The 115,343-nt window shown below is 40.6% G+C and carries 114 protein-coding genes, 5 tRNA genes and 7 pseudogenes (2 of these 126 running past the window's edge); 42 read left to right on the top strand and 84 right to left on the bottom strand.

Annotation, left to right across the window (positions count from 1 at the left end):
- The 7 genes and pseudogenes from ACQ86K_RS24985 to ACQ86K_RS25015 form a co-directional block, all read left to right on the top strand.
- Positions 1–1,135: the 3' portion of a homogentisate 1,2-dioxygenase gene (locus tag ACQ86K_RS24985; protein ID WP_091166718.1), read on the top strand. 23 nt of this gene lie to the left of the window's left edge; 1,135 of the gene's 1,158 nt are visible here — the last part of the coding sequence; its start codon lies off the left edge, out of view; its stop codon occupies positions 1,133–1,135.
- Between the two features lie 169 nt (positions 1,136–1,304).
- Positions 1,305–2,366, top strand: a pseudogene (gene hppD / locus ACQ86K_RS24990) (4-hydroxyphenylpyruvate dioxygenase); the annotation flags it as partial.
- 127 nt (positions 2,367–2,493) lie between these two features.
- Positions 2,494–2,964: a YciI family protein gene (locus ACQ86K_RS24995; RefSeq protein ID WP_091166714.1), complete on the top strand. Its 471-nt coding sequence runs from the start codon at positions 2,494–2,496 to the stop codon at positions 2,962–2,964.
- Positions 2,965–3,621 carry a DNA alkylation repair protein gene (locus ACQ86K_RS25000; protein WP_091166712.1) on the top strand — a complete coding sequence of 219 codons (657 nt, stop codon included), beginning with the start codon at positions 2,965–2,967 and terminating at the stop codon, positions 3,619–3,621.
- Positions 3,622–4,062: 441 nt separating this feature from the next.
- Positions 4,063–4,308, top strand: a complete 246-nt coding sequence (locus tag ACQ86K_RS25005; protein ID WP_431199000.1) for a hypothetical protein — start codon at positions 4,063–4,065, stop codon at positions 4,306–4,308.
- A gap of 99 nt (positions 4,309–4,407) precedes the next feature.
- Positions 4,408–5,541, top strand: coding sequence for a sensor histidine kinase (locus ACQ86K_RS25010; RefSeq protein WP_431199001.1), 1,134 nt, complete (start codon positions 4,408–4,410; stop codon positions 5,539–5,541).
- A 16-nt stretch (positions 5,542–5,557) separates the two neighbouring features.
- On the top strand, positions 5,558–5,962 hold the full coding sequence (locus ACQ86K_RS25015) for a response regulator (protein WP_091166708.1): 405 nt from the start codon (positions 5,558–5,560) through the stop codon (positions 5,960–5,962).
- Between the two features lie 54 nt (positions 5,963–6,016).
- Here ACQ86K_RS25015 and ACQ86K_RS25020 read toward each other — a convergent pair whose 3' ends face one another.
- The 3 genes from ACQ86K_RS25020 to ACQ86K_RS25030 all read right to left on the bottom strand — a co-directional run bounded on the left by ACQ86K_RS25020 (position 6,017) and on the right by ACQ86K_RS25030 (position 8,862).
- A complete protein-coding gene (locus ACQ86K_RS25020; RefSeq protein ID WP_091166706.1) occupies positions 6,017–6,487 on the bottom strand; it encodes a hypothetical protein in 471 nt (156 codons plus the stop codon).
- A gap of 25 nt (positions 6,488–6,512) precedes the next feature.
- On the bottom strand, positions 6,513–7,493 hold the full coding sequence (locus ACQ86K_RS25025; RefSeq protein WP_091166704.1) for a type I phosphomannose isomerase catalytic subunit: 981 nt from the start codon (positions 7,491–7,493) through the stop codon (positions 6,513–6,515).
- A gap of 139 nt (positions 7,494–7,632) precedes the next feature.
- Positions 7,633–8,862, bottom strand: coding sequence for an NADP-dependent isocitrate dehydrogenase (locus tag ACQ86K_RS25030; protein ID WP_090529643.1), 1,230 nt, complete (start codon positions 8,860–8,862; stop codon positions 7,633–7,635).
- 212 nt (positions 8,863–9,074) lie between these two features.
- On the opposite strand from ACQ86K_RS25030, the gene ACQ86K_RS25035 reads away from it, so the two are divergent.
- Complete coding sequence (locus ACQ86K_RS25035; protein ID WP_091166703.1) at positions 9,075–9,785, top strand: hypothetical protein; 711 nt, start codon at positions 9,075–9,077, stop codon at positions 9,783–9,785.
- 82 nt (positions 9,786–9,867) lie between these two features.
- On the top strand, positions 9,868–10,290 hold the full coding sequence (locus ACQ86K_RS25040) for a hypothetical protein (RefSeq protein ID WP_091166701.1): 423 nt from the start codon (positions 9,868–9,870) through the stop codon (positions 10,288–10,290).
- 73 nt (positions 10,291–10,363) lie between these two features.
- Here the strand turns inward: ACQ86K_RS25040 and ACQ86K_RS25045 are convergent, their stop codons facing one another.
- From ACQ86K_RS25045 to ACQ86K_RS25065, 5 genes are all read right to left on the bottom strand, one after another.
- The gene (locus tag ACQ86K_RS25045) at positions 10,364–11,437 is read right to left on the bottom strand and encodes a hypothetical protein (protein WP_431200927.1); all 1,074 of its coding nucleotides are present in this window, start codon (positions 11,435–11,437) and stop codon (positions 10,364–10,366) included.
- Positions 11,438–11,451: 14 nt separating this feature from the next.
- Positions 11,452–12,153, bottom strand: a complete 702-nt coding sequence (dnaX, locus tag ACQ86K_RS25050; protein WP_431199002.1) for a DNA polymerase III subunit gamma/tau — start codon at positions 12,151–12,153, stop codon at positions 11,452–11,454.
- Positions 12,154–12,247: 94 nt separating this feature from the next.
- Positions 12,248–13,627 carry a capsule assembly Wzi family protein gene (locus ACQ86K_RS25055; protein ID WP_431199003.1) on the bottom strand — a complete coding sequence of 460 codons (1,380 nt, stop codon included), beginning with the start codon at positions 13,625–13,627 and terminating at the stop codon, positions 12,248–12,250.
- Positions 13,628–14,095: 468 nt separating this feature from the next.
- Entirely contained in the window at positions 14,096–14,332 is a 237-nt protein-coding gene (locus tag ACQ86K_RS25060; RefSeq protein WP_090528506.1) for a hypothetical protein, read from the bottom strand.
- A gap of 86 nt (positions 14,333–14,418) precedes the next feature.
- Complete coding sequence (locus tag ACQ86K_RS25065; protein ID WP_431199004.1) at positions 14,419–14,910, bottom strand: hypothetical protein; 492 nt, start codon at positions 14,908–14,910, stop codon at positions 14,419–14,421.
- Between the two features lie 276 nt (positions 14,911–15,186).
- On the opposite strand from ACQ86K_RS25065, the gene rpsF reads away from it, so the two are divergent.
- From rpsF to ACQ86K_RS25095, 6 genes and pseudogenes are all read left to right on the top strand, one after another.
- On the top strand, positions 15,187–15,555 hold the full coding sequence (gene rpsF / locus ACQ86K_RS25070; RefSeq protein WP_090528512.1) for a 30S ribosomal protein S6: 369 nt from the start codon (positions 15,187–15,189) through the stop codon (positions 15,553–15,555).
- Complete coding sequence (rpsR, locus tag ACQ86K_RS25075) at positions 15,555–15,818, top strand: 30S ribosomal protein S18 (RefSeq protein ID WP_022833472.1); 264 nt, start codon at positions 15,555–15,557, stop codon at positions 15,816–15,818. The genes rpsF and rpsR overlap by 1 nt, the downstream gene beginning before the upstream one ends.
- A gap of 15 nt (positions 15,819–15,833) precedes the next feature.
- A pseudogene (rplI, locus tag ACQ86K_RS25080) lies at positions 15,834–16,276 on the top strand (50S ribosomal protein L9).
- Between the two features lie 116 nt (positions 16,277–16,392).
- A complete protein-coding gene (locus tag ACQ86K_RS25085) occupies positions 16,393–16,785 on the top strand; it encodes a transglycosylase domain-containing protein (protein ID WP_431199005.1) in 393 nt (130 codons plus the stop codon).
- Positions 16,786–16,799: 14 nt separating this feature from the next.
- Positions 16,800–17,153 carry a transglycosylase domain-containing protein gene (locus ACQ86K_RS25090; RefSeq protein ID WP_431200928.1) on the top strand — a complete coding sequence of 118 codons (354 nt, stop codon included), beginning with the start codon at positions 16,800–16,802 and terminating at the stop codon, positions 17,151–17,153.
- 116 nt (positions 17,154–17,269) lie between these two features.
- Positions 17,270–18,355, top strand: a complete 1,086-nt coding sequence (locus ACQ86K_RS25095) for an alpha/beta hydrolase (RefSeq protein WP_091166689.1) — start codon at positions 17,270–17,272, stop codon at positions 18,353–18,355.
- 2 nt (positions 18,356–18,357) lie between these two features.
- On the opposite strand, the gene ACQ86K_RS25100 is transcribed toward ACQ86K_RS25095, so the two are convergent.
- The 3 genes from ACQ86K_RS25100 to gyrB form a co-directional block, all read right to left on the bottom strand.
- A complete protein-coding gene (locus ACQ86K_RS25100; RefSeq protein WP_431199006.1) occupies positions 18,358–18,654 on the bottom strand; it encodes a YciI family protein in 297 nt (98 codons plus the stop codon).
- Positions 18,655–18,686: 32 nt separating this feature from the next.
- Positions 18,687–19,172: a YdeI/OmpD-associated family protein gene (locus ACQ86K_RS25105; RefSeq protein WP_431199007.1), complete on the bottom strand. Its 486-nt coding sequence runs from the start codon at positions 19,170–19,172 to the stop codon at positions 18,687–18,689.
- Positions 19,173–19,455: 283 nt separating this feature from the next.
- Positions 19,456–21,414, bottom strand: a complete 1,959-nt coding sequence (gyrB, locus tag ACQ86K_RS25110; protein WP_091166682.1) for a DNA topoisomerase (ATP-hydrolyzing) subunit B — start codon at positions 21,412–21,414, stop codon at positions 19,456–19,458.
- A 427-nt stretch (positions 21,415–21,841) separates the two neighbouring features.
- Here gyrB and ACQ86K_RS25115 point away from each other — a divergent pair, with 427 nt between their 5' ends.
- On the top strand, positions 21,842–22,435 hold the full coding sequence (locus ACQ86K_RS25115; protein WP_090528531.1) for an OmpH family outer membrane protein: 594 nt from the start codon (positions 21,842–21,844) through the stop codon (positions 22,433–22,435).
- A gap of 125 nt (positions 22,436–22,560) precedes the next feature.
- Positions 22,561–23,040, top strand: coding sequence for a nucleoside deaminase (locus tag ACQ86K_RS25120; protein ID WP_091166680.1), 480 nt, complete (start codon positions 22,561–22,563; stop codon positions 23,038–23,040).
- Positions 23,041–23,151: 111 nt separating this feature from the next.
- On the opposite strand, the gene ACQ86K_RS25125 is transcribed toward ACQ86K_RS25120, so the two are convergent.
- Positions 23,152–23,565 (bottom strand): RNA-binding S4 domain-containing protein, encoded by a 414-nt coding sequence (locus tag ACQ86K_RS25125; RefSeq protein WP_091166679.1) that lies wholly within the window; start codon positions 23,563–23,565, stop codon positions 23,152–23,154.
- Positions 23,566–24,605: 1,040 nt separating this feature from the next.
- Here ACQ86K_RS25125 and ACQ86K_RS25130 point away from each other — a divergent pair.
- From ACQ86K_RS25130 to miaA, 7 genes are all read left to right on the top strand, one after another.
- The gene (locus ACQ86K_RS25130; protein WP_091166675.1) at positions 24,606–25,421 is read left to right on the top strand and encodes a 2,3,4,5-tetrahydropyridine-2,6-dicarboxylate N-succinyltransferase; all 816 of its coding nucleotides are present in this window, start codon (positions 24,606–24,608) and stop codon (positions 25,419–25,421) included.
- 141 nt (positions 25,422–25,562) lie between these two features.
- On the top strand, positions 25,563–26,066 hold the full coding sequence (locus ACQ86K_RS25135; RefSeq protein WP_431199008.1) for a glycosyltransferase: 504 nt from the start codon (positions 25,563–25,565) through the stop codon (positions 26,064–26,066).
- 83 nt (positions 26,067–26,149) lie between these two features.
- Positions 26,150–26,686, top strand: a complete 537-nt coding sequence (locus ACQ86K_RS25140; protein WP_431200929.1) for a glycosyltransferase family 4 protein — start codon at positions 26,150–26,152, stop codon at positions 26,684–26,686.
- Entirely contained in the window at positions 26,647–27,249 is a 603-nt protein-coding gene (locus ACQ86K_RS25145; protein WP_431200930.1) for an L-threonylcarbamoyladenylate synthase, read from the top strand. The genes ACQ86K_RS25140 and ACQ86K_RS25145 overlap by 40 nt, the downstream gene beginning before the upstream one ends.
- A 341-nt stretch (positions 27,250–27,590) precedes the next feature.
- Complete coding sequence (locus ACQ86K_RS25150) at positions 27,591–29,003, top strand: CCA tRNA nucleotidyltransferase (RefSeq protein ID WP_091166669.1); 1,413 nt, start codon at positions 27,591–27,593, stop codon at positions 29,001–29,003.
- A 41-nt stretch (positions 29,004–29,044) separates the two neighbouring features.
- Positions 29,045–29,704, top strand: a complete 660-nt coding sequence (locus ACQ86K_RS25155; RefSeq protein ID WP_091166667.1) for an IS1096 element passenger TnpR family protein — start codon at positions 29,045–29,047, stop codon at positions 29,702–29,704.
- Positions 29,705–29,764: 60 nt separating this feature from the next.
- A complete protein-coding gene (gene miaA / locus ACQ86K_RS25160) occupies positions 29,765–30,703 on the top strand; it encodes a tRNA (adenosine(37)-N6)-dimethylallyltransferase MiaA (RefSeq protein ID WP_256337397.1) in 939 nt (312 codons plus the stop codon).
- 5 nt (positions 30,704–30,708) lie between these two features.
- Here miaA and rfbA read toward each other — a convergent pair whose 3' ends face one another.
- Complete coding sequence (rfbA, locus tag ACQ86K_RS25165) at positions 30,709–31,572, bottom strand: glucose-1-phosphate thymidylyltransferase RfbA (protein ID WP_091166665.1); 864 nt, start codon at positions 31,570–31,572, stop codon at positions 30,709–30,711.
- A gap of 305 nt (positions 31,573–31,877) precedes the next feature.
- On the opposite strand from rfbA, the gene cysD reads away from it, so the two are divergent.
- Together cysD and cysN are read left to right on the top strand one after the other, a co-directional pair.
- Positions 31,878–32,783, top strand: a complete 906-nt coding sequence (gene cysD / locus ACQ86K_RS25170; protein WP_090528572.1) for a sulfate adenylyltransferase subunit CysD — start codon at positions 31,878–31,880, stop codon at positions 32,781–32,783.
- A gap of 51 nt (positions 32,784–32,834) precedes the next feature.
- Positions 32,835–34,082: pseudogene (gene cysN / locus ACQ86K_RS25175) on the top strand (sulfate adenylyltransferase subunit CysN); the annotation flags it as partial.
- Between the two features lie 74 nt (positions 34,083–34,156).
- On the opposite strand, the gene rfbD reads toward cysN, so the two are convergent.
- The 4 genes from rfbD to gmd form a co-directional block, all read right to left on the bottom strand.
- Positions 34,157–35,020: a dTDP-4-dehydrorhamnose reductase gene (gene rfbD / locus ACQ86K_RS25180; RefSeq protein WP_091166661.1), complete on the bottom strand. Its 864-nt coding sequence runs from the start codon at positions 35,018–35,020 to the stop codon at positions 34,157–34,159.
- Between the two features lie 40 nt (positions 35,021–35,060).
- Entirely contained in the window at positions 35,061–35,615 is a 555-nt protein-coding gene (gene rfbC, locus ACQ86K_RS25185; protein WP_091166659.1) for a dTDP-4-dehydrorhamnose 3,5-epimerase, read from the bottom strand.
- A gap of 279 nt (positions 35,616–35,894) precedes the next feature.
- Positions 35,895–36,839 carry a GDP-L-fucose synthase gene (fcl, locus tag ACQ86K_RS25190; RefSeq protein WP_091166653.1) on the bottom strand — a complete coding sequence of 315 codons (945 nt, stop codon included), beginning with the start codon at positions 36,837–36,839 and terminating at the stop codon, positions 35,895–35,897.
- Positions 36,840–36,845: 6 nt separating this feature from the next.
- Positions 36,846–37,964: a GDP-mannose 4,6-dehydratase gene (gene gmd / locus ACQ86K_RS25195; RefSeq protein WP_091166650.1), complete on the bottom strand. Its 1,119-nt coding sequence runs from the start codon at positions 37,962–37,964 to the stop codon at positions 36,846–36,848.
- 334 nt (positions 37,965–38,298) lie between these two features.
- Between gmd and ACQ86K_RS25200 the strand changes: the two genes are divergently transcribed.
- On the top strand, positions 38,299–39,402 hold the full coding sequence (locus ACQ86K_RS25200) for an endo-1,4-beta-xylanase (protein ID WP_091166648.1): 1,104 nt from the start codon (positions 38,299–38,301) through the stop codon (positions 39,400–39,402).
- A gap of 360 nt (positions 39,403–39,762) precedes the next feature.
- Here ACQ86K_RS25200 and ACQ86K_RS25205 read toward each other — a convergent pair whose 3' ends face one another.
- From ACQ86K_RS25205 to ACQ86K_RS25480, 56 genes and pseudogenes are all read right to left on the bottom strand, one after another.
- On the bottom strand, positions 39,763–40,713 hold the full coding sequence (locus tag ACQ86K_RS25205; RefSeq protein WP_091166646.1) for a hypothetical protein: 951 nt from the start codon (positions 40,711–40,713) through the stop codon (positions 39,763–39,765).
- A 29-nt stretch (positions 40,714–40,742) separates the two neighbouring features.
- Positions 40,743–41,444 (bottom strand): MBOAT family O-acyltransferase, encoded by a 702-nt coding sequence (locus tag ACQ86K_RS25210; RefSeq protein WP_431199009.1) that lies wholly within the window; start codon positions 41,442–41,444, stop codon positions 40,743–40,745.
- Positions 41,384–42,034, bottom strand: coding sequence for a hypothetical protein (locus tag ACQ86K_RS25215; RefSeq protein WP_431199010.1), 651 nt, complete (start codon positions 42,032–42,034; stop codon positions 41,384–41,386). The genes ACQ86K_RS25210 and ACQ86K_RS25215 overlap by 61 nt, the downstream gene beginning before the upstream one ends.
- 118 nt (positions 42,035–42,152) lie before the next feature.
- Positions 42,153–43,241, bottom strand: a complete 1,089-nt coding sequence (locus ACQ86K_RS25220; RefSeq protein WP_431199011.1) for a glycosyltransferase family 4 protein — start codon at positions 43,239–43,241, stop codon at positions 42,153–42,155.
- Between the two features lie 25 nt (positions 43,242–43,266).
- Positions 43,267–44,106, bottom strand: a complete 840-nt coding sequence (locus tag ACQ86K_RS25225; RefSeq protein ID WP_091166640.1) for a 6-hydroxymethylpterin diphosphokinase MptE-like protein — start codon at positions 44,104–44,106, stop codon at positions 43,267–43,269.
- A 77-nt stretch (positions 44,107–44,183) separates the two neighbouring features.
- A pseudogene (locus ACQ86K_RS25230) lies at positions 44,184–44,848 on the bottom strand (cyclase family protein).
- Between the two features lie 26 nt (positions 44,849–44,874).
- Positions 44,875–45,324, bottom strand: coding sequence for a YhcH/YjgK/YiaL family protein (locus ACQ86K_RS25235; protein ID WP_091166636.1), 450 nt, complete (start codon positions 45,322–45,324; stop codon positions 44,875–44,877).
- Between the two features lie 28 nt (positions 45,325–45,352).
- A complete protein-coding gene (locus ACQ86K_RS25240) occupies positions 45,353–46,105 on the bottom strand; it encodes an inositol monophosphatase family protein (RefSeq protein ID WP_091166634.1) in 753 nt (250 codons plus the stop codon).
- A 31-nt stretch (positions 46,106–46,136) separates the two neighbouring features.
- Complete coding sequence (locus ACQ86K_RS25245; RefSeq protein ID WP_091166633.1) at positions 46,137–46,739, bottom strand: D-sedoheptulose-7-phosphate isomerase; 603 nt, start codon at positions 46,737–46,739, stop codon at positions 46,137–46,139.
- 20 nt (positions 46,740–46,759) lie between these two features.
- Positions 46,760–47,752 (bottom strand): Gfo/Idh/MocA family protein, encoded by a 993-nt coding sequence (locus ACQ86K_RS25250; RefSeq protein WP_091166631.1) that lies wholly within the window; start codon positions 47,750–47,752, stop codon positions 46,760–46,762.
- Positions 47,753–47,760: 8 nt separating this feature from the next.
- Complete coding sequence (locus ACQ86K_RS25255; RefSeq protein WP_091166630.1) at positions 47,761–48,681, bottom strand: phosphoglycerate dehydrogenase; 921 nt, start codon at positions 48,679–48,681, stop codon at positions 47,761–47,763.
- Positions 48,674–49,378 carry a cytidylyltransferase domain-containing protein gene (locus tag ACQ86K_RS25260; RefSeq protein WP_091166628.1) on the bottom strand — a complete coding sequence of 235 codons (705 nt, stop codon included), beginning with the start codon at positions 49,376–49,378 and terminating at the stop codon, positions 48,674–48,676. Before ACQ86K_RS25260 ends, ACQ86K_RS25255 begins: the two co-directional genes overlap by 8 nt.
- Positions 49,379–50,245, bottom strand: a complete 867-nt coding sequence (locus tag ACQ86K_RS25265) for a glycosyltransferase (protein ID WP_431199012.1) — start codon at positions 50,243–50,245, stop codon at positions 49,379–49,381.
- Between the two features lie 10 nt (positions 50,246–50,255).
- Positions 50,256–50,477 carry a hypothetical protein gene (locus ACQ86K_RS25270; RefSeq protein ID WP_431199013.1) on the bottom strand — a complete coding sequence of 74 codons (222 nt, stop codon included), beginning with the start codon at positions 50,475–50,477 and terminating at the stop codon, positions 50,256–50,258.
- 35 nt (positions 50,478–50,512) lie between these two features.
- Complete coding sequence (locus ACQ86K_RS25275) at positions 50,513–51,466, bottom strand: hypothetical protein (RefSeq protein WP_431199014.1); 954 nt, start codon at positions 51,464–51,466, stop codon at positions 50,513–50,515.
- Positions 51,467–51,558: 92 nt separating this feature from the next.
- On the bottom strand, positions 51,559–51,693 hold the full coding sequence (locus tag ACQ86K_RS25280; protein WP_431199015.1) for a hypothetical protein: 135 nt from the start codon (positions 51,691–51,693) through the stop codon (positions 51,559–51,561).
- Positions 51,693–52,031: a glycosyltransferase family 2 protein gene (locus tag ACQ86K_RS25285; protein WP_431199016.1), complete on the bottom strand. Its 339-nt coding sequence runs from the start codon at positions 52,029–52,031 to the stop codon at positions 51,693–51,695. Before ACQ86K_RS25285 ends, ACQ86K_RS25280 begins: the two co-directional genes overlap by 1 nt.
- Complete coding sequence (locus tag ACQ86K_RS25290) at positions 51,982–52,302, bottom strand: hypothetical protein (RefSeq protein WP_431199017.1); 321 nt, start codon at positions 52,300–52,302, stop codon at positions 51,982–51,984. Before ACQ86K_RS25290 ends, ACQ86K_RS25285 begins: the two co-directional genes overlap by 50 nt.
- Positions 52,299–52,601: a glycosyltransferase family 2 protein gene (locus ACQ86K_RS25295; protein WP_431199018.1), complete on the bottom strand. Its 303-nt coding sequence runs from the start codon at positions 52,599–52,601 to the stop codon at positions 52,299–52,301. The genes ACQ86K_RS25290 and ACQ86K_RS25295 overlap by 4 nt, the downstream gene beginning before the upstream one ends.
- A gap of 6 nt (positions 52,602–52,607) precedes the next feature.
- A complete protein-coding gene (locus ACQ86K_RS25300) occupies positions 52,608–53,906 on the bottom strand; it encodes a lipopolysaccharide biosynthesis protein (RefSeq protein ID WP_091166622.1) in 1,299 nt (432 codons plus the stop codon).
- Entirely contained in the window at positions 53,891–54,367 is a 477-nt protein-coding gene (locus tag ACQ86K_RS25305) for an acyltransferase (RefSeq protein WP_431199019.1), read from the bottom strand. Before ACQ86K_RS25305 ends, ACQ86K_RS25300 begins: the two co-directional genes overlap by 16 nt.
- A gap of 159 nt (positions 54,368–54,526) precedes the next feature.
- The gene (locus ACQ86K_RS25310; RefSeq protein WP_431200931.1) at positions 54,527–54,901 is read right to left on the bottom strand and encodes an NAD-dependent epimerase/dehydratase family protein; all 375 of its coding nucleotides are present in this window, start codon (positions 54,899–54,901) and stop codon (positions 54,527–54,529) included.
- Positions 54,882–55,403, bottom strand: a complete 522-nt coding sequence (locus ACQ86K_RS25315) for an NAD-dependent epimerase/dehydratase family protein (RefSeq protein WP_431199020.1) — start codon at positions 55,401–55,403, stop codon at positions 54,882–54,884. Before ACQ86K_RS25315 ends, ACQ86K_RS25310 begins: the two co-directional genes overlap by 20 nt.
- A 3-nt stretch (positions 55,404–55,406) precedes the next feature.
- Complete coding sequence (locus ACQ86K_RS25320; RefSeq protein WP_091166616.1) at positions 55,407–55,943, bottom strand: dTDP-4-dehydrorhamnose 3,5-epimerase family protein; 537 nt, start codon at positions 55,941–55,943, stop codon at positions 55,407–55,409.
- A complete protein-coding gene (gene rfbH, locus ACQ86K_RS25325) occupies positions 55,943–57,244 on the bottom strand; it encodes a lipopolysaccharide biosynthesis protein RfbH (RefSeq protein WP_091166614.1) in 1,302 nt (433 codons plus the stop codon). Before rfbH ends, ACQ86K_RS25320 begins: the two co-directional genes overlap by 1 nt.
- Positions 57,245–57,297: 53 nt before the next feature.
- Positions 57,298–58,299: a CDP-glucose 4,6-dehydratase gene (gene rfbG / locus ACQ86K_RS25330; RefSeq protein WP_431199021.1), complete on the bottom strand. Its 1,002-nt coding sequence runs from the start codon at positions 58,297–58,299 to the stop codon at positions 57,298–57,300.
- Between the two features lie 78 nt (positions 58,300–58,377).
- On the bottom strand, positions 58,378–59,148 hold the full coding sequence (rfbF, locus tag ACQ86K_RS25335) for a glucose-1-phosphate cytidylyltransferase (protein WP_091166610.1): 771 nt from the start codon (positions 59,146–59,148) through the stop codon (positions 58,378–58,380).
- Positions 59,149–59,177: 29 nt separating this feature from the next.
- Positions 59,178–60,218 carry a ferredoxin--NADP reductase gene (locus ACQ86K_RS25340; RefSeq protein WP_091166608.1) on the bottom strand — a complete coding sequence of 347 codons (1,041 nt, stop codon included), beginning with the start codon at positions 60,216–60,218 and terminating at the stop codon, positions 59,178–59,180.
- A gap of 212 nt (positions 60,219–60,430) precedes the next feature.
- Positions 60,431–62,854 (bottom strand): GumC family protein, encoded by a 2,424-nt coding sequence (locus ACQ86K_RS25345; protein ID WP_091166606.1) that lies wholly within the window; start codon positions 62,852–62,854, stop codon positions 60,431–60,433.
- A 95-nt stretch (positions 62,855–62,949) separates the two neighbouring features.
- Positions 62,950–63,771, bottom strand: a complete 822-nt coding sequence (locus tag ACQ86K_RS25350; protein WP_091166604.1) for a polysaccharide biosynthesis/export family protein — start codon at positions 63,769–63,771, stop codon at positions 62,950–62,952.
- Between the two features lie 158 nt (positions 63,772–63,929).
- Positions 63,930–64,241, bottom strand: a complete 312-nt coding sequence (locus ACQ86K_RS25355; RefSeq protein ID WP_090528662.1) for a DUF3467 domain-containing protein — start codon at positions 64,239–64,241, stop codon at positions 63,930–63,932.
- Between the two features lie 224 nt (positions 64,242–64,465).
- A pseudogene (gene rpoC / locus ACQ86K_RS25360) lies at positions 64,466–68,756 on the bottom strand (DNA-directed RNA polymerase subunit beta').
- Positions 68,757–68,867: 111 nt separating this feature from the next.
- Entirely contained in the window at positions 68,868–72,671 is a 3,804-nt protein-coding gene (rpoB, locus tag ACQ86K_RS25365; RefSeq protein WP_091166600.1) for a DNA-directed RNA polymerase subunit beta, read from the bottom strand.
- A 193-nt stretch (positions 72,672–72,864) separates the two neighbouring features.
- Positions 72,865–73,248: a 50S ribosomal protein L7/L12 gene (gene rplL, locus ACQ86K_RS25370; protein WP_022833154.1), complete on the bottom strand. Its 384-nt coding sequence runs from the start codon at positions 73,246–73,248 to the stop codon at positions 72,865–72,867.
- 64 nt (positions 73,249–73,312) lie between these two features.
- Complete coding sequence (rplJ, locus tag ACQ86K_RS25375; protein WP_090528670.1) at positions 73,313–73,831, bottom strand: 50S ribosomal protein L10; 519 nt, start codon at positions 73,829–73,831, stop codon at positions 73,313–73,315.
- Between the two features lie 2 nt (positions 73,832–73,833).
- The gene (rplA, locus tag ACQ86K_RS25380; protein WP_090528673.1) at positions 73,834–74,532 is read right to left on the bottom strand and encodes a 50S ribosomal protein L1; all 699 of its coding nucleotides are present in this window, start codon (positions 74,530–74,532) and stop codon (positions 73,834–73,836) included.
- Positions 74,533–74,560: 28 nt separating this feature from the next.
- On the bottom strand, positions 74,561–75,001 hold the full coding sequence (rplK, locus tag ACQ86K_RS25385) for a 50S ribosomal protein L11 (RefSeq protein ID WP_090528676.1): 441 nt from the start codon (positions 74,999–75,001) through the stop codon (positions 74,561–74,563).
- 179 nt (positions 75,002–75,180) lie between these two features.
- Positions 75,181–75,722, bottom strand: a pseudogene (gene nusG / locus ACQ86K_RS25390) (transcription termination/antitermination protein NusG).
- A 17-nt stretch (positions 75,723–75,739) separates the two neighbouring features.
- Positions 75,740–75,934 carry a preprotein translocase subunit SecE gene (gene secE / locus ACQ86K_RS25395; RefSeq protein ID WP_090529653.1) on the bottom strand — a complete coding sequence of 65 codons (195 nt, stop codon included), beginning with the start codon at positions 75,932–75,934 and terminating at the stop codon, positions 75,740–75,742.
- 18 nt (positions 75,935–75,952) lie between these two features.
- Positions 75,953–76,023, bottom strand: a tRNA-Trp gene (locus tag ACQ86K_RS25400).
- Positions 76,024–76,106: 83 nt separating this feature from the next.
- Positions 76,107–77,294 (bottom strand): elongation factor Tu, encoded by a 1,188-nt coding sequence (gene tuf / locus ACQ86K_RS25405; protein ID WP_091166595.1) that lies wholly within the window; start codon positions 77,292–77,294, stop codon positions 76,107–76,109.
- 58 nt (positions 77,295–77,352) lie between these two features.
- A tRNA-Thr gene (locus ACQ86K_RS25410) sits at positions 77,353–77,424 on the bottom strand.
- 96 nt (positions 77,425–77,520) lie between these two features.
- Positions 77,521–77,593 (bottom strand) — tRNA-Gly (locus tag ACQ86K_RS25415).
- 145 nt (positions 77,594–77,738) lie between these two features.
- Positions 77,739–77,819, bottom strand: a tRNA-Tyr gene (locus ACQ86K_RS25420).
- 64 nt (positions 77,820–77,883) lie between these two features.
- Positions 77,884–77,956: transfer RNA gene (locus ACQ86K_RS25425), tRNA-Thr, on the bottom strand.
- A gap of 241 nt (positions 77,957–78,197) precedes the next feature.
- Complete coding sequence (hpf, locus tag ACQ86K_RS25430; RefSeq protein ID WP_091166593.1) at positions 78,198–78,545, bottom strand: ribosome hibernation-promoting factor, HPF/YfiA family; 348 nt, start codon at positions 78,543–78,545, stop codon at positions 78,198–78,200.
- Between the two features lie 12 nt (positions 78,546–78,557).
- Entirely contained in the window at positions 78,558–78,941 is a 384-nt protein-coding gene (locus tag ACQ86K_RS25435; protein ID WP_431200932.1) for a tyrosine-type recombinase/integrase, read from the bottom strand.
- An 8-nt stretch (positions 78,942–78,949) separates the two neighbouring features.
- Positions 78,950–79,468, bottom strand: a complete 519-nt coding sequence (locus ACQ86K_RS25440) for a site-specific integrase (protein WP_431199022.1) — start codon at positions 79,466–79,468, stop codon at positions 78,950–78,952.
- Between the two features lie 89 nt (positions 79,469–79,557).
- On the bottom strand, positions 79,558–79,749 hold the full coding sequence (gene rpsU / locus ACQ86K_RS25445; protein WP_090528691.1) for a 30S ribosomal protein S21: 192 nt from the start codon (positions 79,747–79,749) through the stop codon (positions 79,558–79,560).
- 265 nt (positions 79,750–80,014) lie between these two features.
- Entirely contained in the window at positions 80,015–80,629 is a 615-nt protein-coding gene (locus tag ACQ86K_RS25450; RefSeq protein ID WP_091165944.1) for a hypothetical protein, read from the bottom strand.
- A 171-nt stretch (positions 80,630–80,800) separates the two neighbouring features.
- Entirely contained in the window at positions 80,801–82,291 is a 1,491-nt protein-coding gene (locus tag ACQ86K_RS25455; RefSeq protein ID WP_091165940.1) for a SusD/RagB family nutrient-binding outer membrane lipoprotein, read from the bottom strand.
- 13 nt (positions 82,292–82,304) lie between these two features.
- Positions 82,305–85,490 carry a SusC/RagA family TonB-linked outer membrane protein gene (locus ACQ86K_RS25460; RefSeq protein ID WP_091165936.1) on the bottom strand — a complete coding sequence of 1,062 codons (3,186 nt, stop codon included), beginning with the start codon at positions 85,488–85,490 and terminating at the stop codon, positions 82,305–82,307.
- A gap of 585 nt (positions 85,491–86,075) precedes the next feature.
- Positions 86,076–86,348, bottom strand: coding sequence for a cytochrome b5 domain-containing protein (locus tag ACQ86K_RS25465; protein ID WP_091165934.1), 273 nt, complete (start codon positions 86,346–86,348; stop codon positions 86,076–86,078).
- Positions 86,345–87,025, bottom strand: coding sequence for a lycopene cyclase domain-containing protein (locus ACQ86K_RS25470; protein WP_091165930.1), 681 nt, complete (start codon positions 87,023–87,025; stop codon positions 86,345–86,347). Before ACQ86K_RS25470 ends, ACQ86K_RS25465 begins: the two co-directional genes overlap by 4 nt.
- The gene (locus ACQ86K_RS25475) at positions 87,022–87,567 is read right to left on the bottom strand and encodes a hypothetical protein (protein ID WP_431199023.1); all 546 of its coding nucleotides are present in this window, start codon (positions 87,565–87,567) and stop codon (positions 87,022–87,024) included. Before ACQ86K_RS25475 ends, ACQ86K_RS25470 begins: the two co-directional genes overlap by 4 nt.
- Positions 87,567–88,418 (bottom strand): phytoene/squalene synthase family protein, encoded by an 852-nt coding sequence (locus tag ACQ86K_RS25480; protein ID WP_256337395.1) that lies wholly within the window; start codon positions 88,416–88,418, stop codon positions 87,567–87,569. Before ACQ86K_RS25480 ends, ACQ86K_RS25475 begins: the two co-directional genes overlap by 1 nt.
- A gap of 81 nt (positions 88,419–88,499) precedes the next feature.
- On the opposite strand from ACQ86K_RS25480, the gene ACQ86K_RS25485 reads away from it, so the two are divergent.
- From ACQ86K_RS25485 to ACQ86K_RS25495, 3 genes are all read left to right on the top strand, one after another.
- A complete protein-coding gene (locus tag ACQ86K_RS25485; protein WP_431199024.1) occupies positions 88,500–89,945 on the top strand; it encodes a phytoene desaturase family protein in 1,446 nt (481 codons plus the stop codon).
- A 122-nt stretch (positions 89,946–90,067) separates the two neighbouring features.
- Positions 90,068–90,238, top strand: coding sequence for a helix-turn-helix domain-containing protein (locus tag ACQ86K_RS25490; protein WP_091165915.1), 171 nt, complete (start codon positions 90,068–90,070; stop codon positions 90,236–90,238).
- Between the two features lie 91 nt (positions 90,239–90,329).
- Positions 90,330–90,674, top strand: a complete 345-nt coding sequence (locus ACQ86K_RS25495) for a DUF4870 domain-containing protein (RefSeq protein ID WP_431200933.1) — start codon at positions 90,330–90,332, stop codon at positions 90,672–90,674.
- Positions 90,675–90,762: 88 nt separating this feature from the next.
- Here the strand turns inward: ACQ86K_RS25495 and ACQ86K_RS25500 are convergent, their stop codons facing one another.
- Positions 90,763–91,299 (bottom strand): RNA polymerase sigma factor, encoded by a 537-nt coding sequence (locus tag ACQ86K_RS25500; RefSeq protein WP_090528721.1) that lies wholly within the window; start codon positions 91,297–91,299, stop codon positions 90,763–90,765.
- A 263-nt stretch (positions 91,300–91,562) separates the two neighbouring features.
- Positions 91,563–92,600 carry a UDP-N-acetylmuramate dehydrogenase gene (gene murB, locus ACQ86K_RS25505; RefSeq protein WP_256337404.1) on the bottom strand — a complete coding sequence of 346 codons (1,038 nt, stop codon included), beginning with the start codon at positions 92,598–92,600 and terminating at the stop codon, positions 91,563–91,565.
- 293 nt (positions 92,601–92,893) lie between these two features.
- On the opposite strand from murB, the gene ACQ86K_RS25510 reads away from it, so the two are divergent.
- The 6 genes from ACQ86K_RS25510 to ACQ86K_RS25535 all read left to right on the top strand — a co-directional run bounded on the left by ACQ86K_RS25510 (position 92,894) and on the right by ACQ86K_RS25535 (position 97,963).
- Positions 92,894–93,271, top strand: coding sequence for a BlaI/MecI/CopY family transcriptional regulator (locus ACQ86K_RS25510; RefSeq protein ID WP_091165901.1), 378 nt, complete (start codon positions 92,894–92,896; stop codon positions 93,269–93,271).
- A gap of 5 nt (positions 93,272–93,276) precedes the next feature.
- On the top strand, positions 93,277–95,274 hold the full coding sequence (locus ACQ86K_RS25515) for a M56 family metallopeptidase (protein WP_091165898.1): 1,998 nt from the start codon (positions 93,277–93,279) through the stop codon (positions 95,272–95,274).
- An 87-nt stretch (positions 95,275–95,361) separates the two neighbouring features.
- A complete protein-coding gene (locus ACQ86K_RS25520; protein WP_431199025.1) occupies positions 95,362–96,390 on the top strand; it encodes an AAA family ATPase in 1,029 nt (342 codons plus the stop codon).
- A complete protein-coding gene (locus ACQ86K_RS25525; RefSeq protein ID WP_431199026.1) occupies positions 96,374–96,568 on the top strand; it encodes a hypothetical protein in 195 nt (64 codons plus the stop codon). The genes ACQ86K_RS25520 and ACQ86K_RS25525 overlap by 17 nt, the downstream gene beginning before the upstream one ends.
- 87 nt (positions 96,569–96,655) lie before the next feature.
- A complete protein-coding gene (locus tag ACQ86K_RS25530) occupies positions 96,656–97,048 on the top strand; it encodes a hypothetical protein (protein ID WP_431199027.1) in 393 nt (130 codons plus the stop codon).
- A 102-nt stretch (positions 97,049–97,150) separates the two neighbouring features.
- The gene (locus ACQ86K_RS25535; protein ID WP_091165893.1) at positions 97,151–97,963 is read left to right on the top strand and encodes an enoyl-ACP reductase FabI; all 813 of its coding nucleotides are present in this window, start codon (positions 97,151–97,153) and stop codon (positions 97,961–97,963) included.
- Positions 97,964–98,033: 70 nt separating this feature from the next.
- Here ACQ86K_RS25535 and ACQ86K_RS25540 read toward each other — a convergent pair whose 3' ends face one another.
- The gene (locus ACQ86K_RS25540; RefSeq protein WP_091165890.1) at positions 98,034–98,420 is read right to left on the bottom strand and encodes a hypothetical protein; all 387 of its coding nucleotides are present in this window, start codon (positions 98,418–98,420) and stop codon (positions 98,034–98,036) included.
- Between the two features lie 148 nt (positions 98,421–98,568).
- On the opposite strand from ACQ86K_RS25540, the gene ACQ86K_RS25545 reads away from it, so the two are divergent.
- Positions 98,569–99,726: a carboxypeptidase-like regulatory domain-containing protein gene (locus ACQ86K_RS25545; protein WP_431199028.1), complete on the top strand. Its 1,158-nt coding sequence runs from the start codon at positions 98,569–98,571 to the stop codon at positions 99,724–99,726.
- 195 nt (positions 99,727–99,921) lie between these two features.
- Here ACQ86K_RS25545 and ACQ86K_RS25550 read toward each other — a convergent pair whose 3' ends face one another.
- Complete coding sequence (locus tag ACQ86K_RS25550; protein ID WP_091165885.1) at positions 99,922–102,456, bottom strand: ATP-dependent Clp protease ATP-binding subunit; 2,535 nt, start codon at positions 102,454–102,456, stop codon at positions 99,922–99,924.
- Between the two features lie 523 nt (positions 102,457–102,979).
- On the opposite strand from ACQ86K_RS25550, the gene ettA reads away from it, so the two are divergent.
- Together ettA and ACQ86K_RS25560 are read left to right on the top strand one after the other, a co-directional pair.
- Entirely contained in the window at positions 102,980–104,662 is a 1,683-nt protein-coding gene (ettA, locus tag ACQ86K_RS25555) for an energy-dependent translational throttle protein EttA (RefSeq protein ID WP_090528750.1), read from the top strand.
- Positions 104,663–104,806: 144 nt separating this feature from the next.
- Positions 104,807–105,166: an SMI1/KNR4 family protein gene (locus tag ACQ86K_RS25560; protein WP_431199029.1), complete on the top strand. Its 360-nt coding sequence runs from the start codon at positions 104,807–104,809 to the stop codon at positions 105,164–105,166.
- A gap of 206 nt (positions 105,167–105,372) precedes the next feature.
- Here ACQ86K_RS25560 and ACQ86K_RS25565 read toward each other — a convergent pair whose 3' ends face one another.
- From ACQ86K_RS25565 to ACQ86K_RS25595, 7 genes are all read right to left on the bottom strand, one after another.
- Positions 105,373–106,182, bottom strand: coding sequence for an SDR family oxidoreductase (locus ACQ86K_RS25565; RefSeq protein WP_143020732.1), 810 nt, complete (start codon positions 106,180–106,182; stop codon positions 105,373–105,375).
- 384 nt (positions 106,183–106,566) lie between these two features.
- Positions 106,567–107,784, bottom strand: coding sequence for an MFS transporter (locus ACQ86K_RS25570; protein WP_431199030.1), 1,218 nt, complete (start codon positions 107,782–107,784; stop codon positions 106,567–106,569).
- Between the two features lie 140 nt (positions 107,785–107,924).
- The gene (locus ACQ86K_RS25575; RefSeq protein WP_431199031.1) at positions 107,925–109,220 is read right to left on the bottom strand and encodes a M20/M25/M40 family metallo-hydrolase; all 1,296 of its coding nucleotides are present in this window, start codon (positions 109,218–109,220) and stop codon (positions 107,925–107,927) included.
- 349 nt (positions 109,221–109,569) lie between these two features.
- On the bottom strand, positions 109,570–111,669 hold the full coding sequence (gene recG, locus ACQ86K_RS25580; RefSeq protein ID WP_091165869.1) for an ATP-dependent DNA helicase RecG: 2,100 nt from the start codon (positions 111,667–111,669) through the stop codon (positions 109,570–109,572).
- A 423-nt stretch (positions 111,670–112,092) separates the two neighbouring features.
- Positions 112,093–112,470 carry a RidA family protein gene (locus ACQ86K_RS25585; RefSeq protein WP_091165865.1) on the bottom strand — a complete coding sequence of 126 codons (378 nt, stop codon included), beginning with the start codon at positions 112,468–112,470 and terminating at the stop codon, positions 112,093–112,095.
- Entirely contained in the window at positions 112,467–112,610 is a 144-nt protein-coding gene (locus ACQ86K_RS25590; RefSeq protein WP_369596624.1) for a DUF6728 family protein, read from the bottom strand. Before ACQ86K_RS25590 ends, ACQ86K_RS25585 begins: the two co-directional genes overlap by 4 nt.
- Positions 112,611–112,748: 138 nt before the next feature.
- The gene (locus tag ACQ86K_RS25595) at positions 112,749–114,110 is read right to left on the bottom strand and encodes an OmpA family protein (RefSeq protein ID WP_091165862.1); all 1,362 of its coding nucleotides are present in this window, start codon (positions 114,108–114,110) and stop codon (positions 112,749–112,751) included.
- Between the two features lie 147 nt (positions 114,111–114,257).
- Between ACQ86K_RS25595 and ACQ86K_RS25600 the strand changes: the two genes are divergently transcribed.
- From ACQ86K_RS25600 to ACQ86K_RS25610, 3 genes and pseudogenes are all read left to right on the top strand, one after another.
- Positions 114,258–114,422 carry an aminopeptidase P N-terminal domain-containing protein gene (locus ACQ86K_RS25600; protein WP_431199032.1) on the top strand — a complete coding sequence of 55 codons (165 nt, stop codon included), beginning with the start codon at positions 114,258–114,260 and terminating at the stop codon, positions 114,420–114,422.
- A gap of 103 nt (positions 114,423–114,525) precedes the next feature.
- A pseudogene (locus tag ACQ86K_RS25605) lies at positions 114,526–114,591 on the top strand (hypothetical protein); the annotation flags it as partial.
- A 117-nt stretch (positions 114,592–114,708) separates the two neighbouring features.
- Positions 114,709–115,343 carry the 5' portion of a M24 family metallopeptidase gene (locus ACQ86K_RS25610; protein WP_431199033.1) on the top strand. The gene runs 202 nt beyond the window's last position, so the window shows 635 of its 837 coding nt (coding positions 1–635); it begins with the start codon at positions 114,709–114,711; its stop codon lies off the right edge, out of view.

Below are 115,343 nucleotides of genomic sequence, written 5' to 3' on the forward strand. Positions count from 1 at the left end.
ATCAATTCCGCCTAAGCGGCATACGCAATTCCGTAAGCCCGATGGTAGTTTATATGCCGAAGAGCTGGTGTCAACAGAAGGTTTTTCAAGCCTTTATTCGCTGGTATACCACGCCTACCCACCCACCATTGTAAAAACCCTTGGCGAGCCCTACAGCGTGGAGCCCAAAATAGCACGCGAAAAACACCTGAAGCATACCAGTCTGATAGGTTTCAATATCCAGCCCGAGGATGACTACCTGCAAAGCCGCAAGCCGGTACTGGTAAACAGCGATCTGCATATTTCGCTGGCAGCGCCGCGCCAAAGCATGACCGATTATTTTTATAAGAACAGCCAGGCCGATGAAGTAGTTTTTATTCACGAAGGCACAGGTACTTTAAAAACAGGCTTTGGTAATATCAAGTTTCAATACGGCGATTACCTGGTGATCCCCCGCGGCACCATTTACCAGATGGAGTTTGACGGCATGGGCAACCGGCTTTTCATTGTGGAAAGCTTTAGCCCTATCCGGCCGCCAAAACGCTACCGAAACCAATATGGTCAATTGATGGAACATTCTCCTTATTGCGAGCGCGATATCAAACTACCGGCCGATCTGAAAACTTATGATGAGCATGGCGATTTCAAGATCCTGATCAAAAAGCAAGGTCTTATTTATCCCTATATATATGGCACTCATCCTTTTGATTTTGTGGGCTGGGATGGATTCCATTATCCCTGGGCGCTATCTATCCATGATTTTGAACCCATAACCGGGCGCTTACACCAGCCGCCTCCGGTACACCAAACCTTTGAGGGTAATAACTTTGTAATCTGCTCCTTTGTGCCCCGCAAGTTTGATTACCATCCGTTATCTATCCCTGCACCTTATAACCACAGTAATGTGGACAGCGACGAGGTGTTATATTATGTAGATGGCGATTTCATGAGCCGCAAAAGCGTGGTAAAAGGGCAGATCACCCTGCACCCCGGTGGCATCCCACATGGCCCGCACCCCGGCTCGGTTGAAAAATCAATAGGCAAAGAATCAACAGATGAGCTGGCGGTGATGATCGATCCGTTCAGGCCGCTGATGCTCACGGAAGACGCGATTAAGATTGAGGACGAAAATTATTATAAGAGCTGGCAAATGTGAGGTTAAAGGCGAAAGGTAAAAGCTGAAAGGCAATTAGCCGTAATGCCAAAATCACTAATCATTAACTCACTAAATCACTAATTAAAATGCACACACAAACTTTAGATAAAAAAGTCTCCCCTACCGGGGGAGATTTAGAGGGGCTGACTTCCTACCCCTTAACGGTACCGATTATGTGGAATTTTATGTTGGCAATGCCAAGCAGGCGGCCCATTATTATAAAACGGCCTTCGGTTTTCAAAACCTGGCTTATGCCGGCCCCGAAACCGGGGTGCGCGACAGGGCATCGTACGTTTTGCAGCAAGGCAAAATCAGGATAGTGCTCACCACTCCTCTTCACTCTGATCACCCTATTGCCGATCATGTTAAAAAACATGGCGATGGTGTGAAAGTATTGGCCCTTTGGGTTGACGACGCCTACGATGCCTTTGAGCAAACCACCAAACGAGGTGCCCAGCCTTACCAGCAACCGCAAACCCTGACTGATGAAAACGGCGAAGTACGAACCAGCGGCATTAAATTATACGGCGAAACGGTGCACATGTTCATTGAACGTAAAAACTACAAAGGCTTGTTTTTACCGGGATATCAAAAGCTGGAAAATAATTACAATCCGACAGATACCGGCCTGCTATATGTTGACCATTGCGTGGGCAACGTGGGCTGGCATAAAATGAACGAATGGGTTAATTTTTATGAGGAAGTATTAGGTTTCCGTAATATCCTCACCTTTGATGATAAAATGATCTCGACCGAGTATTCGGCTTTAATGAGCAAGGTGATGAGCAACGGGAACGGCTATGTAAAATTCCCGATCAATGAACCTGCCGAGGGTAAAAAGAAATCGCAGATTGAAGAATACCTTGAATTTTATGAGGATGAAGGTGTACAGCACCTGGCCCTTGCAACGCATGATATTGTAGCCACCGTTACCGAGCTGCAGAATCGTGGCGTTGAGTTCTTAACTGTTCCTTCAACCTATTATGATGACCTGATCGACCGCGTTGGCCATATTGATGAAGACCTTGAGCCATTAAAACGCTTAGGTATTTTGGTCGATCGTGATGACGAAGGATACCTGTTGCAGATCTTCACCAAGCCTGTTGAAGACAGGCCAACCCTGTTCTTTGAAATTATTCAGCGCAAGGGTGCCAAATCATTCGGTGCCGGTAATTTTAAAGCCCTATTTGAGGCCATTGAACGAGAACAGGAAGTAAGGGGAAATCTTTGATTGATATCGGATTTCGGAATTTAGATTTCGGATTTTTAATATTGAAATTATGATTTGGAGCCGGGCGGTTGCCCGGCTTTTTATTTGCCAGCATTATTTATATTTGATATAATCAATAATTACTTTTATGAAGAAAGCTTTACTCATCATTGCCGCTGTTGCATTAAGCTTTAACTGCTTAGCTCAGGATACTGCTGCTTCAAAACCTGTTTACGATGCTGTCCTGGCTAAAAAGCTTGGGGCTGATGATTACGGCATGAAAAAGTATGTGATAGCCTTTTTAAAAGAAGGGCCAACGCAACTCAAAGATTCGGCGGCTAATATGCAGCTGCAAATGGCGCACCTTAAAAATATTGGCCGGCTTGCTGCCGAGGGTAAGTTAGTTGTGGCCGGTCCGTTTCTGGATAACCAACCCTTACGTGGGATCTTTATTTTTAATGTAGAAACCGTAGAAGAAGCCCAAAAACTCACCGAAACCGATCCAGCCATCAAAGCAGGGGCCTTAGTGATGGAGCTTCATCCTTTTTATTGCAGCGCGGCGCTGATGCAGGTAGTGCCGATTCACAATACCCTCCAAAAGAAAAGCATGACCAATTAAATGGATGACGTACTATTTGTACTTGAACAGCTTAAAGAAAAAGCTGATGCTGCGTACTTAAAAGGCATGGCCCGTTTTGGTATTGATAATTCGAGGGCTTTAGGGGTAAAATTGCCGGAGATCCGCAAACTGGCTAAGATCATTAAAAAAGATCATGAGCTGGCTTTAGCACTTTGGGATACGCAAATACATGAAGCCCGGATGCTGGCCTCCATGATAGCCGATCCTAAACAGGTTACCCCCGAACTAATGGACAGCTGGACCGGCGACTTTTATTCATGGGATATTTGCGACCAGGTTTGCGGTAATCTTTTTGACCGCACCCCATTTGCCATTGATAAAGCTGTTGAGTATAGCAGTCATGAGCAGGAATTTGTAAAACGTGCCGGTTTTGTTTTAATGGCCGAATATGCAGTTCATAATAAAACGGCGCCCGACGAAATATTTACAAACCTGTTTCCTATTATGGAGCGGGAAGCCTGGGATGACCGGAACTTTGTTAAAAAAGCTATTAACTGGGCTTTACGCCAAATAGGCAAACGGAATAATATATTAAAAGTTAAAGCCATTAACACTGCACAAAATATTTATGGCCAGCCCAGCAAATCAGCCAAATGGATTGCAAAAAACGCGCTTGATGAACTAATAAGCAAATAACGATTTAATATTTTTCCACAAAGTTAAACTCCGGCAAATTGCCTGTAAAATAGGACATTATAATAACCAATAATAGTTCACCCATATTTATTAACTTAGTACCCGCTATTTTTTACAATTAAATTACATCAAACAATTTCATGAAGGATACCTTCATTTTTCAACACAAAAAATAGAGTCTGAGCATATTTTTGTAAAATATTACTTCAATTAGTAGTAGATATAGTCAAATATTCTCCAAACCGTAAATACCAGTAAAAGAATACATTATAAAGTATCAAAAATATTATATTTGAACCCGGGCAAATGTGGAATAATGATTGAGAAGAAGACACGACACACAACTAATGGTTATAAATTATAAAAAGTTCAAATCATGGCACACGTTTTAATCATATGCACGTGTCAAAAACAAATTGAATTAGTGAACAGATTGTTGATATGAGTTTTTTTGAAAAGGGTAAACTTTCCGGCGATGATGTACATCTTACCCCTTTGATCAATGATCTGGATACGGGGATCTGGAAATACAATTTCAATACAAGGGAAGTAAAATGGTCAACGGGCTTCTATACACTGTTAGGCTATCAAGTGAATGAAATTGAATGTGATGCTTATACTTTTTTTGAACATCTGCTTTACCACGGCGATAAACCGTTTTTTTCAACGCCATTAACAACAGGATAACGGAAGACACACCGTCACTTCAATTACGTTTTTTAACAAAAAAACGGGTACCAGTGGTTTGAAACCGCTATCAGGAAACTGGACGATGAGCATGGCTGTATGGTTTATGGCTCGCTTATAAACATCAACCGTTACAAACAAGACGACTTATTATCGGCAAATAACCAAATCACCAATGATGATGCCTTTAAAACAGCACGCTTAGGCATCTGGGAAATTGACCCTCAAAACCTCAATACCATTGTGCTGTCAAAACAGGTATATGATTTATTTGATCTTCAAAATCATTTAAAACTGAGTGTTGAAGAGTTTATTAGTTTTTTTGAGCCTCCGTACCGGCCTGTTTTACAAAATGCTATTAACCATACCGTTGAAGATAGCAGGCCTTTTGATATTGAATTGCTTTTACGTTCGGCCAAAAACAATATGTTATGGTTAAAAGTAAAGGCTGTACCAGTGATTGATCACCTGGGCAAATGCACATCTGTTAAAGGGGTTATTCAGGATATCGACAGCGAAAAAAGAAAGTTGCTGAAACTTGAACAGTCGATAAATTTACTGACCGACCAAAACCGCCGCCTGCAAAACTTCGCGTACATTGTTTCACATAATCTTCGTTCGCATACGGGCAACCTTCAATTTATGGTAAACCTGTTTGAACAAACCGAAACAACTGAAGAACGGGAGGAGATCTTTTCGCATATTAAAACCATCAGCGACAGCCTGGATCTGACCATCGAACACATCAACGAAATAGTTAAGATTCAAACTGAAATTACCAAAGAGCGGAAGGTGGTTGAGTTGGAGCCGATGTTCAAAAACATTTGCTCGGCACTAAAAAATAATATTGAGACCATAAACGCCCACGTAGAGAGTGACTTTACGCAATGCCGCGAGATCAGTTATATACCGGCTTACATGGAAAGTATTTTACAAAACCTGCTTACCAACTCTTTAAAATACAGTCACCCCGACAGGCAGCCCGTTATAAAATGCTATACCTTTACAGAAGGGAAACATATTTATCTCATTTTTGAAGATAACGGCATTGGTATCGATCTTAACCGTTATGGCGATAAGATTTTTGGCATGTATAAAACATTTCATCAAAATACGGATGCCAAAGGCATTGGCTTATTTATAACCCGTAACCAGATTGAAGCATTAGGCGGAAGCATTAAAGTTGACAGTACAGTAAACGTTGGCACAAAATTTACTATCAGATTGGTATAATTAAAATTACCAAGAGATGATTGCAGAGCGAAGTCCGGCTAACACCTGGATTGTGGATGATGACAGTATTTACGTTTACGGCCTAAAAAAATTAATAAGCATAAAGGAGCTGAATACCCAATTAAGCCATTTTGTAAATGGAGAAGAAGCCATTTACGCATTGAAAAAAGCAAACGAAGATTATAACTTACCCGATGTAATATTACTGGATATTAATATGCCGGTTATGGATGGTTGGGAGTTTATGCATGAATTTGCGAAAATAAAGCCCCAAACGGGGAAAAAGATCGCTATTTATATCGTGAGCTCGTCAGTTGATCTTAACGATATCTACCGGGCTAAAAATATTTCTGAGGTTTCTGACTATCTGTTCAAACCTGTAAGAATAAATCAGTTAAAAGAGGTTTTTGACAACGTTTAACTGCAAGTGAACGAGCAAGTAAATAAATACGGAACCTAAAAGGCTCCGTATTTATTATTGCTTCATTAATACCGAAGTAGAAATAAAGTATTGGGAGGTATCTTTAAATGTAAGCTGAACTTTTCCGCCTACATTGCTCACCACGCCGTATGAAACAGATTTATTAGACAAAGTAAACTTTATCCGGTTACCGCTTTGCACCCAGGAACCTGAAGCAGATGCCCCCTTTTGCCCAATAATAGTGTAACTATTATCAGTCCTTGAAACATAACAATCTTCAGCGCCTACGTAAGCGGCTGTCCATGTGCCGTCACCTTTCAGGTTAGTTTGGTTATCACTTATGCATGGAGATACAACGTTTGTATAGGTATCTGAGTGACCGGTGGTGATGTTTATATTCGTTTCTGATATCAGCGAATACTTACCTGCATAAGCATTTACAGGTTCACCCTTTTCTTTTTTGCAGGCATTACCCGCAAGTAATGCTACTGTGGCCAGACTTAAAAAATATATTTGTTTTTTCATAAACGCAGGAAACAACCGTATGCTATTATTCAATATAGCTTTCCAGTATTTTAAAGCCGCCTGTTGTTTCCAACTCAACTTTATCGATGCTTTTTGGTAACAGGATACATTCGCCCATTTTAACCGCATATGCCTGGTTGTTATATTTTACAGTATAACCGCCTTCAACACAAACATGGATCACAAATGAATCAAGTGCCGAATAGTCTTTCGATGTACTTTCGTCAAAATCGAGCACATTGGTAGTAAAATAAGGGCAGGTAACCAGTTTTACAGTCTCGTTCTTTTTAGGTTCATATCGGGTTTTATATTCGGGATAATGCTTGTAATCAATAGCGGCAAGAGCTTCTTCGGTATGTAACTCGCGTTTATTGCCTTTATCATCAACACGGTCAAAATCGTAAATACGGTAAGTAATATCAGATGTTTGCTGAATTTCGGCAATCAATAAACCTTTGCCAATAGTATGCACCCTGCCTGCGGGTAAAAAGAAAACATCATCAGCTACTGCATCCTCTTTGTTAAGGATATCCATGATATGACCGCTGTTTAAAGCATCAACATATTTTTGCTCGGTCATTTCCTGATTAAAACCGGTAATCAGTGTCGAACCCGGATCGGCTTCAATGATATACCACATTTCGGTTTTACCAAATGAGTTATGGCGTACTTTGGCCAACTTGTCATCGGGGTGTACCTGTACTGAAAGATCATCATTGGCATCAATAAATTTCACCAATAACGGGAAGATGTTGCCAAAGTGATCATAAACCTTTTTACCAACCAGCTCATCTTTGTATTGCTCTAATAAGTCGGCTAGTGATTCACCTTCCAAAGCGCCCGAAGCTACAACCGAAACATCAGATTTTACGCCTGATATTTCCCAGGTTTCGCCGCAGTTGGGCAGGCTGCCAAAATCTTTATGCAAATAGGTTTTTATCTTTTGACCGCCCCATATCTTGTCTTTATATATGGTTTTAAATTTTAATGGATATAATGCCGACATAGTGTTGTGTATTTTTGCCCGCTAAGTTAGGAGTTAAATAGAAAATTGAAAACGCTAAATTGGTTTACTCAGCTTAATGTGTAACAAAAAAGCCCATACTATAATGTATGAGCTTTTTCTTATTTAAATCGCCTGGCAATTATTTACCTAAGCGTTTTTTCAGGTTTTCGTCAATTGCAGCCAAAAACTCTTCGGTGTACAGGTAATCGGTACCATGCTCCACTTTTGGTTTAATGGTGATGGCCAAATCTTTGGTCATTTTGCCGCTTTCAACAGTTTCAATACAAACTTCTTCCAAAGCCTTGCAGAAATTGATCAGTTCAGTGTTCTTATCTAAGATGCCACGGAATTCCAAACCTCTTGTCCATGCAAAAATAGAGGCAATTGGATTGGTTGAAGTTGGCTTACCGGCCTGGTGATCACGATAGTGACGGGTTACAGTACCGTGGGCAGCTTCAGCTTCCATTACAGTACCATCAGGAGTAACCAGGGTTGAGGTCATTAAACCTAATGAACCAAAGCCTTGTGCTACAGTATCTGACTGTACGTCGCCATCATAGTTTTTACAAGCCCAAACAAAGTTGCCGTTCCATTTCAGGGCCGATGCAACCATGTCGTCAATTAAGCGGTGCTCATACGTGATACCGGCTGCTTCAAACTTTTGTTTGTAATCATTTTGATAGATCTCTTCAAAAATATCTTTGAAGCGGCCATCATATTTTTTAAGGATGGTATTTTTGGTTGAAAGGTATAAAGGCCAGCCTTTCATTAAAGCCTGGTTAAAGCAGGCATGCGCAAATCCTTTGATAGACTCATCGGTATTGTACATCGTTAATGCAACACCATCACCTTTAAAGTTAAATACCTCGTATGATTGCTCGGGGCCGCCATCTTCAGGAGTAAACTTAACGGTTAATTTACCTTTGCCTTTGGTTAAGAAATCGGTAGCACGGTACTGATCGCCAAACGCGTGACGGCCAATACAGATAGGCGCTGTCCAGTTAGGTACCAGGCGGGGTACATTGGACATAACAATAGGCTCACGAAAAACAGTACCATCCAATATGTTACGGATAGTACCGTTTGGCGATTTCCACATTTGTTTTAACCCAAACTCTTTCACCCTTGCTTCGTCGGGAGTAATAGTAGCACATTTAATACCAACGCCGTATTGCTTAATTGCGTTAGCTGCGTCAATAGTTACCTGGTCGTCGGTTTGGTCGCGGTACTCTATACCCAGATCGTAATATTTAATATCAAGATCAAGGTACGGGGTAATCAATTTGTCTTTAATGAATTTCCAGATTATTCGGGTCATTTCATCGCCATCCAGTTCAACTACCGGATTCTCTACTTTTATTTTTGACATGCCTGATGTGGTTTTTGTTATACAAACGGCCCAAATATATAAAATTGACTTTATCAATTTTATCAAATAACGCAATGAAAAATTATAGATTTCGTTATAATGACAATTATTAGTACCGGCATTGTTGTTTTTATAAACTTTGGTGCTATTTTTATAAAATAAAACGCTTACCATAAAACAAGCTCCTTTTATACAGGTGCTGCCGTTTATTTATGATAAAATCCATACTAAAAGCCTCCATTATAATCCTGCTGTGTTCTGTATCTTTTTTAGCTAAAGCCCAAATAGGCTTTGATTATGCACAATATGACGTTGGCTTTGCCGCAGGCATCAACCAGGCCAGTTCTACCGATGTGCAAACCCTAAAAACAACACCTTCCATAAATCTTAACTTTACTTACAATCAAAGCCCGTTTGTAAATTATATATTTAATGTGGAGGTAGGCCGTTTAAAAGGCGGTTCGCCGGCTACAAGTACACAAAGGCAATTTGAAAACCATTTCAGTGCTTACACTTTCAGGGTGCAGGTACAGGCAGGCGAATTGATTGACTACTCGAGAAGTGCTATAGCCAATGCTTTTAAAAACCTTTACCTGTCGTCGGGATTAGGATACATTAATAATAATGTTGTATACAGGACAGAGGATGCGCTTTTATTGGAGCAGGGCCGGGTATTGCCCTACGAACGCAAAACAAATGAAATATTTATACCACTAAGGCTGGGTTATGAGTTTAAGCTGTTTAACAGTTACAACCAGCCTGCAGTTAAAATTGACCTGGGTTACCAATACAATTTTATTATGGGCGATAATCTGGACGCCTACGTTGCCGGCGCGCATAACGACGCGTATTCGCAGGTTACTTTAGGTTTTAAATTTGCCATTGGTGGTGTTACATCTTACCGGAAACAGATCCATTATTAAGCTTAGGCTAAATCTTTTTTGATTGATTTGCTTTTTGGCAGGATTTTTACTGCGTATATTTATATAATAAAAGAACAAACCTATGAACAACGATCAAATAGACGATGCAGGTTTCAATGATGATCTGCCTGATCGCGACGAAAACCTAAAAGATGAACTGGGCGAAACCATTGATAAGGAGGACCTAAATTATAACCCGGACGATAATAGCTACGAATACGATGTTAAAAGCGATGACCCGGATTATGACCATCCCGATCCGTATCATACTGCCGCAAAAAACGGCGAGGATTTTAACTCCACCTATGACGAGGCAAACCCTTACGATGTAGACGGCGAATTTGACGAAGACCGTTCGCTTGAAACCGATGTAGATGAATTGGGAATGCACATTGACAACGGAGAAAGCGTTGAGATTGATCCGGTTGATGCCGCCCTTTCTCACACTCCCGAAGACGACCGGGACGACCTTGACGAAGAAGGATACCCCAAAAATGATAGGTAACCCCTGAGATAATTTATTAACTGCTGAGTTGTGGATTTTTAATCAAGTTCACTGCTCAGCATTTAAAACCCGGTTAATCAAAATCAAGATTAAACCGGCTCTTCAACTCCAGCAGCTGCGGGTTGCGGGCTGCCATATGCTGAAACTTTTCGGGCGCGGTATAAGGCTTACGTACTACCTTTTGTTCATCAACCCTGGCGTTTACCTCGATAGTAAAATTTTTAAGTGCACTGCGCAGGTAATTCAACATAACGGGCTTTTCATCCCTGAAAATATTTTCCTGCACCATATTGCCTACTATTACTTCAAAAACATAGGGCTTTAGCATGCGCGGCGCGCCCGCTGTAAGAACGGTTAGCAAAGTTTTTTTACCTTCTTTTTTTGCAAATGCAGCAAAATCGCTCCAGCATTGCAAAAAGGCATCCATGGTAAAATCCTCTTTATCCTCTCCTTTTAAATATGGGTCCTCTTCTTCAAGTAATTCTTCCTGCGTTTTAACTTCACCGGTTAATGAAGGGGTGAGCGTACTTCGCAAAGGCATTACTATCTTAGGCTTTTCAGCAGGCGATGTTATTGTTTCTTTTACCTGTACAGATGGCGTTACAACCTCTTTTGGTGGGGCACTGTATACCGGTGCGGCTTCGCTCACCACAGATACAGCAGGGCTTGCCTGCGCTCCGTTAACAGACGTTACTGTTGAGGTATCAGGTTTTTTTAGTCCCCCGTCGGTCGCGGAAGTTACAGTGAGTGGTGTGGTTGCCAGGTTAAACACCGATGGCAGGTGGCACATCTTAAGTAATGCCAGTTCAACCTGGAGCCGTTGATTTTTGCTGAGCTTATAACTAATATCGCACTGATTGGCAATATTCATGGCCGAGAGCAAAAACGACACCGATGCCTGCTGCGATTGCTGCAGGTATTTTGTTTTAATGCCTTCACTCACCTCAAGCAGCTTTAATGTCGATTGATCCTTCCCCACCAACAGATTTCTGAAATGTTCAGAAAGCCCGGCTATAAAATGAGCGCCATCGAACCCGCGCGAAAGGATCTCATCAAAAAACAATAATACTTTAGCGGTATCTTCCTTAAGCAGGCTCCCGGTTATATTAAAGTAGTAATCGTAATCAAGTATGTTCAGGTTATCAATAACCGAGCGATAGGTTACCTTCCCCCCGAAAAACTCACGATCTGATCAAACATCGAAAGCGCGTCGCGCAAACCGCCATCGGCTTTCTGGGCTATGATATGCAGGCCGTCGGGTTCATAACCTATGCTTTCCTTGCCGGCAATTGATGCCAGGTGGTTGGCCATATCCTCAACCCTGATGCGGTTAAAATCAAAGATCTGGCAGCGCGAAAGAATGGTTGGCAGGATCTTATGCTTTTCGGTAGTAGCCAATATAAATATGGCATAATGAGGTGGCTCCTCAAGTGTTTTCAGGAACGCGTTAAAAGCGGCCTGCGACAGCATGTGCACCTCATCAATAATATAAACCTTGTAACGTGCCGCCTGGGGCGGGATCCGTACCTGTTCAATCAAACTGCGGATATCATCAACAGAATTGTTTGAAGCAGCATCAAGCTCATGAACATTAAAAGAATTTCCGTTTTCAAAAGCCTTGCATGAAGCGCATTCGCCGCAGGCTTCGCCATTGGGCTGCAAATTGGTACAATTAATGGTTTTAGCCAGGATCCGCGCGCAGGTAGTTTTGCCCACACCACGTGGACCACAGAACAAAAATGCCTGTGCCAGCTGGCTATTTTTTATAGCATTTTTGAGCGTATTGGTTATATGTTGCTGACCAACAACGGTTTCAAAAGTAGCCGGGCGATACTTACGGGCCGAAACAATGAAATTATCCACAAGTGCTAAGGTAGTGAGAAATTAGATTTGGTGAAAGAGCGGTTTTGCTAATTTTTTTACACACCGGCCTCTTCACATGTTAAACCCGGCATTATTACATAAATGTTTTTGACAGCTTTAAAATAATACCAAACGAATTGTAAAGCAGGCCCCCATGATCATATGCCAGATCATATCCAACAGAATAACCATTTCTTAAAGGCCTCAAACCTTCAACAAACGTCGAATATTGATTCACTTTTTTAAAGGTACCATAATGGGGTGGATATTTTAACTTCCCTCCTAAAGAACGATATATTTCGGTGCCATTTTCAAATGTTCCCATATTTTTAGAATAGGATAATTTGGCTGTATAAAGCCAGTTGTTTACATAAACCTGCGTTGCAGCATGCAAAGCAAGTACCCTGTTATTTATAAAAAACTGCCATGTTTTTCCTGCTTTGCTCTTCACATCATTTATTGTGGTTATAAATGGCGTACCCAAGCCAATGTCATTATATGACCAACCCTCTGCATATTCATAATTATTATAATAATTTTCGGCGCCAGACTTGGTTGGTTTTGAACTTAATGTGCCGGCCTGGTTCGCCGTATATAAAAATTCGAATAAAAATTTCTTCCAGTAAAAACTACTCTGAATTGGTTTATTATTAACTAAGCTTATACCATTTAAACCATCGGCTATATTTGCAAGAGACTTTAAAGCACCTATGTCATAAAAGCTTTGACGATATACCGAAATTGTAAGTGCATCAAATTTATATTGAGCACCTATATCTATTGAACCTAAATGATTACCAACCTTACTGCCCTGATATAGTTTACCAGAAAGCACATACCAATAGGTGTCGACTGGAGACAATTCAAACCGTTTAAAAACACGCCTTTCATTTCCCCATAATGCTTCGTGATTATAAGAGGCCAAAAAATCAAATCTCCATGATGGCTTACCTATTTTTAAGGACAGGGTATTTTCCATGTAATAGCCTTTAAAATCTGACGGTTTTTCGCCTGTTCTTACTTTAACACTCCCTAAATACCCATTTGCCAAAGTTGCTTTAAATGCAAACAGTTTTCCCAAAACCGGGATACTATAAAAGTCAGGTATACCTAAACTTATCTTGGGGATACCCAAGGCATTACCAGAGATTGAAAAAGAACCTGAAGAAAGAGTTGAATCAACAAGCCCCACAATATCCTTTGAACGGCCAGCTTTCAATTCAAAAATACCGGCGTGGGCCTTTACAAATCCCTCAACTAAAATAAACTTGCTATTATTTCCGGCATTTCCTCTACCTTCAAAGGATGCGGCCCAGTCGTAAGTTTTTGTTGTATCATAATCTTTCCGAATTTTTCCGATTAAGCTACCGGACCCACCCGATAACGGAATACTGCCAAACTGATTTGCCCTTAACCAAAATGGCACTGAATTGTTGGTAGTGACAATGCCCTGGGCCTCCAGGCTAATATGCACATCCTGATTTTGTGCTTTTGCTAAAAAAAAGATAATAATATCGGCAATAAGACGACTAATTTTTTCATAACAGACAGTTTCGGCTAACGATTAATTTCAAATAACGAAAAATGATAATTTATTAAAAATAATATTGTTTTTTTATTAAAATCACATTTATAATACTATTACTAATACAAAAACAATTGTAATGTAGCAAATAAATTACATCATTCGCATTTTAACTTGAAATTAAATTTAACTATATGTTTAACCATATGAGATTCAGGTAGAAAAAAATTAAATCATGGAGAAAAAATAGACACAAAAGAATATGCGCTATGATTGTTACGCAATTTTGTTTTAACTCAATTTGTGAAACAAATTGCCCTGATCACCTTTTAAGGCAACAACGGAAAATAAACAGGAATAAGCAAAAAGGAACTTAATATGTCGCGGTCAAACAAACAAGACTTAACACATAATATATTAAATATCATCATCAGGCAAATGATCATCATCTTCGGGGTCGGGCTCACCAATACTGCCATCAACCTGTATTTCATGCAGATCTTCTTTATCCTCAAGGATATCATCAAAATCTTCATCTTCCTGGTCATCCCAGTCGCCTTCAAGGGGATCATCCCCTCCGCCATACATTAAGATCTCATCGAAAGTAAGCGGATTGCTTGTTCCTTTTTCGGCTTGAATAGTTGCGGGTTGCATAGCTTATGAGTTTTTAAGTAAAACCATAAGCTATGCCATAAGTTTTAGAAAAAATTTTGTTTTTATCAACACAATTTCTCCCTCGTTTACAGAATATCTATCGATACTATTTCCTTTACAGTATAATACCCCTTGGCTTGCGGCAGATACACTTCCATATCCTTCCAGGTTATCTGGAGTTTTTTACCGGCAAGTTTAGCCGGTGAAGCATCTATAAATTTCTCAGACCCGGAAAACTGCCTGAGCCAGATAAATGATTTTTCGGCCGCTGCCTTATCTGTTATAACAATATAATTAAATCCCTTTGTATCAATCCGTTTAAATACGCCGGTAGTAACCTGGGTACCGGTATCCTCAGCATCGCCATCCTTTCCCATTTTCATGGCGAGTTGCATAAAAGATCCGCATTTTTGCTTCATCAGGTTTTTACCGATCTCCACGCCTACTTTACTCATTGCCGGTTCATCGGTTACCTCAACATTTTGCTCTTTGGCTACATCCATTAGCAAGTCGGCATGGTTTTCAAAACACTTTTCAAAAGCATCATTGGCAGCCTGTTTGGTAGATATCTTTGCCACGTCAATTTTGGACAATTCTTTACAAAGCGAATCAAGCAGGCGTTGTTGCGCGGGCCCTATTGTTTGTGCTTTTATTGCGCTGGTTGTTGTTAAAAAAATGCGATAAAAAGGAGCAGGTTCTTTTTCATAATAATAATTTGACTGCTAATATAGCGCTGCCGGGCTAATTTGCTGTTATACACGTAGCATTTCATCTAAAAACATTTGATTGTTTCAATAATTACCTCTACATTTGCAGCCCCGTTATGGCGGGCAAATAATTAAAAATCAAGTATAATGCAACAGTACGAAATCGTGATCGTTCTAACCCCGTTGCTTTCAGAAGAGACTGCTAAAGAGGCAAATGCCAAATACAGCAAAATTCTTACTGATGGCGGAGCCGAAATTGTCCAGGAGGATAATTGGGGTTTGAGAAAATTAGCGTACCCAATCCAAAAGAAAACTACAGGGTACTATCACTTAACTGAATTTAAGGCTCCGGGTGAATTAATTAACAAATTGGAGATAGAGTTAAGGCGCGATGAGCGTGTTTTGCGTTTCCTGACCATTGCTTTGGATAAACATGCCATTGCTTACAATGACAAAAAACGCAGTGGTGCTTTTAACAAAAAACCAGCAGCTAAAGCAGAGGAGGCAGCAAACTAATGGCTAACGAACAAATTAAATACGTTACCGCTCCAAAGGTGGAGGATAACCGTAAAAAATACTGCCGTTTCAAAAAGAACGGTATCAAGTATATTGATTACAAAGACGCAAACTTTTTATTAAAGTTCATTAACGACCAAGGTAAAGTATTACCACGCCGTTTAACCGGTACTTCATTGAAGTTTCAGCGTAAAGTGGCTCAGGCTGTTAAACGCGCACGCCACATCGGTTTATTACCTTACGTTACAGATTCATTAAAATAATAGGAGATTTAAGAAATGGAAGTTATTTTAAAACAAGATGTAAAAAACCTGGGTGATAAAGACGATATCGTAAATGTGAAACCAGGTTATGGCCGTAACTACCTTTTACCAAAAGGCTACGCCATATTAGCTACTGAAAGCGCACGTAAAGTTTTAGCCGAAAACCTTAAACAAGCTCAATTTAAGCAAGAAAAAATCCGCAAGGATGCTGATGCTATTGCAGCTCGTTTAGAAGGTGTTAAACTTAACATTGGTGCTAAAGCCGGCGAAACAGGCAAAATCTTCGGTGCTATCAACACTATCCAAATTGCTGATGCATTGAAAAAGAAGGTTTTGAAGTTGACCGTCGTCGTATCACTTTTGACCAGGAGCCAAAATTTGTTGGTGAATACGTAGCCAACATCAACCTGCACAAGGAAGTTAAAGTACAGGTTCCGTTTGCAGTAGTAGCGGAATAATTATATTTCGGAATTCGGAGTTTCGATTTCGGATTTCTGGAAAAATTTTAGAATTTTAGAGGGTGTTTTGCTAAAGCAAAGCACCCTCTTCTTTTATCAGGAAATATTTTATAACTGTGTTCAAATTCTTCGGCAAAAACAACCAAAAATCAACGTCGGGCAAACGGAATTCAAAATCGGATTCAAAGTTTTATGGCATTCCTAAATTGATATTCAGGATTTTTAAACTGATATTCATCCTGTTTTTCGGTTTAAGCCTTTTGGGCGTAATTGGTTACCGTTTTATAAACCCTCCTTTTACCTGGTTAATGATCGAACGCGGCTTCCAGCGTAAATCGGCAGGTAAGGAATGGAAGATAGATAAAAAATGGAAAGATTTTGACGAGATCTCCGACAATATGAAACGTGCCGCCGTTGCTGCCGAAGACCAGACTTTTTTAGAGCACCACGGTTTCGATTTTAACGCCATCGAAAAAGCCATCGAAAAAATTCGCACAGTAAAAAACTAATTGGCGGCAGTACCATATCACAGCAGGTAGCCAAAAATGTTTTCCTTTGGGAAGGCCGTTCCATACTCCGTAAAGGCATCGAAGCTTATTTTACCATATTAATAGAAACCTTTTGGAGCAAAAAACGCATCATGGAGGTTTACCTGAACGAGATTGAAATGGGCGATGGAATATACGGTGTTGAGGCTGCTTCGCAGGCTTATTTTCACAAACCAGCCTCCGATTTAACCCGGCAGGAAGCTGCCGCCATAGCCGTGATTTTCCCAAGCCCGCTGAAATGGTCGGCCACCAACCCAACCAAATATTTAAGGCACAGGCAATACCTTATTATGAAAAATATGAAAAGGTTGGGGCCGCTGGATTTTTAGCCCCCTTGCCCCCTAAGGAGGGAATGAAAATTCCTTTCCCGGCATTCCTTTTTTATTTCAGCAACGCTGTAACCTTTTGTAAATTAAGACTATCTTAATTTATATAACCACACGCCATGTTGAAACAAAGTATCAAGACCAGCCTCTATCTACTTGCTTTTATCTTTTTCGCAAACATTGCTGCAGCGCAGGTTAAAAGCGATACCCCTGCCCCTTTTACGGACAAAGACATGGTGCAATGGGATTATCACTCAACAGTTATTGGTGAAGATTATACCATCTACGTACATTTTCCTCCGGGTTATGATACTACTAAAACCAAATACCCGGTGTTGTACGTGACTGATGGCGACTGGAACATGACCGTTGCCATGAACTGCTTCAACATGCTCCGGCAGGATTATGAAACCACTGAAGCACTCATTGTAGGCATTGGTTACGGCAGCCAACCAAACCAGCGCAGCCGCGATCTGAACCCCACAACCGGCGGACCAAAGTTCATATCATTTATTGAGCGGGAAGTAATACCATTTATACAAAGTAAATACCGTGTAAGCGATAATAAAGCACTATACGGTTATTCGTTTGGTGGCATGTTCACTACCATGGTACTGTTCGAGCATCCAAATCTATTTAATATGATCTTTATAGGGGCACCCGGCAACAGCGGAAGTGAACTAATCCCTTCGGCTAAAAAATACTTTGCCAATAATCATGACATTAACTGCAGGGTGTTTTTAGGCGTAGGTTCTTTTGAGCTCTTAACCAGCAAAAACATTCGGGATTTTAAAATCTACATGGAAAACCAGCATTGTAAAGGGCTTGATATTGCTATCGCAATCACCCCAAATGCCGGGCATGGGGCAGCATTGGCGCAAGTAATGCAAAACGCAATAAAATTTGCCTATTGTAAACAGCATAAGGCTATTGATATATCTGCAAAGCAACTGGAACAATATGCAGGAAATTACCAGATAGCAGGCGATGACAAAAACAAATTCAAGACTTATGTTGCTGAAGGCAAACTATACTTCGTCCAAAATGATGCAATACCTATGGTAATTGTGCCATATGCAAAAGCGTCGTTCTTTATGTACGAAAATGAACGGGCCGATATTACTTTCCATACAGAAGGCAACAAAATGTACATGGTTTTCAGCTTTCCAAATGAAAAACCAACCCGGCTGGATAAAGTAAACTAAACCTATTCTGCACCGTCCAGCAGCGCAGTTAAATCTGGGTGATACACAGGAGTTAAGAACTCGGTGACGGTAAATTCAGCAAGTTTATGCTTGTAAAAGGGATCTTCGGTAATGATCTTCTCTATTTGCTCCCTTGAGCCCGCAAGGGCCAGGATTACCCCACCCGTGCGCGGCACCTTAGGCCCCCAAACAACAAATACCTTTTCATCATAATATTTATTAAGATGCTTTAGATGGACCTCCATATAAGCATCAACCTCTTCAAGAGGGGCGATATACTTAAGATCGATGAAAAACATAAGCGTTAAGTTTAATATTCGGTATTGGGAATTTATTTGTACTTCCAGTGCCTTGATTTACCCTCAGTAAGCCACTCAGCGGCAGTTTCCATACGCTTAAGCCGGGTGGCCTCGGTTTTGGCCTCGGTTATCCATTCAATATACTCCTTTTTCTGCGAGTAGCTGAACTGGTTAAGGTTTAGCCAGGCTTGCGGATGGGCTTCTAAAAATTTCACGAAGTAGTCAGGTACCACCAACTCGTCGCGTTGAGCGGGCGGCTTCTTTTGGGAAGCCGGCCTGGGTTTATTATCTTCATTTAGGGCCATCGCCTGCTGTATAAACTCAATAAGTGCTTCCTTTGGAGGAAGGTCATCAATACTGGTCAGGCGACCGAAGCTACCTGCAGCCTGATCGGCCAGGCTCAATATCTTTTGTGGGTCATATAATAACGATGCCTTCCAAAAACCAAATGCGCAATGTTGTTTAAAAGCGGCCATATTGCAAACCACACCTTTGTAATCAAAAAAGGCATGCTCCATTTCATGGTTTCAATTATCATAGGCGAGGCTTCATGCACCACAGCTCTCAGATAGTTTAAAATCGGCTTTGCAAATTCGGGCGATTTTTCGATGTAGGCATCAATCCGGTTATCATAGTGTTCCATAATTAAAGTTAGCGATTACAACAGCTCCGGCAAAATTGATTTAAATACGCCCCGCCAAACCTGGCAGGGACCAAGCTCCTACAAAAAAACCCGCTTCAAAAGAAGCGGGTCTTAAAAATGTATCAACCATCCCTCCCCTGCAGGGGTCGGGGCATCGCTTACGAATCTATCTTAGCATATTTAGCGTTTCGCTCAATGAACTCGCGGCGTGGGGCAACTTCATCACCCATCAGCATGCTGAAGGTATGGTCGCACTCGGCGGCGTTTTCAATGGTAGCACGTTTAAGCGTGCGGGTAGCGGGGTTCATGGTAGTATCCCAAAGCTGGATATCGTTCATCTCACCCAAACCTTTATAGCGCTGCACGTGCACACTGTCTTCTTTACCGGCACCTTTAAGGCGCTGGATAGCAGCATCGCGCTGTACATCATTCCAGCAATATTCATACTCCTTACCTTTTTTAACCTGGTAAAGCGGCGGTGAAGCAATATATACATAACCGGCTTCAACAAGCTCCTTCATGTAACGGAAAAAGAAGGTAAGGATCAGCGTGGTGATGTGCGAACCGTCCACGTCGGCATCCGTCATGATGATGATCTTATGGTAACGGAGCTTGGTTAAGTTAAGGGCTTTATCATCTTCAGGCGTACCGCGGCTTACGCCCAAACCGGTAAACATGTTCTTGATCTCTTCGTTTTCGTAAATCTTGTGCTCCATGGCTTTCTCCACGTTCAGGATCTTACCACGCAATGGTAAAATAGCCTGGTACTCGCGGTTACGGCCCTGTTTGGCGGTACCACCCGCCGAGTCACCTTCCACAAGGAATAGCTCGCAAAGGGTTGGATCGCTATTGGCACAATCAGACAGTTTGCCCGGTAAACCCGAACCTGTCATTACACTCTTGCGCTGTACCATTTCGCGCGCTTTACGGGCGGCGGCACGGGCGGTAGCGGCAAGGATTACTTTATTTACAATCAGGCGGGCTTCTTTAGGGTTCTCTTCCAAAAAGTTACCCAAAATTTCACCCACAGCTACGTCAACCGCGCCCATTACCTCGTTGTTACCCAACTTACTTTTGGTTTGGCCTTCAAACTGAGGCTCCTGAACTTTTACTGATATAATGGCAGTTAATCCTTCGCGGAAGTCATCGCCGCTGATCTCAACTTTTACGTTTTTCAGCAGGCCCTCTTTATCGGCATAAGCTTTTAAGGTACGGGTTAAACCGCGACGGAAGCCTGCTACGTGCGTACCACCCTCAATGGTGTTAATGTTATTTACATATGAAAAAACATTCTCGCTGTAAGTATCATTATACTGCAGGGCAAGTTCAACCGGGATACCGCCCTTATTACCATCTACATAAATGGGCTCAGGGATGATCGATGTACGTGTTCCGTCCAAAAACTTAACAAACTCGCGCAAACCACCTTCTGAGAAAAACTCTTCGCTACGGAAAGTACCATCTTCCTGGGTTTCACGCTCATCGGTTAAACTCAGGCGAATGCCTTTGTTCAGGAATGACAACTCACGCAAACGGGCAGCAAGCGTATCATATTTATACTCGGTAGTGGTAGTAAAAATTTCCGGATCGGGCTGAAAGGTTTGGATAGTACCTGTTTTATCAGATACGCCAATTTCCTTAACGTCAAACATCGGCTTGCCGCGTTCGTATTCCTGGGTAAAGATCTTGCCTTCACGGTGCACAAGGGTCTTCACATGGGTTGATAATGCGTTAACGCAACTCACACCCACACCGTGTAAACCGCCGGATACTTTATAAGTATCCTTATCAAATTTACCACCGGCGTGCAAAACGGTCATTACAATTTCAAGCGCCGATTTACCCTCTTTTGTATTGATACCCGTAGGGATACCACGACCGTTATCTGATACGGTTATGGAATTGCCAACATGTATAGTAACTTTTATATCATCGCAATAACCGGCAAGGGCTTCGTCGATAGAGTTATCAACTACTTCATATACAAGGTGGTGCAAACCTTTAACACCTGTATCGCCAATGTACATCGACGGACGCTTACGTACCGCCTCTAAACCCTCTAAAACCTGTATGTTATCTGCTGAATAATTGGATTTATCCTGAATTTCTTCGCTCATATTTATTTAATGAAACAATCTTCAAAATTACAAAAAATACCCCGTATTAACGATTATTTGTGGATAAAAGTACTGTTGTGGAGAGTTGTCAGAACCGGGATTAGGGTGGATTTTCAGGATTTATTGGATTTTATTTGCCCTGCTGATTTTGTCTGAGCCCGAATTTTATGAAATTAAAGAATTTATCGAATTTGCTTATAGCTTCAAAAAGCTGGTTATTCCTTGATCCCTCCAAATCCCGGTTCAGGGAAAATCGGTGTAGTCAAAAATTAATCGGTGCAATCCCATAAACTAAACTAAAAATCAATCAACGTAATCTTTAAAAAACAAATCCGAAATCGAAAATCCGATATTCGAAATCATTAGGATACTTGCAATGAAAGATTATCTTTGTCAAAATTTTATAATAATTTTCAGATTGACAGAAATGAAAACCAGTGCTTCAGTTTTAACCAAACTTACTTTAGGATTAGCAATTGCAGGTAGCGTTGCGGCCTGTACTCAAAATAAAACCGCCGATAAACCGGCTGCTGCAACCACAGCAACTCCTGATAAAGAAACTATTGTTTATGTAAACTCTGATTCTTTATTAAACAAGTACGATTACTTTAAGGATATGTCAAAACGCCTTGAAGAAAAAGGAAAAGCATCACAAACCGACTTGCAAAACCGCGGTCAAGCATTTCAACGCCAGGTTGCCGAATACCAGAAAAATCAGGCTACCATGCCGGCTGATCAACGCCAGGCTACCGAGCAACAGTTACAGCGTAAACAACAGGAATTACAAGGCTACTCTCAAAATGCAGGTGCCGAATTCCAAAACGAGCAAGCTTCTGAAAATGCTAAACTGTATGATAAAATTGCCGACTTTGTAAAAGGTTATGCTAAAGAAAAAGGCTACAAACTGGTGTTAACCTATTCAAAAGCCAATCCAACCGTATTGTATGGTGATCCATCTTTAGATGTTACCGTTGACGTTGCCAAACGCCTTAACGAAGCTTACGCTAAAGACAAAAAATAATATCCTGATTTGAAAATTTGATGATGAAGTAATTTGAACATTACAAGTCATTTTCAAATATTCAAATTGACACATTTTCAAATTAAAACCTCAACTTCGGTTGAGGTTTTTTAATTTAGGGCAATATGGAAAATACGGTACACGAAAAATTTATGCGCATAGCCATTGAACTGGCCGAAGACAATGTAAAGCGCGGAATGGGCGGGCCTTTTGGGGCCGTAATTGTTAAGGACGGCATGATCATAGCCCGCAGCGCCAACCGTGTTGTACCCACTAATGATCCTACCGCACACGCCGAAGTCTCGGTGATCCGCCTGGCCTGCCAGGAACTGGGAACATATAATTTATCAGGCTGCGAAATTTATACCAGCTGTGAGCCCTGCCCAATGTGCCTGGGCGCTATTTACTGGGCACGTATAGATAAAATTTATTACGCCAATACCAAAGCCGATGCCGCTGCGATAGGGTTCGACGATCATTTTATTTATGATGAACTGGGCTGCACCATGGAAAAACGCAAGCTTCCTTTTGTCCAAATCCTTCGTGATGAAGCGCTAACTGCCTTTAAACTTTGGGAAACAACCGAGCATAAAGATCATTATTGACCGGAATTTGAGGGGGTAAATTGGTCTGAACCCGGATTTGTAGGATTTATCAGATGGGCAGGAATTTGATTCACATTTGCAAATCAAAATCCATCAATCCCTAAAATCTGCTTAATCCTGGTTCTCCTCCTGCTCTTCAAAAAAATTATCTTTCAGGTCATCAATTTCGCGCCTGTCGGCCTTAGTGGGACGGCCCGTGCCACGATCACGCTTCAGTATCGGGGCATGGAACATTGATTTAAAGGCCTGGGTTTGTTCAACAGGAGTTATATCTTCATAAAAATTCACGGCCGTTTTGGCGTCTACCCGGTTTTCCAACAAGCCGGTTACCTTCACTACCTTGCGCTCTATACCTTTTGCTACCTGGTAAACATCACCAATTTTCACCTCGTATGACGGCTTGATGTTTTTACCATCCAGCTTGATGCGGCCGGCCTTACAGGCATCAGAAGCAAGCGTACGGGTTTTAAACACGCGGATGGCCCACAGGTATTTATCTATTCTCAGTTTCTCTTTTTCGGCCATAACATTCAATTGCTTTTACACCGATTATCCGGTCGGCCGGCTAATTTACCAATATCATTTTACGTACAAATAAAAGCATCCATATTCGGGAGATGCTTTACAGCTGAAACGCAACTTGCCACGCCGCTATCCCGACGGTGGTATAAGTATAAAGCCTCAAATTTACGGCTTTTAAAACGGCTTTGCCAGAGATTATTGTAGTTATCAAAAACCTTTTATGATCCGGTACTTTTTACAACTTACTTGGGCAGGTCTTTTTTAATGAACTTATGATAAAGATGTTCGGCATAACCAACGCTAACATAATCAGGAAATTTCCAGTGTGGATAATAGCGTCTTTGGATGTATTTGAGAAAGCTAAAAAGCAAAACGCAAAAATAAGCAGCAAAGCCAGGCCAAGTAAAATAATGGCAATTAGTACAAATGGGGTCATACCTGGGAATAATTTGGGTAACAGTAATAAATTAAAAGGTAAAACAATTATACCAATACTCATCCAAGGTAACAGATTGATATAACAGCAGTTGCACGATAAGTAAAGTACTAATGTTTAATACTTTATAAACTTATTTGCCAGCAACACTAACAAACAACAATAAATAAACGCTCTTTTAAAATCAAGTTATTTACCCAAAAATCCAATTATATCCCTTGGAATTATAGCTATAATCGCCCGTTGAAATAAAAAAGTAAGCCTCCCCGACACTCGCTGTCCGGAAGGCTTTGACACCTAATTAGTTTAAACGTTGGTTTCCGTTTATATAAAATTAAGGCTTACTTAATGTATTTTTATGCAGTATTAACTAATTGTCCGCATATTGTATAAATGTGTAATATCAAACACATAAAGGCCCAAATACTAAACGCAACTTGCTATTACACTCAAGGCTTCCTCAAAGAATCCATAATACTTTGTCAAGGCCTTTCCTGCACTTAGTTGTAATTAATCTTTCAACTCCCGCCGCTCTTTCATGACATTCAATCTTTTAAAACATATTTCCTTAAAAATCCTTTAATTTGCCAAAAGTTTAATTTCACCAATGCAAGATCTTAAAAAACTGATTGAAGAGGCCTGGGAAGACAGGAACCTGCTGAACTATAATGAATACACCAACGCCATTGAAACCGTTATTGACCGTTTGGACAAAGGCGAGATCCGTGTGGCCGAACCCATTGGCACACGCTGGCATGTAAATGAGTGGATTAAAAAGGCGGTTGTTTTGTATTTCCCGACCAGGCAGATGGAAGAAATTAAAACCGGCCCTTTTGTTTTTCATGACAAAATGAAACTCAAAACGGATTACAAGCAAGCCGGCGTTCGTGTTGTACCTCATGGTATTGCCCGCTACGGTGCCCACCTGGCTAAAGGCGTCATCATGATGCCATCATACGTAAACATTGGCGCTTATGTTGATGAAGGTACCATGGTTGATACCTGGGCTACTGTTGGCTCATGCGCGCAGATTGGTAAACACGTACACTTAAGCGGTGGTGTTGGTATTGGTGGTGTGTTGGAGCCGCTACAGGCTGCCCCGGTTATTATTGAAGATAACTGCTTTATTGGTTCACGTGCAATTGTTGTTGAGGGCGTACATGTTGAACATGAAGCTGTATTAGGTGCAAACGTGGTGTTAACCGCATCAACCAAAATCATTGATGTTACCCACAGCACCCCGGTTGAATATAAAGGCCGCGTACCTGCCCGCTCAGTAGTAATTCCGGGTTCATATACTAAAAAGTTTGCTGCCGGCGAATACCAGGTGCCTTGCGCCCTCATCATCGGTACCCGTAAGGAATCAACCGATAAAAAAACGTCATTAAATGACGCCCTGCGTGAAAATAACGTAGCGGTATAATTATAGATATGAGATATCAGATGTGAGATATGAGATTTTGCATGGTAAAGATTCCGGCAATACCTTTATTTCACATCTGCTATATTCCTCTGAGAATGCAGCATTTCTCACGTCTCATATCTCACATCTCATATCTAAAACATGAAGATAGGATACGATGCTAAACGGGCTTTTTACAATAATACCGGCTTAGGTAATTACAGCCGCTGGTTAATTAAAGGCATAGCGTCGCTCAATCTATCCAACCTTTTATATTTATATACGCCAAAGGCCAAAGCTAATCCACGGCTTAATTTTATTGGCGATTATCCCAGCATTCGCACTGTTACCCCAAAAAGCAAATGGTTCACTTCATGGTGGCGTAGTAAAGGAATTATCAAAGATTTAAAACGTGATGGTATTGAAGTGTACCATGGTTTAAGTCACGAGTTGCCTTCGGGAATCGAACATACCGGCATTAAGTCGGTTGTTACCATGCATGACCTGATCTTCATGCGTTATCCGAAACATTTTGGTGCGGTTAATTACCGTATTTACCTCGCTAAGGTTAAACATGCCTGCCGTGTCGCGGATCAAATTATCGCCATAAGCCAAAAAACAAAGGATGATCTTGTCGACCTGCTCACCATCGCCCCCCAAAAATAGAAGTTGTTTACCAGGGATGTGACCCTTCATTTGCAATTGAACAAACCGCCGCGCAAAAATCGGCAGTAAAAGAAAAATATAACCTGCCCAACCGCTTTATTTTGAGTGTTGGCACTATTGAAGAACGCAAAAACTTGCTGTTAACCGTTATGGCTTTAAAAAACGTCAATGACATACCACTGGTGGTAATTGGCAAAGAAACCCAATACACAGAATTGGTTAAAACGTATATAACGGCTAATAACTTAAACCACCGGGTAATATTTTTAAAAGACGTTACCTTTGCAGAGTTACCTGCTGTTTATCAACTGGCATCGGTGTTTGTTTATCCATCACGGTACGAAGGATTTGGTATACCCGTGTTAGAAGCTTTAAACTCCGGCACGCCGGTTATAGCAGCAACAGGCTCATGCCTTGAAGAAGCAGGCGGGCCAGGCAGCCTGTATGTGAACCCTGATGATGATATCGGTCTTGCTGAAAAACTAAACCAGGTGCTTAGTGATGATGACTTAAGGCAAACCATGATAACCAAAGGCCGCGCTTACGCAGCTAATTTTACCAATGATAAACTAAGCCTGCAATTAATGCAGCTTTACCAAAATATTTTGAACCATGCTTAGAGACGAGAGTAGCCAAGGCTTTTAAAATTGTACAAGAGGGTGGCATCATCCTTTACCCTACCGATACCATTTGGGGCATAGGCTGCGATGCCACCAACACCGAAGCCATTCAAAAGATCTATCGCCTAAAACAGCGCGATGAGGCCAAAAGCATGATCATTTTGCTGGATACCGAAAACAAGCTGGAAAGCTATATCAGTGAAGTAAACCCGCTGGCTTTTGAATTGATTGAATACGCCGAAAACCCCTTAACGCTGGTGATGCCGGGCGCCAAAAACATTTCTCCGGCATTAATTGCTGCCGATGGCAGCGTGGGGATCAGGGTTGTAAAAGACACCCCTTTTTGCCAGCAATTGATTCAGCGTTTACGCAAACCTTTGGTGTCAACATCAGCTAATATTAGCGGTAAGCCCTCGCCGCAATATTTTTCGCAAATAGACCAGGAAATTATTGATGGTGTTGATTACGTAGTTGATTTGGAGCAGCATAGCAAAGAGATCAAAACACCGTCAACCATCATGAGGCTGGCTCCTGATGGGCGGTTTGAGTTTTTGCGTCGTTAACGAGGGATCAGAGGCTGGAGATTAGTGATTAGTTAAAAAGGTGTTTTTGAAGATATGTTTTAACAGAAACATTTTTATAAATTCTTTTGTGTAACCCCTCTACATATTCAATATACTGACTATCAATTATTTAAATAAAATAATTAAAATTGTGTTAACCCTATTAACCCCCTGTCGTGCAGAAAGCCGGAAGTATGAGGTCCAAAGTTTGAAGTCTGAAAGTTTTGTTTATTAAGTGGAAAGATACTTAGGACTTTCGACTAAGACTTTTGACTTTACCGGGGCATTTTACCAATTAATCTTACCTTTGTACCCTTATTAGCGTTTTTAAGCATCCAACTATGCAACAACACCTCAGGCATCCCGTATTTTCTGTTATATCCCGTTTGGCGGGCGAACAAAATGTACAGGCCTATGCTATAGGTGGTTTTGTGCGCGATATTTTCCTGAACCGCCCGTCGAAGGACATTGATATCGTAATTATTGGCAACGGTATTGCTTTTGCCGAAGTTGTTGCCAATACGCTTAGAGTTAAACTGGCGGTTTATAAAAACTTCGGTACGGCTTCGCTCAAATACCGCGATTTGGAGATAGAGTTTGTTGGCGCCCGCAAGGAATCGTACCGTCGCGACTCGCGCAAGCCAATTGTGGAGAATGGCACTTTGGAAGATGATCAGAAACGCCGCGATTTTACCATCAACGCGCTGGCTATTTCCCTCCACCCGGATACTTTTGGCGAGTTGCTTGATCCCTTTAACGGCATTGCCGACCTGCAAAACAAGCTGATCCGCACGCCGCTTAATCCTAACGAAACATTTTCTGATGATCCGCTGCGTATGATGCGGGCCATCAGGTTTGCTACCCAGCTTAATTTCAGGATTGATGATATCGCTGTTGAAGCCATTAAAACCACTGCCGACAGGATCAGCATCATATCGCAGGAACGGATTACCGATGAACTGAACAAGATCATCCTGTCGCCGGTACCATCAATCGGCTTTAATTATTTGTTTGATACCGGACTGCTGCATAAGATCTTCCCGCAAATGGTAGCCCTTTACGGGGTTGACTATGTAGATGGCAAAGGTCATAAGGATAACTTTTACCATACCCTTCAGGTGCTTGACAACATCTGCGAAACTACTGACGACCTGTGGTTACGCTGGGCTGCTATACTGCATGACATAGCCAAACCCGCCACCAAACGTTTTGAGCCCAGCCACGGCTGGACCTTTCATGGTCATGAAGACCGGGGCGCACGCATGGTGCCCAAGATCTTCACCCAGCTTAAGCTGCCGCTTAATGAAAAAATGAAGCAAGTTCAAAAGTTGGTGCAACTGCATTTAAGGCCCATCGTACTTTCACAATCCATAGTTACCGATTCAGCAGTGAGGCGTTTGCTTTTTGAGGCAGGGGACGATATTGAAGCACTGATGTTGTTGTGTAAAGCAGACATCACCACCAAAAACGAATATAAGGTTAAAAAATATCGTAACAATTTTGAGCTTGTTCAACAAAAATTAAGAGACGTTGAGGAGCGCGACAGCATCCGTAACTGGCAGCCGCCGGTTACCGGTAACGATATCATGACCATATTTGGGATAAAAGAAGGCCGCGAGGTAGGAATAATCAAAAATCAGATCCGCGAAGCCATATTGGAAGGCGAAATTCCCAACAATCGTGAGGCCGCGTTAACCTTTACAATCAGCAAAGGCATTGAAATTGGCTTAAAAGTTGTGACTACCCCAAATTAAATTAAAACATTATTATTTTTGTCCAAAATCTACAATAAACAATGGCAGTATACAGGTTCAGGGTTACTTTTGAAGACTACGATGACGTTACGAGAGAAATTGATGTAAAATCAAATCAAACTTTCGAAGATCTTCACCGCGCAATTCATCAGTCAACTGGTTATAATCCGGAATTTTCTTCATCATTTTATATCAGTAATGATCAGTGGACTAAAGGTGAAGAAATAACTTACCTGCCTAACCAAAGGCGTATTGACCGTGGTGTATCATTAATGAATAAAGTAAAGCTGTTGAGTTTTATTGATGACCCGCACCAAAAATTTTACTATACATTCAATTTCGATCGTCCGTTTGATTTTCATGTGGAACTGATGAAGATCATTTTAGATGAAACGCCGGGCACCACTTACCCTGCCGTTGTAAAATCAGTTGGCGAAGCGCCTAAACAATTTGGCAATGCATTTAACGCTACCGTTTTACCGCCTGTTACCGAAGACTTCGACTTTCTGAACGAAATGGCCTTTAACCCGGAGGATGCCGAAGATTTTTCGGAAGTTACAGATACCGATGACCTGCCGGAAGAAAAACACAGCGGCGGCGAAGAAGAAGAGGAAGAAGATGAGTTCGGCAATGAATTTAGCGATGATGAAGGCTTTGATGATGATGAAAGGCCTGGCCGTGGCGGTAGCGACGATTATTAAACTTAGCACATGGTTCATAGTTGATAGTTCATGGTTTTTACCCAAGTTACATTTTAAACTATGAACTATGAACCATCATCTATGAACCCTCTTTCCCCAACCCTCATTGTAGTTGCCGGCCCTACCGCCATAGGAAAAACGGCTGCGGCTATTAAGCTGGCACAGCACTTCAATACAGCAGTTGTTTCGGCCGATTCAAGGCAGTTTTTTAGAGAAATGACTATTGGTACTGCCAAACCGGATGAAAGTGAGTTGGCTGCCGCCAAACACTATTTCATTAATTCGCATTCTATATCTGAAAGTTTTTCTGTAGGCGATTTTGAAAAACAAGGCCTTAGCCTTTTAGATGAACTTTTTAAAGTACATGATAAGGTGATCCTGGCGGGAGGGTCAGGTTTATACATTAAAGCTATTTGTGAAGGCTTTGATAACTTGCCCGTAGCCGATATTTCAGTACGTGAAAAACTAAACCAACAACTGGAAAGAGAAGGAATTACAACATTACAAAAACAACTACAACAGGTCGACCCGGATTATTATACCCAGGTCGACCTTAATAATCCTCAGCGTATCATCAGGGCGCTGGAAGTTTTTGAAACCTCAGGTAAACCATTTTCATCTTACCGCAACGCTACTGTAAATAAAAGACCTTTTAACATTATCAAACTGGCGCTTGATATGCCCCGCGAAAAACTATATGAGCGTATAAACCTGCGCGTTGATCAGATGGCTAAACAAGGGCTAGCGGAAGAAGTAAAGTCCCTCCTGCCCCACCGTGAATTAAATGCTTTAAATACGGTTGGCTATTCGGAGCTGTTTGATTATTTTGATGGAAAAACCAGTCTTGATGAAGCGCTCTTGCTTATAAAACAAAATACCAGGCGCTTTGCCAAAAGGCAGCTTACCTGGTTCAGAAAAGACAAAGACTTTATTTGGTTTGATGCCGGTGCTCCCGATGTTATTGACCAGATGGCTAAAGCCATTGAAACTTCCGCATAATTATTTTATTGCGGCAGCAGGCTTTGTAAATATTTGCCGTAACCACTTTTGATATACTTGTTAACTAACAGCCGCAACTGATCGTCATTGATAAACCCACGGCGGTAAGCAACCTCCTCAATACACCCGATTTTGGTTGACTGGCGTTTTTCGATCACGCGCACATATTCAGTAGCGTCGCTCAATGAATCAAACGTACCCGTATCTAACCAGGCTGTTCCCTTATCCATAACGCCAACATGCAAGTTACCCTGTTCAAGGTAAAACTTGTTAACATCGGTAATTTCATACTCACCCCGGGGTGAGGGTTCAAGATCTTTAGCTATTTGGATTACCGAATTATCATAAAAATAAAGGCCGGGTACTGCAAATTTCGATTTTGGCTGCAATGGCTTTTCTTCAATTGACAATGCCCTGAATTCGGCATCAAATTCAACCACGCCATAGCGCTCCGGATCTGCCACATGGTAAGCAAAAATAGCAGCACCCTCAACGTCATTGAAGCTGCGGATCAATTCGTTAAATCCGGTACCATAAAATATATTATCGCCCAATATCAAAGCTACTTTATCATCGCCTATAAATTGCTCGCCAATAACAAAAGCCTGGGCAAGTCCATTAGGCTTTTCCTGTATAGCATATTCAAATTTACAGCCTAACTCTGTGCCATCGCCCAGCAACCGTTTAAAACCGGGATTATCTTCGGCTGTGGTAATGATCAGAATTTCTTTGATATCCGCCTGCATCAAAACCGATAATGGGTAGTATATCATTGGCTTATCATAAATAGGCATCAGTTGTTTACTGATTGCCCTGGTTATAGGATAAAGTCGGGTGCCTGACCCTCCTGCTAAAATAATGCCTTTCATATTTGATTATACTAATTTTTAAATAAACATCCCGAAGTTAGTATATAATAATGCTTCCGTAATATCAGGGCCCATTATTATACTGTTGAACAATGCTATCAGGTATAAAGTTGGTATTTATTGTTCAATATGCAAACTTATATTTTATCTGATTATTTTGAACATAAACCATGTATCAGGCAACAAGCCTTTTTCAAAAGCAAAATCCATTTAATCCCCTCAACATTAGCATAAAATTGTTATTATTGCAGTTTGAACGTTAAAAACTACTATTTAGGTGGATTTAGCGGATTTTCATTGTTAACATGCATAAATATTATCTTACTCATCTGCAGGAATTAGAATCAGAGGCCATTTACGTTATCAGGGAAGTGGTTGCACAATTTGATCGTCCTGCCATCCTGTTTTCGGGCGGGAAAGACTCTATTGTTGTAACACACCTGGCAAAAAAGGCATTCTGGCCCGCTAAAATCCCAATGCCCCTAATCCATATTGATACCGGTCATAACTTTCCTGAAACTATGGAGTTTAGGGATAAGCTGGTTGAAAACCTTGGCGTGCAACTTATTGTAGGCTCGGTTCAGGAATCAATTAACAAAGGTCGTGCGGTTGAGGAAAGCGGTATTAACGCCAGCCGAAACGAGTTGCAGATAGTAACCCTGCTTGATACCATCGAAAGCAATAAGATTGATGCTGCTATCGGCGGTGCGCGCCGTGATGAAGAAAAGGCCCGTGCTAAAGAACGTTTCTTCAGTCACCGCGATGAGTTTGGCCAGTGGGATCCTAAAAACCAACGCCCCGAGCTCTGGAATATCTTTAACGGCCGCAAGCGCATGGGCGAACACTTCCGTGTGTTCCCGATCAGTAACTGGACCGAAATGGATATCTGGAACTACATTCTGCAGGAAAACATAGCTATACCTTCATTATACTTTGCACACCAACGTAATGCAGTTTACCGCGATAATACCTGGCTGCCTGCTTCGGAGTTCTTACAGCTTAGGGAGGGTGAAACTATCGAAAATAAGCTCATGCGTTTCCGTACCCTGGGCGATATCACCATCACCGGCGGTATCGAATCAGACGCTGATACCCTGGAGAAGATAGTTGCTGAAGTATCAGCAACCCGCAGCACCGAACGGGGCAACCGAAGCGACGATAAACGCTCGGATACTTCAATGGAAGACAGGAAAAAGCAAGGTTATTTTTAAATTTGATTCAATGAGCCTTCAGGCAGCCAAGCCCGGAGCAAAAAACATACCACCACAATGGAATTATTACGTTTTACTACAGCAGGTAGTGTTGACGATGGTAAAAGTACCCTTATAGGACGCTTACTATACGATTCGAAATCCATCTTTGAAGACCAGATGGAGGCTGTAAAACAATCGAGCGAACGAAAAGGGCTTCAGCATGTTGATCTTTCATTATTAACTGATGGTTTACGTTCGGAGCGCGAGCAGGGCATTACCATTGACGTGGCCTACCGCTATTTTGCCACACCCAAACGTAAATTTATTATTGCCGATACCCCTGGCCATATCCAGTATACCCGCAACATGGTTACCGGCGCTTCAACAGCAAACCTTGCCCTGGTACTTATTGATGCCCGCAAAGGTGTGGTTGAGCAAACCTGCCGCCACTCATTTATTGCATCACTATTAAAAATACCACATATTATTGTTTGTGTGAACAAAATGGATTTGGTTGATTATAGCGAAGAGGCTTTTAACAAAGTAGTTGAACAATATGAAGCTTTTGCAGCAAAAATTGATGTCACTGATATCCGTTTTGTGCCTATCAGCGCTTTAGCCGGTGACAATGTGGTTAACGATTCGGAAAACATGCCGTGGTACAAAGGCGAAAGCCTGTTACATACACTGGAGACTATCCATATTGCCAGTGATGAAAACCACTCTGATGCCCGCTTCCCGGTGCAAACAGTGATCCGTCCTCATGCGGATGAATATCATGATTACCGCGGTTATGCCGGCCGGATAGCAGGCGGCATTTTCAGGCCTGGCGATAAGATCACCGTATTGCCATCAGGATTAACATCAGCCATAAAATCTATCGATACTTATTCGGGTCCGGTTGAGGAAGCTTTTGCACCAATGTCGGTGTCCATTACTTTGGAGGATGATATTGATGTAAGCCGCGGCGATATGATTGTTAAAGACGACAGCGAACCGCAGGTGAGCCAGGACCTTGACGCGATGATTTGCTGGATGGCAACCCGCAGCCCGCGCCCAGGTGCTAAATATCATCTCAAAACCACCACCCGCGAGGTAATGTCGATCATTAAGGAAGTTTATTATAAACTTGATATCAATACACTTGAAAAGCAGGAAGAAAATACCGATATTAAGATGAACGAAATGGTGAAGATCCGTTTACGCACTACTCAACCCGTAGTGTTTGACGAGTATCGCAAAAACCGTATTACCGGCTCATTGATCCTGGTTGATGAATCAACTAATGAAACGGTAGCAGCAGGGACATTCCTATAAGCTATTTGGGGAAAAACTAAAAATGCCAGGTTTGTAAGAAAAGCCTGGCATTTTATTTTTTTAAAACTCATTGTTTATTGTGCGGCAGCCAATTTTTTAATACAAGCTTTTAGGCTGTCGCGCCAGTAAGGGATCTTTATATTAAACGTAGCTTTGATCTTAGCCTTATCCAGTACCGAATATGCCGGTCGTTGCGCATTCGTTGGATATTCTGATGTGCGTATTGGGAGTACTTTAACATCAGTACCTGAAATATCAAAGATACCTTTGGCAAAGTCATACCATGAGGTTACCCCTTCATTGCTGTAATGATAAATACCATATGCTTTTTTACCAGCTGTTATGATAGTTAAAATTGCTTCTGCCAGGTCAATAGCATATGTGGGTGTGCCCACCTGGTCTGCAATCACCTTAAGCTCATCACGGTCGGCCCCAAGCCTTAGCATGGTTTTTACAAAATTGTTGCCATACTCGGAGTATAGCCAGCTTGTACGAATTGTATAGTGTTCATCAAGAATTTCCGCAATTGCCTGTTCTCCCTCCAGTTTGGTAAGGCCATATACACTGATAGGCTCAGCAATGGCCTCCTCTGTGAGTGGCAATGCCACATCGCCCTTAAAAATGAAATCAGTTGAGATCTGAACAAGGGTAGCACCATATGCTTTACAATGCCTGGCAAGATTTGCGGCCCCTGTTTTATTGATCGCCCGGGCCAGGTCAACTTCGTCTTCCGCTTTATCAACAGCGGTATAAGCAGCGCAATTGATAGCAAACGCCGGTCTATATTTTTCAAAAACAATATCCAGCAAATCTTCCCGCAGAATGTCCGCCTCTTCTTCAGGCAGGAAATGGATATAATCTATTTTCCTGTCGCCTGCTACTTTCTTTAAGCAGTTACCCAATTGTCCTGATGCTCCAAATACGATGATATTTTGCATTTTTTAGAAGTGTTATTTTTTGATTAAACCAGGATAAAAATTAGAACCCAAAATCAGGAGCATCCTTTAAAAAGGGCAGTTCAAGGTCTTTATCCGATACCAGCACATTGCTCCCGCTGAGCTGCCAATCAATATTTAAATCAGGATCGGCATAATGTAGACCACTTTCTGACTCTTTGTTATAGTAGTTATCACATTTATACTGGAATACGGCTTCATCGCTCAATACAATAAAGCCATGGGCAAATCCACGGGGAATAAAAAATTGCTCGTTATTCTGTTCGGTTAAATGCACTCCATAATATTGCCCATAAGTTGCCGACCCTTTGCGCAGGTCGACAGCTACGTCCAATACTTCGCCTTTGGTTACCCTAACCAACTTAGCTTGCGAAAACCGACCTTTTTGTAAATGCAGGCCACGTAATACACCTTTAGTTGAATAAGATTGATTATCCTGTACAAAGTTGACATTGAAGCCTGTAGCATCAGCAAACCGTTGTTGATTAAACGATTCAAAAAAATAACCGCGGTCATCACTAAAAATACGTGGTTTTATTAATAAACATCCCTTAAGCGGGGTTGGTATTATAGTCATATAATATATTAAGATAACTAAAACCGGATTGCGTACCGTTTTCTATTAACGAAGATAATGCAAAATACGTTACAGAACCCAACGGCATATTTAAAAATGAGTAATACACCTTATTAACGGACGGACCGTAATTCAAACAGTTGGCTGCTATATTATTAATGCATTGAACACCTAAGGAAGAGCTGCCAACAGCGAGCCTAATAAATGATTTATTAGGGGTTTTAAACATCAGAAGCCGGTTTTCGCCGGCTTCTGATGTTTAAGTATGACATGAATTACTTATCGTTGAACAATCAATTCACCCTTGCTTAAAAAGTCGGCGTATGCTAATGCAATACCATCTTCAAGCTTGGTGTGATATTTCCATCCTGCATTTGCCAGTTTAGTAACATCCATTAGCTTTCTGGGTGTACCATCTGGTTTAGAAGTATCAAAATTAATTTCGCCCTTATAACCAGTTACTTTTTTTACAAGCTCTGCAAGCTCTTTTATAGTTACATCGTCGCCAGTTCCTATATTAACCAGCCCCGGCTCATTATAGTTCTGCATCAAATAATAGCATGCTTCGGCAAGATCATCAGCAAATAAAAATTCACGCTTTGGTGTGCCGGTACCCCATATAGTTACCGCCGGCGCCTGCTGCTCCTTAGCTTCGTGAAAACGACGGATCAAAGCAGGCAAAACATGAGAGTTTTGAGGATGATAATTATCATTATAACCGTACAAGTTAGTAGGCATAGCTGATATATAGTTACAACCATATTGAGCACGATAAGCATCGCACATTTTTATGCCTGCAATTTTGGCTATCGCGTATGGTTCATTGGTTTCCTCAAGCGGACCAGTCAACAAGTAATACTCTTTTAAAGGCTGAGGCGCTAATTTTGGATAAATACAGCTTGAACCCAAAAACATCAGCTTCTTTACCCCATTTAAATATGAGTTATGAATGATATTATTCTGAATTTGCAGATTATCATATAAAAATTCAGCTCTGTAAGTATTATTGGCAACAATACCACCAACTTTTGCAGCTGCAAGAAAAACATAATCGGGCTTTTCCTGCCTAAAGAATTCGGATACAGCAACCTGATCACGAAGGTCGAGTTCTGACGATGAACGCGTTGCAAAATTCGTAAAACCTTCACGTTGTAGTTTACGGAAAATTGCGGAACCAACCATGCCACGATGACCAGCTATATATATCTTTGCGTCCTTTTCCATCATAGTTTATTCAAATTGGTTTTTGATGGCATAGCCAGAATCCTTCAATAACCTTTCCCTTCTGAACAGGTCAACGTCGGCTGCAACCATTTCGCTAACAAGCTCTTTCAAGTCGTATTTAGGTTGCCAGCCCAACAATTTCTTTGATTTTGCAGGGTCACCAATCAGTAGATCTACTTCGGTTGGACGGAAATACTTAGCATCAACAGCAACTACTTCCTTACCTATTTCAACGTGAAAATCAGGATTGTTACAGCTAACAACATATCCAACTTCATTAATGCCCTCGCCTTTAAATTCAACTGTGATGCCAACTTCGGCAAAAGCAAGTCTTACAAACTCGCGAACACGGGTAGTTACACCGGTAGCAATCACATAATCAGTAGGTTTATCCTGTTGTAATATCAGGTACATAGCCTCCACATAATCCTTAGCATGTCCCCAGTCCCTTTGAGCATCCAGATTGCCCAGAAATAATTTATCCTGTAACCCCATAGCAATTTTTGCAGTTGCGCGGGTAATTTTACGAGTTACAAAGGTTTCGCCACGCAAGGGACTTTCGTGGTTAAACAATATACCGTTACAAGCGTAAATGCCATAAGCCTCACGATAATTTACTGTTATCCAATAAGCATACATTTTTGCCACTGCGTATGGTGAACGCGGATAAAATGGTGTGGTTTCAGATTGAGGAACAGCCTGCACTAAACCATACAGTTCAGAAGTAGATGCTTGATATATTTTTGTCTTTTTTTCAAGGCCTAAGATACGAATAGCTTCAAGTAACCTTAAAGTTCCAATGCCATCGGCATTAGCTGTATACTCAGGAGTATCAAAACTAACTTTCACGTGCGACATAGCACCTAAGTTGTATATCTCATCTGGCTGAACTTGCTGGATTATACGAATAAGATTAGTGCTATCACTCAAATCACCGTAATGAAGTGTTAACCTTATTTCGCTATCGTGCGGATCTTGATAAAGATGGTCAATCCTATCTGTATTAAACAATGAACTACGGCGTTTTATACCATGGACATCATATCCTTTTGAAATTAACAACTCGGTAAGATATGCACCATCCTGGCCGGTGATACCCGTAATTAATGCCTTTCTTTTTTCCATAGAATAGAGCGATAGTTATCTTTCAATATTTGTCTTTAAAAATACAAACATTGGTTCATATAATATTGTAATGTGGGCGAATATAAAGGTATCCAGAACTGAACTGTCAAGATTCGATAATTTTTTTCATTAAAAACTCATACTTATTATCTACTTTAAAAACATTAAATAGCGTTAACGTTAAAAACACATTGTAATAAAACACTCGTTTATATGAGCTTTTAAAATAAAAAATAAAAAAAACTGTTACTACCCTTATAAATAAAAGGAGCGGTATTTTTGCAGGTATTGCAATGACCGCTTTAATTAAATAAAATTTAATACATTTAAAATTATGAAATATATTGCCCTTGTTTGCACTGCGTTTTGCTTTGTATCCTTCCCTTCTTCCGTTACCAATCACAAACAGTTTAAATATACTTTGAACACGAAAACTCAAAACGATACTTTAAAAAAAGCCACGAGTTTCCCCATTGGAGTTGGAATAGGCACCCGCCAGTTAAATGACCCTAAAATAAGGGAAATAGTAGTGCGTGAATTTAATAGTATGAGTACTGCCAGTTCATTATTCTGGAACCAACTCAGGCCAACACCCAATACTTTTTTATTTTCGCCGGCAGATGACCTTGTAAATTTTGGAGTGAAAAATAACCTGGATGTACATGGCCATTGCCTCATTTACTTTCAGGGGCTTCCTGATTGGGTACAAAATTTCCAGGGCGATTCTGTAGCGTGGGAAAATTTATTTAAAACACATATTCAAACCATAGTAAGGCATTTCAAAGGTAGGGTTAAATCATGGGATGTTGTGAATGAAGCTTTTGATAATGATGGTACACCAAGGATGGCTACCTACGATAAAAAGTATGTAAACGTTTGGGCGCTGCATTTAGGTAAAGACTATATAGCCAGGGCATTTATATACGCCCACGAAGCCGATCCTCAAGCCGTTCTGTTTTACAACGATAACAGCCAAGAGAAATCACCCAGGCGATTACAAGCGATGTTAAACATGGTACGTGATTTTAAAGCACGTAATATTCCTATTGGCGGACTGGGATTACAATTGCACGTTGATATAGGCACCTCACAAGAAGGTATAAAAAACGCACTCGTCCAATCTGCCAAAACCGGCTTGCAAATTCATATTTCTGAATTAGATATCCGCCTTAACCCCGGAGGCAATTTATTTGACACCGCCGATTCCTCACAAAATGCAAACAAACAAGCTAACCTATACTATTACATAGCTCATCAATATAAAACCCTTGTACCTAAACGTCAGCAGTTTGGAATTACATTCTGGTGTGTGACCGACAAAGATACTTACATCAATGCAGGTGGGGGCCCTAAAAAGAAAGATAATCCATTGTTATTTGATGAGCAGTATCGTAAAAAGCCAAGTTATAAAGCGTTTATCTCTGGCTTAGAGCAATAAAACACGATAAAATAGATAACAAGTGTTTTTATACAAACGGGAACACTTGTTATTTATTTATATAATAGGTCAATCTGTGTGTTCTCGTCGCTTTTAATAATCGTCCGCTTCGCCTAACCTACCTGCCTACCTTGTTTTTAAGGGCATCCATTATTATTACCTCCCCTTCGCATTTAATTTTACGGCTAGCATTCATCGATTGAAAGAAAATAATTGACTAAAAGACAGACAAGACTGATATATTCAGACTACTATTTGGAAAAGGGAGGCAGCATAGCATGGTGCGTGCACGTATAAATAATTAGTCCCTATTACTAGGTCAGCAATAAGGACTAAACTGTTATTATATTCGCCTTTTAATCAATTCTGTGCTGTGTCCTTACTCGTTAAAAGATTGCTGTCACTTATCCTTTTAATGATCATCGTTGTAAAAAGATCTGCTCCGCCTTTATTTAAATGGGTTTGATCTAGAAACAGGTCGCATTTAGTTTTAAAGTTAGTATCATTAGCATAATCCCAATATTCTACACCATTATTTTTTAATAAAACCCTTAGTTTATCCTGATATATGTTATCGCCCATGCCATTGAGGAGAGGCGTAGTTGTTACTACAAGCGGAATGTGAGCTTGCTTAATATCTGCGATTAAAGAACTGAGTAAGTTTATTACCCTGTCATCAAATTTTGTTTTAGGAGGTTTTGTACTCTCATCAGGAGTTTTTTGACAAAAATTCCCGTATTGAGGATCAAAACCCAAGCTTTTGTAACTTTTATTATCCGACTTTCCTGACATGTTAAATAACATGTATCCTAAAGTTGAATTATATCTGTAAAGCGATGACCAGGCTTCATATTTCTCAACTTTACCAATCAAAGCTATACTTGTATCGATATACTTGTTTTTATGGAAATAAGGCAAAAAGATAGAAAGCCTTTGATAATTTGCCGGGTTTTTGCTTAATTCAGAACAATCAAGATTAAGTATAATGAGCTTAGGCGTATGATGACTTAATACTGACTTTATCACCGGGTAATAATATGACATACTTTGCCCTTGCACACCGAAATTAAAAGCCGACACTTTCATTTTTTCAACCATCAAGGGCGTATTAAAATGCTGCGCGGCATGAGAATTCCCAAAAATCAGGATATCCTCATTAGTTTTGTTTAATGCGTATGTAGTAATAAAGTACTTCCCACTCTTTTGTTTATTAAACACATAGTTAATAACAGCACCTATGGCGATATCACTGACTATCACTACTAACAGTAAAATAACCAGGCGTTTTAAAAAAATTATAAATTCCTTCATAAATCAGAATATGCTTGATAAAGTATCAGTTAGAATTGGAAATAAATAAACTGCCCGCCATCGAGCACGCCAAAAAGCAAAATAGCAATTACTGCTGTTGCGTATACAGCATACCGCACCATTACATTTTTATTACCAAATAGCTCAAATCTTTTCGGAAAATATTCCCTGATAAACTCAATAAATAAAAGGAAGAAAATGGCAAATACAGAATAAAGGAAATGATCCTTAGGATTACCAAGATACAGTGGCCCTTTAAATTGAAGTATCTTTCCTACTATTGTGATAGCCTGGTTAGCGGTTGTTGCCCTGAAAAATACCCAGGTTAAACAAATCAAAGAGAACGTAATAATTGTCCTTAAAAGCTTCTTCCACCATATTGTAGTTGTAAAAGGTACTTTTAAAGCCGATTCAATAATAAGCAAACAGCCGTTAAGTGCACCCCAGATCACGAAAGTCCAATTTGCACCATGCCATAATCCGCTTATCAGAAAAACCACCAGCAGATTGAAATATCTTCTGTATACATTTGCTACTCTGCTACCACCTAAGGGGAAATAAAGATAATCTTTAAACCACGTAGATAAGGAAATATGCCATCTGCGCCAAAATTCGCTTATTGACAGCGAAAAATATGGCCGGTTAAAATTCTTCATCAGGTCAAAGCCCATTACTTTTGCAGCTCCAATTGCAATATCCGAATACCCGGAGAAGTCACAATATATTTGCACTGCAAAAAAATGGTTGCCACCAAAAGTGATTTTCCAGATTGCGTGGCCGAACTGCTATAAATAGTATCGACATATATCGAAAGTCGATCTGCGACCACCAGTTTTTTCAGAAAACCAACCATCATTTGTTTTAACCCGGCTGCAACACGTTCGGCATTGAAATCGTGCTTTTCATAAAACTGATGCAGCAAATTTTGAGGCCTCTCAATAGGACCAGCCACCAGCTGGGGATAAAACATTACGTATAACGCGTATATTCCAAAATTACGTTCGGCTGGTTGGTTACCACGATATACTTCAATAGTATAACTCATAGCCTGAAACGTATGAAAAGATAATCCTATCGGTAATAATATCGTTAAAAACGGGATGGGGTTTTTATGCCCGGAATACGCTAAAAGTGCACTTAAGTTTCCGTTCAAAAAATTGTAGTACTTGAACACACAAAGTACGCCAATGTTCGCAATCAAGCTTATTGTAAGGAAAAACTTGCGCCTTACCCCTTTTGCATTTTCGATATAAATTCCGGCAAAATAATCAACTATAATGGTTCCACCCAGTATTATAATATAAATAGGAACAAAAGCCATATAAAAGTAACAGCTTGCTATTAAAAGTAGCAGCCACCTGTATTTTTGACTTAATACGAAATATAACGTTGTAACAACTATAAAAAATACTACAAAAGATATTGAATTAAATAGCATATTATCGACCTATTAATTGTTTATAAACGTCATACGTCTGATTTGAAATTACCTCCCAGTTGTAACTTTGCAAATTATACCTAACCTCATTTACTGGTTGACATAGCTTCTTTTCTAACTGTCCTGACAAACTATTGATATTACCAACCTCAAAATAAAATGAGCCGGTTAAATTGACTTCTTTATTGGCGGGGATATCGCTTGCCAATATGTCAAGGCTGTAACTCATGGCCTCAAGCAATACGATTGGCAATCCTTCATAAAAGGAAGGCAAAACAAACAACCGGGCATTTGTAAACAGTTGATGTAGTTTATCGTTCTTAATAAATCCCGGAAGGATTATTCCCTCTTTTTGTGCCAGCAAACGCAACTCCGTTGAATATTCTGTTTCGTGATCTGCTTCACCGGCAATAACAAGTTTGTACTCATTAGCTATGGGCGATTGCTTATAGGCCCTAATTAAATAATCAAAGCCTTTTTCAGGAACAAACCTGCCAAGGGTAAAAACATATTTATGGGGCTGTACAACAAGCTGGTTAAGATAGTCTGTCTGGTAATTCTTTTTTGCAACCGGAACACCGTTATGTATTAAATCGTAATCATGCCTTCCGTATTTATTCTTGATGCTTTCTCCAATTACCTTGGAGATCACTATTACCTTATTAGCAAATTTTACTCCAGCCCATTCGCCTAATTTTAAAAACCTCTTAGCTGCTTTTCCCCATTTTTGTCGCTCATAGTCTGGTCCATGATGGGTTACTACAACCTTTAAACCTAACAACCTGGCAAAGGGGGTAAACAAAGCCGGTCCAATAGCATGAATGTGAAGTATATCCGGACGCTTAACTCCAGCATATATAATTGCTAAAAATGTATGTACAATCGCTTCTAAAAACCTGTTTTTCGGAGAGTAGATAGTTTTTAAATGAACTCCCTTATAATTTTCAAGGCCCTTAGTTTCATTTGCGTAAGCACTTCTTCTTACAACGGTAACATTGACATTATCTTTCTTAACAAGATCTGAATATAACTCCTCGCAATGGGTTTCTACCCCCCTGAATGTTGGGTATTCCCCTTGTACCGATAACAAAAATATTCATTATATAATAATGGAACTAACTATGTATATTCTCTGTGAACAGTTCTTTAAAGTCAACTTTTTCAAAAACATCAAGCTTGCCGTCAACACTTGCATCTTGTATTTTTCTGCCGCTTTGCTCAAACACTTTACGCGCAAGCTTATATGCTAACTCTTCCGAATGGTAATCAGGGGCATCCCATATTTGTCCGGGGCGATAGTATTTTGGCGAAAAGTGATTAAGATCATGCCCATCACTTACAATTGCATTTGTGGGTTTTACAGTGGTATTGTAAGAATGATCTTTCCCTACCAGGTAAACTTCGCTAAAACCCATATAATAAGCCAACTGCATGCATATATATGTTACGGTTTTGCCATTGCCCACCAAATCATCAATCGGATCTATTGAAAAAGAAGGTGAAAATTTTCCTTTTAAAAACACCTGATTATCTTTTCTGCTGAATTTCTTATTCAAATCCCAGTTAAAAAAGCAGGGTAATTTTAAAGCATCAAACTCTTCGGTAAACTGAAGAAGCTGAGTAGCTTTATCATAACAAAATAAATAAGTAGGTGAAAAGCCATTTTGCTCTTCCATCAAATAGATCCTATTCATACCAATAGTGTATTCATTTTTCAGCAGATCGATATTTATTTTATTTAAGCCGGGGCCATTACAAACAATAAAACACCTTTTGCCGGCATGAATATTTTCATATTGTTTAATCTTTTCCTTGTTCCGTTTAGAAAATCCAAATGGGAAATACCACGTAGCCAAATGCCATATATTGCCAACCCTTCTTAACAGCGCCCTTGATACCCTTCCAAAGGTAAGATCACTTAGCTTGAATGATAGTAAACGTTTTATGCCTTCCATAGTCTTGTTTATTTATTAATTATAATTAATCGTTTTGTGTTAACAGCCCTCTGTTATAATGCTGCGTGTATTTATATTCAGGCAAATTCGGCAAATACAGTTACGGCTCCGCCGTTACCGTCTTCAACAAACAAAGGAGCAACTATCACCCAGTTCAACTTACGGTTAACCGCAGCCAAGGCCATATCTTCAATAACCAATATACTTACCTTATCATCACCCGGACATAAAAACTGCTTGTGGCTTTCCCTCCCCTGTGGTCTGAACTGCCATGAGGTAAGTGATATAAAATCAAACCCAACGCATCTTAATTTCGGAAATTTCAGCCTCAGATAATCCGCCAGTTCGGGAGCCAAACCCGGGTTGTCGTTCCAATATTTGTCAGTATCTCTGTATCCTTCAAAACCTGTGCGTATAAGTAGCAATTCTACTTCGGGGTCGATATCACTAGATGTTTCTATATCAGGAATACTGATAAGTTTTGCCTGCCCGCAAGGTATGTCTATCAGGCTTACTTTTTTGTAATAGAAATCTTCTACCGGCAGCTCGTAGGTTTTTTTCCTGTTTGGCAAAAATGAAAAGCGCTATCTATGTGCGTACCGATATGATTATTTGAAAATATCCAGCACGATGTATTTGCCGTTTCGCCTTTTAGGATAGATGAATTATCCCTGATAAATATTTTATCCTTGTTACCGTATGCAGGTGTATTTTGCGAAATTGTATAAGATAAGCGAATCATATTTGCTTTTTGTTGTAAATCAGAACTCAACACTTAATTTTTATAACAATTTTTTTGATGTACTCTGGTACTTTAAAGCAATGCATAGGCGCATGGGCATCTATCGGGAAAAATATACCAAATATACCTTCACCTATTACAACTTCAGACTCTGGAACCGATGCGCGGAAAAAAGTAACATCCTTAGCTTCATCATATTGCGTATAAGCTTCGAGCTTATCTAAAGTAACATACTTCACGAGTTCTTTTCCAATAAAAGGGAACTGGATATCAATTACATGCTGATGAGCTTCATAGCCAAACCCATTGTCAACCTTAGTTTCATATTCCATTACAATGGCCTTTACATTTGCCGATATTGGATATTCTCCTAACGCGATATCGGCAGGAGCCTCTTTTATAAACAAAAGACCATCATAAATATCCTTATTGAAAGATTTATAAAAGTCGATGTTATCAATTGAATCTACTATCATATTTTTTTAAACTCGTTTATTCTGTCCGTTACTTTACCTGTCCGTTTGAGGCAAACACCTTCAAATAATTATCACCTTTGCCTGCACTAAGTTCATAGTAGCCCCCCGCTGCCTCTAATATGGCCAAACCTGCAGCTACGTCCCAAATCGCAATATTATCCTCCATGTATACTTCCATGCTGCCTTTTGCTACCATGATTAATGAAAGTGCGGCTGAGCCTAACAGCCGCACTTTTTTGTATACCTGAATATTGGAAACAAATTTCAATAAACTGTCCTGATCAAAATCCGAATAAACAGGGAAGCCGGTAGCAATGATGCTGTCCTTCCTATCGGCGATATTACTTACCTGGATTTTTTGGTTATTACAATAAGCACCGTCTCCAACTATGCCGGTATACATTTTTCCATGATTAAAATCATATATTACACCCAGCACTGGTTGACCACCATCCCACAAACCAATAGAAACGCCGTACATATCAAAATCCCGCGAAAAATTTAGACTGCCATCTAATGGATCTACTATCCAGCGGAGTGTTTGATCTGCTGATGTTTTTACTGTGCCCGACTCTTCGCTTAATATATCATACGGAGAATTCTCGGCCAGATATTTTACTATAAGGCTCTCCGACTGAACATCGGCGTCAAGTTTAATATCCTTGTTTACGCTGCTGTTTATTTTAACAGGAGCTTGTTTTGCCTGCAAAAGTAACTCGCTGGCCATTTCGGCAGCTTTAACAGCAACATCAAGGTATTTTTTTAATGGTGAAGTATACATATATGATCTTAGATAGCTGTATTAACGTTGCTTATGCGTTTAAAGCAAGAAACTCTTCGTCTACCGAAAGGTAGTTTACAATGATATGGTTAAGTATCATGTGTACATCCTCAATCGGCCCGTAATCACCTTTAGGATTTGGCGTGTACAATGAAATTTTAGAAATTTCGTTCAACTTCCCGCCTAAAAAGCCCACAAACGCAATTGAAGTACCGCCCAACTCATTTGCAAACTCGGCAGCCTTTACAAGGTTTGGTGAGTTTCCGCTTGCAGATATCGCGATCAATAAATCGCCGGAAACAAACTGGCCACGCATTTGTTCAACAAAAACATCATCAAAGTTGTTATCATTGCCAATGGCAGTTATCATTGGCGCGTTGTCTGTTAATGCGAAGATTTTTGGACGGAATTTAGAAAAATAACGTACAAAAAACCTGAAGTCAGCCTGCATGTGAGATGCGGTGGCCGCGCTTCCGCCGTTGCCAACTACATAAATAGTATTTTTGTTTTTAAACGCTTCAATCATGGCAGTAATAACCTGCTCAAGCTTTTCAACCTCTATTTTATTTAAAATATCGGTTAAACGTGACGTATAGTCAGCTAAATAATCTTTAATTTTTCCTTGTCTTTCCATGTTAGTAGGGGTTATCTTTTTTAAAAATCTTTTTGTTCGTATACCTTGTCGATAATTTTCATCAGCTTATAGGCATCTTTGGAGTTACCTATTTCAATATCTTTATTTTCATTAATTGAATCGAAGAAATGGTCCATTTCATAACGCCAACTGTTATTATTAACGTATTTGGTTACCACCTCGTCTTTCCAGGTAGCGGCTGGCGCTGTCGACCTGTTTCTTGCAATAGACAATGTTTCCTCTCCATAAGACATTGAAGATGTGATAAGGCCGTTTAAAACCATATAGCCTTTTTCAAGGAATATCTCAAGTGAAAACAAATGGCGCCATTGCGACATTGTAGAGTGCAATGACGCTACTTTACCTGTAGCTGATTCTTTAAGAATAACGAATGCGTTATCTTCAACATCCATGTGCCAGTAAAGATTTGAAACTTCAGATTTTATAACATCAAAATCACCAGACAGGTAAAGGAACAAATCAAGCATATGAATACCCTGGTCCATCAGGATACCACCACCTGCTAATTCCTTTTTTGCTCTCCATTGGTTGAAGTAATCGGCTGTAACGCTTTTACCATAGCGGCCACGCAACCACAAAACCTTACCGTATTGACCGCTGTCAATAAGATTTTTCATATGGATTACGCTATCGTGATGACGGTGGTTAAAACCATACATCAGTTTTTTACCGCTCTTTGCTTCGGCTTCCTGAATCTCTAAAATATCAGCACCTGTAAATGCCGGAGGTTTTTCGCAAAAAACGTGTTTACGTGCGTTTAACGCGCGGATGGTAAGCTCCTTGTTTAAAAAGTTAGGAGTACAAACAATAATCACATCAACTTCCGGGTGATTGAGGATTTCTTCGTGGCTGATATTAGGAATTCCGTTGATATTCGGCTCTCCGTTGGGTTCTGACAGAGCAATAACAGTCCCTTTTTTAATTTCATCTATTGCCTGATGGCGTATTTTACCCATTACGCCGTAGCCTATTATCCCTACTTTATAATTCATAGTATATGTTATTTTAGAGCGTTAATAAGATTTTTAACCGCCTCAATTTCCATTAATAATTTACCCTCCTCGGCATATGACCCTAAATGGGGGGTAAGTACGATATTATCGAGCGTACACAGAGCGCCTGAATAAGGCTCTTCAGAAAATACATCGACAGCGGCACCTGTCAGTTTTTTGCCTGCAAGCGCATTGTACAATGCCGCTTCATCAACAATACCTCCACGGGAAATGTTTATCAAAAATGATCCGTCCTTCATCTTGCTGATCTCATTTTCGCCAATAACAGCCGAACCATCTTCATTACCCGGTACGTGAATGGTAACTATATCCGCCTTAGTAAGTAAAGTTTCCATATCTACAAGCTCCACGTTATTACTTGATGCCCATGCCTGATCAGCATAAGGATCATAGCCGATCACCGGGTTTCCGATGCCCCTGAATAGTTGCGCTACCAGTTTTCCGATACGGCCCAAACCAACAACGCCGACAATTTTGTTAAGCACCAGGTTACCTATTTGTTTTTTCCACTGCCCGTTTTTCATATCATAATGAGCTTGCGGAATTTTGCGTAATAATGTAAGTGTCATTGCCAACGTAAGCTCTGCAACTGCACGTGTTGGCCCATCAGGCGTATTCTTTACAATTATTCCTTTTTTGGCGGCATGTTTCAAATCCACGCTGTCCATACCAATGCCTACCCTGCTTATGCATTTCAGGTTTGGTAATGCATCCATTACCCTTTCGGTAAGCGGCTCTACTCCTGCAACTATGCCAACACAATCTTTAGCCAGTTCTATTACTTCGTCTTCCGTTAATTTTCTTCCGTAGGGGTTGTCAATTACTTCGTAACCACTTTCAACAAGCAAGTCAACAGGCTCTTTTCCAACCTGGCCAAAAGAAGAGGGAGATGTTAATATTTTACTCATAGTATTCTATTTTTTCGGCGTTTTCAGCCATTTTAGATTTCAGATATAATTCGGCCAGGATAAAATCTTCCTCAGATGATACCTTGATCGAACGTACGGCGTCAAATGGATATAAGCCATAGTTACCTACAAATACGGCATAGTTATGCTTTTCGTAGTGTTCTTTAAATTTCTTCGCGTTCCAGATGCAAACAGTCCAAGCGCAAAGCTGAATAGGCACAAGGTTTTGTGTCATGGGCAGCAAGCCATCGGTTTTAAAGTTTAAAGGTTTACCGTCATAAAACGACTGCAGCTTTTCTTCTCTCACCGATATTAGCGTATCCAACTGGTGCTCCTCGTAAAACCTTATAGCATCATCAATATCTGAGGGTAACACCAAAGGAGATACCGGATTGATCAAAACCAGGTTCTCGGCGTCTACGTTACACAAAAAATCATAGTTAAACTGATCCTGTACAATATGGTCCTCGGCCAGCTCAGGCTTACGTTCATAAAATTCGATACCATACTCAGCACAAAGTTTGCGCATTATCTCAGCTTCTGAGTTTACAAAAACAGCGTCAATAAAACTTGATTGTTTAGCGGCATCAATGGCATAAGCAACCATTGGCTTACCATTTATTAAACGCAGGTTCTTCTTTGGAACTCTTTTACTACCCAAACGCACGGGTATTTCTGCTACATATTTGTATTTCATTTACTTTGATATATCGTTTAACAGCCTATTTAAATTAACTGCATATTGCTCAAAGCCCGCAAATGAGCTTACGTAATTATGCAACTCATTGGGTGCAAGCTTTTGGTTTAAAATTTTATGTACCAATTTTTTTAACGCTTCTAAATCTGCGAAATCCACAAAATCCGCTTTGGCATTTACCTCCTGCAAAACAGGAATAGCCGAACATAAAACCGGGGTATTAACATACTGGGCCTCAATAGGCGGCAAACCATACCCTTCAAATGTTGAACTGTACAGCAATAATTGAGCTGATGCCAGCTCTGAATATTTTTCAGATTCTGAAATGTCCGAACGGAAAACAAGGTTTACCTTACCTGCCCGGGCCTCGTTAACTAAACTTTGATATAAATCAGGGGCAAGCCTGTCTTTATTGCCGATAACTAAGAGCGTATAACCTTCAGGAACCGCCTTTACAATATTATTAAGAACGCCCGCATTTTTGTGCTTTTCATTAAACCTTCCAAAGTAAACTACTTTTCTGGTTTTCTCACTGCTAACAAACCCTTCGGCTATTTTTGAGTTGATACCCAAATACAGTTGTTTATAGTTTAATCCGGCATTAAACTTTGAATAATAGGCCCGGGCATATTTCATTCCTTCTTTGGTAGTCGACAGTATAGTGTCTACATATTGAAGGGCCCGATTGCTGTATTCATAAGCACTTTCGGACCTGGCACCCGGCACCATCTCACCTATCCAGTTCGGGCTCTCAAAATCTATATACCATACCGGACATTTAGATGCTTTCTTAAGTCTTTTAACCAGCGGGTAAAACAAGAACTTATCAATAATGAACGACTTTTTTGATGCCAGATGGGGAACCAATACAATTAAGTCATATTTCCCGGATTGTAAAAAAGAAAATAGAGCTGATTAATAACCTAATCTTTTCCTTACCCGAGTATATGCTCAGTTCATCGGCAAAAGATGGCTTGATATTGGTATAAAAATCAACCTGATGCTCTTGTGCGGCAAAAGCATTGGCCATCATCCATGCATGGATTCTTCCGCCAGAATACTTCGTTTTGAAATTTTTACCTACAAAAGCTACTTTCATTATCTTAAGTTATTTAATTGCCTATTTCCCACCACTTACGCTAATTGAAAATTATTTTGTTCATAACGTTTCTTCCCTATGAGATACAATACCGCGGAAAACAGAATAATTCCAGGCGCATGACCAAATGGCCAACTTATTATATAAAATACGGTAATACCTATGAGGTAAGAATTTAGTACGGGATCTACTTTAAGACTATGCTTAATAGCCCGATACAGCAACACACATATAACAACAAAATAAAATATACCAAAGCGTACAAACTCACCGATAAACCCGATATCGCCCAAATAATAACCAAAATTTTCCCCGATTGCCAATACCTGAAGGCCATAAGATGAGTTAGCATCATATACTCCATTACCAAAAATCCATGTCGGGATATCCGTATTGTAAGTAGTTAAATAATAGTATGCTGCCGGGATACGGATATAATCCGAGCCCTGGGCTAACTCCTTTTGGGTAGTTTCGGTTATAGTACTAACATATGTTGAAGGGATTATAAAAAATACTGAAAGTGCAAATAAAACAACTACGAACACTTTTAAACCGAAGCTGACATTTTTTGACTTGAATGCAACCAGTCCAATAGTAAAGACAGTAATAGCTACAAGGAACCTTGATCCTGATAAAAGATTTACCACCAGCGACAATATCAGCAAGGGATAAAATAATATGTTTTTATTTAAGATCCTGTTGATTGAAAAAGCAGCCAAAAATATCAGAAATTCAAAACCGTCAACCCTAAAGCGTAAAGTGGAGCGTTCGATTTGAACTTTAGGAAAATAAAAAACCATTGCCGGATATACAAGGTACTGCAAAAAGTACATGCATCCGAAAAAAATGGCTGTATACTTTAACGCTTTTTCTACATTGGCGCTTGATACATTTAATGCTCCTAACGCAAAATATACCAGATAAAAATACATGAAACGCTGCGTAACTAATGTTGTAGACAGGCCTTGTTTATGATAAACAGCAGCCATAACAGTGCTACAGGTGACAGATGCATAAATAAAGAATATCTCTTTTTTAAAGAGTAATGGAACCTGGGGCTTGTATTGAAATACGAGCATCCCTAAAAAAGCAAACTAAGTGCCTGTAAAGCTACCGAAACTTCAAGCGTAAGCGGGGTTACACGCCATAAACCAACGCCAAACAAAAACAATGTTGTTATCAGCCCTGTATTATTTGGCAACTTCTTTTTCACCATTAATCCTTTTTTAAATTCATTAAAAAGATACCATTATAGTAACCTTTCATCATTAAATTTATTTTTACAAAATTCTTTTCATACACAAAAAACCGGGCAATATTTCTGGCAGCTACTTTAGCCGATTTAAATAGCCCATACCTGAAATTAGCGCCATTACCATGCTTTTTTATCAAATAAAAATAGTTACGGGCTGTATAATACACTGCATGGTTACTTGGTAACCTGGCAGCTGCCGATAGATAGATATGTTCATGCCAGCACTGCGTACGGGTGGTTGATATGATATCATATCCTGCTTTTTTTACGCGGATAAACAGATCGGATTCTGTCTCCATACATAAATATCCTTTCATCATACAAACCGGCCTCTTTAAAGATCTTCGTTTTCATCATGTAATTGCCGCCGCATACAAAATCAACCTGCAGGTCTTCCGGAATCTCTTTGCTCAATGGTACATCTTTGAAAAATTTATCTACGGTAAAGTCTTTCTTATTGATATTACCACCATGCTCGCGGATAATATTTGAGCGGTTTTCGTACAGGTTAACAGCAGCTACTACCCCGGTTTTATCCGATGCCAGCAGAAGGTCTTTTAGTATGGTCACCCCCCTTTGGGTATGTACATATCCTGCATCATGAACAAAATTAGTTCCGCGTCGGTGTGTTCCATAACATATCTTATCCCCTCGTTAAACCCGCGCGCAACACCCAAATCTTCATTTTGCCATAAAATAATAGCGTTAGGAAAATTCTCCCTTATTTTTTCGCGATATAATTCGTTCGAATTATTTTCAACAATGATATGGTAATCTATTTCATCTTTATATGCTTCATAATGGGTTAGCCAGTTGTTAAACTGATAATCCTCATTGTGCGAAGTAGTAATTGCCGCTAATTTTGCCATCACCTATTATTTTAGCTTTTTTATAAACTTTAAAGACCACGTTACCACATAAATTGATGGTATAATTGTTCCTAATATGTTACCAGCAACAATACCTATCATTCCGAATTTCATACCCCCAACAATAGCAAGGGATAATGACAAAACAGCATTACAAATAGCCGCCCCCATAAACGTTGTTGTTCCGGTTGCTATAATTGAGCTGGCGTGTGCATTATGATGCGCATATATAACACCAAGCAACAACATTAAACCAAACAATGTACTGCCCAAATATCCTCCCTTACCTAACCATAAAGGCACTACATAAGGTGCAAGCAATAACGCGGGCAAACCTATGGCGAAGCTTATCAATATCGCCACGATTACGTTTTTGTAGTACAACTTCCGTAAGCCGTCATAATCTTTCGCTGCATATTTCTGTGCTATAAAAGGATAAATCAACTGCGTAGCCAGGCTACTAACAGCAATAACGATAGTTACGATCCGCGACAAGCCTGAGTAATATGGAATTATTTTTAAGCCGGCTAACCTTTCAATAATGAAAATATCGGATTGCATTACGAAGAATGATGTAAGGTTAAGCACCAGTATCTTGCCCGATTCCTTAAAGAAATACTTCAATTGTGCAATAACAGGTTTGGTTATACGCTTTATAAAAACCCCTTTGTTAAACCTTTCAAATAAAAGCCAAGAGGCTGCATAAAACAATGCGCTTGATACCAGGAACGAAAGCCCTAAAGCTTTAAAGCCGAAATTCAACTTTAATACCAGGTAATAACCTGATAAAGTGGTTACCGAAACCATGATCTTGACAACCTTATCCCAGCCAACCTCGCCCAGACCGTTAATAATGTGAAGGTATTTGATACCGTAAATCCTTAACGCATTGCCCAGGCTTAAGAATATCCAGCAATAGGTTCCCTCTACCAGGAAGTTGTTTTTAATCAATACCTCGCGGATGTAAGCAAAATAAAGTACGCCACAGATGAGCAATACCAAAAATGTTGCAACTAAAAACGAATGGGTAATATTAGACCATATGTTGTCAAAGAACCTGCTTTCCTCACGTTTTTCCTTTATTTCGGCACTTAACCGTATTACTACGGGAGCTAACCCCGCCTGCCCAAGTAAAACAATGCCGGTGAACGACATGAAGAAAACCCAAAGTCCGGCAATATCCTTTGATAAAAACTTCAGTAACAATGGCAATATAGAAAGCCCCACCAAACTATCTATCACCAAACTGATAGCCCCGGTAACGAAACCAAATGATACTTTCTTTAATATTAAACTTTTTCCCATAGTTTGGATTCGAAGTTGTATTGTTTAATTACTTTTGCCGGATTTCCAACTGCTATAGAAAATGGTGGTATGACACCAGAAACGACACTATTAGAACCGATAACAGATCTTTTGCCTATATGGGCTCCGCCCAAAACGCAAACGTTTTCTCCCAACCAAACACCGTCTTCAAGAGTGGTTGTTCTAAATTTTAAAGGTTGTTTTAGATAAAAATCACCTTCAGGATCAGTACCATGATTATTATCTGTTATCATGCACCCGCTTGCAATAACCACCCCCTCACCAATAACAACAGAATTGGCACAATAAACATGCACCGCATGTTGTAAGGACGTAAATGAACCTATAACCAGTTTTGGGTTCAGTGCCTGCCCATTATAATTACTATATGATTCTATCCTGCAATAAGGGCCAATAGCACATTTATCACCGATAAAAATATTCTTCCCCCGGTATGCCAAATTTTGCTCCTTATAATCGCGCCTTTACCCAGTTTACCGAATTTGTTCTTGTAGGATAAATAATAAAACCGCCTTTTGATTCCATCTCCTAACTTTTGCGGATTAAGAATTAAATTGATTAACTTTTTCACGTTATCCGGCTTGAAAATTATTTATCACCTAAAAAATCTTTACCCCCTGGTCAAGGCTTACATTACTACTCCAATTTAAAACAGCTTTTGCCAACTCAGTATCAGCAACAGCATACATTACATCGGATGGCCTGTACGCTTTCCCACCCCAGTTTATTTTTGTTTTGCCTCCTGATGCTTCTTCAATAGTGGCTGCCAGCTGCTTAATGGTACTGCCTTTTCCGGTGCCCAATTGAAATGTTGAGTTGTGTGGTACTGTAGCAGCCTGTTTAATTAAAGCTTTATAAAAATCAACCACATCTTGGATATGAATGAAGTCAAGTACCTGTTCACCCGGCGACAGGTCGACAGGATTAGCGGCGCCTATTGATTCATATATGATATCAATAATTTTTTTGTGAATCTTTTCCGCCGTAAATGGTGTATGGAATTACATTAACGTTTTTGAAATTGTATACATTGCTGTAATAATCCAAAAACGAACGGCTTGCGGTTTTAGTGGCAGCATACAAATATGCTGGTTTTAAAATACCATCCCCTTTAAAATATTCGGCAAAAGTTCCGGTATTGATAAATAGCTGCAAGTCCGTTTCCTTCAATGCATCCAATAAACTACATAAAAAAATGATATTGGAATCTATCAGTTTAGTCACGTTGTTGTAGTCATCAGCCGACGTTAAAAAAGAGGCAAGATGTATCACCGCATCAGGCTGAAAAGCTTTCAAAGCATTTTTCAATCCATCCTGGTCGGCATCAAGCAAATGTTTTTGCGTAGCGGCACCATACAAGTTTTCAGACTTAGCTGTATCTCGGGTAAGCTCAAGCAATTCATGGCCTTCGTTTAAAAGCTCGGGCACTAAATGACGCCCTACAAACCCGGTTGACCCTGTTACAACAATTTTCATGACTTAAAATATATTCTTATATGTCTCAATATCCGGAAACAGGTTATCTCTTTGAGATATGATGGGGGACGCCACTCCCCAATCCATTCCGAACGTATCCCATTTAATTCCCTTATCGCAGGATTGATCGTAAACCGATGTCTGCAGGTAGGAAACCATCGTATCATCCTCTAACGAAAGGAAGCCATGAGCACAACCAACAGGTATGTAAACCAGCTTCGGTTTCCCGGCCGAAATTTCGGTATGATAATATTTACCGAAAGTTGCCGATCCTGTTCTGATATCCAACACTACATCTATTATACTTCCCTGATTAACATATACAACTTTGGTATGCTCTGCAGGAGGAGTCTGGAAATGCATTCCGCGGATAACGTCTTTATGTGAAACCGAAAAGTAGTTTTCTTTAAAATCCGTTACCAGGTTGTTATCCTCAAAAAATGCGGCGTTAAAAACTTTGGTAAATGCCCCTCTATTATCTTTGAACAAATTCAAATGGATAATTGAAAGCCCGTCGATAAAGGTTTTTTCGAGTTCCATTAGCTTAAATAATCTTTAATTACATCGGCCATATAATCATAATGATCTTCGTTGAGTCCAGGCCAAACACCCAACCAAAATGATCTGTTCATAATTATATCAGTATTCGTAAGATCACCAACCACACGATGTTTGATATTGGCATAAGCCGGCTGGCGTAAAAGGTTACCTGCAAATAATAAACGGGTACCTATTTTGCTTTCCTCAAGGTGCTGAACCAGCATGTGCCTATCGGCAGCATCCCCCTCTCTTAAGGTTAGCAGGAAGCCAAACCACGAAGGGTCGCTGTTTGGAGTAGGTTCCGGCAATATAAATATATCCTCAAACTGCTTCATCCTTTGGTATAAAGCCTTGTAGTTTTCGCGACGTTTTTGAACAAATGCGTCAACCTTATTAAGTTGAGATACACCAAAAGCTGCCTGCATATCAGTTACCTTTAGGTTAAAGCCAACGTGTGAGTAAGTATATTTATGGTCATACCCAAATGGCAACGAGCCTAATTGTTGCGAAAAACGGCAACCACAGGTATTATCTTTACCTGGCTCGCAATAGCAATCGCGGCCCCAGTCTCTGAAACTCTCGGCAACTTTAGATAACTCCGGATTATTGATCAATACAGCACCACCTTCGCCCATAGTAATGTGATGCGCAGGATAGAACGAGAATGTAGAGATATCACCATAAGTACCTGTCTTTTTATCGCGGTAAGTGGCGCCCAACGAATCGCAATCGTCCTCAACAACCCAAAGATTATATTTTTTGGCCACACGCATAACTTCATCCAGGTTAAATGGGTTACCTAAAGAGTGGGCAATCATGATAGCTTTGGTTTTATCAGAAACCGCGGCTTCAATCAAATCTGCGTTTACGTTGTGTGTAGCAATATCTACATCTACAAAAACCGGTACAGCACCAAACTGAACAATAGGATTTACAGTTGTAGGGAATCCGGCTGCTACTGTAATTACTTCATCGCCAGGCACAATAGCTCGTTCGCCAAGTTTGGGAGAAGTAAGTGCATAAAAAGCAACCAGGTTAGCCGATGATCCCGAATTGACCAATAAGGCCCTGTGCGCGCCAAAATAATTCGCAAAATCTGCTTCGAACTTATTGGCGAAACGACCTGTAGTTAACCAGCCATCTAAAGCTGCTTCAACACCAAATAAAATATCCTCCTCGTCTAACACTTTACCAGTTACAGGGATATAGTTTTTTCCTGGAACAATAATCTTTTCAGTTTGTGCCTTTGCAATAGCTCTCAGGCTTTTCTCCAACTCAGGGTCGTTTATATTTTTTAACATCTCGAATTAGTTTTAATTTTTTATTTTATCGGGGTATATCTTATTTTCCTGATTTATTTGTTTATAAATTCTACTATTTGGCTTTCAGTAAATTGATCAATATTATCAGGATTGCTCAAATAATGCTTATACCAACCTATCGTTTTCTCAATGGCTTCAGTAGCCTGATACTTAGGCTTCCAGTTTAAATTGGTAAGCGCCTTGCTGATATCAAGTTTCAGAAGGCCGGCTTCATGGGGCTGTTTATCTGAATTGAAAATCTCCACTTCGCCGCCACCCCAGTTTTCTATGGCCAGTTCAACCATTTTATGCACGGGCAAAGCATCACTTAATCCTGGGCCAAAATTATAGGCATCAGCAAAAGTTACCGGCTCAGTTACCATCCTGGTACCTAACAATAAGTAACCAAGTACAGGCTCAAGCACATGCTGCCATGGCCTTACCGAATTTGGGTTACGGATAATTATCTTTTGCTCTTTTGATAAAAACCTAACTATATCCGGTACCAACCTGTCTTTAGCCCAATCTCCGCCGCCAATCACATTACCAGCCCTTGTTACCGCAATAGATTTTAAGTGAGTTGAATAATTAGCTGTATTAAAAAAGGAGTTTCTGTATGAATCAATAACTAATTCGGCACAGGCTTTACTGGCACTATAAGGATCATAACCACCTAAACGATCTGTTTCCCGATACGGGTAAACCCATTCATAATTATGATAGACCTTATCCGTTGTAATTAATACAACCTGGCATGCTTTATCAAGTAAGCGAACGCCATCAAGTACATTAGCTGTACCAATAGCATTAACTTCAAACGTTTCGGCAGGGATATCATATGATAACCTAACCAATGGCTGAGCAGCGAGATGAAAAACAAAATCCGGCTGACAATCAGTAATAGCAGCCGTTAATTTAGTCTTATCACGCAGGTCACCAATTATTGAGTGGCAAATTTTATCGCCATTAATAAGATGAAACAGATCAAAATCATTTTGAGGAGCTAATGCGTAACCAGTGGTTTCGGCACCCAGCATGCTTAAGATCTTTAACATCCACGAGCCTTTAAAACCGGTATGGCCGGTTAAAAAAACTTTTTTCCTTTATATATCGCTTCTAACTCTTTAAACATATTACCAGATTTTCCATTTAGCCTTATGTTGTGACCAATCTTCTTCAAGCTCCTGCTTATCACGCAGGGTATCCATTGGTTTCCAGAAACCATCGTGGTTAAAAGCAACCATCTCGCCGGCTTTCGCAATTTCTTCCATCGGCTCTCTTTCCCATATAGTGCTGTCGCCTTCTATGAAATCAAAAACACCCGGCTCGCATACAAAAAAACCACCGTTAATCCATGCGCCATCGCCTTTAGGCTTTTCCATAAAGGAGTGCACAGAATTATCTTCATTAAGATTAATAGCACCAAAGCGACCGGATGGCTGTACAGATGTAACAGTGCAAAGCTTTCCTTTTTCTTTATGATACTTCACTAACTCGGTAATGTTAACATTACTAACGCCATCGCCGTAAGTAAGCATGAAAGGCTCATTACCAACATGGGGCTTAATGCGTTTGATACGTCCGCCTGTCATTGATTCGTTACCGGTATCAACCAGAGTTATCGTCCATGGCTCGGCCTGCGTATCATGAACCTTTATCGAGTTATCTTTAAGATCGATGGTTACATCTGATTTATGCAAAAAGTAATTGGCAAAATATTCCTTTATTACATAGCCCTTGTAACCTAAACAGATAACAAAGTCATTAAAGCCATGAGAAGAGTAAATTTTCATGATATGCCATAAAATAGGCATGCCTCCAATTTCAACCATGGGTTTTGGTCTTAAAACTGTTTCTTCGGATAAGCGGGTTCCTAAACCTCCAGCGAGTAATACAACTTTCATTTATATTTTCATTAAGTTAAGTAGAGCAATTAAACACTAACCTGAACATTATCCGTCACAGGGTAACTACAACATAAAAGACATTCATCCGGAAGTAGTTTTTCATATTCTTCTGCAGGCTTCGGCATCTTTACCTCTCCTGCTAACAGTTTAGCTTTACAAACCAAACAACTTCCTGTCTGACACGAATAATCTATCTCCAAACCGGCATCCAAACCCGCATCCAATATGCTTTTTCCTTTAACAACTTCAACCTTGCTAAGCGTATCTCCCACCTTGATCTGTACAACCTGCGTGGTTATATTTTCAAAATCTTTCGGGTTTAAAACCACTTCAAATTCTTCCGAAAACACCTGATGCGACTTAACATCAAGGCTTGCTAAAACCTCTTTAACCGATTCTTTTAAACCAGCGGGGCCACATATATAATGGACGGTGTTTTCGAGGTCCAACTCTCCCTTCATTACAGAAAGCACCTTTTTCGGACTTATTCTTCCTTCAATAACTTCCGGGTTACTATCTGATATCTTTAGCTGCGAATGAAAATGCCAGGTTTTTAATTCCTGATGATGGTTTTTCTTCAGTTCACTGATTTTATCACCAAAAATCACTGATTCCGAGTTTTTATTACCATAAATCAGGCTTATTTTGTGACCTGTTTTGTGATGAAGGATATATTTTGCAATGGATATTAAAGGTGTTATACCACTACCTGCCCCCCACAGTATAATATGCTTATCATTGCTTATTACAGTCTCATCAAATATAAAATCACCCATTGGCGGCAATACTTCCACCTGGTCACCAACTTTAACAAAATCATTAATATGATTTGAGACGATGCCACCCGGAACTCGTTTAATGGTTACCTCTAAATGAGGATCCGCACCAGGAGCCGACGAAAATGAGTAAGGACGATTATATTTCCTTCCGTTTATTTTAAAGGCCAGTGTAAGGTACTGGCCCGGCAAATATTTAATTTTCTTTAAGCCGGGTTGCTTTAAACACAGTGTAACTGTATCGGAGGTTTCTTGCCTAATATCTACAACTTGTAAAGTGAAATAAAACATTACCGATTAAAACTTATCAAACAATACAAAAAATGTTAACTGTTAGCCATAGCAAAGCAACTCATATATAGAAATTGAATTAGGAGTTGCTAATTGTTAATACATGGAGTTATCGCTAATTATTAACTCCATGAATCATTGCCGGGCCTCAAAATGATGCCTCTTGCTAATTACGAACCGTAGATCAGAGCAAAAAGAACCAATTTTATTATCTATTTTCGAAACAAGTTGGACAGCCAGCTGCCTTTAGGTTTTGAGTCTTCAACATAGCCATAGCCAGAACCATAACCATAACCATAACCATAACCATAACCATAACCATAACCGCCAGCCCCATAGTAGCCACCACTTTTCGAATCAATATCGTTTATCACCAGATAAGCTTTACGCAGCTTATTAGTTTCTGCCAAGTCATTTATAATACCTAATTGTACTTTCAATGTATATTTTTGACGTACGATGTATAAAGACAGATCAACATACTTCTCGATCAGCAACGCATCAGAAACTAAGCCAATTGGCGCGCTATCTATAATGATATAGTCGAATCTCTTTTTTAACTCATTGATCAAAATACCGAGTTTATCATTCAACAACAACTCTGACGGGTTCGGAGGAATAGAACCCGAGCTGATAAGGAAACAATTCTCACTAAAAAATGTCGGCTTCAGAATTGCGTCAATGTCCATGTTACTTGACACCACGTAGTTAGAAAATCCATTGCTATTTTCCATTCCCAAATTCTGAGACAACTTAGGTTTACGCAAATCGAGTTCGATAAATACTACCTTCTTTCCGCTTAACGATAAAACGCTTCCTAGGTTCAATGATATAAAGGATTTGCCTTCACCGCTCATACTTGACGAAACAAGTATCACCTGCGGCTTTTCGTTATCCAATATATATTGAAGGTTTGTCCTCATCGCCCTAAACTGTTCTGAAATAATAGTCCGGGATTTAGAATCAACTACCAAATTATTTCCTGCCTTGTTATGACTAATTTCGCCAACCACAGGAATTTTAGTATTTTCTTCTACGTCAAGCTTTGTAACTATCCTAACGTTTAATATTTCTTTGATACTGAGGTAAATTATCGGAGCTAAGAATCCGAATAATATCAACAGGACAACAACTAAATTAATTTTGGATTTATCCGGTTCATAGTCGCTTTTGGCATGATCTACTATCCTCGCAGTTGAGATGGTTGAAGTTTTTGAAATAGCTGTTTCTTCTCGTTTTTGCAATAAGAAAACATATAGATCCTGTTTAACAGTTTGCTCTCTTGTATAATCCAAAAATATTCTTGTTTGAGAGGGTACAGTTTCTATTTTATTGTTAAATGTCTTATTTTGGCTTTCGAGGTTATCTTTACTTACTTGTAAACCTTTCAAATAAGAATTTATATTTTTTAAGATTATAGTTCTGTAACTTTCTATTTGAGCATCTAATGACTGTACGTAAGGATTGCTATCGGTACTTACCAAACTTTGTTTATCACGCTCCAATAACAGGGCATTGTATTGGCCAATTGCATCACTAAATCCTTGATTATCGGTACCGATTGCCGTCGCAGGAATTATTTTCTTGTTATTGGGATCGTTTAGATATTTCAATAAATCGTGAATTACAGAAATCTGAACATTAATGGTGCTCAGTTGTTTTTGAAAATCACTTGATGCACCTATCAGGGCCTTTGACTGCTCATCTACATCGGCAATCTTATTTTCTCTTCTAAACTGCTCAAAGTTTTTCTCTACACCTGAAAGCTGCGTGCCTACCAGTTTTAACCTGTCATCAATAAACGCAAGCGTGCTATCAGCGATCTGGACTTTGATGTCCCTGTCGCCTTTCAAATAAATTTCCATCAATTTGTCTAAAATCGCTTCACCTTTTTTGGCGTTGGGATATTCCAGGGAAATATTAATGGTTGTCGTTGTCTTGCTTGGCAAACTGACTGACATGACCTTAGAAAGGCTTTCGACAGTTGCTTCTGTTGAGTTGATCACTACTGAATAGCCTCTAGGATCAACCGCTTTATTTTTCTTTACAAAGATCAGGTTATATTGGGGCAAATTTATTATACGGCCATAGGTAGTTTTGATATCAATATTTTCCTTGCTATTCTTAACATTGATAGTATCGCCGTTAAGTTTTAATATATATTTCCTGGCAACTATCGAATCTGTTTTATTAGCAACAATTACCTCAAAAGGCGCTTCATTAAAAAGTTCCTGATCTTTTATAGTTCCTTTGCCTGAAATGATGACGTTTAACTGAAGTGCCTTTACAACATTATTTAACAGGGTTCTGGATTTCAAAATCTCCGCCTCATTCTCGGCGTTGTTAGGGATCCCGAACAACGAAGATATATCGGTAAGACCACTTAAGCCCCCCATTGCACCAGTGCTTCCAGATGATTTATCGTCGGGCTGCACAATCATCATTGCATTTACTTTATAATTGGCGGTACCATATCTTTTGTATGCAAACCCAATTAAGCTAAATACGATAACGCTTATTACAAATAAAGGCCAGTTGGATATAATTTTTGATATGAATTTCTTATAATCAACGCCCTGTTCTTCCTGAAAGCTTTTAAATGATTGATTTTGAGCGGTAGGATCTTGTGTACCCATTATATACTAAATATTTTAGATTAAAAACAATTAAACAAACTTTTCAATTTTAGATAATATTTAAAGTTTGCGATCAAAGTATACCATTAACGCTTTTATTTTCTGGTAGCCAATATGATCAATACTGACAAAATAGAAGCTGCTAATGTTATGTATTTAGCCTGAGATGCATCAGTTGCATCAGATTTAGCCTTCCTTGGCTCTACATATATTACGTCATTTTGCCTCAGGTAAAAATAAGGAGCAGACATAATATTACTTTTCTTCAGATTAACCCTATATGGTGTTTTGGTTCCATCTTCATTCTCTCTAATTAAAAGCACATTCTCTCTTTTTCCGAAAATTGTTAAATCGCCGGCTAATGCTATCGCATCAAGGATACTCACCCTTTCATTTGGCATTACATAAACGCCGGGCTTAAGTACCTCGCCTGTAACACTTACTTTAAAATTTGCAAAACGAACTATGACAGTTGGGTTCTTATAAAATTTTAATGCTACTTCATTTATAATAGCGGTAGCCTCAGATGTCGTATGGCCAGCCACCGTAATTTTGCCGAGGATTGGCAACACTATAGCTCCATCTTTATCTACCAAATAACCCGATGATTGCTGAGTTGTTGCAGCTGCAGTTGTTGAACTCAATGAAATCCCCGTACTTGCAACAGGCACATTACCTAAATTAATAACAGCAGTATTTTGGGGATCAATAGTTTGAACAACAACCGTTAAAATATCATCGACTTTTATAACGGGAGGCGTATACTCCGCTCTCGCAATTTGTTTTAACTGCCCAGAATCCGGTATATCCTGAAAATACTGTACTTTTAATTTGCTTGATGAACAGGAGAATATATTAAGAGAAATAGATAAGATAAACAGAAATAAAGATGAATTTAATAGACACTTTTTTCTCATAAGTTAAGATTTCATACTTTAAATAGATGTAAGTTTAGACCACTGCAATATATGCACACTTTTTCACAACTGCAATAAATTTTTATTATTTTTTTTAAAAAAGGCTATTAGCATAACTTTTTATTAATCAAAAGTGCATTTTAATATAATAATCAAAATTATGCTTGCCCCATTGTACCACCAAAATTCATCGGAAAACCCGGATGATCAGGCTGTACTTTGATGCGGCCGTTAATGGCTTCATACTTTTCAATATTATCTTCCAAGGCCGAAAGAAGGCGTTTGGCATGCTCGGGGGTTAATATGATCCGCGACTTTACCCGAGCCTTGGGTACGCCTGGCATGACCCGGATAAAATCCAATACAAACTCAGAGTTTGAATGAGTAATGATAGCCAGGTTTGAGTAGATACCTTCTGCAATTTCTTCTGAAAGCTCAATGTTGAGCTGATTTTCGTTCTGTTCTTCCATCCTACTAAAATAACAAAAAGACGTTCTCCATAAACAGCCTTTTTTTGAGGTGATTATTGAGCCTTGTTTTACTTTAGATAACTTGGATCAACCCCATATTGACCTTGCGCAAGGTCGAACGTAGAACAGAGATGTTTTACTTTTGTTTTAACAATTTAAAAAAAAGACAAAAAAAGCCTCCCGGATAACCGGGAGGCTTAATAAATTATTTAAGTAGCTGGCAATTAAGCTTCCAACTCTTCTGCTTTTGAAGCCATCAGGCGGTCAAATTCTTCCTGTGAACCTACACGGATATTCTCGTATTCGCGTAAACCGGTACCTGAAGGTATTAAGTGACCTACGATAACGTTTTCTTTCAGGCCAAGCATGTTGTCTTTTTTACCTGCGATAGCTGCTTCGTTCAGTACTTTGGTAGTTTCCTGGAACGATGCTGCCGAGATAAACGACTTGGTGCCTAACGACGCCCTGGTGATACCTTGCAGTATCGGGCTTGATGTTGCAGGGATAGCGTCACGCACTTCAACCAGTTTAAGGTCGCGACGTTTCAATACCGAGTTTTCATCGCGTAAGCGGCGTAATGAAACTATCTGACCAGATTTCAATGTAGTTGAATCACCCGGATCAGTAACAACTTTCTTGTCGTAAATTTCATCATTCTCGGTCATGAAATCCCATCCGTCGACAGCTTCACGCTCTAAGAAACGGGTATCGCCCGCATCTTCGATAGATACCTTCTGCATCATCTGGTGAACGATAACCTCAAAGTGCTTATCGTTGATCTTCACACCCTGTAAGCGGTAAACTTCCTGGATACCGTTAACAAGATATTCCTGCACTGCAGCAGGGCCTTTGATAGCAAGGATATCCGCCGGAGATATCGAACCATCTGATAATGGCATACCAGCTTTAATAAAGTCATTATCCTGTACAAGGATGTGTTTTGAAAGTGGTACAAGGTATTTTTTAACCTGGCCATCTTTTGATTCGATGGTGATTTCGCGGTTACCGCGTTTCACGCCACCTAAAGTTACCACACCGTCAATTTCAGTTACTACAGCAGGGTTTGAAGGGTTACGTGCTTCAAATAACTCGGTTACACGTGGTAAACCACCTGTAATATCTCGCGTTTTACCGGTTGAACGAGGGATTTTAGCAATAACCTGACCGGTTTGTAACCTATCGCCTTCATCAACAGCGATGTGTGCACCTACCGGAATGTTATATCCTTTAATGATGTTACCTTTATTATCAGCAATCTGGATAGCAGGGTTTTTAGTTTTATCCCTTGTATCGATGATCACTTTTTCGCGGTGACCGGTTTGCTCGTCAGATTCTTCACGGAAAGTGATACCTTCCAATACTGCATCGAACTGGGCAATACCTGCAAATTCAGAGATAATTACCGCGTTATACGGATCCCATGAACAAATACGGTCGCCTTTGGTGATCTTGCTGCCATCTTTTACATACAGGTATGAACCGTATGGAATATTATTGGTAACAATTACTTTATTGCTTCCGGCTTCGATAATGCGGAACTCGCCCGAACGGCCTAATACCACATCAACAGAGCCATCTTCAGCAGTTTCATAAGTTACAGTACGTACGTTCTCAAACTCGATGATACCATCAAACTTAGCGTTGATCTGAGATTCCGCAGCAATGTTTGACGCGGTACCACCCACGTGGAATGTACGAAGTGTTAACTGTGTACCAGGCTCACCGATTGACTGTGCAGCAATTACACCAACAGCCTCGCCTTTTTGCACGCGTTTACCGCTTGCAAGGTTACGGCCGTAGCACAATGCACATACGCCACGTTTGCTTTCGCAAGTTAATACCGAACGGATCTCGATACCTTCTAACGGAGAATTCTCGATCTTTTTGGCAACCTCTTCGGTAATGTCCTGACCGGCTACTGCTAACAATTCGTTAGTGATAGGGTCATGAACATCATGAAGCGTAGTACGACCTAAAATACGGTCATATAAAGGCTCAACAATATCCTCGTTATCTTTCAGTGCAGTTGTGTAGATACCTCTTAAGGTACCGCAATCAACCTCACCAACAATCATATCCTGGGCAACGTCATGCAACCTACGGGTTAAGTAACCAGCATCCGCTGTTTTTAACGCCGTATCCGCCAAACCTTTACGGGCACCGTGGGTAGAGATGAAATACTCCAATACCGACAAACCTTCTTTAAAGTTTGAAAGGATCGGGTTTTCGATGATCTCACCACCTGAACCTGATTTTTGAGGCTTAGCCATCAAACCACGCATACCTGCAAGCTGACGGATCTGCTCTTTAGAACCACGCGCACCTGAATCAAGCATCATGTAAACAGAGTTGAAGCCCTGGTTATCATTGCTCAGGATATCCATCACGTTAGCAGTTAAGCGGTTGTTGATACGTGTCCAGATATCGATGATCTGGTTGTAACGCTCGTTGTTGGTAATGAAACCCATGTTGTAGTTACCCATAACCTCATCAACCTGCTTAGAAGCTGTTTCGATCAAAGTAACTTTCTCTGCAGGGATATTGATATCCTTCAGGTTAAATGATAAACCGCCCTGGAACGCCATTTTAAATCCTAATTCCTTAATATCATCAAGGAACTGGGCCGCGCGTGCCATACCGGTGATTTTCACTACTTCACCAATGATATCACGAAGTGATTTTTTGGTAAGCAGCTCATTGATATAACCTACTTCTACAGGTACATGCTGATTAAACAACACGCGGCCTACAGTAGTATCAATAATTTTGTTTACGATTTTGCCATCGCGTTCTTTAACTAAAGCTTTAACTTTAATGAACGCATGCAGATCAAGTTTTTTCTCGTTATAAGCGATAATTACTTCTTCTGCAGAGTAAAAAGTTAAGCCTTGTCCTTTAACCACGCGCGTTTCATCAGTTTTACGGCCTTTGGTTATGTAGTACAAACCAAGCACCATGTCCTGAGATGGTACAGTAATAGGCGTACCGTTAGCAGGGTTAAGGATGTTGTGCGAAGCAAGCATCAGGATTTGGGCTTCCAAAATTGCCGCGTTACCAAGTGGTACGTGAACGGCCATCTGGTCACCGTCAAAATCCGCGTTGAATGCTGTACAGGTTAATGGGTGCAATTGGATCGCTTTACCTTCAACCAGTTTTGGCTGGAACGACTGGATACCCAACCTGTGCAGCGTAGGCGCACGGTTTAGTAATACAGGGTGTCCTTTCAGTACGTTTTCCAAAATATCCCAAACTAATGGGTCTTTACGGTCAACAATCTTTTTAGCAGATTTTACTGTTTTAACCACACCACGCTCAATCATTTTACGGATGATAAATGGTTTAAACAGCTCGGCAGCCATATCTTTTGGTAAACCGCATTCGTGTAATTTAAGGTTAGGACCTACAACAATTACCGAACGGGCAGAGTAATCCACACGTTTACCTAATAAGTTTTGACGGAAACGACCTTGCTTACCTTTCAGGATATCTGAAAGTGATTTCAAAGCACGGTTACCTTCAGTTTTTACCGCGTTAACTTTACGTGAGTTATCGAATAACGAATCTACAGCTTCCTGCAACATACGTTTTTCGTTACGTAAAATCACTTCTGGTGCTTTAATCTCAATTAAACGTTTTAAACGATTGTTACGGATAATAACACGACGGTAAAGGTCGTTCAAATCTGAAGTAGCGAAACGGCCACCTTCCAGTGGTACCAACGGACGCAACTCAGGCGGGATAACCGGAACGATCTTAACGATCATCCACTCAGGGTTATTCTCGATCCTTGTTTTTGCATCACGGAAAGCTTCAACAACCTGTAAGCGTTTTAAGGCTTCATTTTTACGTTGCTGAGAAGTTTCGTTTGCTGCCTGGTGACGCAAGCTAAATGATAATCTCGTCAAGGTCAAGGCGTTTCAATAACTCTTCCAAAGCCTCGGCACCCATTTTGGCAACAAATTTCTGAGGATCTTTGTCGTCAAGGTACTGGTTTTCTTTTGGAAGGGTATCTAATACGTCAAGGTATTCTTCTTCAGTAAGGAAATCCATTTTATTGATTCCGTCTGATTCTTTAATACCCGGTTGGATAACTACGTAACGCTCGTAGTATATAATAAGGTCGAGCCTTTTTGTAGGCAAGCCTAATAAATAACCAATTTTGTTTGGCAATGAGCGGAAGTACCAGATGTGTGCAACAGGCACCACCAGGTTGATGTGGCCCATGCGCTCACGACGTACTTTCTTTTCGGTTACTTCAACACCGCAACGGTCGCACACGATACCTTTGTAACGGATACGTTTGTATTTACCGCAATGGCACTCATAATCCTTAACCGGACCAAAAATACGCTCGCAGAACAAACCATCACGTTCGGGTTTGTAAGTACGGTAGTTAATGGTTTCCGGCTTTAAAACTTCACCGCTTGAACGCTCAAGGATAGACTCGGGAGAGGCTAAACTGATGGTAATGGTGGTAAAGTTACTTTTGATTTTATTATCCTTTTTGTAAGACATAGTCTACTTTGATTTTTTAAAGGTAATTTTTTAGGCGAAAGGTAAAAGGCGAAAGGTAAAAGGTTTCGGAACCTGTCCTAACCTTTCACCTTTGGCCTTTAAGCTTTAACCTTATTCTAATGTGATATCCAAACCTAAGCCGCGTAACTCGTGAACCAATACGTTGAATGATTCAGGAACTGATGGCGTTGGCAGGTTTTCACCTTTAACAATAGCCTCATATGTTTTGGCACGGCCGATAACATCATCCGATTTAACGGTTAATATCTCCTGCAAAATGTTTGATGCACCAAATGCTTCCAGTGCCCAAACCTCCATCTCACCAAAACGCTGACCACCAAATTGTGCTTTACCGCCCAATGGTTGCTGAGTGATCAATGAGTACGGACCGATTGAACGGGCGTGCATCTTATCATCAACCATGTGACCTAATTTCAGCATGTAGATAATACCTACAGTAGTTTGCTGATCAAAACGATCACCTGTTAAACCATTGTATAAGTAAGTACGGCCTGATTCAGGCAAGTTGGCTTTCTTAATCCACTCTTCCACTTCTTCGTGGCTTGCACCGTCAAAGATTGGAGTAGCAAATTTAACACCAAGCTCTTTACCGGCCCAGCCTAATACGGTTTCATAGATCTGGCCCAAGTTCATACGTGAAGGTACACCCAGTGGGTTCAACACAATATCAACCGGTGTTCCATCTTCAAGGAAAGGCATATCTTCGTCACGTACAATACGAGCAACGATACCTTTGTTACCGTGACGGCCTGCCATTTTATCACCCACTTTAAGCTTACGCTTTTTAGCGATGTAAACTTTAGCCATTTGCACGATACCTGATGGAAGCTCATCACCCACGCTGATAGCGAATTTATCACGACGGTAAGCACCTAACTCTTCATTGTACTTAATGTTGAAGTTATGAAGAAGGATCTTGATCTGATCGTTTTTATCATCATCAGTAGTCCATTTCGTTGGGTTAATGTTATCGTAATTAAGCTCAACTAATATCTTTTGGGTGAATTTAACACCTTTAGGAACCTGTAACTCTTTGTAAACGTTATAAACGCCTTGCGAAGTTTTACCGTTAACGATCTCAAATAACTTTTCGATCAAAGTATTTTTCAGATCTTTCACAGCTTTATCATGCTTGTTATCCAATTTCTCTAACTGTGCTTTTTCTTCAGCTTTTGAAGTTTTCTTAGCACGAGAGAACAATTTGGTATCGATAACAACACCGGCAATTGACGGCGGGGTTTTCAATGAAGCATCTTTAACGTCGCCGGCTTTATCACCGAAGATAGCACGTAACAGTTTTTCTTCCGGTGATGGGTCTGATTCACCTTTAGGGGTGATCTTACCAATCAGGATGTCGCCTTCTTTAACCTCGGCACCTACACGGATGATACCGTCTTCGTCAAGGTCTTTAGTTGCTTCTTCTGATACGTTAGGGATATCTGGTGTTAACTCTTCCTCACCTCGTTTAGTGTCACGAACTTCAAGCTCGAACTCTTCAACGTGGATTGAAGTAAAGATATCTTGTGAAACAACACGCTCAGAGATTACAATCGCATCCTCAAAGTTATATCCCTGCCAAGGCATGAACGCTACTTTAAGGTTACGGCCTAATGCAAGCTCGCCATTTTGCGTAGCGTAACCTTCGCAAAGTACTTCACCTTTTTCAACCCTCTGGCCTTTTTTAACAATAGGCTTAAGGTTCATGGTGGTGCTTTGGTTGGTTTTCTTAAACTTGGTTAAGCGGTAGCTTTTGCTATCTCCTTCAAACGAGATCAAACGATCAAGTTCGTTACGGTCATATTTAATACGGATTTCGTTAGCATCAACATACTCCACCACACCATCGCCTTCGGCGTTGATCAGGGTACGGGAGTCTTTTGCCACACGGCCTTCCAAACCGGTACCAACAATCGGCGCTTCCGGACGTAACAATGGTACGGCCTGGCGTTGCATGTTTGAACCCATCAATGCACGGTTAGCGTCATCATGCTCTAAGAACGGAATAAGCGAAGCCGCGATTGAAGTGATCTGGTTTGGAGCAATATCCATCAAATCCAGACGCTCCGGCTCAATAACCGGGAAGTCACCTTCGAAACGTGCTTTTACACGCGGCAATTCAAACTCACCTTTATCATCGTATACAGCGTTTGCCTGGCCAATGGTTTTACCGTCTTCATCTTCAGCAGATAAATAGATAACCGGCTCGTCAACCATAACTTTACCTTCAACTACACGTTTGTACGGAGTTTCGATAAAGCCTAAGTTGTTGATCTTAGCGTGTACACAAAGTGATGAAATCAAACCAATGTTCGGACCTTCAGGAGTTTCGATAGTACACAACCTACCGTAGTGGGTGTAGTGAACGTCACGAACCTCGAAACCTGCACGCTCACGCGACAGACCACCGGGACCTAAGGCTGACAGACGCCGCTTGTGCGTGATCTCTGCCAGTGGATTGGTTTGGTCCATGAACTGTGACAACTGGTTTGTTCCGAAGAACGAGTTGATCACAGATGATAATGTACGTGCGTTGATCAGGTCGGTTGGGGTGAACACCTCGTTATCACGAATGTTCATACGCTCACGAATAGTACGGGCCATACGTGCCAAACCTACGCCAAACTGAGCATAAAGCTGCTCGCCAACGGTACGCACACGACGGTTTGACAAGTGATCGATATCATCCACCTCAGCTTTTGAGTTGATTAATTTGATCAGGTATTTAACAATCGCGATGATATCCTGCTTGGTTAAAACCTTCGTTTCTTCCGAAGTGCTCAATTTTAATTTACGGTTGATGCGGTACCGGCCCACATCACCCAGGTCATATCTTTTATCTGAAAAGAATAAACGATCGATGATACCACGAGCTGTTTCTTCATCAGGTGGTTCAGCGTTACGTAACTGGCGGTAGATATGTTCAACCGCTTCCTTCTCAGAGTTGGAAGTATCTTTCTGTAAGGTATTGTATATAATAGTATAATCACCGCTGGTTGAAGCATCTTCCTTGTTAAGGATGATGGTTTTAACACCAGAGTCGATGATCATATCAATATGGTCATCTTCCAGTAAGGTTTCACGCTCAAGGATGATCTCATTACGAGGGATAGAAACTACCTCACCGGTATCTTCATCCACAAAGTCTTCGATCCATGTTTTAAGGACCCTTGCAGCAAGCTTACGGCCAATATATTTCTTAAGGCCTGATTTGCTTACTTTAACCTCGTCGGCCAGTTCAAACAGCTCTAATATATCTTTATCAGAGTCATAACCAATGGCACGAAGTAACGTAGTAACCGGGAATTTCTTTTTACGGTCAATGTAAGCATACATCACGTTGTTAACGTCTGTAGCAAACTCAATCCATGAACCTTTGAAAGGAATAACACGGGCCGAGTATAATTTTGTACCGTTGGTGTGGCGGCTCTGACCAAAGAACACACCTGGCGAACGGTGTAACTGTGATACAATTACACGCTCGGCACCATTAATAACAAATGTACCTTTTGGCGTCATGTATGGGATAGTACCCAGGTACACGTCCTGTACAATTGTTTCAAAATCTTCGTGCTCCTCGTCATTACATGACAGGCGAAGCTTTGCTTTTAATGGTACGCTGTAAGTTAATCCGCGTTCGATACACTCTTGTATATCATAACGGGGCGGATCAATAAAGTAGTCAAGAAACTCCAGGACAAAGATGTTTCTTGAATCTGAAATAGGAAAGTTTTCGGCAAACACTTTAAACAGCCCTTCTTTATAACGGTTGTCGGAAGTGGTTTCCAATTGAAAAAATTCCTGGAAAGATTGTAACTGAACATCCAGAAAATCAGGGTAATCAAGTACCTTTCTACTGGTTGCAAAGTTTACTCTTTGATTATTATTGTTTGCCAAGGTATTTAAATTTTAGTTATTAATTTTTGTAGATGTGAGACTTGAGACATGAGATCTGAGATATGAAATAGCGATTTGAAAAATCTCAAATCTCATATCTAATATCTCACATCTAATTCAAAACCTTTATAAACAGCAATAGACCCCGACCGTTTATGGTCGGAGTCTTGATGCTATATTTCAGTAGGTTAAATTACTTAACCTCAACTACTGCTCCGGCTTCTTCTAATTGTTTTTTCAAAGATTCAGCTTCTTCTTTAGTTACACCAGTTTTAAGTTCTTTTGGTGCACCGTCAACAAGATCTTTAGCTTCTTTCAAACCAAGGCCAGTTAAGTCTTTTACTAATTTAACAACTGCTAATTTAGCGCCACCTGCTTCTTTCAGGATAACGTCAAATGCAGTTTGCTCAGCAGCAGCTGGAGCAGCATCGCCACCGTCAGCAGCAGGAGCAGCAACTGCTACAGCAGCAGCAGCAGGCTCAATACCATACTCATCTTTTAATATTTGAGCTAATTCGTTTACTTCTTTTACTGTTAAGTTTACCAACTGTTCAGCAAACGCTTTTAAATCCGCCATTTTATTTAAATTTTTACTTTTAATGCTTTTTGTTTGTTATTGTCGAACTCTTGTGAGGCGTTCGTTAACCTCTTTCTTGTAATGTTTTTACAAGGCCTGCAATTGTAGTTCCGCCTGATTGTAGTGCAGAAAGTACGTTTTTGGCAGGTGATTGTAGTAAGCCAACTATCTCGCCGATCAGTTGTTCTTTTGATTTCAGTTTGGTTAAAGTATCTAACTGGTTATCACCTATAAATACTGCCGAATCAATATAAGCTGCTTTTAAAATTGGTTTTTCACCTGTTTTCCTTAATTGTTTGATCAACTTTGCCGGAGCAGTTGCTGACTTTGAGAAAAGAATTGATGATGAACCTTTTAATACATCATATATAGGGCTGAAATCACCGCCTGCAGCTTCCATAGCTTTTTTGATCAAGCTATTTTTGGTTACCTGCATCGTAATGTCGTTTTCGAAACATTTACGGCGGATGTTGTTGATCTTGGCTACAGTTAAATCAGAGGTATCAGTGATATAAAAATTACCATACTCTTTGATTTGCTCAGTTAGGGCTACAACAAGGTCGTATTTTTCTTCTTTATTCATGATTAGATCCCCGCTACTGATTTAGTTTCAACTGTAATTCCAGGCGACATAGTTGAAGAGATATGAATGCTCTTGAAATATGTTCCTTTTGCTGCAGAAGGTTTTAATTTAGAGATTGTTTGCAATACTTCTAATGCATTCTCATAAATTTTATCTGCAGAGAAAGATGCTTTTCCTATTGAAGTGTGGATAATACCGGTTTTGTCAACCTTGAAATCGATTTTACCACCTTTTACCTCAGTTACAGCTTTACCAACTTCTGGGGTAACTGTACCTGATTTAGGGTTTGGCATAAGGTTACGCGGGCCTAAAATACGACCTAAACGACCTACCTTCGCCATAACACTTGGCATAGTAATGATAATATCAACATCAGTCCATCCGCCTTCAATCTTGGCAATATAATCATCCAAACCTACGTAATCTGCACCTGCGTCTTTAGCTTCTTGTTCCTTATCAGGAGTACAAAGAACTAATACACGTACAGTTTTACCGGTTCCATGAGGTAATGTTGCAATACCACGTACCATTTGATTGGCTTTACGTGGGTCAACACCTAAACGAACGTCTATATCAACTGATGAATCAAATTTAGTAAGGGTTAATTCCTTTACCAATGCAGATGCATCCTGTAATGTGTACGATTTGTTTGCCTCAATTTTGGAGAGTGCCACTTTTTGATTTTTTGTTAATCTTGCCACTGTCTTTAAACTGATTTGTATAAATTAATTAATTCCAGGGAGCTGTACCTGATACGGTAATTCCCATGCTGCGGGCAGTACCTGCCACCATTTTCATGGCCGATTCAACTGTGAACGCGTTCAAGTCAACCATTTTATCTTTTGCTATAGTCTCAACCTGTTCCCAGTTAACACTGGCAACTTTTTTACGGTTAGGCTCAGCAGAACCACTCTTTAAACCGGTAGCTTCCAATAACTGGATAGCAACGGGAGGGGTTTTGATGATAAATTCGAATGATTTGTCAACATACACAGTAATCAAAACAGGCAATACTTTTCCAGCTTTGTCCTGGGTGCGTGCATTAAATTGTTTGCAAAACTCCATGATGTTCACACCTTTTGCACCCAATGCAGGGCCAATTGGTGGTGATGGGTTTGCGGCGCCGCCTTTAACTTGCAGCTTAACCATTGCACCGATCTCTTTTGCCATTTTAATTTACTTTAATTATAAACTCAATGTTAGTAAGTGGAAGCTAAGTAACATTTAAGATTGTGTCGATTTCGGATTTGGGAATTTCCATTTCGGATTTAACTCCCGCTTCTTTCATCTTATATTTTAAATTCAATAATTTCGAAATCGAAAATCCGACATCCGAAATTATTTGAAAACTATTCTTTCTCTACCTGCATGTAATTCAATTCAAGCGGCGTACGGCGCCCGAATATCTTTACCATTACTTTCAGTTTCTTTTTTCTTCGTTAACCTCTTCAATAACCCCGCTGAAACCGTTGAAAGGCCCGTCCATAACTTTAACGGCCTCACCAACATAATAAGGTACATTCATGGTTTCGCCCTGTGCGCTCATCTCGTCAACCTTACCTAAAATACGGTTAACTTCTGACTGGCGAAGCGGTATAGCATTTCCGGCTTTATCGCCCAGAAAACCTATAACACTGTTTATATTTTTAATGATGTGTTCAGTTTCGCCATCTAAAACAGCTTCCATAAGCACATAGCCCGGAAAGTAGTTACGCTCTTTCGCGATCTTCTTTCCATCACGCATCTGGTAATACTTCTCCGTAGGTATTAATACCTGTGGTACCAAATGACTAATGCCCAAACGGCTAATTTCGGCATCTATGTATTGTTTAACTTTCTTTTCCTTACCACTAATAGCCCTAACTACATACCATTTCAATTGATCACTCATCTCCGTCTCCCCTGATATTATGTTAGTGATGTGTAAAACAGTTTAAGCAAATAATTAATGATCTGGTCCATACCTAAGATAACCAGCGCAATAATTATAGCGGCAACCAATACCAAAACAGCGCTGCTTTGAAGCTCGCGCCATGTAGGCCAGGTAACCTTTTCGGTTAACTCGATGTATGACTCTTTAATATATTCAGCTACGCCTGCCATTTTTATATTGTGCTTAAGCACGGGAACAAGGATTCGAACCCTGATCAAAGGTTTTGGAGACCTCTATTCTACCGTTGAACTATTCCCGTGTGTTATTTATAATAAGAAAACATAAGTTTGCCGTTGAAGGCTAAACTTATGTTTTCAAATTAACCTTTTTATTGAAATATTATTATTTCAAGATTTCAGTTACCTGACCAGCACCTACGGTACGACCACCTTCACGGATAGCGAAACGTAAGCCTTTTTCCATTGCGATAGCGTTGATCAGTTTTACAGTGATGGTAACGTTATCACCTGGCATAACCATTTCTACACCTGGCTCTAATGAAATCTCACCAGTAACGTCAGTGGTACGGAAATAGAATTGCGGACGGTATTTGTTGAAGAATGGAGTGTGACGGCCACCTTCTGCTTTTGATAATACGTAAACTTCTGCTTTGAAGTCGGTGTGAGGAGTTACTGAACCTGGTTTGCAGATAACCATACCACGACGGATATCAGTTTTCTCAATACCACGTAACAATAAACCTACGTTGTCACCAGCTTCGCCACGATCAAGGATTTTGCGGAACATCTCAACACCAGTTACAGTTGATTTCAAGTTTTCAGCACCCATACCAAGGATGTCAACTTGCTCACCTGAGTTGATTACACCACGCTCAATACGACCAGTAGCAACAGTACCACGACCAGTGATTGAGAATACGTCTTCAACAGGCATTAAGAAAGGAAGATCTGTTAAACGTGGAGGGATTGGGATGTAGCTATCTACAGCATCCATCAACTCCATGATTTTACCAACCCAGGTAGGATCGCCGTTAAGACCACCTAATGCAGAACCCTGGATAACTGGGATATCATCGCCTGGGAATTCGTAGAATGATAATAATTCACGAACTTCCATTTCTACTAACTCTAATAATTCCGGATCATCAACCATGTCAACTTTGTTCATGAAAACAACAAGTGCAGGTACACCTACCTGACGAGCTAACAGGATGTGCTCACGAGTTTGTGGCATCGGACCATCAGTTGCAGCAACTACGATGATTGCACCGTCCATTTGCGCAGCACCAGTAACCATGTTTTTCACATAATCCGCGTGACCTGGACAGTCAACGTGTGCATAGTGACGGTTAGCTGTTGAATATTCAACGTGGGCAGTGTTGATGGTAATACCACGTTCTTTTTCTTCAGGAGCCGAGTCAATTGAATCAAATGAACGAGCTTCTGATAAACCTGCATCAGCCAAAACTTTAGTGATAGCTGCGGTAAGGGTTGTTTTACCGTGGTCAACGTGACCGATTGTACCGATGTTTAAGTGCGGCTTACTGCGGTCAAACTTTTCTTTTGCCATGATCTATAAATTATTTTTGTAGGTTAATTTTAACTTTAATGTATGTTTTATAACACTGAGCCAACAATGGGATTTGAACCCATGACCTCTTCCTTACCAAGGAAGTGCTCTACCCCTGAGCTACGTCGGCTAATTTTTTGTTCATTGGTTCACTCGTTTATCAGTTCATTGGTCTTTGCAGCCGCCACTAATGAACAAGTGAACTAACCGACTAATGAACCAACCGAGCGGAAGACGAGGTTCGAACTCGCGACCTATAGCTTGGAAGGCTATCGCTCTACCAACTGAGCTACTTCCGCTTATTCAGTTTTAGGTTTGCAGTAATCAATTAGCAGCTTAACCGCTCATGACACCCATTCCTCAAACCCTTTTAATCAAGTTAGCAGTTTATAGTTCGGTTAACAAAACTGCTAACTGCGAACTACAAACTGCTTACTTTAATAAGTGGGGGAGAAGGATTCGAACCTTCGTAGCCGAAGCAACGGATTTACAGTCCGTCCCATTTGACCGCTCTGGTATCCCCCGGTAGTTATTTCCGGATTTGCGATATCCAAAATTGAAGCTAAATACCTCAATCCGAAAAAAACTGAGCCTCCTATCGGGATCGAACCAATGACCTACTGATTACAAGTCAGTTGCTCTACCAGCTGAGCTAAGGAGGCTTATATTTATCTTGCCTTTCTATTACCTAAACCTAAAGTGGCTTTCGATAACGGAGCGCAAAAGTAATAAGCTTTTTGATATTTTAAAGAACTATTTTAACTTTTTTTCGAGGCGTTAAATACCTCCCCGAAAGGGACTGCAAATCTACAAAAAATAACGCCACGTCAAAATTTTTTATCAAAAAAAATCGGCAGGCTAAAAACCTGCCGATTTAGGCTTAAAACAAGCCTTTTTATAATATTAAAAACCCTCCTCAACTGCCGTTAAAACAGCTTTTTTTGCTGTAGCATCAGCAAGGGCTTTCTTTTGTTTATGCTTTTCAATTTGCTTCCTCAGGCTTTCAACCGCCAAGTCGGTAGCTTCCTCAAAACTCTTACACTTCTCTTTTGCAAATATTTGATTTCCGGGTAGCAATAATTTGATCTCCGTTATCTTATTACATTCATCTTCCACATTCTCAAGCTTTAAGTAAACTTCACCGCTAATAATATGGTCATAAAACGTATCAAGCTTATCAGCTTTTTTCTGAATAAAATCTAAAAGTTTCTTGTCTGCGGTGAAATGAATTGACTGCACTGTAATTTTCATGTTTCCTCCTTTTTAAGCCTTTGGATGGGCGAGTTTATAAATAGATTTTAGTCTTTCAACTGAATTGTGCGTGTAAATTTGGGTTGCGCTCAGGTTAGCGTGCCCCAAAAGCTCTTTAATTGAATTTAAATCGGCCCCGTTATTTAGCATTGTGGTTGCAAAGGTGTGCCTGAGCACATGTGGGCTCCTTTTATTTTGGGTTGATATGTTAGATAGGTATTTTTGCACTATTAAATAAATCAATTTCGGATAAGCATCGGCTCCTTTATTTGTAACGATTAATGTGAAGGAATTGTTATCAAAATTTTGATTTTTCTTTACCTCCATATATTCGGGCAGCAGGGCCTTCAGCTCATTATTAATAGGGATAATGCGCTCTTTGTTACGCTTACCCAGTACCTTTACTACTCCCCCTCAAAGCTAATATCCTGTTGCTTAATACCTAACAGTTCGGCAAGCCGCATGCCGGTGCCAAACAACAGCTCAATAACAAGCTTATCACGCAGGCCCGGAAAATCATTTGTAAAAATGTCATCCCTATCTAACATTTTTGTGAGGCGCGTATCTTCAACCACTACGGGCAACGTTTTAGCAACTTTTTGCGACCGCACCCTGGATACCGGGTTGGTTTCAACAATACCTTCCTGCAATAAAAATTTGAAGTATTTGCGTAGCGTGGCCATTTTACGGTTAACCGAACGGCCGGTAAGTTTTTGATCAATAAGCTCAACCATCCAGTTACGGATGTCATGGTAGCTTACCTGCGATGGATGGTTAATAACCGGCTCGGGCGCGGGATCGGCACCGCCGGGATTATTTAAAAAGCGCATAAACTGATCCAGATCAGACTGATATGCGGAAACAGTATGCACTGAATACCGCTTTTCGTACTTGATGTACTGGATAAAACGCTCTAAAAACATAAAAAACTATTTATACATCCGGGATTATGAATGTACAAATAGTTTTAATATAGTGTCAAGAAATTATTTAATTCTTTTCAACAAAAAAATTAAACAGTTTCCTGGTTTAAAGTCTGTTTGTAGATAGCATGTTTAACAACATGACGACGGGTTACAGATTTTTTTTCGAAAGCCTGACGACTGCGTAGTTCTCTTAAAACACCTGTTTTTTCGAATTTCTTTTTGAAGCGTTTCAATGCTTTGTCCAATGATTCGCCGTCTTTTACGTTAATAATGATCATAATTCCTAAAATACCTCCTTTCAAGGGAGGGCAAAGATAACCACAATGTTTTGAATATCAAATAGAGAGCGGGAATTATTTTTTGATTTAAAACCAGCTAACTATCTCACGGCAATCTCATTGCTCCAAATAATATTATCTGTTTCCTGCCAAAGCGTTAACCCACGTATATCAACAGGGAGCTGCGAACCCTCAATATATTTGTATAAACACATTCCTATCTTAAAAACTTTTGATTCGAACAATCCGCCTTTGCCCGTATCCGTTAAAAAAGCCGTAGGTATATGAAATACCTTTGTTGATGAGGCGCAACCGTATAAACAGCAGGGTTATTTTTCCAGCATTCCTCCATCAGGGGCGTGAGTAAAAATTTTACGTTTCCGGCATCTGTTTTAAAAACATCAAGCCACGAGCATGACATATTGATATAATTTAATGTATCAGGAGATTGATTGCTCAAAGTTACCGGCATTACCGCATAAAGACATCTGTGTAACTTACCATCGCTATAGCATACGGTATCTTTCATTTGCCTAACGGAATCTTGATTAATAGTTATTATAAACATCCTCCTGTCAGTTTCCGAAAGCGCTGCAAATCCTGCAGGAACCCTACTTACAAGATCATGCCGGTAAAAGCCCGTATTTGTTTTAAATATCCCATCATCCCATCCCGTGCGGATCAATTTCGCGTTCGCATAATTTGTATCTGTGCGAGTACCTATTTGATTATGTATTATAAAGGATCGCTTTAGATATAAATCACTGCTTCTCCCGGCAGGCTTCCCCACGATAATTTCCGCTTGATGTTTTTCTTGACCAGCAACCCGATCGAGAAATAAAAAAAGAATAAACAAAAACAAGATCGGTTTAATGTTCATGATAGGCTTATCAGTTTAAACTAAGATAGCCGGTTTAATGAATAGTATATGTTAAATAGTACTAAATCTGTTTTATTCCATTTTGGAGGATTACACACTTATAATAATTACTATAAACAACAAAGGCCGCCAATGGCAGCCTTTGTTGTTATCATAATCTATAAGCAATAATTATTGTTTATCCCAATATACCCTTGTATTTAATGCATCAGGACCTTGACGGGCTATTACAGCGTTGTAATTAGCTTTATTAAGGTCGTTCTCGGTTTGCGGATATTGTTGCCTGCGCGGGATCTTTTGATCCGGGCTTAATGAACCAGGAACCGGATCAAGTAATTTAGGCAAGCCTGTACGGCGATATTCTGCCCATGACTCCCAACCGTTACCTAAGAAACCTGCAATCCATTTCTGGGTCATGATCTGGTTCATAGCAGTTGCTGCAGAAAATTTAACTGATGCCTGCGCAAGATAAGCGCTTTCATCTGCCGAGCTAACACCGTTTTGCTCCAATGATGCAGCTATACCTTTGTTATAGAAATCGGCAGCAGCGCCGTCACCACCAGCAATCCAGTTAAGGTGAGCAGCTTCGGCCTGGGTAAACATAATTTGTGCGTATGATGTCCAGACTGTTGGTGAAGCCTGGCCGGAAACGGCTAAACCAATCAATGATACGTTACCTGGTTTACTACGTGTTCCTTTATTATAGTTACCCAAAGCATCGCCAAAAGTACCATAAGGTAAACCTACGTAAGTTTTCGATGCTGTTTGCGCAGCATAAACCGGCAACCTTGGGTCTTTAAGATCACTTAAAGTATTAACAACAAGACTGCTTACGGCGTAGTCGTAGCGGCTTCTGTAATTGGTGTAATATGGGTTTTCGTTAGTTTGGATAGCCAAATAATCGTATACGGCGTTGTCATCGTTTGAAGTCATTAAACCGCCTGCTACTGCTTTTGCATATTCAGTTTTACCGGTTGCAGGATCAGCTTTTGATAACCTCAATGCCATAACCGCATGTAACGAGTTAGCCCAATGTTTCCACTTAGTAGCATCTCCACCAAATAAAATATCATTGCTTAAAGCTGCACCGCCGTCAAATTGTGCCTGCGCTTCGTCAAGTTCCTTCATTAAAGCCGCATAAACATCTTTTTGCGCATCAAATGCCGGAGTTAAGCCAGATACGCCATTTAAAGCCTGAGAGTAAGGAATATCACCCCACCTATCAGTAATGGTTAGGTAAATAAATGCCCTTAATATGCGCGCGGCTGCAATCTGGTTAGCATTTGAACCAAATTTAATAGTCGACTGCAGGCTTTTCTTAGCTGGATCCGTATTAAACTGGATCAGTGTCTTCAAGTCCTCAAGTGGACCAGTGTAATAACCCTGGTAGTCATATTGTTTTAACGAAAACTGCGATTCGTTGGTATAAAATGTTTCAGCAAGGTACTGAGAGTATAACTCGCCGGTGAATGCGTTGATATTAGTTGTTGCACCGGCGCCGTTTACACCACCTAAGTATTGCAGCGCACTGGTTAACAGATAACCTGTTTGCGCATTTGGCGACTGGTTTGGGTTAACGTTTAAATCGCCGCCCACTTTACATGAGGCAAGTATAAACATACCAGCCCCGATTATATATTTACTGATATATGATTTTTTCATAATGAAGAACTTGTTAGAATGTTACCTTAATGTTGAAACCTAAGTTTCTTGTGTTTGGCAATTGGCCACCTTCATAAAATGAAGTCTGCAATTGTGATGGGTCAACACCTTTAACTTTTGAATAGATCATCCATGGGTTTTGGGTTGTGATACCAAAGTACGCAGTTTGGAATGGTAACCTGCCTAACATCTTTTTAGGGAACGAATAACCAATGCTCACCTCTCTTAATTTAACGTAAGATGCGTCATAAGTCCATTTTTCCCAAATCTGGCTGTATGATTGCTCGTATAAAGTACGGGTTTCTACATAAGTAGTGTTCGGAGTACCATCAGCATGTACACCTGCTACCAAGGTACCACCACCTTCAGCTACCGGGTTACGTACCGGGTTACCTTTTGCGTTGTTACCTATGGTTTCGATACCTAAGCCCGAACCATTGAGGTTTTGCTGGGTAACTGATACAAATTTACCGCCTTTTTGGAAGTCAAGAGAAAAAGCAAGTACCACGTTTTTGTAGTTAAACGAGTTGGTAAAACCACCTGTATAGCTTGGTAACATGCTACCAAGGTTAACGTTGTCCTGCCTTACCGGAAGGCCATCAGCACCAATTATGATATTTCCTTTGCCATCTCGTGCAAAACCAGATCCAATGATCTGACCATAAGACTGATTAAGATAACCGTTGATACCAAAGCTTGGTGAACCAACAAAGCCAAAGCTTTGAGCGCCGGCAGACTGAACGCCACCTGGGCCATAACCGGCAAGACCGTCGGGAGTTACTTTTACGTTAGTTACACCCGGGTAAAGCGAAACAATTTTGTTGCGGTTAAATGAAACGTTGAAATCAGCATTCCATGTAAAATCTTTCGATTTAATTGGTGTACCTCCAAGGCTGATCTCGATACCGTTATTACGGATAGAACCTGCATTGATAACAACTGTTGAATAACCGGTTGTACCATTAACAGGCAATGATAAGATCTGATCTTTAGTAGTACGCGTGTAGTAGTTAAAGTCAAACTTAACCCTGTCTTTGATGAAATGCAATTCGGTACCAATTTCATATGATGTTGAAAGGCTTGGAGTTAAATTTGCATTTGGCAAAGTATTGGGTACTGTTTGCACAGCATCATTTCCATGCGGAGTAGTGCTTAGGTTATAAGTTGGGTATGTTGAGTAAATAGGCGCGTCAGAACCTAATTTAGCTGCGGATAACCTCAATTTACCAAATGTTAAGATGTCGTTTTTAGGCATCAGCTCGGTAAATACGAATGAACCTGATAAACCGCCATACCAGTATGAGTTGTGGTTAACCGGCAAGGTTGAAGACCTATCGTTACGGGCATTGAAATCAAGGTATAAGAAATCTTTATAGCCAAATGAGGTATAACCGTAATAGCTGTTTACCCTTGAAAGCGCATTGTAGCTAAATGAGGTTGCCGCATTTGCAGAGTTGCTTAAAGTATACAAATCAGGAATTGCTAAACCGCCTACTGTTGCACCTGATAAGTAAGTGTAACGATCCTGACGTGATTCTGCATAAACACCTGCCTTTACAGAAAGGTCTTTAAAGTTATGGCTATAGCTTACGTTACCGACATAGTTATTTTCTTTGTAGGTGTATTGATTTTGAGTGTATGAATCAGGGTTTATTGTACCTGAACCTACTTGTGCACTCGCATCGCGGGTCAATAAATCCTGCCTTGCTATGAATGATGCAGAAATGTCTTTAGTAAACTGATAGCTTAAAGTTAAGTTACCGTAAACGCGGTTGCTGTTTGATTTTGAAGTATTCTCGTAAACCTCAGTGTACGGGTTATCCCAGTAGTGCGGAGTTAAATCGTCAGGGCCGGAAATGTTCCATGATGTAAATGTACCATCGGCCCTTCTATAATTTTTAAGTTTATCAATTTCAACATCCCTGTGAAACCACTGGCTAAATGAACCTATGGTTTGTTTACCATAATCTTCTGAAGGAATGTTGAATGAATTAATTTGCGAAAAGTTAACGTTAGCGCTTGCAGTTAATTTTTTAGTAAGCTTCAGCTCCCCATTTACGCTTACGTTATTACGTTTCTGATCGCTGTTTGGAGTGATACCCGTACGATCTATGTTAGTGTATGAAACCCTCAGGTTATAGTCATCGCCTGCTTTTGAGAAAGCTGCGTTGGTATTGAAAGTAACACCCGTACGGTAAAAATCACGTACGTTATTAGGTTGCGGTACAAATGGTTTCAATTTACCAAAATCTGGATTGGTTGGATCCCAGAAATACCATGGCGCGTAAAGTGTACCATCCATTTTAGGGCCCCAGCTTTCGTCAACACCATAATCATAAATTTTTACGCCGTTAAATTTTGCGTATGAAGCAGGAGAGCCATTAGCAGGGTCATACTGATAAGTATCCCATTTTACACTTGTACCGCCACCATATTCGTTTTGATAGTCAGGTAGCTGATAAACTTTTTCGAAAGTGGTTGATTGATTGATTGAAACACCAACGCCTTTGTTTGCGCCTTTTTTTAATGTGATAACAACTGCGCCTTCAGATGCGCGCTGACCATAAAGTGCCGTAGCAGCAGGGCCCTTCAATACCGAAACTGATTCGATATCATCATTGTTCACTGCGTTCGGATCAGTAATAACACCGTTTACTACATAAATTGGGTTACCTCCAGATAATGAGTTGATACCACGGATACGGATAGTTGATACACCAAATTTTGCACCAGAACCACCTAAAACTTGTACACCGGCTATTTTACCGGCAAGTGCGGTGTTAAGGTCAGATTGCTTGGTAACCGTAAGGTCATCACCTTTAACCTGTTGCGCGGCATAACCCAATGATTTCTGTTGCCTAGTGATACCTAACGCGGTTACGATTACCTCGTTAAGGCCGCGGGCTGATGCTTCTAAAACCACTTTTAGGTTTGCTGAAGCGCCTACAGGTACATCCTGTGTAGCATAACCAATAAAGCTGAATGATAGAACCGCGTTGTTTGGAACGCTGAGTGAAAATTTACCGTCGATGGTGGTTTGGGTACCGGTAGTTGTCCCTTTTATCTTCACCGATACACCCGGCAGAGGAAGGCCGTCCTCCTTGGCTGTTACCGTACCGGTAACAGTGTGATTTTGCGCAAAAAGCTGTGTTACAGCAAATACGAAACTGCACAAAATTAGTAGTAGTCGTTTTTTCATAGAAAAAATTTAGCTAATAGTTAAGGAAGCAAACTTAATAGCCAATGACAAAATAAAACAAATAATGAATGTAATATTTCTTTTACATGAATTTTTTTAACTTCAATGAAGGTTTTAGGAAATAATCAACAAGAAATTACCTTTGCTATCGTTAATACCATATGGCCGTTAGATCCGGCCGGTAATAAGTCAGTTAATATTGTTAATTATAAATTAGGAAAATGCGCGAGGCATTTTCCTAATTTGTTTTATAAGCTCTTGTAAATCACAACACAATAAAATTAACTGTCACGAGAAATCCAACAGAAAAACTACAACTTGCCGGTCCTTAAACTCCCTTTTTACAACTATAAATTGTACCATGCATAGCCTGTTGAAAAAGGTATGACAGGAAGGAAAAACCTTAATTTTTTCATACTCTTCGGCGAGAAACTGCCACGTAACAATAAATTTACATGATTTATCGCATAATATTCCCTACCAATCCGGGCTTTAAATGACGCGGGGATGACAGAAAGAAGAGGGGGCGCCACATTTCAGAAACTATTTAAAAATGTTTTGGGAGTATTTTGTTTAAAAAGCATATCAATCCTTCTCTTCTTCCCCAATAGAGAGGGCGGGGGTGATGAGTCGACCGACCTTTACAAATCTCTCAAATACGGTTTCGGTATGTGGTGCGTCGGCAAGTTCATCTGTCAAATCCTGTCCGGCCCAGTGCTCATAATGTTTTCCGTTTCGCCATAAGCGGCTTTCAGTTACATCATAAATATCACCTTTATAGGCTACCCAGATCCGGGGCTTATCCTGCCCATTGCGTAAGGCCAGTTGTGATTTGTTGTATATTGGCAACTCACTCATTGGCTTAACTTTTGTCGTTTAAAATATTCAAAAAAACCAATGTTCATGAGCAGTAAAGCCATCAGGTAAAAATGATCCTCAAATGGGATGGTGCCAACCCGCTTTCCCAGGTTTTCGGCGTTATTGTACAACACTATTGGTACAGACGTTAATATGCCGTTTACTATATAAAAAGGCAAAAGCGCCACAATGTAAGCAAGGTAATAACGATTAACCCAATCGGCCTTAAAAACGTATTGAATCAGCACCACAAGCAGTAGCAATAAGCCAAACGTAATCTCGGTATAAAGCCGGTCGTGATATAATATCAGCATCAGGATGCTCAGCAATATTACCATACTGCTTATAATGCCGGTAAGCCTGAAAGGCATCAGCCACTTAACATAGTGATTAAGGCAGGCGTAAATGAATATACAGGCAAACGGTACCGTTAAAAAGAATAGCATTTCCTCTAAGGGCAAACCAAAAAACTTAACGCCTATGATGTATGCCGGATTGAACGACCAAACACCTCTTATGGTAAAAAGCACGTCCCAAAACAAAAAAAACAAACCGGTAATGGCCATGCCGGGCCATATAAATTTCCAGGTTTTGTAAAACTGCACCCTTTTATCAAATGAAAGCACAACGGGAAAAAATACCGTTAGCAGGTTGATCAGTAAATAGGTGTATCTCACGTAAGTTCGGTTAAGTGTTTATTGAGTGCCTGGCTTTGGGCAGGAGTACATCTTTTGGAATGAAGCAGGAATTTGATAATCTGGATTGTCAATTCCTTATCGGCCGAGCCATAATTCTTTTTACCCAGTTGGGCTATGATATCCTCAGTATCCGCAGCAAGGTCTTTATTAAAGCCTAAAATAGAAGGCACATTGTGTTCAACAGAAAAGCGCATGAACCTGATCTCGATATTATGCGGATCTTCAATTAATGCCTGCCTAAATACCTTTTCCGATCTGTTAAGATATTTCAATTTTAAATATGGGTTCCAGGCATGTTTGGCTTTTAAGGCAAACAGGCCGCCTATAAAACCATTGACTATACCACTCTTTTCTTTGATACCATTAAGGTTATTAAACAACGAATCGGTGGTTTTGCTTTTATCAATAGCAATAAGCATTTGCTTGCGCAGTACTTTCAGATTGGGTTCTTCGGCTTCAGCCGTTTTCAACCCAAATACCAATGCCAATATGCTGGCTATAAAAAAGATCTTCCTGAACATTAAATAACATTTAACTTTTGCTGCAGAACAGCTTTGATGTACAAACTCATTTTACACAAATCAGAAACCCTGATGCGTTTTTGTAGTATTACATTGGCAGGTGTGTAACTTATTTTTTTAAACAACTGCAGGTAGTAAATATAGGCAATATAAACCCCAAGCCTGGTACCGGCAGGCAGGCATTTTATCCCCTCAAAGGCTTCATCAAAATCGTGTTTAATTTCCGCCTCAATGGCAAGCTTATCATGCTCGGTAAAATTATTGAAATCGACCCCGGGAAAGTATGAGCGCCCACGTTCTGTATAATCTGCCTTAACATCCCTTAAAAAATTGATCTTTTGGAAAGCTGCCCCCAAGCTTCGGGCCTTCGGTACAAGGGCCTGATACTGAATATCATCATTGGTAAAAACACGCAGGCACATCATGCCGATAACCTCTGCCGAACCATAGATATAAGTTTGGTAGCTATCCTCATCATAGGCTTTATTATGCAGGTCCATTTCCATTGATCGCAGAAAAGCCCTGATCAATTCATGATCGATCTCAAACTGGTTAACTACCTGTTGAAAAGAATGAATCACAGGATTAGTGCTGATCCTTTCTTCAATCGCCTTAAAGGTCTCTTCCTCAAAACTGTTGATCAGTTGCTGCTGGTCGTACCCATGAAAGGTATCTACAATTTCATCAGCGTAACGTACAAAGCCGTAAATGGCATAAATAGGATAACGAAAACTTTTATCGAAAGTTCTAATGCCCAGACTAAAGGAAGTGCTATATTTTTTTGTTATAAGTTTACTGCATTCAAAACAAGTTTCATCGTACAGGTTCATCATCGGCACTCGCGTGGTCATTTTTTCAAAAGTACAAATTCAAAGCGGTATTGTTTTTTATAGGCCTAAAACATTTTTCTTATCTTGGGCTTCACATTAAACATGAACAGCAAACATATTATTGTTATTGGTTCGGGATTTGCTGGTTTATCAGCAGCCTGTGTTTTAGCTAAAGAAGGATTTAAAGTTACCATACTGGAAAAAAATGACCAGCCCGGCGGCCGTGCCAGGGCCTGGGAGCAGGATGGTTTCAGGTTTGATATGGGGCCAAGCTGGTACTGGATGCCCGACGTATTTGAAAACTTTTTTGCACTGTTCGGCAAAAAAACTTCCGATTATTACCGGCTAAAAAGGCTTGATCCCGGCTACCGTGTTTATTACAGCAAAAATGAAATATTTGATGTTCCAGCGGATATGGTTGAGCTTGAAGCCCTGTTTGAACAAGCCGAACCTGGCAGTAGTAAAGCATTACGGGATTTTTTAAACCAGGCGGCATATAAATATAAAGTAGGCATGGGTGAGTACGTTTTCCGCCCCTCCCATTCCATCACCGAATTTATCGACTTTAACCTTATCAAAAAAAGCTTCAGCATGCAGCTGCTTACCAGTATGAGCAGCCATGTACGCAAATATTTTAAAAACCCCCAATTAATTAAACTACTGGAGTTCCCCGTGTTATTTTTAGGAGCCACCCCGCAAAATACCCCAGCCATGTATAGCATGATGAACTATGCGGACCTTGCCCTGGGCACCTGGTACCCTATGGGTGGCATGAACGAAATAGTAAAAGCTATGGTAAGCATGGCCATCGAACTGGGGGTTGAGATCAAGCTCAATACAGAGGTTACAAAAATCAATATACAGGATAAACAGGTTGATAAAATCCAAACCAATAACGGCCTATTCACCGCCGATATGGTAATTGCAGGGGCAGATTATCAACATGTTGACCAGCATTTAATTGAAAAACCCTATCGTAACTACACTACTAAATACTGGAATAGCCGTACGATGTCGCCATCGAGCTTATTGTTCTATATCGGCACTAATAAAAAAGTGCCGAACATACAGCACCATAACCTATTCTTCGACGAAGACTTTGAATTGCATGCCAAGGAGATCTATACTGCGCCCCAATGGCCCTCCAGTCCGTTGTTTTATGTTTGCTGTAGTTCAAAAACGGATAGCACGGTTGCCCCCGAGGGCGGCGAGAACCTGTTTTTCCTGATGCCGATAGCGCCGGGCTTAAATGATGACGAAACCATCCGCGAAAAATATTTCACCCTGATGATGGATAGGTTTGCTCAGATTACCGGGCATGACATAAGGGATTCGATCGTGGTGAAACGGAGCTATGCGCTAAATGATTTCAAAGTCGATTATCATTCCTTTAAAGGCAACGCTTACGGGTTGGCAAATACACTTGCCCAAACTGCTTTTTTAAACCCGCCATGCAGGCAAAACATATCAACAACCTGTTGTATACTGGCCAGCTTACTGTGCCCGGGCCAGGTGTGCCGCCGGCAATTATCTCAGGGCAGGTGGTAGCGAAGGAGGCAATGAAGAAGTTGGCGTATTAGCAATAACAGCAATGTCGTAAACATGACGTAAACAAGTCGGCAATTAATATCTTTAGGCAGTTATACTTTTGTTCAGCAAAATATATCAATATGAAAACCTATAACCCCGGAAAAAAGATTAAGGAATTGCGCAACCGTAAAGGATTAAGCCAGGAAGAATTGGCTGAACAAGCCCAACTAAGTTTAAGAACCGTGCAACGAATAGAAAACGATGAACAGACGCAAGGGGCGATACACTTAAAAGACTGGCAACCGCACTAAATATTACTCCTGAAGATTTAACAGAATTGCCTTTCGAACCGGCAGGAATTTTGAATCATGATAGCAGAAACTTCTTACTACAATTCAATTTATCAGCCTTAAGCTTCATTATATTCCCTATGTTGGGAATAGCATTGCCACTGGCCTTGTGGTTATCCAACAGAAAAAAATAAAGGATATAGATAAACCTTGTAAACGGCTTATCAATTTTCAAATATCATGGTGTTTAGCTATCGTTTTAACAGCTATTGTTCTTTTTAACCACGAATTTTTTCATATTCCCTCATCTATATTGAACCTTGGCGTGGGCGAACTTATATTATTGAGTATGCCGTTGTTTTATGCTACAAACTTTATTTATATCGTTTTCAACAGCGTATTGGTATATAATACCCGGCAAATATTTTATCAGCCGGCTGTACCTTTTTTAAGATAACACAGCCCGGTTAATAACCTGGATTGAAACAAGAAACCCGCCTCATGAGCGGGTTTCTTCTATATATATGATGGAGTTTAATTAAATATTAATTCTCTGCGTAAACGGGTTTGGCGATGCCGTTATCATATGCCTTTAGGTTTTTCTTGAGCAGTTTGCGTGCTACGTGTATACGGGTTTTTACCGTACCGATCGGGATATCCAGGTGATCGGCAATTTCATGGTATTTATGACCTTCAAAGTACATGGTGAAGGGTACATAATAATCTTCGGGTAGCCTGTCTAAAGCTTTTTTAATATCATCCATAACAAATTTGGCTTCGCCCTGATTTTTGGTTGAACTAAATACCAGGTTGGGCGATGATATTTCATCACTCTTGGTAACGAAAGTGCTCATTTTAACAAAACGGCGATAGTTGTTGATGAATGTGTTTTTCATGATGGTATATAACCATCCTTTTAAATTGGTGCCTTCCTTAAACTTGTTGTAGTAAGTTATGGCCTTCAACATTGTATCCTGGACAAGGTCGTTAGCATCGTCTGCGTCGTGCGTGAAATGTAAAGCGTATGATCTTAAAGAAGTCGCCTGACGTAGTACAAGGGTGTTAAACTCAATCTTTGTCATTTTGTTAAAGTTTTGTGTTAACAATTAGACAAGCATGATGCCATTAAGCCAAAGTGTGTAGTAAAAAGTCCACATTTAAACATCAGTATTGAAACTTACCCATTGTGTAATATTCACACATTGATTACAAATACAATACTGAAAAACAGAACGTTATGAATTTTTACAGCAGAAAATCAAACTTATTCAGGGAACATTTGTAACAGGAATGTTATTGAGAAGAAATTTTATTAAAAATGAAAATTCACTTTAAATAAACTTATTTAACTAATAATATTAACCTCACGTTGTAGTGTAACGCCAAATTTAGTGTACACACTGTCTATGATTTGCGACGAAAAGTTATACACTTCCTGCCCCGTAGCGCCTCCGTGGTTCACCAAAACCAGGGCTTGGTTCTTCCATGTTCCTGTGTGCCCCACGGTTTTTCCTTTCCATCCACATTGTTCAATAAGCCATCCGGCAGCCAGTTTTACGCCGCCATCAGCAGCAGGATAATTTACCACATCAGGAAATTTAGCTTGCACCACAGCAAATTCTTCGGCACTGATCACCGGGTTTTTAAAGAAGCTGCCCGCGTTTCCTATAGTTGACGGATCGGGGAGTTTGGATACCCGGATATGCGCCACCACCTGCGATACATCTTTAATAGTAGGGTTTGAGATACCCCTGTTTTGTAATTCTTGCTCAATGGCCCCATACCTGGTGTTAATGCTTGCCACCAGCGATAAGTGGAACTTTACCGATACTATAATATACTGTTCTTTCAGTTCAGCTTTAAAAATGCTTTCGCGGTAACCAAATTTACAATCCTCTTTGCTGAAATTTCTGAATGTTCCTGTCGCTATTTCAAAAGCGCGGCAACTGTGAAATACATCTTTAAGCTCCACGCCATAGGCACCTATATTTTGTATAGGCGATGCCCCTACCGAACCCGGGATCAGGCTCAGATTTTCGACACCAGCATATTCATGCGCAACGCAATAATTAACCAGGTCATTCCATACCTCGCCACCACCTGCTTCTACATAAACATCGTCATGACTAATCCGGTGCTCAATACCGCGGATGTTCATGCGCACAACCAGTCCGTCAAAATCATCAACCATAAGCATATTGCTGCCGCCACCGAGTATTAGTCGCTCTGTTTGCTGCCACTGCGGGTCGGCAAACAGTTCTGTTAGTTCGGTTTCATGGGCTATCTCTACAAAATAACGGGCGCTGGTATCAATACCGAAGGTGTTAAAATTTTTGAGGGATACGTTTTCTTGTATTTGCAGCATGGGTATTTGATGTCGGATTTCGGATGTTCGATTTCGGAGTTTCCAGCGCAAAAATAGTTAAAAGATGCTGATTGTTTGATTTTGGATTTTTCACAATTTAATTGTTCTTTCAACGGTGTTCAAGAGGGCTACGCCGTTTCGGATGTTCGATTTCGGATTTTTTCTGAACAGACAAACCTCTTCCTCACTCACCCAATCAACCACTCACTACCCACCCTACCGTTAAAATTTGTTAAATAATTTCAAAACCATTTGTAAATACGAAATCTATCGTAGATATTTGTACGAAGAAATTCGTAATAGAGAGACAGATGGAAATTAAACCAACAGAAAGCGAACTTGAAATTTTACAGGTGATCTGGAAAAAGGGCCAGTGCACCGTACGTGAAGTTCACGAGGAGCTTGCTAAAAACAAGGATGCCGGCTACACCACCACCTTAAAACTCATGCAAATTATGCATGATAAGGGAATGGTTGAGCGCGACACCACTTCAAAAACCCATGTTTACAAGGCTTTATTCACAATGGAGCAGGCCCAAAGCAACGCTCTGGATAAAATCTTGTCTACTGTATTTAAGGGCTCCACTTCCGATTTGGTGATCCAGGCGCTTGGCCAGCACCGCGCATCAAAAGACGAGATTGACGCTATTAAAAATTTTTTGAATCAATTTGATCAGGATAAAAAATAAACGTGATGGAAAATTTATTCTATAATATAAGCCAGGTGTTGGGCGTAACTATTCTGCAATCGTTATGGCAGGGTTTGTTAGTATGGTTTGCCTTAAGGTTAGTGTTTATTTGCAGGCCGCAGTTATCGGCCATTAAAAAGCACAATTTGGCCATGGGCGCCATCCTTGCCATAAGCGCCTGGTTTATATACACGTTTATCCATCAGTTCAGGTTGCACGAGTGGATCAATTTTACATCCGCCAATGCACCATCTTTATTACCACGTTTCTACCTTCCGCTGCATGAAGTAGCATTCAAACCGCAAAACAATTATTACGAATACGTTATAAAAGGCTATCTGCCTTATATATCAGCCCTTTACTTTGCTGGTTTGGTATTTAACCTGCTTAAAGTTAGCTTAAGCTGGCAAAGGATCAGCCTGATAAAACGTACCATGGTACCCGCCGACAGGCTACAGGACTTTGCCGATGAGCTTTGCCAAAAGCTGGGCATTACTAAAAATGTGTGGGTAAACTTTAGCCGTATGGTTGATGCCCCTTGTATGATAGGCTTTTTAAGCCCCATTATTTTGGTGCCGATAACCCTTACTACATACTTATCGGCTACCGAGGTTGAAGCCATTTTACTGCACGAGCTATCGCACATTAAACGTAATGATTACCTGCTGAACCTGATGCAGCAATTTATTTCCATACTGTTATTCTTTAATCCCTTTGCCCAATTAATTAATCGAATCATTAATCAGGAGCGCGAAAACAGCTGCGATGACCTTGTTGTGCAAACAACACAGCAACCCTTGATCTATGCACACGCGCTTTTGAAGCTTGAGCAAACCAGGCAGCAGCATTTACAGCTGGCCCTGGCTGCTAATGGCAAAAAATATCATTTATTAAACAGAATTGAACGCATCATGAAAACAAAGAAACCTATAGGCAATATCCGCCACCTGCTTGTGGCCATTGCCATAATGGCTGCCGGCGTTAGCAGCATTGCCTGGCTAAACCCCACCATAAAAGATGGCAAGCTCTCAGTTAAAAAAGTTGCTGCGCCTGCCGCCTTACATGCTCTATTTGTGGAAGATACCATACGCAAGGTGGCTCCTAAAACTAAAAAACCTGTAACCTATAAAAAGAAAACCCAGGCCGAAATAGTTAAAGCCAAACAACGCCATGATTCTTTTAACTACGACGGTTTTAACGATGCTGAGCTTGAAAAACTCAGCGCCGAAGTAAACAAACAAGGCGAGCTGATTGGTAAATACTACAACAGCAATGATTTCAAAAAGCAACAGGAAATGCTTGAAGCTAAAAGCAAAGCCCTGCAGGCCTATTATAATACTGAAGGCATGGAAAAAATGAAGCTGGAAATGCAAAAAATGGGCGAAGATTTTCAAAAGGAATATGGCGAAACGTCCGAATCTAAAAAAACCAGCGAACAGATGGGTGAGATAGGCCGCAAGATTGGTGCTTATTACAGCAGTCCTGAGTTTAAAAAAATGAACGAAGAGCTGGAGAAAAAATATGGCATCCCGCATGATCGTGGGTATCGTGGTTATAACGACGATAGAGACCCTAACTACAAAAAATACCAGGACGAACTGCAAAGCAAGATCCCGGCCGATGTGAAGGCGCAAACAGAGCAATTGAAAAACCTGGGCCAAAAAATCCGCAGCCGCTATGACTCGCCGGAATTTATTGCCAAAAGAAACCGTATGCAGGCCATGGGCGATAGCATCAGGATGGCCTACAACAATCCCGACATGAAAAAACTACAGGAGGATATGAGGGACATTGGCCGGCAAATGCGCGGCTTCCAGGATAGCCCTGAAATTAGAGCGGCACAACAACGGCTTAAAGAAGCCAGCAAAAAACTGCGGGACTATATGAAAAGCCCGGCGTTTAAACAAAAAATGAAACTTTACCGCGATAAAATGGATAAAGACTTTGATTACAAGTTTGACACCGACGATAAAGAAGATATCAAACCAGACACAGCTGACTAAATAAATTAGCAATTAGCATTAAAAATCTTTTTTAAAGAACCTTAATTTGTAATTTAGTGTCCTCAATAAAATGAGGACACTTTTTTTATGCTTCAAAAGCTAACCATTAATAATTACGCGCTTATCGATAACCTGGAGATAGGTTTTGATAGCGGCCTGAACATATTAACCGGCGAAACCGGTGCAGGTAAATCGATCATATTGGGTGCCCTTTCACTTATTTTAGGACAACGGGCCGAAAGCAAGTACTTTTTTAACCAGCAAAAAAAATGCGTTATTGAGGGCACTTTCAAAATCAGTGGCTTTCATTTAGCCGATTTTTTTGAGGATAACGATCTGGATTATGAAACCGAAACGGTATTGCGCCGTGAAATTTCGGCCGATGGTAAATCCCGTGCTTTTGTAAACGATACGCCGGTTAACCTCACAGCATTGAAGCAACTGGGCGAAAAGCTGATTGACATCCATTCCCAGCATGCTACGCTGGAGATCAATGATCCGGATTTTCAACTGTTAGTGGTTGACTCCGTCGCCCGTCATTCGGATCTGCTGTTTGATTATCAAACCAAATTCAAAGCATATAAAAAGTCGTTAAGCAAGCTGAACCAGCTCATAGCCGAAAATGATAAAGGCAAAGCCGATCTTGATTATTTCCAGTTTCAGTTTGATGAACTTGAAAAAGGTGCTTTGGTTGCCGATGAGCAGGAACATTTGGAGCTGGAACTAAACACCCTCAACAATGCCGAAGAAATTAAGCGCAACCTTTTAGGCGCCAACTATCTTTTACAGGATGGCGAAGCTGCAGCGTTGACTCAGCTAAAAGAAGCCGGACAGGCTTTGGGTTCTATAGAAAAATACAACCCGGCTGTGGCTGAATTGCACCAGCGCATCAATAGCATTATCATAGAATTGAAAGATATTGCTGCTGAAATTGATGCCATTGAACAGCATACTTTTATTGATGAAGCCCGTGCCGAAGAGGTGAACAACCGGTTAAGCATGATCTACAATCTGCAAAAAAAGCATCGGGTAAATACCATCGCCGAGCTATTGCAGATTCAGGAAGAATTATCAGACAAAGTGCAGCAAGCCCTTTTTGGTGACAGAAGCCATTGAAAAGCTGCAAAAACAAATTGCCGCCGATAAAGCCGAACTTGAAAAGCTGGCGACACAGTTATCAGTCAACCGCAAAAAAGCTATCCCGGATATTGAGAAACAAATATTGGCAACACTGGCCGAGATGGGGATGGGAAACTCGATGTTAAGCATTGAGCAAATGCCCCCCGCCCCCTAAAGGGGGGCTACTGAGCAAGCTCCCTTACTTACTGCTACGGGGATTGATAACATTAAATTTTTATTTTCGGCTAATAAGGGACATGCTTTGGCTGAGATGAGCAAGGTGGCATCCGGTGGAGAGCTTTCGAGGTTGATGCTGAGCATTAAATCTATTGTGGCGCAATACACTGCCTTGCCTACTATTATTTTTGATGAGATTGACACTGGTGTATCTGGCGAGGTAGCCAATAAGGTTGGGCAGATAATGGAGCGATTAGCGCAAAACCTACAGGTAATCACCATTACCCACCTGCCGCAAATCGCCAGCAAAGGACAAAGCCATTATTTTGTTTATAAAGATGATAGCGAAGCCGCTACCTTTACCCGGATCAAGCAATTGGACAACGATGAACGCGTATTGGAGATAGCCAAAATGCTAAGCGGGGATAAGCCGGGCGAAAGTGCTTTGCAAAATGCGAGAGAGTTACTCTTCAGTTAGCAGTTTTGAGTTTGCAGCAGGCAATAACGGCCGTTAGTTTAAACAGCCAATCAGCAACTGAAATAAAATTATAACTTTGCTTCAATTATAAAAACTTAACAAATGGCTTATAATTTATTAAAAGGTAAAAAAGGCATCATTTTCGGTGCGCTAAATGAGCAATCAATAGCCTGGAAGGTAGCACAACGTGCCGTACAGGAAGGTGCTGAAATTGTATTATCAAATGCCCCTATTGCTTTACGCATGGGCGAACTCAATAAACTGGCCGAAGAATGCAATGCGCCGGTTATTGGTGCCGATGTTACCAATGGCGATGATATCAATAACCTGTTCACCAAAACCATGGAGCATTTTGGCGGCAAGGTTGATTTCATCCTGCACTCAATAGGCATGAGCGTTAACGTGCGCAAAAACATTCCTTATTTTGAAAACAACTACGAATTTACCCACAAAGGTTTCGATATATCAGCATTAAGTCTTCACCGCATTTTGCAGGCTGCCATGAAACATGATGCCATTAATGAATGGGGATCAGTACTGGCATTAAGCTACATCGCTGCCCAGCGTTACTTCCCTGGTTATAATGACATGGCCGATAACAAAGCGGTATTGGAAAGCATTGCCCGTAACTTTGGTTATGAGTACGGCATGGCTAAAAAAGTACGTGTTAACACTATTTCTCAATCGCCAACCCGTACAACCGCCGGTTCGGGCGTAAAAGGCTTCGACGGTTTTATTGAATTTGCCGAAAAAATGAGCCCGCTGGGTAATGCTGATGCTGATCAGTGCGCTGATTACTGCGTTACTATGTTTAGCGATTTAACCAAAATGGTTACTATGCAAAACTTGTTTCACGATGGTGGTTTCTCATTCACCGGCGTAACCCAGGCGGTTATTGATCAGATGGGGAAATAATTTCAAATGTTCTTAAACAAAAAGGAGCGTTGCGTTTGCAAGGCTCCTTTTTGTTTTGAGTTAAATTGGATTACGGCACCAATACTATTTTCACTTTTAACGGGCCGGGGATACCGTTACCTGTAGGGACGCTTCCGTCGGAATTTTGAGCATCAATGTATAGCTTGCCTGTTTGATATACAAACCTGTAACTTATCCCCCCATATACATCCGGTAGCTGTTCATAGGTACCATTATCCTCTAAATACACCAAAACAGCACCGTGATTGTTATAGTAGTCAGTAATTTCGGGTACATTTAAAGTCGTGGTATAGCCGTTAATACTATTGTCGAGCACAAAATTTGGAGTGGTATCAAAAATAGTGGTAGCGCTCGGGCTGGTAGTTACATATTCCTTTTTACACGATGTTGCAGCAAGTACTATAGTGCAGCAAATTAAAGTCAAGATTTTTTTCATAAAGTATTGCGTTAGTTATATAACTGTTTGAACAAAAAATTGTTCAAAGGTTTAAACGTTTTTTAAATTATTTTATTTCGAATCTTTATTTCTGATAAATTTTCATGCAGCTATATTGTTAAACTAAAATTTTAGTTTAATTTTAACCATGCGTAAGTTATTGTTGCTTTTATCGTTACTGATACCTGCGTACTGTATGGGCCAGGTAAAAATTACCGGCAAAGTAATCAACATGACCGATACCAAGCCCGTGCCCAATGCCAGTGTGTTTTTAAACAATGCCCAGGTAGGCAACAAAACGGCTGATGACGGTACTTTCACCCTCAGCAACGTAAAGCCCGGCAAGTATGATTTCATTATATCCATAGTTGGTTATGAAACCTACACTTATAGTTTGCAGGCGGGCAGTGCCAATATCAACCTGGGGACCATCAGTATTATCCCCAAAACCTTTCAGCTAAATGAGATTAAGATCAGGCCCGATCCTAACCGTGAAAAATACTATGCTATTTTCAGGCAGCAATTTTTAGGCTATTCGGACAATGCCGCTAAATGTAAAATCCTGAACTCAGATGTGCTTGATTTTGATTATGATGAAGCTACCCGAATCTTAAAAGCTACTTCTCACGATTTTTTGGAGATTGAAAACAAGGCACTGGGTTATAAGATCCGATACAAATTAACCAACTTCAATTACAACCCGGCAAAAGCCATGTTGTATTATGAGGGAATCTCCAACTTCGAAGACCTGAAGGGAACCGAAAAACAAAAGCGTAAATGGCGTAAAGAACGACAATCAGCGTACCTTGGTTCATATATGCATTTCTATCGGTCGGCTATAAAAGATAGTCTCACACAAGAAAACTTTGTTGTGATGCGCCTGATCCGTAAGCCTAATCCTAATTATCACGGTGGCCCCAATAATAAATACCTGCAAAGTCTTGTCAATAAACCCTTAGACAGAGCCGACTTTTTCAAGCTAACAGACCAGGAAGGCTTATTTGCTATAGGATTTACCGATTGCCTGTATGTTATGTATACTAAAAAAGGCCGGGAAGCTTCAGACAATTCTTTCCAGGCGTTTAACATGCCTAACAACGCTACAACTATTATTTCTTTCGATGAGCCATATGCCTTTTTTGATAACAATGGTATTGTAGCTAATCCTCATTCCGTAATCTATGAAGGTGACTGGGGCATAAGCCGCGTTGCCGAAATGTTACCTGTTGATTATGAGCCGGTGGTGGAAAAAAGTAAGTCTGAATCAGAATTTTCAGAATTAAAGGATTTACAGAATATTGTCTGAACTAGAATTAAACGAATTGAGTGAATTATCAGAATGAAAAGGCAATTAAATAAATTCTTAAAATTCAAAAAATTCGAGTTCAGACAAAAATCCGATTAATCCCAAAAATCCACTAAAATCCTAGTTCAGACAGCAAACAAAACCCCGTTCCGAAAAATCGAAACGGGGTTTTAATATTAATACAGTATTGCAAAATTACTTTTGCTCTTCCTGCTCTGGTTTTTTGCTTTCGCCTTTGCGGTCGGTGATTTTGATCTTTTTGGTTTCGGTATCAAAATCAACTACCATCACATCACCTTCGGCTAATTCACCTTTAAGGATCTCTTCGGCAATTGGATCTTCCAGGTATTTCTGGATGGCACGTTTAAGCGGCCTTGCACCAAATTGCGAGTCATAACCTTTATCGGCAATGAAATCTTTTGCAGCATCGGTAAGCTCGATTTTGAAACCTAAGCCATTTACACGGCTAAACAGGTAAGCAAGCTCGATATCGATGATTTTGAAGATTTCTTCTTTACCTAATGAGTTAAATACGATAACGTCATCAATACGGTTCAGGAACTCAGGAGCAAATGCACGTTTCAAGGCATTCTCAATAACACCACGTGAATGGCTTTCGGCCTGTAAAGTTTTAGCATTGGTGCTGAAACCCACGCCCTGACCAAAGTCTTTCAACTGGCGGGCACCGATGTTTGATGTCATGATGATGATAGTATTCCTGAAATCAACCTTGCGGCCTAATGAATCAGTAAGCTGACCTTCGTCCAACACCTGTAACAGGATATTGAATACATCAGGGTGAGCTTTTTCAATCTCATCCAGCAACACTACTGCATATGGTTTACGACGAACTTTTTCAGTCAACTGACCACCTTCTTCGTAACCTACGTAGCCCGGAGGCGCACCCACTAAACGGGATACTGCGAATTTCTCCATGTATTCGCTCATGTCAATCTGGATCAGGGCATCTTCGGTATCGAACATAAAGCGGGCAAGCTCTTTAGCAAGCTCGGTTTTACCAACACCTGTAGGGCCTAAAAAGATGAATGAACCAATAGGTTTTTTAGGATCTTTCAAACCTGCACGAGTACGCTGTATAGCACGGGTTAGCTTTTTGATAGCCTCATCCTGACCAATGATCTTGCTGGCAACAGTATCGCTCATGTGCAACAGCTTCTGACTGTCGGCCTGACCTACACGTTGTACAGGGATGCCGGTCATCATTGATACTACTTCGGCAACGTTATCCTCGGTTACAGTGTAACGTTTTGATTTTGTTTCAGCTTCCCAAACAGCTTTTGCCTGGTCAAGCTCAACTAACAAATTCTTTTCAGTATCACGTAACTGAGCAGCTTCCTCGTATTTCTGGCTGCGAACAACTTTGTTTTTTTCAATCTTGATCTGTTCTATCTTTTGCTCAATATCTAAAATGTTTTGAGGCACGTGGATATTGGTTAAGTGAACGCGTGAACCTGCTTCATCAAGCGCGTCGATAGCCTTGTCCGGTAAAAACCTGTCGGTAATGTAACGCGTGGTTAAGTTAACGCAAGCATTAATTGCTTCAGGAGTATAAGTAACACCGTGGTGTTCTTCATATTTATCCTTAATGCGGTTCAGGATCTCGATAGTTTCAGTCGGCGTAGCCGGCTCAACCATTACCTTTTGGAAACGACGGTCCAAAGCACCATCTTTTTCAATGTACTGGCGGTATTCATCTAAAGTGGTTGCGCCAATACATTGTATCTCTCCCCTCGCCAAAGCTGGTTTAAACATATTTGACGCATCAAGCGAACCTGAAGCACCACCAGCGCCTACTATAGTATGGATCTCGTCAATAAATAAAATTACATCAGGTGATTTTTCCAGTTCGTTCATTACCGCTTTCATACGCTCTTCAAACTGGCCACGGTATTTGGTACCGGCAACCAATGAGGCTAAATCAAGTGTAACTACACGCTTATTGAACAATACACGTGATACTTTGCGCTGAACAATGCGTAATGCAAGGCCTTCGGCAATGGCCGATTTACCTACACCAGGCTCACCTATTAATATAGGGTTGTTCTTTTTACGGCGCGATAGAATTTGTGATACCCTTTCGATCTCTTTTTCACGACCGACAATAGGGTCAAGCTTGCCATCTTCAGCAGCGCGGGTTAAATCGCGGCCAAAGTTATCAAGTACCGGTGTTTTTGATTTAATGTCGGATACTTTTTTAGGCTGACTAAATGACTCTTCTTCTTTAAAGTCATCGTCGCCACCTGTAGGTGACCCCGGCATCTCGTCAGTAACATCGTTTTTATGCGATTCAACTTCGCCTTTAAATACTTCGTAGTTTACATTAAACTGTACAAGTATTTGTGAGGCAATGTTGTCCTCATCGCGAAGGATGGACAGCAGCAGGTGCTCTGTACCAATTACATCGCTTTTAAATATTTTGGCTTCCAGATAAGTTATCTTCAATACCTTCTCGGCCTGTTTTGTTAACGGGATGCTGCCGATATGTACGTTTGTTCCAATAGTTCCCTTTACTGCATCCTCAACGGCGCGGCGAAGTTTTGCGGTATCAACGTTCAATCCCTTCAGCAATTTAATTGCTACACCATCCCCATCGCGGATAAGCCCAAGCAAAAGATGTTCAGTACCTATATAGTCATGCCCAAGACGTAATGCCTCTTCCCTGCTATATTGAATAACATCCTTTACCCTCGGCGAAAATTTAGCTTCCATATATACCTTTCTAATTATTGAACGCCCTAATGTATAAATTATGTTTTTACAAATTACGACGCCTGTTTACTTTCATCAACAATATTGCCAACATTTAATGCTTTGCAGAAACAGACATTGTAATGATACGCAATGTATCAAAGTTTGGCATCAATCAACAGTTTTTATCTGAAAAGCCCGCTAACAAGCATTTTTTTACAATATACGAACGAAACTTACCTGTTTGATATAAATATCCTAAAAAAGTTTAAACAAATTTCAAATATTTAATAACATTTCCACCTTTTAAGGCATTTCGTCATAAACATGACAATTAGGCATTAACCACCGGGTATCGTCATATAACTTATATACGGGAAACCCGCGGTGATGGTTGTGCGCTTCGCTTAAGATTCAATTAAATTTAAATTAACATTATAACTCAAAAAACAACTTAAAATTACTGCCCCCTAATCATTAATCTACAACCTCCGTTTCATCTATTTTAGCCATATTTGAATTTCTATTTATTGATCCAATTATAATGGCAGACGAAAAGATAATTTTTTCAATGGCCGGGGTGAGCAAAGTTTATCCCCCGCAAAAAACAGTATTAAAAAACATATACCTGTCGTTTTTTTACGGCGCTAAAATTGGCGTTATCGGCTTAAATGGCTCCGGTAAATCGTCATTGCTCAAAATTATTGCAGGGATTGATAAAACCAATATAGGCGAAGTGGTGTTTTCGCCTGGATATACCGTTGGCTACCTGAGCCAGGAACCGGAACTTGACCCTGAAAAAACCGTGCGCGAAATAGTTGAGGAAGGGGTTTCTGAAACTACTGCCTTACTAAAGGAGTATGAAGAGATCAACGAAAAATTCGGTCTTCCGGAATATTATGAAGATGCCGATGCCATGGAAAAACTCATGAACCGCCAGGGCGAATTACAGGATAAAATTGATGCGGTAAACGCATGGGAGCTGGATAGCAAACTGGAACGCGCCATGGATGCCCTTCGCTGTCCTGAACCGGATACCAAAATCTCAGTATTATCTGGTGGTGAGCGCCGCCGCGTAGCTTTATGTCGCCTTTTATTAAAGGAGCCGGATGTATTGTTGCTTGATGAGCCTACCAACCACTTAGATGCCGAATCTATTGATTGGCTGGAACAACATTTACAACAATATAAAGGAACAGTTATAGCTGTAACGCACGATAGATATTTCCTTGATAACGTTGCCGGCTGGATCCTGGAACTTGACCGTGGAGAAGGTATCCCATGGAAAGGAAATTATTCCTCATGGTTAGATCAAAAAGCCAAGCGTTTGGCCCAGGAAGAAAAGAGTGAAAGCAAACGTCAGAAAACCCTGGAGCGCGAGCTGGAATGGGTGCGTATGGGCCCGAAAGGCCGCCACGCCAAATCAAAAGCCCGTTTAGGCAATTACGAAAAACTGGCATCTGAGGAAACTAAAGAGCGCGAAGAAAAACTGGAGCTGTTCATTCCGCCGGGCCCGCGTTTGGGTAATGTAGTGATTGAGGCCAATGGCGTAAGCAAATCATACGGCGATAAATTATTGTTCGATAACCTGAGCTTTTCCTTGCCTCCGGCAGGTATAGTTGGTATTATTGGCCCTAACGGCGCCGGTAAAACTACACTGTTCCGCTTAATCACCGGACAGGATCAGCCCGATGCAGGTACCTTCCGTGTAGGTGAAACAGTAGCTTTAGGTTATGTAGACCAGATGCACGACGACCTTGACCCCAACAAATCTGTTTGGGAAAACGTAACGGGCGGCTTGGAAACCATTATGGTAGGTAACCGCCCGCTAAATTCAAGAGCATATGTATCTAAGTTTAACTTTAACGGTGCCGATCAGCAGAAAAAGGTAGGTGTACTATCAGGTGGCGAGCGTAACCGTGTGCACTTATCTATCACCCTCAAAAAAGGGTCGAATGTATTACTGCTGGATGAGCCTACTAACGATATTGACGTAAATACTTTACGTGCATTGGAAGAAGCCCTGGAAAACTTTGGCGGTTGTGCCGTAGTCATCAGTCACGACCGCTGGTTCCTCGACCGTATCTGTACCCACATCCTGGCCTTTGAAGGTAACTCACAGGTTTACTTCTTTGAAGGAAATTATTCTGACTACGAAGAGAACAGGAAGAAACGCCTGGGAGATGTTGCGCCGAAAAGGATTAAGTATAAAAAACTGACTGCGTAAAAACTTCATGTAAAGGTCGCATCTAACACAATTGATGCGGCCTTTGCTTTTATTTCTTAATTGCGGTAGTATAAGATGCTATATGTAATAGAAAAACTTAAATACCTGTTAAATAAATACGAGTTTGAACGGAGGTTAAAACCTTTGGAACAGAATATTTTAAACGCCCTTCCTTTTCAACTACCTGAAGACTATAAATATTACCTCGAAAATTACGGACCGTTTGGGGAGTTTATTGGCGAAAACTTTGTGCGCCTATGGCCAGGCGAAGAACTTGCAGAAGCAAACGATGGTTATGAATTTCCTGAATACAGGCCAGGTATATTAGGTATTGGCACCAACGGTGGAGGCGAATTCTTTGGCATCCAATTTAAAAAAGATGGAACTCATCGTATTATTCTTTCAGATTTTCTTAATGACGAAGAAAAGTACTTTATTGAAATCGGCACATCTTTTTCAGATATGCTTATTCGATTGGATAATGGCAAAGATTGGTTTGAATAAAATAAAATCCAAAATCTGCCGTGTGGGTTTAGCGATAGCGTAACCCGTGGTAAACACGCATAAAGCTTTCAGCTTTATCACTGAAGCTGAAAGCTTAAGCAATGCCCACTCCGGGTTACGCTATCGCTAAACCCGAAGTAGTTTTGAATATAACAAAAAATGCCATCCTGTTAGGATGGCATTTTTTTAGCTATTGAAATAAAATCTTACTTTATCCCGTAATGATCATTCATTAATTTCTCAAACAAACCGCCAGGTAAAATCGACTTTAGCGTAGGCACTATAGTTTGTCCCACCTGCCCAACCAGGTAACGATGTTTAGGGCTTGACGAAGCTACTATCGAAACCAGCTTTTTAGCTAATGATTCAGGACTTGGGGCAATGCTTTCGTCTTTCTCCATAGCGGCAACTGCGGCGTTGTATTCGGTTTCCAGTTTATCGTTCTTGATTGGGAATTTAACCTTAGCGCGGTTCTGGCTAAAGTCTGATTTAAAGTCGCCGGGGTTAAGCAGGGTTACTTTAACACCTGTATTGCGCAGTTCCATCCTTAAACTTTGTGAGTAGCCTTCAATAGCATATTTTGAAGCGCTATACATACCTTGATATGGCAAGCCGAATAAACCGGCCAATGAGCTGATGTTTACAATAAGGCCCTGACCTTTTTCGATCATGCCCGGCAATACTGCCGAACTAACACGGATCACACCAAAAAAGTTAACCTCAAACTGTTGCTTCGCACTTTCAACCGGCATAGCATAAGCCGGGCCAGTTACACCATTGCCGGCATTGTTCACCAATACGTCGATTTTGCCTTCGGTCTTAATAATGGTGTCGATTGCTGCCTTTACCGAAGCATCGTCGGTAACATCAAGTTGAACAGGTTTAAACGACACAGATTTCATGCGGTCGAGGTTACGTGATGACCCGTAAACCGTATGGCCCGCCGCTTGCAGTGCACTGGCACAAGCTAAGCCAATACCAGAAGATGCTCCTGTTACTAATATTACCTTTTTCATTGTTTGTAAGGGTGAGTTTGTTTTATTGTTTATTGGTTTGATGATGCCGTTTTTTGGCAACGTAAAGATGTGAATTTATAATGCAGCAAAGCAAGGGGATAGATTAAAAATAATGCAGGCTACATGAAAAATTCATGATTGTGAAAGCGATATCGTCCGCAAAATAGTAAACACATGGAGAGCGACGGCCTGTCACCCTGAGCTTGTCGAAGGGTCGCGCGCAGAGGCCCTGGATTTAAACACTCAGCAGGACACTCGTTTTAGGAATGTCAGAATTTCTCTACCCTTCCTTTATCCCCTCTTCACCCGGTGCATGGATCTGTTGCAATGATAATGGGATCAGTTTTTTAGTTTTCAGGTAAGTAATGCCTACTATAATCATAGTCATACTCCCCCAAACAATACAGACGGAACAGTGCCCAGCAATTGCGCAGCCGTACCTGATTCAAAAGCACCAATTTCGTTTGATGAACCGATAAACATCTGGTTAACAGCCGATACCCTACCACGCATATGATCGGGCGTTAAAAGCTGCATCAGCGTACCTCGGATAATAACACTGATACTATCAAAAGCTCCTTCAGTAAATATAAATAATAGCGAGAGGTAAAAATTAGTTGATAAACCAAAACATATGATTGACAAACCAAAACCGGTCACCGCAATAAGCAGGTTACGCCACGGCTTGCCCATCGGCGAAAAACGTGTCATCACCAGCATGGTCAATACCGCCCCTAATGACGACATAGCCCTCATGATACCCAGTCCCTCAGCACCTACTTTTAATATCTCATTGGCAAAAACAGGCAGCAAAGCCACCGCACCACCAAAAAATACCGAAAACAGATCGAGGCTCATAGCGCCGATCATCATTTTGTTTCCAAACACAAAATGAATCCCTTCCGAAAGGCTTTTCCAGATACTTTCTTTAGGAACATATTGCGCCGGATATTGACGCAGCATGTACACCAACACCAACGATACCAGTAGCAAAAACAGAATACAGCTAAACGTAGCAGTTATACCGCTTAAACCAGGTATTACCTTATCCGCATAACCGTATATTAAACCACCTGCTGCCGGGCCCAAAATAGATGCAACTTGCCAGCTGCTACTGCTCCAGGTACTGCCATTTGGATACAATTCTTTTGGGATACTGTTAGCGTAAATGGTGAATGTTGCCGGGCCATAAAAGGCACGCGCCACACCATTACAAAATATCATAGCGTACATAATAGGTACAATCCAACCAGTATGAATAATACCGCTCATGCTTTTGAGTGTTACGGTAAACATCACCAGGGATGTCAGTAACACTCCACTAAAGATCAGCAAAAGCATTTTTCGCTTTTCAGATTTATCGGCGATATAGCCGCCGTACAAAGCAATACCAATAGCCGGAATAGCCTCGCACAAGCCAATAAGGCCGAGGGCTATTTTACTATGGGTGATACTGTAAATATAAAAGCCGAGTACTACGGCCTGCATGGAGTATGCAAAGGTGAAACAAAAACGCATGCCTATGTAAGATCTGAAATCTTTATAACGCAATGCTGCAAAGGAGTCTACTTTCCGGGGTTTACTATCGCCTTCTTCGGTCACTATTTATTAATTTTTAGATGTGCCGCAAAGGTAGCTATTTTTTTGAACCATGATTTTTAGGATTAGAAGATTACCATGAATTTTATGCATGGTATCACATCAGGATCATCCTTTAATCCTAAAAATCATGGTTCGGTTCCTTACAATCCGTGCTGATCTATCAAATAAATTAACGCTGCCATACCAGCCGCGCCAAGTTCCAGCTCACGTTTGTTTACGTTTTCAAAAACGTCTTTAGCGGTATGGTGCAAGTCGAAATACCGTTGTGAATCAGGGCGGAAGCCAATTAATATTACTCCCGGTACCGTTTCTTTCATCGGCTCAATATCCGTACCCGCCCCTCCGATAGTTAACTTATCAACATCGTATGGCTCCAGGATTGATTTGAAGTTATCATTCACTTTTTTGATAAAATCTTTTGATACATCGGCAAAGCTGAACCCGCGGGGCGTAAAGCCACCTTCGTCGGTTTCAATAGCAGCAATGTGTTGCTCTTTATTTTGGGCGGCCAGTTCGGCATATTTAGTGCCACCTTTATGACCATTCTCCTCGTTCATGAAAAGCACGGCGCGTACCGAGTTTTTAGGTTTGTATCCAACCGTTTTAAAAATTCTCAATACCTCAACCGACTGCATTACGCCGGTACCGTCGTCATGTGCACCTTCGGCCAAATCCCATGAATCAAGATGCCCGCCAACGGTAATAAATTTATTAGGATTTTCAGAGCCGGTAATTTCTCCTATAACGTTATATGATTTCACATCAGGCAGTAACTCGCAATTTTGCTTAAAGTAAAATTTGGCCGCCGGGAATTTCCTCAACTTAAGCATAGCGCTCAACTTATTGGCTGCTTTTGTAGATATGGCCGCGGCTGGAATCATTTTACTGCCCGGGGCAGCAAGGGTAGCGCCGGTATGCGGATAATCATCGATGATTTCAGTGAGCGAACGTACTATTACACCGGCTGCACCAAGTTTGGCGGCTACGGCCGGCCCCATAAAACGCTGATCGCCTGCTGTACCGTAAGCCATGCCTGTTTCAATAAAACGGGGATCGAACGCGCGGTTAAAGAAAACGATCTTTCCTTTCACCACACTCTCGCCAAGGCCTTCAAGTTCTTTTATGCTTTTAACCTCGATAACATTAGCTGTAATACCTGCTTTAGGCGTTGCTATTGACATACCCAGGGCAACAATCGGTACCGGGATGCGGGTTTTACCATCAATAATAGCGGCCTTCTCTTTTGCTCCGCGCACCCAATGCGGCACCATTACTTCCTGCAGGTAAACTTTATCGAAACCATAACCATCCATCAGTTTTTTACTCCAGTCGACAGCCTTTTGAGCATTGGCAGAGCCGCTGAGGCGCTGACCTATATTTTTGCACAGGTAATGGAGATTTTCATAACACTGGCCGTTAACCAACGCTCTCGTCATACATTTTGCGGATAGTTAATGAGTCCTGTGCCTTAACTTGTGTGCACAACAAGGCAGCAACAGAAAATAATAAAGTAAATTTCTTCATATATAAACAGTAAGATCAGTTTTAACAAATGTACTATTTGAGCAGTAAAGAGCGAAGAGCGGCGGGACTATAATTAAAAGAAGGCATTCAAATCACAAACCGCTAAAAAACCAATAACTTACGAGGAGGGCTGGCCTGTTACCTGAGCCCTGCTGAAGGGTCGCGCGCAGATGCCCTACCCACCATGCTTCGAGAGCATATCCATGACACCTGTTTTACCCGTCATACAAACAAGAAAGCAAAATGATGACGATTAATCCCTTAGGATATCTTATCCCAACTCAACCCTGCGTTCTTTACTTCAAATGCATGATGCAAAATCTGGTTTTCAGGGTGTGCCAGCTGAGGATCTTTTTCAAAAATGGTTTCAACACATTTGCGTACCTTGAAAAGTAACTCCTGATCGGTGGCCAGGTTGGCCAGTTTCAGATCAACTACGCCGCTTTGCTGGGTGCCTTCTATGTTGCCCGGTCCCCGCAACTGCAGGTCTATCTCCGAAATTTCAAAGCCATTGTTGGTCTTCACCATGGTATCCAGACGGATCTTGCCGTCGTGACTCAATTTATGACTGCTCATCAAAATACAATAGGATTGCTCGGCCCCGCGCCCAACCCTCCCCCTCAGCTGGTGCAATTGCGACAGGCCAAAACGCTCGGCATTTTCAATGATCATCACCGAAGCATTCGGTACGTTTACCCCTACTTCTATTACGGTAGTGGCCACCATGATCTGCGCTTCGCCTTTAATAAAACGCTGCATTTCAAAATCTTTCTCGGCAGGCTTCATTTTGCCGTGTACAATACTGAGCCGGTAATCAGGCAGCGGAAACTCGCGTGACATAGTCTCAATGCCATCCTCCAGGTTTTTAAGGTCGAGCTTTTCACTTTCCTGGATCAGCGGGTATACTACATAGATCTGTCTGCCCAATGCTATCTCCCGTTTCATAAAACCAAACATCCGTAAGCGCTGATTTTCATAAAAATGAACCGTTTGGATAGGTTTACGACCAGCCGGCAACTGGTCAATCACTGACACATCCAGGTCACCATATAATGTCATGGCCAATGTACGGGGAATAGGTGTAGCCGTCATTACCAATATATGCGGCGGAACAGCATTTTTTCGCCAAAGTTTAGCCCGTTGCTCAACCCCAAAGCGGTGCTGTTCATCAATTACCACAAAGCCCAGGTTTTTAAACTGTACTTTATCTTCAATAAGGGCATGGGTACCAACCAATATTTTAAGCGTACCTTCTTCAAGCTTTTGATGCAACACTTTACGCTCCTTTTGTTTGCTTGAACCCGTTAATAAAGCGACCTCAATAAAATCATCGCCTACGAGGCTTTTAATGGTTTGATAATGCTGGTTGGCCAAGATCTCGGTAGGCGCCATAATACAGGTTTGAAAACCGTTATCAATAGCTATTAACATGCTCATCAGCGCTACTACGGTTTTACCGCTACCCACATCACCCTGAAGCAGACGATTCATTTGTATGCCCCGTTGAGTATCCTGCCTAATCTCCTTCAATACCCGCTTCTGCGGATCGGTTAAGGTAAAAGGCAGCTTGTGATGATAAAACTCATTAAAATAATGCCCAACTTTATCAAATACATTCCCTTTAAACTTTTGCGTATGAAGAAGTTTATTTTTAAGTAATTTAAGCTGAAGCAGAAACAACTCTTCAAACTTCAAACGGTGTAATGCTTCATTAAGAAGTGTAGCATCAGCCGGGAAATGAATGTTACGATAAGCATCAGCCCGGTTGAGCAGCTTAAACTGATTGGTGATATATAAAGGCAGGTTTTCACGAATGTCCTTAGCATGCAGATCAAGCAATACCGCGGTAAGTTTTTGAATTCCTTTGCTATCCAGCGAAAATTGTTTGAGCTTTTCTGTTGAGTTGTAAACAGGTTGTAAGGATAGGTTACCCTGTTTTTGAGCGCCCGGCATATACAACTCCATTTCGGGATGCGCCATCTGTGGCATCATGTTAAAAAAGCCGGGCTTTCCGAACAATACATAAACCTTGCCGGGAATAATGGTTTTCTCTATCCAGTTAATGCCCTTAAACCATACCAGCTCAATAATACCAGTATCATCTTTGGCTTTTACCACCAGGCGGCGGCTTTGCTTTTCGCCAACAACTTCTTTATTGATAATACGCGCCAGCACCTGTACATAAGGCAGTTCTTCACGTATCTCCCTTACCTTATAAAAGCGGGTACGGTCAATATACCTGAACGGGAAATGGCGCAGCAAATCCTCAAAGGTGTGCAGTTCAAGTTCCTTTTTCAAAACCTCGGCCCTCGACTGGCCTACACCTTTTAAATATACAAGTGGCGTTTGAAAAGGGTTCATTGATTAACTGTTTTAACCTTTCTTTATAGCGGTAGAGTAAATGTAGTTTATGTGGTTTTCTTAAATTAACAGATGGCTATAATAACTATCGACTAATCTATAAATATAACGAGACAATCGCTGGTTGGGACAGGATACAAGGTAAATGAGCGTTCTTAAAACGCTGCTTATTGGATTTCATATGCAAACCTAATCTCTAACCGCCAATCTTTAATTTTGGGCGTTCCTTCGGCCGGGCTATCCGCTCATACGCCCGCAAGCCTTAGGCTCGGGCCGGTATCCGCTACTATCCCTAACGCATTTGTCTGAATCAGTATTTACAAAATTTAAGGATTTATAGAATGCTAAATAAATCCTTAAATCTGCTTAATTCCGGCTCAGACAAAATCCGAAATCGAAAATCCGAATTTCGAAATCAAAATATTATTTAACCGCAATAACCGAGATCTCAACGTTTACCCCTTTTGGTAAAGCGGATACCTGGATAGTTTCGCGGGCCGGAAAATCGGCAGTAAAATAGGTTCCGTAAACTTCGTTAACCTGTACAAAATTCTGCAGATCGGTTAAGAAGATACTGGTTTTTACTATGCTATTGAAACCTAAGCCAGCTTCGGTTAAAATAGCTTTGATGTTTTCCATTACCTGTGTAGCCTCTGCTTTGATGTCGCTGCTAATGAGTTCGCCACTTAGCGGATCAATAGGGATCTGGCCCGAAACAAATAAAAAACCACCGGCTAAAGTAGCCTGGCTATATGGCCCTATAGGGGCAGGTGCATTGTTGGTATTGATGATTGTTTTCATTTTTTAAGTATAAATACCTGTACCAGTTTCCAGATAATCCCGGCCAGGAACATGATTACAGCCAATGCATTTATAAAATGCATTACCCGCAAGTTAAAATTGTCGGGCCTGTTTGGATCTTTTTTCCTGAAGAAATACATTACACAAACTTACGCAAAATTTTGCCGCTGTAAACCCATACCTATTATATTAAGGTACAACAATCAAATACAAAACCTTATAAAACAAAGAAGGCTCCGGGTTATCCGGAGCCTTCGCAAATAATATTTAATCAGATATTATTTCTTTTTGAATTGAACACGACGGTTAAGTACGCGACCTTCTTCAGTTGAGTTGTCAGCAATTGGGTTAGTTTCACCGTAACCTTTTACTTTCACTTTCTTAGCATCAACACCAGAGTTAACTAAGTAAGTTTTTACTGAGTTAGCGCGGTCTTTAGATAATGATAAGTTGTGAGCAGCAGTACCTTCAGATGAAGCGAAACCATCAACTTCAACGGCTGAACCAGATGAACGCAAGTCAGCTGAAGTAGCATCTAACACTGGGTAAGATGAAGTACGTAATACTGAGCTATCAAATTCAAACTGGATGTTTGAGTAAGCAGCAGCTGGAGTTGGAGCAACAGTATCTTTAGGGAATACGATAACGCAACCAGAACCATCAACTACGCTACCTGCAGCAGTACCTGGGCATTTGTCAAACTGATCAGCAACACCGTCACCGTCAGAATCTTTTTTCAGGTCGTTAACAGCAGTTTCAACGTTAGCAACACGGCCTTTTAAAGCTTCTACTTCCTGACGTAAAGCTGCATCATACAGCTCGTCATACATCATAGCAACCGGGTTAACCCACTCTAATACTGGTTTCGATTTTGAACCTAAAGTAAATTCTAAACCAGCGTAACCGTATGAGTAGTGGTCTTTAGTAGGATAAGCCCTGTTGAAACCGTCAAGGTTATCACCATCAACATAGTTTTGAGTATAACCCAAATCTAAGGCAACAGCGTCACTTAACCTGAATTTAACACCTGCACCAACAGGGATAACCAATTCTTTTACGTAATGAGTACCGCTTGCACCATCGTTTTTGAAATGACCGGTTACCTGGGTTCCATTGTTAATCCTTGTAATAGTTGGATCATACATCGCTAAACCGAAACCACCTTTGAAATAGAAGTTAACAGCATTTTTACGACGGATGAAATCGATAGTAGCAACGTTAACAACCGCGCTTAAACTTCCTTGCCAGAATTTGGTATCATAGCTAACATAACCATTACGGTAAGTACCGCCGGTACCATCATTTTCGCCTTTAATTTTACCGCCGTTCAGGTCTAATTGTAAAGCAAAAGAATGTGCTAATTGCTCTTTCAATGAAATACCATAACCAAGGCTAAGTTTTTTCTTTTGGAAATCGCTTGAACCACCGGTTGCTAATGATTGTGAGGTAACACCACCATTTACACCAATGCTAAATTTCCTGTACTGGCCTAAACCACCAAATACCTTAGCGGTTGAGGTTTCAGATGACGTTGTAGTTGCCATTGTTTTGGTTGAATCGGTTTGCGCATTCGCCAAACCTGCAACCATCAAAGAAGCAAAAGACAATGCGACTGTTTTCTTTAATGTAGAATAATTCATAGTTTTTAAGATTAAACGATTTTAATTGTGATTTTTTTCAAATTTAGTAATTATGTTTGAATCCATGACCAAACATTGTTCCAAAAATTGTAATAGTTACACAAATAACTAAAAAAAATGATTTAATAAAATATTCAACCGATAAATATGAAATATCTGCCGATAAAAAATAGCTTATTTACAAATAATAGAAAAAATTTCGTTTCGAGAACAAAACCCAATTCAATCGCTATTTTTCATGCCAATGACGAGTTCCCGCGCAGTGGTGATCAGGCATTTATGTTTAAACAAAACCCGGATTTTTTTACCTAACGGGCATTGATCAGGAACAAAGCATCCTGGTTTTGTACCCCGATTGTCCTAATAAAGCATACAGAGAAGTACTTTTTTAAGACAAACTAACGAGCATATAGCTATTTGGGAAGGCCACAAATACACTAAAGAGGAAGCACGCGAAGCATCGGGCATTGAAAGTATTTTTTGGCTGAATGAATATGATACCATACTCCATGGCATTATTAACTATAGCGAAAATATTTACATCAATACTAATGAAAATGACCGGTACGCTCATACTGTTCCATATCGCGATTACCGCATGTATGAAGCTCTTAAATTAAAGTACCCGCTTCATAATTACACCCGTTCGGCGCCAATTTTACGCGATCTTAGGGTAATAAAATCAGATATTGAAATACAGCTCACACAAAAAGCCTGTGACATTACGCGTGATGCTTTTGTACGTGTTTTAAAATATACCAAACCCGGTGTAACCGAGTATGAAATTGAAGCTGAGATCATTCATGAATTCATCAGGCAGCGTGCTACGGGCCATGCTTACAATCCAATTATTGCTTCGGGCGCCAACGCTATTGTGCTGCACTACAATGATAATAACCAGGTATGTAACAAGGGCGATGTAATACTGCTTGATTTCGGCGCCGAATATGGCAATTATAATGCTGATATGACCCGGTCAATACCTGTTAGCGGCCGTTTCACTGAGCGGCAGCGCCAGGTTTATAATGCCGTTTTAAAAGTGATGCGGGAAGCTACAAAACTCATTGTAGCAGGCACAGTATGGAATGAATACCAGGAGGAAGTTGGTAAAATCATGACGGGAGAGCTTATTGGCCTGGGCTTGCTTGACAGACATGATGTTGAAAAACAGGATAAAAACGCCCCTCTGTATAAAAAATACTTCATGCATGGCACCTCGCACCATCTGGGCCT

It is taken from the genome of Mucilaginibacter sp. P19 (assembly GCF_050632265.1).
Lineage (GTDB): Bacteria > Bacteroidota > Bacteroidia > Sphingobacteriales > Sphingobacteriaceae > Mucilaginibacter > Mucilaginibacter gossypii.

Bases quoted from the DNA above. Each gene is read 5' to 3' on its own strand.
- ACQ86K_RS25205 (WP_091166646.1), bottom strand. From the start codon at position 40,713: ATGAAGGAATTTATAATTTTTTTAAAACGCCTGGTTATTTTACTGTTA.
- ACQ86K_RS25565 (WP_143020732.1), bottom strand. From the start codon at position 106,182: ATGAAAAAGGTAATATTAGTAACAGGAGCATCTTCTGGTATTGGCTTA.
- rfbF (WP_091166610.1), bottom strand. From the start codon at position 59,148: ATGAAAGTTGTATTACTCGCTGGAGGTTTAGGAACCCGCTTATCCGAA.
- secE (WP_090529653.1), bottom strand. From the start codon at position 75,934: ATGGCAGGCGTAGCTGAATATATTAAAGAGTCATACATCGAGTTAACC.
- ACQ86K_RS25465 (WP_091165934.1), bottom strand. From the start codon at position 86,348: ATGAGTGAGTTGCCAATATACAACAAATCACAACTGGCCTTACGCAAT.
- ACQ86K_RS25200 (WP_091166648.1), top strand. From the start codon at position 38,299: ATGAAATATATTGCCCTTGTTTGCACTGCGTTTTGCTTTGTATCCTTC.
- ACQ86K_RS25245 (WP_091166633.1), bottom strand. From the start codon at position 46,739: ATGGAAAGACAAGGAAAAATTAAAGATTATTTAGCTGACTATACGTCA.
- ACQ86K_RS25280 (WP_431199015.1), bottom strand. From the start codon at position 51,693: ATGGTGAAAAAGAAGTTGCCAAATAATACAGGGCTGATAACAACATTG.
- ACQ86K_RS24995 (WP_091166714.1), top strand. From the start codon at position 2,494: ATGAAGAAAGCTTTACTCATCATTGCCGCTGTTGCATTAAGCTTTAAC.
- rfbH (WP_091166614.1), bottom strand. From the start codon at position 57,244: ATGTTAAAAAATATAAACGACCCTGAGTTGGAGAAAAGCCTGAGAGCT.
- ACQ86K_RS25440 (WP_431199022.1), bottom strand. From the start codon at position 79,468: ATGTTTTTAGAGCGTTTTATCCAGTACATCAAGTACGAAAAGCGGTAT.
- ACQ86K_RS25535 (WP_091165893.1), top strand. From the start codon at position 97,151: ATGGCTTATAATTTATTAAAAGGTAAAAAAGGCATCATTTTCGGTGCG.
- rfbD (WP_091166661.1), bottom strand. From the start codon at position 35,020: ATGCAAAATATCATCGTATTTGGAGCATCAGGACAATTGGGTAACTGC.
- ACQ86K_RS25285 (WP_431199016.1), bottom strand. From the start codon at position 52,031: ATGGAGACAGAATCCGATCTGTTTATCCGCGTAAAAAAAGCAGGATAT.
- gyrB (WP_091166682.1), bottom strand. From the start codon at position 21,414: ATGAGCGAAGAAATTCAGGATAAATCCAATTATTCAGCAGATAACATA.
- ACQ86K_RS25585 (WP_091165865.1), bottom strand. From the start codon at position 112,470: ATGAAAACAATCATCAATACCAACAATGCACCTGCCCCTATAGGGCCA.
- ACQ86K_RS25270 (WP_431199013.1), bottom strand. From the start codon at position 50,477: ATGAAAGTAGCTTTTGTAGGTAAAAATTTCAAAACGAAGTATTCTGGC.
- ACQ86K_RS25000 (WP_091166712.1), top strand. From the start codon at position 2,965: ATGGATGACGTACTATTTGTACTTGAACAGCTTAAAGAAAAAGCTGAT.
- ACQ86K_RS25455 (WP_091165940.1), bottom strand. From the start codon at position 82,291: ATGAAAAAATCATATATCAGTAAATATATAATCGGGGCTGGTATGTTT.
- rfbC (WP_091166659.1), bottom strand. From the start codon at position 35,615: ATGACTATAATACCAACCCCGCTTAAGGGATGTTTATTAATAAAACCA.
- ACQ86K_RS25005 (WP_431199000.1), top strand. From the start codon at position 4,063: ATGAGTTTTTTTGAAAAGGGTAAACTTTCCGGCGATGATGTACATCTT.
- ACQ86K_RS25275 (WP_431199014.1), bottom strand. From the start codon at position 51,466: ATGGCTGCTGTTTATCATAAACAAGGCCTGTCTACAACATTAGTTACG.
- ACQ86K_RS25010 (WP_431199001.1), top strand. From the start codon at position 4,408: ATGGTTTATGGCTCGCTTATAAACATCAACCGTTACAAACAAGACGAC.
- ACQ86K_RS25225 (WP_091166640.1), bottom strand. From the start codon at position 44,106: ATGGAAGGCATAAAACGTTTACTATCATTCAAGCTAAGTGATCTTACC.
- ettA (WP_090528750.1), top strand. From the start codon at position 102,980: ATGGCAGACGAAAAGATAATTTTTTCAATGGCCGGGGTGAGCAAAGTT.
- ACQ86K_RS25030 (WP_090529643.1), bottom strand. From the start codon at position 8,862: ATGTCAAAAATAAAAGTAGAGAATCCGGTAGTTGAACTGGATGGCGAT.
- tuf (WP_091166595.1), bottom strand. From the start codon at position 77,294: ATGGCAAAAGAAAAGTTTGACCGCAGTAAGCCGCACTTAAACATCGGT.
- ACQ86K_RS25235 (WP_091166636.1), bottom strand. From the start codon at position 45,324: ATGATAGTAGATTCAATTGATAACATCGACTTTTATAAATCTTTCAAT.
- ACQ86K_RS25485 (WP_431199024.1), top strand. From the start codon at position 88,500: ATGAACAGCAAACATATTATTGTTATTGGTTCGGGATTTGCTGGTTTA.
- ACQ86K_RS25475 (WP_431199023.1), bottom strand. From the start codon at position 87,567: ATGTTCAGGAAGATCTTTTTTATAGCCAGCATATTGGCATTGGTATTT.
- ACQ86K_RS25545 (WP_431199028.1), top strand. From the start codon at position 98,569: ATGCGTAAGTTATTGTTGCTTTTATCGTTACTGATACCTGCGTACTGT.
- gmd (WP_091166650.1), bottom strand. From the start codon at position 37,964: ATGGAAAAAAGAAAGGCATTAATTACGGGTATCACCGGCCAGGATGGT.
- rplK (WP_090528676.1), bottom strand. From the start codon at position 75,001: ATGGCAAAAGAGATCGGTGCAATGGTTAAGCTGCAAGTTAAAGGCGGC.
- ACQ86K_RS25130 (WP_091166675.1), top strand. From the start codon at position 24,606: ATGCAAGATCTTAAAAAACTGATTGAAGAGGCCTGGGAAGACAGGAAC.
- ACQ86K_RS25100 (WP_431199006.1), bottom strand. From the start codon at position 18,654: ATGTTTTTCATCGATCTTAAGTATATCGCCCCTCTTGAAGAGGTTGAT.
- rpsU (WP_090528691.1), bottom strand. From the start codon at position 79,749: ATGATCATTATTAACGTAAAAGACGGCGAATCATTGGACAAAGCATTG.
- fcl (WP_091166653.1), bottom strand. From the start codon at position 36,839: ATGGAAAAGGACGCAAAGATATATATAGCTGGTCATCGTGGCATGGTT.
- ACQ86K_RS25215 (WP_431199010.1), bottom strand. From the start codon at position 42,034: ATGGCTTTTGTTCCTATTTATATTATAATACTGGGTGGAACCATTATA.
- rfbA (WP_091166665.1), bottom strand. From the start codon at position 31,572: ATGAAAGGCATTATTTTAGCAGGAGGGTCAGGCACCCGACTTTATCCT.
- ACQ86K_RS25250 (WP_091166631.1), bottom strand. From the start codon at position 47,752: ATGAATTATAAAGTAGGGATAATAGGCTACGGCGTAATGGGTAAAATA.
- ACQ86K_RS25500 (WP_090528721.1), bottom strand. From the start codon at position 91,299: ATGACAAAGATTGAGTTTAACACCCTTGTACTACGTCAGGCGACTTCT.
- ACQ86K_RS25460 (WP_091165936.1), bottom strand. From the start codon at position 85,490: ATGAAAAAACGACTACTACTAATTTTGTGCAGTTTCGTATTTGCTGTA.
- ACQ86K_RS25315 (WP_431199020.1), bottom strand. From the start codon at position 55,403: ATGAAAATTGTTGTAACAGGGTCAACCGGGTTTGTAGGGCGTCATTTA.
- ACQ86K_RS25120 (WP_091166680.1), top strand. From the start codon at position 22,561: ATGGAAAATACGGTACACGAAAAATTTATGCGCATAGCCATTGAACTG.
- ACQ86K_RS25035 (WP_091166703.1), top strand. From the start codon at position 9,075: ATGATAAAATCCATACTAAAAGCCTCCATTATAATCCTGCTGTGTTCT.
- ACQ86K_RS25095 (WP_091166689.1), top strand. From the start codon at position 17,270: ATGTTGAAACAAAGTATCAAGACCAGCCTCTATCTACTTGCTTTTATC.
- ACQ86K_RS25450 (WP_091165944.1), bottom strand. From the start codon at position 80,629: ATGAACATTAAACCGATCTTGTTTTTGTTTATTCTTTTTTTATTTCTC.
- ACQ86K_RS25345 (WP_091166606.1), bottom strand. From the start codon at position 62,854: ATGGGTACACAAGATCCTACCGCTCAAAATCAATCATTTAAAAGCTTT.
- ACQ86K_RS25350 (WP_091166604.1), bottom strand. From the start codon at position 63,771: ATGAGAAAAAAGTGTCTATTAAATTCATCTTTATTTCTGTTTATCTTA.
- ACQ86K_RS25355 (WP_090528662.1), bottom strand. From the start codon at position 64,241: ATGGAAGAACAGAACGAAAATCAGCTCAACATTGAGCTTTCAGAAGAA.
- ACQ86K_RS25510 (WP_091165901.1), top strand. From the start codon at position 92,894: ATGGAAATTAAACCAACAGAAAGCGAACTTGAAATTTTACAGGTGATC.
- ACQ86K_RS25595 (WP_091165862.1), bottom strand. From the start codon at position 114,110: ATGAATTATTCTACATTAAAGAAAACAGTCGCATTGTCTTTTGCTTCT.
- ACQ86K_RS25150 (WP_091166669.1), top strand. From the start codon at position 27,591: ATGCAACAACACCTCAGGCATCCCGTATTTTCTGTTATATCCCGTTTG.
- ACQ86K_RS25115 (WP_090528531.1), top strand. From the start codon at position 21,842: ATGAAAACCAGTGCTTCAGTTTTAACCAAACTTACTTTAGGATTAGCA.
- ACQ86K_RS25155 (WP_091166667.1), top strand. From the start codon at position 29,045: ATGGCAGTATACAGGTTCAGGGTTACTTTTGAAGACTACGATGACGTT.
- ACQ86K_RS25300 (WP_091166622.1), bottom strand. From the start codon at position 53,906: ATGGGAAAAAGTTTAATATTAAAGAAAGTATCATTTGGTTTCGTTACC.
- rpsF (WP_090528512.1), top strand. From the start codon at position 15,187: ATGCAACAGTACGAAATCGTGATCGTTCTAACCCCGTTGCTTTCAGAA.
- ACQ86K_RS25040 (WP_091166701.1), top strand. From the start codon at position 9,868: ATGAACAACGATCAAATAGACGATGCAGGTTTCAATGATGATCTGCCT.
- ACQ86K_RS25550 (WP_091165885.1), bottom strand. From the start codon at position 102,456: ATGGAAGCTAAATTTTCGCCGAGGGTAAAGGATGTTATTCAATATAGC.
- ACQ86K_RS25240 (WP_091166634.1), bottom strand. From the start codon at position 46,105: ATGTATACTTCACCATTAAAAAAATACCTTGATGTTGCTGTTAAAGCT.
- ACQ86K_RS25025 (WP_091166704.1), bottom strand. From the start codon at position 7,493: ATGTCGGCATTATATCCATTAAAATTTAAAACCATATATAAAGACAAG.
- rplJ (WP_090528670.1), bottom strand. From the start codon at position 73,831: ATGAATAAAGAAGAAAAATACGACCTTGTTGTAGCCCTAACTGAGCAA.
- ACQ86K_RS25515 (WP_091165898.1), top strand. From the start codon at position 93,277: ATGGAAAATTTATTCTATAATATAAGCCAGGTGTTGGGCGTAACTATT.
- ACQ86K_RS25320 (WP_091166616.1), bottom strand. From the start codon at position 55,943: ATGGAACTCGAAAAAACCTTTATCGACGGGCTTTCAATTATCCATTTG.
- ACQ86K_RS25260 (WP_091166628.1), bottom strand. From the start codon at position 49,378: ATGAAATACAAATATGTAGCAGAAATACCCGTGCGTTTGGGTAGTAAA.
- ACQ86K_RS25540 (WP_091165890.1), bottom strand. From the start codon at position 98,420: ATGAAAAAAATCTTGACTTTAATTTGCTGCACTATAGTACTTGCTGCA.
- ACQ86K_RS25490 (WP_091165915.1), top strand. From the start codon at position 90,068: ATGAAAACCTATAACCCCGGAAAAAAGATTAAGGAATTGCGCAACCGT.
- recG (WP_091165869.1), bottom strand. From the start codon at position 111,669: ATGAACCCTTTTCAAACGCCACTTGTATATTTAAAAGGTGTAGGCCAG.
- ACQ86K_RS25020 (WP_091166706.1), bottom strand. From the start codon at position 6,487: ATGAAAAAACAAATATATTTTTTAAGTCTGGCCACAGTAGCATTACTT.
- miaA (WP_256337397.1), top strand. From the start codon at position 29,765: ATGAACTATGAACCATCATCTATGAACCCTCTTTCCCCAACCCTCATT.
- hpf (WP_091166593.1), bottom strand. From the start codon at position 78,545: ATGAAAATTACAGTGCAGTCAATTCATTTCACCGCAGACAAGAAACTT.
- ACQ86K_RS25590 (WP_369596624.1), bottom strand. From the start codon at position 112,610: ATGTATTTCTTCAGGAAAAAAGATCCAAACAGGCCCGACAATTTTAAC.
- ACQ86K_RS25105 (WP_431199007.1), bottom strand. From the start codon at position 19,172: ATGGAGCATGCCTTTTTTGATTACAAAGGTGTGGTTTGCAATATGGCC.
- ACQ86K_RS25575 (WP_431199031.1), bottom strand. From the start codon at position 109,220: ATGACGAGAGCGTTGGTTAACGGCCAGTGTTATGAAAATCTCCATTAC.
- ACQ86K_RS25340 (WP_091166608.1), bottom strand. From the start codon at position 60,218: ATGTTTTATTTCACTTTACAAGTTGTAGATATTAGGCAAGAAACCTCC.
- rplL (WP_022833154.1), bottom strand. From the start codon at position 73,248: ATGGCGGATTTAAAAGCGTTTGCTGAACAGTTGGTAAACTTAACAGTA.
- rfbG (WP_431199021.1), bottom strand. From the start codon at position 58,299: ATGTTAAAGATCTTAAGCATGCTGGGTGCCGAAACCACTGGTTACGCA.
- ACQ86K_RS25600 (WP_431199032.1), top strand. From the start codon at position 114,258: ATGAAATATCTGCCGATAAAAAATAGCTTATTTACAAATAATAGAAAA.
- ACQ86K_RS25135 (WP_431199008.1), top strand. From the start codon at position 25,563: ATGAAGATAGGATACGATGCTAAACGGGCTTTTTACAATAATACCGGC.
- ACQ86K_RS25125 (WP_091166679.1), bottom strand. From the start codon at position 23,565: ATGGCCGAAAAAGAGAAACTGAGAATAGATAAATACCTGTGGGCCATC.
- cysD (WP_090528572.1), top strand. From the start codon at position 31,878: ATGCATAAATATTATCTTACTCATCTGCAGGAATTAGAATCAGAGGCC.
- ACQ86K_RS25015 (WP_091166708.1), top strand. From the start codon at position 5,558: ATGATTGCAGAGCGAAGTCCGGCTAACACCTGGATTGTGGATGATGAC.
- ACQ86K_RS25480 (WP_256337395.1), bottom strand. From the start codon at position 88,418: ATGACCACGCGAGTGCCGATGATGAACCTGTACGATGAAACTTGTTTT.
- rpsR (WP_022833472.1), top strand. From the start codon at position 15,555: ATGGCTAACGAACAAATTAAATACGTTACCGCTCCAAAGGTGGAGGAT.
- ACQ86K_RS25060 (WP_090528506.1), bottom strand. From the start codon at position 14,332: ATGCAACCCGCAACTATTCAAGCCGAAAAAGGAACAAGCAATCCGCTT.
- ACQ86K_RS25255 (WP_091166630.1), bottom strand. From the start codon at position 48,681: ATGAGTAAAATATTAACATCTCCCTCTTCTTTTGGCCAGGTTGGAAAA.
- ACQ86K_RS25520 (WP_431199025.1), top strand. From the start codon at position 95,362: ATGCTTCAAAAGCTAACCATTAATAATTACGCGCTTATCGATAACCTG.
- ACQ86K_RS25295 (WP_431199018.1), bottom strand. From the start codon at position 52,601: ATGGCAAAATTAGCGGCAATTACTACTTCGCACAATGAGGATTATCAG.